At 69.7% G+C, this 98,152-nt stretch carries 86 protein-coding genes, 1 tRNA gene and 4 pseudogenes; 48 read left to right on the top strand and 43 right to left on the bottom strand.

What is annotated here, in order from left to right:
• Both D3105_RS02500 and D3105_RS02495 read left to right on the top strand, forming a co-directional pair.
• Positions 1-290: pseudogene (locus D3105_RS02500) on the top strand (bifunctional DNA primase/polymerase); the annotation flags it as partial.
• 241 nt (positions 291-531) lie between these two features.
• Positions 532-3,504: a family 16 glycoside hydrolase gene (locus D3105_RS02495; protein WP_118899539.1), complete on the top strand. Its 2,973-nt coding sequence runs from the start codon at positions 532-534 to the stop codon at positions 3,502-3,504.
• 73 nt (positions 3,505-3,577) lie between these two features.
• Here D3105_RS02495 and D3105_RS02490 read toward each other — a convergent pair whose 3' ends face one another.
• Positions 3,578-3,925, bottom strand: coding sequence for a PRC-barrel domain containing protein (locus D3105_RS02490; RefSeq protein ID WP_118899537.1), 348 nt, complete (start codon positions 3,923-3,925; stop codon positions 3,578-3,580).
• A 346-nt stretch (positions 3,926-4,271) separates the two neighbouring features.
• Between D3105_RS02490 and D3105_RS02480 the strand changes: the two are divergent.
• Both D3105_RS02480 and D3105_RS02475 read left to right on the top strand, forming a co-directional pair.
• Positions 4,272-4,570: pseudogene (locus D3105_RS02480) on the top strand (GntR family transcriptional regulator); the annotation flags it as partial.
• A 702-nt stretch (positions 4,571-5,272) separates the two neighbouring features.
• Complete coding sequence (locus D3105_RS02475) at positions 5,273-5,545, top strand: SinR family protein (protein ID WP_118899531.1); 273 nt, start codon at positions 5,273-5,275, stop codon at positions 5,543-5,545.
• Positions 5,546-5,752: 207 nt separating this feature from the next.
• Here D3105_RS02475 and D3105_RS02470 read toward each other — a convergent pair whose 3' ends face one another.
• From D3105_RS02470 to D3105_RS34320, 4 genes are all read right to left on the bottom strand, one after another.
• Positions 5,753-6,934, bottom strand: coding sequence for a tyrosine-type recombinase/integrase (locus tag D3105_RS02470; RefSeq protein ID WP_118899529.1), 1,182 nt, complete (start codon positions 6,932-6,934; stop codon positions 5,753-5,755).
• Positions 6,934-7,161 carry a helix-turn-helix domain-containing protein gene (locus D3105_RS02465; protein WP_240646773.1) on the bottom strand — a complete coding sequence of 76 codons (228 nt, stop codon included), beginning with the start codon at positions 7,159-7,161 and terminating at the stop codon, positions 6,934-6,936. Before D3105_RS02465 ends, D3105_RS02470 begins: the two co-directional genes overlap by 1 nt.
• Entirely contained in the window at positions 7,158-8,486 is a 1,329-nt protein-coding gene (gene repSA, locus D3105_RS02460) for a replication initiator protein RepSA (RefSeq protein ID WP_118899527.1), read from the bottom strand. Before repSA ends, D3105_RS02465 begins: the two co-directional genes overlap by 4 nt.
• 358 nt (positions 8,487-8,844) lie before the next feature.
• The gene (locus tag D3105_RS34320; protein WP_123947560.1) at positions 8,845-9,846 is read right to left on the bottom strand and encodes a DUF6414 family protein; all 1,002 of its coding nucleotides are present in this window, start codon (positions 9,844-9,846) and stop codon (positions 8,845-8,847) included.
• Between the two features lie 421 nt (positions 9,847-10,267).
• Here D3105_RS34320 and D3105_RS02455 point away from each other — a divergent pair, with 421 nt between their 5' ends.
• Both D3105_RS02455 and D3105_RS34315 read left to right on the top strand, forming a co-directional pair.
• Positions 10,268-10,624, top strand: coding sequence for a hypothetical protein (locus tag D3105_RS02455; RefSeq protein WP_118899525.1), 357 nt, complete (start codon positions 10,268-10,270; stop codon positions 10,622-10,624).
• Between the two features lie 624 nt (positions 10,625-11,248).
• Positions 11,249-11,842 carry a hypothetical protein gene (locus D3105_RS34315; protein WP_123947559.1) on the top strand — a complete coding sequence of 198 codons (594 nt, stop codon included), beginning with the start codon at positions 11,249-11,251 and terminating at the stop codon, positions 11,840-11,842.
• Between the two features lie 741 nt (positions 11,843-12,583).
• On the opposite strand, the gene D3105_RS02450 is transcribed toward D3105_RS34315, so the two are convergent.
• The 4 genes from D3105_RS02450 to D3105_RS35130 form a co-directional block, all read right to left on the bottom strand.
• Positions 12,584-12,892 (bottom strand): hypothetical protein, encoded by a 309-nt coding sequence (locus D3105_RS02450; protein WP_118899523.1) that lies wholly within the window; start codon positions 12,890-12,892, stop codon positions 12,584-12,586.
• On the bottom strand, positions 12,889-13,632 hold the full coding sequence (locus D3105_RS02445; protein ID WP_118899521.1) for a GntR family transcriptional regulator: 744 nt from the start codon (positions 13,630-13,632) through the stop codon (positions 12,889-12,891). The genes D3105_RS02450 and D3105_RS02445 overlap by 4 nt, the downstream gene beginning before the upstream one ends.
• Entirely contained in the window at positions 13,629-13,853 is a 225-nt protein-coding gene (locus D3105_RS02440) for a hypothetical protein (RefSeq protein ID WP_118899518.1), read from the bottom strand. Before D3105_RS02440 ends, D3105_RS02445 begins: the two co-directional genes overlap by 4 nt.
• Before the next feature lie 526 nt (positions 13,854-14,379).
• Complete coding sequence (locus D3105_RS35130; protein WP_030342769.1) at positions 14,380-14,658, bottom strand: hypothetical protein; 279 nt, start codon at positions 14,656-14,658, stop codon at positions 14,380-14,382.
• A 78-nt stretch (positions 14,659-14,736) separates the two neighbouring features.
• Here D3105_RS35130 and D3105_RS02420 point away from each other — a divergent pair, with 78 nt between their 5' ends.
• Complete coding sequence (locus D3105_RS02420) at positions 14,737-15,492, top strand: GntR family transcriptional regulator (RefSeq protein WP_024491523.1); 756 nt, start codon at positions 14,737-14,739, stop codon at positions 15,490-15,492.
• A 162-nt stretch (positions 15,493-15,654) separates the two neighbouring features.
• On the opposite strand, the gene D3105_RS02415 is transcribed toward D3105_RS02420, so the two are convergent.
• Together D3105_RS02415 and D3105_RS02410 are read right to left on the bottom strand one after the other, a co-directional pair.
• A tRNA-Ser gene (locus D3105_RS02415) sits at positions 15,655-15,741 on the bottom strand.
• Between the two features lie 86 nt (positions 15,742-15,827).
• Entirely contained in the window at positions 15,828-17,579 is a 1,752-nt protein-coding gene (locus D3105_RS02410; RefSeq protein ID WP_118899511.1) for a S1C family serine protease, read from the bottom strand.
• Positions 17,580-17,750: 171 nt separating this feature from the next.
• On the opposite strand from D3105_RS02410, the gene D3105_RS02405 reads away from it, so the two are divergent.
• The 3 genes from D3105_RS02405 to D3105_RS02395 all read left to right on the top strand — a co-directional run bounded on the left by D3105_RS02405 (position 17,751) and on the right by D3105_RS02395 (position 20,493).
• Positions 17,751-18,617 (top strand): glycerophosphodiester phosphodiesterase, encoded by an 867-nt coding sequence (locus D3105_RS02405; RefSeq protein ID WP_240646772.1) that lies wholly within the window; start codon positions 17,751-17,753, stop codon positions 18,615-18,617.
• Between the two features lie 116 nt (positions 18,618-18,733).
• Positions 18,734-19,423 carry an ATP-binding protein gene (locus D3105_RS02400; RefSeq protein ID WP_118899509.1) on the top strand — a complete coding sequence of 230 codons (690 nt, stop codon included), beginning with the start codon at positions 18,734-18,736 and terminating at the stop codon, positions 19,421-19,423.
• A gap of 104 nt (positions 19,424-19,527) precedes the next feature.
• Positions 19,528-20,493, top strand: coding sequence for a DUF5926 family protein (locus tag D3105_RS02395; RefSeq protein ID WP_073822394.1), 966 nt, complete (start codon positions 19,528-19,530; stop codon positions 20,491-20,493).
• A 214-nt stretch (positions 20,494-20,707) separates the two neighbouring features.
• On the opposite strand, the gene D3105_RS02390 is transcribed toward D3105_RS02395, so the two are convergent.
• Both D3105_RS02390 and D3105_RS02385 read right to left on the bottom strand, forming a co-directional pair.
• Positions 20,708-21,055 carry a hypothetical protein gene (locus D3105_RS02390; RefSeq protein WP_240646771.1) on the bottom strand — a complete coding sequence of 116 codons (348 nt, stop codon included), beginning with the start codon at positions 21,053-21,055 and terminating at the stop codon, positions 20,708-20,710.
• Between the two features lie 488 nt (positions 21,056-21,543).
• A complete protein-coding gene (locus D3105_RS02385; RefSeq protein WP_118899505.1) occupies positions 21,544-22,287 on the bottom strand; it encodes a bifunctional DNA primase/polymerase in 744 nt (247 codons plus the stop codon).
• Positions 22,288-22,880: 593 nt separating this feature from the next.
• Between D3105_RS02385 and D3105_RS02380 the strand changes: the two genes are divergently transcribed.
• Complete coding sequence (locus D3105_RS02380; RefSeq protein ID WP_206272625.1) at positions 22,881-24,368, top strand: PP2C family protein-serine/threonine phosphatase; 1,488 nt, start codon at positions 22,881-22,883, stop codon at positions 24,366-24,368.
• A gap of 115 nt (positions 24,369-24,483) precedes the next feature.
• Positions 24,484-25,965: an aminopeptidase P family protein gene (locus tag D3105_RS02375; protein WP_118899501.1), complete on the top strand. Its 1,482-nt coding sequence runs from the start codon at positions 24,484-24,486 to the stop codon at positions 25,963-25,965.
• Between the two features lie 37 nt (positions 25,966-26,002).
• Here the strand turns inward: D3105_RS02375 and D3105_RS02370 are convergent, their stop codons facing one another.
• Complete coding sequence (locus tag D3105_RS02370; RefSeq protein WP_118899498.1) at positions 26,003-26,503, bottom strand: ATP-binding protein; 501 nt, start codon at positions 26,501-26,503, stop codon at positions 26,003-26,005.
• 293 nt (positions 26,504-26,796) lie between these two features.
• Between D3105_RS02370 and D3105_RS02365 the strand changes: the two genes are divergently transcribed.
• From D3105_RS02365 to D3105_RS02325, 9 genes are all read left to right on the top strand, one after another.
• Entirely contained in the window at positions 26,797-27,666 is an 870-nt protein-coding gene (locus D3105_RS02365) for a hypothetical protein (protein ID WP_118899496.1), read from the top strand.
• 149 nt (positions 27,667-27,815) lie between these two features.
• Positions 27,816-28,565 (top strand): YcnI family protein, encoded by a 750-nt coding sequence (locus D3105_RS02360; protein WP_118899494.1) that lies wholly within the window; start codon positions 27,816-27,818, stop codon positions 28,563-28,565.
• A gap of 44 nt (positions 28,566-28,609) precedes the next feature.
• A complete protein-coding gene (locus D3105_RS02355) occupies positions 28,610-29,269 on the top strand; it encodes an SCO family protein (RefSeq protein ID WP_032748381.1) in 660 nt (219 codons plus the stop codon).
• Positions 29,266-29,727, top strand: a complete 462-nt coding sequence (locus tag D3105_RS02350; RefSeq protein WP_118899491.1) for a copper chaperone PCu(A)C — start codon at positions 29,266-29,268, stop codon at positions 29,725-29,727. The genes D3105_RS02355 and D3105_RS02350 overlap by 4 nt, the downstream gene beginning before the upstream one ends.
• Before the next feature lie 14 nt (positions 29,728-29,741).
• The gene (locus D3105_RS02345; protein WP_118899489.1) at positions 29,742-31,658 is read left to right on the top strand and encodes a copper resistance CopC/CopD family protein; all 1,917 of its coding nucleotides are present in this window, start codon (positions 29,742-29,744) and stop codon (positions 31,656-31,658) included.
• A 4-nt stretch (positions 31,659-31,662) separates the two neighbouring features.
• Positions 31,663-33,003 (top strand): iron uptake transporter deferrochelatase/peroxidase subunit, encoded by a 1,341-nt coding sequence (gene efeB / locus D3105_RS02340; protein WP_118899487.1) that lies wholly within the window; start codon positions 31,663-31,665, stop codon positions 33,001-33,003.
• Between the two features lie 79 nt (positions 33,004-33,082).
• On the top strand, positions 33,083-34,018 hold the full coding sequence (gene pheA / locus D3105_RS02335) for a prephenate dehydratase (protein ID WP_118899484.1): 936 nt from the start codon (positions 33,083-33,085) through the stop codon (positions 34,016-34,018).
• A 654-nt stretch (positions 34,019-34,672) separates the two neighbouring features.
• On the top strand, positions 34,673-35,950 hold the full coding sequence (serS, locus tag D3105_RS02330) for a serine--tRNA ligase (RefSeq protein ID WP_118899482.1): 1,278 nt from the start codon (positions 34,673-34,675) through the stop codon (positions 35,948-35,950).
• Positions 35,947-36,771 carry an HAD family hydrolase gene (locus tag D3105_RS02325; RefSeq protein WP_118899479.1) on the top strand — a complete coding sequence of 275 codons (825 nt, stop codon included), beginning with the start codon at positions 35,947-35,949 and terminating at the stop codon, positions 36,769-36,771. The genes serS and D3105_RS02325 overlap by 4 nt, the downstream gene beginning before the upstream one ends.
• Positions 36,772-36,844: 73 nt before the next feature.
• On the opposite strand, the gene D3105_RS02320 is transcribed toward D3105_RS02325, so the two are convergent.
• The 5 genes from D3105_RS02320 to D3105_RS02300 all read right to left on the bottom strand — a co-directional run bounded on the left by D3105_RS02320 (position 36,845) and on the right by D3105_RS02300 (position 41,408).
• Complete coding sequence (locus tag D3105_RS02320) at positions 36,845-37,540, bottom strand: hypothetical protein (protein WP_118899476.1); 696 nt, start codon at positions 37,538-37,540, stop codon at positions 36,845-36,847.
• 307 nt (positions 37,541-37,847) lie between these two features.
• On the bottom strand, positions 37,848-38,567 hold the full coding sequence (locus D3105_RS02315) for an ABC transporter permease (RefSeq protein ID WP_118899474.1): 720 nt from the start codon (positions 38,565-38,567) through the stop codon (positions 37,848-37,850).
• A 30-nt stretch (positions 38,568-38,597) separates the two neighbouring features.
• On the bottom strand, positions 38,598-39,509 hold the full coding sequence (locus tag D3105_RS02310) for an ABC transporter ATP-binding protein (protein ID WP_118899472.1): 912 nt from the start codon (positions 39,507-39,509) through the stop codon (positions 38,598-38,600).
• Positions 39,506-40,414, bottom strand: coding sequence for an ABC transporter permease (locus D3105_RS02305; protein ID WP_118899469.1), 909 nt, complete (start codon positions 40,412-40,414; stop codon positions 39,506-39,508). The genes D3105_RS02310 and D3105_RS02305 overlap by 4 nt, the downstream gene beginning before the upstream one ends.
• Positions 40,404-41,408 (bottom strand): ABC transporter ATP-binding protein, encoded by a 1,005-nt coding sequence (locus D3105_RS02300; RefSeq protein WP_118899467.1) that lies wholly within the window; start codon positions 41,406-41,408, stop codon positions 40,404-40,406. The genes D3105_RS02305 and D3105_RS02300 overlap by 11 nt, the downstream gene beginning before the upstream one ends.
• A gap of 261 nt (positions 41,409-41,669) precedes the next feature.
• Here D3105_RS02300 and D3105_RS02295 point away from each other — a divergent pair, with 261 nt between their 5' ends.
• The 4 genes from D3105_RS02295 (at position 41,670) to D3105_RS02280 (ending at position 45,946) form a co-directional block, all read left to right on the top strand.
• Positions 41,670-42,530: a M24 family metallopeptidase gene (locus D3105_RS02295; RefSeq protein ID WP_118899465.1), complete on the top strand. Its 861-nt coding sequence runs from the start codon at positions 41,670-41,672 to the stop codon at positions 42,528-42,530.
• A complete protein-coding gene (locus D3105_RS02290) occupies positions 42,527-44,299 on the top strand; it encodes an SDR family oxidoreductase (protein WP_118899463.1) in 1,773 nt (590 codons plus the stop codon). The genes D3105_RS02295 and D3105_RS02290 overlap by 4 nt, the downstream gene beginning before the upstream one ends.
• Positions 44,296-45,255 (top strand): MerR family transcriptional regulator, encoded by a 960-nt coding sequence (locus D3105_RS02285; protein WP_118899461.1) that lies wholly within the window; start codon positions 44,296-44,298, stop codon positions 45,253-45,255. Before D3105_RS02290 ends, D3105_RS02285 begins: the two co-directional genes overlap by 4 nt.
• Positions 45,256-45,403: 148 nt before the next feature.
• Positions 45,404-45,946: an RNA 2'-phosphotransferase gene (locus D3105_RS02280; protein WP_118899459.1), complete on the top strand. Its 543-nt coding sequence runs from the start codon at positions 45,404-45,406 to the stop codon at positions 45,944-45,946.
• A gap of 27 nt (positions 45,947-45,973) precedes the next feature.
• On the opposite strand, the gene D3105_RS02275 is transcribed toward D3105_RS02280, so the two are convergent.
• Entirely contained in the window at positions 45,974-46,876 is a 903-nt protein-coding gene (locus tag D3105_RS02275; RefSeq protein ID WP_118899457.1) for an LLM class flavin-dependent oxidoreductase, read from the bottom strand.
• A 152-nt stretch (positions 46,877-47,028) separates the two neighbouring features.
• On the opposite strand from D3105_RS02275, the gene D3105_RS02270 reads away from it, so the two are divergent.
• Positions 47,029-47,898, top strand: a complete 870-nt coding sequence (locus D3105_RS02270) for a Cof-type HAD-IIB family hydrolase (protein ID WP_118899455.1) — start codon at positions 47,029-47,031, stop codon at positions 47,896-47,898.
• Positions 47,899-47,928: 30 nt separating this feature from the next.
• Here the strand turns inward: D3105_RS02270 and D3105_RS02265 are convergent, their stop codons facing one another.
• From D3105_RS02265 to hisC, 5 genes are all read right to left on the bottom strand, one after another.
• Positions 47,929-49,635 (bottom strand): GAF domain-containing sensor histidine kinase, encoded by a 1,707-nt coding sequence (locus D3105_RS02265; RefSeq protein WP_118899453.1) that lies wholly within the window; start codon positions 49,633-49,635, stop codon positions 47,929-47,931.
• 103 nt (positions 49,636-49,738) lie between these two features.
• On the bottom strand, positions 49,739-53,263 hold the full coding sequence (cydD, locus tag D3105_RS02260; protein ID WP_118899451.1) for a thiol reductant ABC exporter subunit CydD: 3,525 nt from the start codon (positions 53,261-53,263) through the stop codon (positions 49,739-49,741).
• 87 nt (positions 53,264-53,350) lie between these two features.
• The gene (gene cydB, locus D3105_RS02255; RefSeq protein ID WP_118899449.1) at positions 53,351-54,352 is read right to left on the bottom strand and encodes a cytochrome d ubiquinol oxidase subunit II; all 1,002 of its coding nucleotides are present in this window, start codon (positions 54,350-54,352) and stop codon (positions 53,351-53,353) included.
• 16 nt (positions 54,353-54,368) lie between these two features.
• Positions 54,369-55,880 (bottom strand): cytochrome ubiquinol oxidase subunit I, encoded by a 1,512-nt coding sequence (locus tag D3105_RS02250; protein ID WP_118899447.1) that lies wholly within the window; start codon positions 55,878-55,880, stop codon positions 54,369-54,371.
• A 246-nt stretch (positions 55,881-56,126) separates the two neighbouring features.
• Complete coding sequence (gene hisC / locus D3105_RS02245) at positions 56,127-57,206, bottom strand: histidinol-phosphate transaminase (RefSeq protein WP_118899445.1); 1,080 nt, start codon at positions 57,204-57,206, stop codon at positions 56,127-56,129.
• A 405-nt stretch (positions 57,207-57,611) separates the two neighbouring features.
• On the opposite strand from hisC, the gene D3105_RS02240 reads away from it, so the two are divergent.
• From D3105_RS02240 to D3105_RS02230, 3 genes are all read left to right on the top strand, one after another.
• A complete protein-coding gene (locus D3105_RS02240) occupies positions 57,612-58,724 on the top strand; it encodes a LacI family DNA-binding transcriptional regulator (protein WP_006126041.1) in 1,113 nt (370 codons plus the stop codon).
• A gap of 159 nt (positions 58,725-58,883) precedes the next feature.
• The gene (locus tag D3105_RS02235; RefSeq protein WP_412080964.1) at positions 58,884-60,080 is read left to right on the top strand and encodes a metallophosphoesterase; all 1,197 of its coding nucleotides are present in this window, start codon (positions 58,884-58,886) and stop codon (positions 60,078-60,080) included.
• A gap of 203 nt (positions 60,081-60,283) precedes the next feature.
• Positions 60,284-61,123 carry a hypothetical protein gene (locus D3105_RS02230; protein WP_118899443.1) on the top strand — a complete coding sequence of 280 codons (840 nt, stop codon included), beginning with the start codon at positions 60,284-60,286 and terminating at the stop codon, positions 61,121-61,123.
• Positions 61,124-61,214: 91 nt separating this feature from the next.
• Here the strand turns inward: D3105_RS02230 and D3105_RS02225 are convergent, their stop codons facing one another.
• Together D3105_RS02225 and D3105_RS34425 are read right to left on the bottom strand one after the other, a co-directional pair.
• A complete protein-coding gene (locus D3105_RS02225) occupies positions 61,215-61,571 on the bottom strand; it encodes a DUF805 domain-containing protein (protein WP_118899441.1) in 357 nt (118 codons plus the stop codon).
• Between the two features lie 217 nt (positions 61,572-61,788).
• Positions 61,789-61,944 carry a hypothetical protein gene (locus D3105_RS34425; RefSeq protein ID WP_165890953.1) on the bottom strand — a complete coding sequence of 52 codons (156 nt, stop codon included), beginning with the start codon at positions 61,942-61,944 and terminating at the stop codon, positions 61,789-61,791.
• A gap of 52 nt (positions 61,945-61,996) precedes the next feature.
• On the opposite strand from D3105_RS34425, the gene D3105_RS02220 reads away from it, so the two are divergent.
• Positions 61,997-62,245: a hypothetical protein gene (locus tag D3105_RS02220; RefSeq protein ID WP_123947558.1), complete on the top strand. Its 249-nt coding sequence runs from the start codon at positions 61,997-61,999 to the stop codon at positions 62,243-62,245.
• Here D3105_RS02220 and thiC read toward each other — a convergent pair.
• Entirely contained in the window at positions 62,224-64,014 is a 1,791-nt protein-coding gene (gene thiC, locus D3105_RS02215) for a phosphomethylpyrimidine synthase ThiC (protein WP_118899436.1), read from the bottom strand. The genes D3105_RS02220 and thiC overlap by 22 nt on opposite strands.
• A 198-nt stretch (positions 64,015-64,212) precedes the next feature.
• On the opposite strand from thiC, the gene D3105_RS02210 reads away from it, so the two are divergent.
• Positions 64,213-65,559: a YibE/F family protein gene (locus D3105_RS02210; RefSeq protein ID WP_118899434.1), complete on the top strand. Its 1,347-nt coding sequence runs from the start codon at positions 64,213-64,215 to the stop codon at positions 65,557-65,559.
• 64 nt (positions 65,560-65,623) lie between these two features.
• On the opposite strand, the gene D3105_RS02205 is transcribed toward D3105_RS02210, so the two are convergent.
• The 4 genes from D3105_RS02205 to D3105_RS02190 all read right to left on the bottom strand — a co-directional run bounded on the left by D3105_RS02205 (position 65,624) and on the right by D3105_RS02190 (position 67,996).
• A complete protein-coding gene (locus D3105_RS02205; RefSeq protein WP_029182272.1) occupies positions 65,624-66,061 on the bottom strand; it encodes an SsgA family sporulation/cell division regulator in 438 nt (145 codons plus the stop codon).
• A gap of 101 nt (positions 66,062-66,162) precedes the next feature.
• Entirely contained in the window at positions 66,163-66,939 is a 777-nt protein-coding gene (locus D3105_RS02200; RefSeq protein WP_276311770.1) for an IclR family transcriptional regulator, read from the bottom strand.
• Between the two features lie 371 nt (positions 66,940-67,310).
• Positions 67,311-67,523: a DUF5326 family protein gene (locus tag D3105_RS02195; protein WP_029182270.1), complete on the bottom strand. Its 213-nt coding sequence runs from the start codon at positions 67,521-67,523 to the stop codon at positions 67,311-67,313.
• Positions 67,524-67,678: 155 nt separating this feature from the next.
• Positions 67,679-67,996: a cupin domain-containing protein gene (locus D3105_RS02190; RefSeq protein WP_118899429.1), complete on the bottom strand. Its 318-nt coding sequence runs from the start codon at positions 67,994-67,996 to the stop codon at positions 67,679-67,681.
• 88 nt (positions 67,997-68,084) lie between these two features.
• Here D3105_RS02190 and D3105_RS02185 point away from each other — a divergent pair, with 88 nt between their 5' ends.
• The 5 genes and pseudogenes from D3105_RS02185 to D3105_RS02165 all read left to right on the top strand — a co-directional run bounded on the left by D3105_RS02185 (position 68,085) and on the right by D3105_RS02165 (position 71,838).
• Entirely contained in the window at positions 68,085-68,462 is a 378-nt protein-coding gene (locus D3105_RS02185) for a phage holin family protein (RefSeq protein ID WP_030707384.1), read from the top strand.
• Positions 68,463-68,600: 138 nt separating this feature from the next.
• Complete coding sequence (locus D3105_RS02180; RefSeq protein ID WP_118899427.1) at positions 68,601-69,725, top strand: cystathionine gamma-lyase; 1,125 nt, start codon at positions 68,601-68,603, stop codon at positions 69,723-69,725.
• A 56-nt stretch (positions 69,726-69,781) separates the two neighbouring features.
• On the top strand, positions 69,782-70,261 hold the full coding sequence (locus D3105_RS02175; protein WP_010060465.1) for an NUDIX domain-containing protein: 480 nt from the start codon (positions 69,782-69,784) through the stop codon (positions 70,259-70,261).
• Positions 70,262-70,380: 119 nt separating this feature from the next.
• Positions 70,381-70,907 (top strand): annotated as a pseudogene (locus tag D3105_RS02170) (DUF2269 domain-containing protein).
• A 4-nt stretch (positions 70,908-70,911) separates the two neighbouring features.
• Positions 70,912-71,838 (top strand): GNAT family N-acetyltransferase, encoded by a 927-nt coding sequence (locus D3105_RS02165; RefSeq protein ID WP_118899424.1) that lies wholly within the window; start codon positions 70,912-70,914, stop codon positions 71,836-71,838.
• A gap of 110 nt (positions 71,839-71,948) precedes the next feature.
• Here the strand turns inward: D3105_RS02165 and D3105_RS02160 are convergent, their stop codons facing one another.
• Positions 71,949-73,160, bottom strand: coding sequence for an MFS transporter (locus tag D3105_RS02160; RefSeq protein WP_118899422.1), 1,212 nt, complete (start codon positions 73,158-73,160; stop codon positions 71,949-71,951).
• Between the two features lie 140 nt (positions 73,161-73,300).
• On the opposite strand from D3105_RS02160, the gene D3105_RS02155 reads away from it, so the two are divergent.
• Both D3105_RS02155 and D3105_RS02150 read left to right on the top strand, forming a co-directional pair.
• A complete protein-coding gene (locus tag D3105_RS02155) occupies positions 73,301-73,759 on the top strand; it encodes a MarR family winged helix-turn-helix transcriptional regulator (protein WP_118899420.1) in 459 nt (152 codons plus the stop codon).
• Positions 73,760-73,802: 43 nt separating this feature from the next.
• Entirely contained in the window at positions 73,803-74,255 is a 453-nt protein-coding gene (locus D3105_RS02150; RefSeq protein ID WP_118899543.1) for a GNAT family N-acetyltransferase, read from the top strand.
• Positions 74,256-74,323: 68 nt separating this feature from the next.
• Here the strand turns inward: D3105_RS02150 and D3105_RS02145 are convergent, their stop codons facing one another.
• Together D3105_RS02145 and D3105_RS02140 are read right to left on the bottom strand one after the other, a co-directional pair.
• Positions 74,324-75,700 (bottom strand): serine hydrolase domain-containing protein, encoded by a 1,377-nt coding sequence (locus tag D3105_RS02145; protein ID WP_118899418.1) that lies wholly within the window; start codon positions 75,698-75,700, stop codon positions 74,324-74,326.
• 64 nt (positions 75,701-75,764) lie between these two features.
• Complete coding sequence (locus tag D3105_RS02140) at positions 75,765-76,550, bottom strand: alpha/beta fold hydrolase (protein WP_240646770.1); 786 nt, start codon at positions 76,548-76,550, stop codon at positions 75,765-75,767.
• Between the two features lie 142 nt (positions 76,551-76,692).
• On the opposite strand from D3105_RS02140, the gene D3105_RS02135 reads away from it, so the two are divergent.
• Positions 76,693-77,412, top strand: a complete 720-nt coding sequence (locus D3105_RS02135) for a dienelactone hydrolase family protein (RefSeq protein WP_425315721.1) — start codon at positions 76,693-76,695, stop codon at positions 77,410-77,412.
• A 5-nt stretch (positions 77,413-77,417) separates the two neighbouring features.
• Here D3105_RS02135 and dnaB read toward each other — a convergent pair whose 3' ends face one another.
• The gene (gene dnaB, locus D3105_RS02130; RefSeq protein ID WP_206272627.1) at positions 77,418-78,875 is read right to left on the bottom strand and encodes a replicative DNA helicase; all 1,458 of its coding nucleotides are present in this window, start codon (positions 78,873-78,875) and stop codon (positions 77,418-77,420) included.
• 475 nt (positions 78,876-79,350) lie between these two features.
• Between dnaB and D3105_RS02125 the strand changes: the two genes are divergently transcribed.
• Positions 79,351-80,688 carry an MATE family efflux transporter gene (locus tag D3105_RS02125; protein ID WP_118899411.1) on the top strand — a complete coding sequence of 446 codons (1,338 nt, stop codon included), beginning with the start codon at positions 79,351-79,353 and terminating at the stop codon, positions 80,686-80,688.
• 198 nt (positions 80,689-80,886) lie between these two features.
• Here the strand turns inward: D3105_RS02125 and rplI are convergent, their stop codons facing one another.
• The 4 genes from rplI to rpsF all read right to left on the bottom strand — a co-directional run bounded on the left by rplI (position 80,887) and on the right by rpsF (position 82,611).
• Complete coding sequence (gene rplI, locus D3105_RS02120; RefSeq protein ID WP_030576021.1) at positions 80,887-81,333, bottom strand: 50S ribosomal protein L9; 447 nt, start codon at positions 81,331-81,333, stop codon at positions 80,887-80,889.
• Positions 81,334-81,351: 18 nt separating this feature from the next.
• Positions 81,352-81,588: a 30S ribosomal protein S18 gene (gene rpsR, locus D3105_RS02115; RefSeq protein ID WP_003967857.1), complete on the bottom strand. Its 237-nt coding sequence runs from the start codon at positions 81,586-81,588 to the stop codon at positions 81,352-81,354.
• Positions 81,589-81,631: 43 nt separating this feature from the next.
• Positions 81,632-82,246, bottom strand: a complete 615-nt coding sequence (locus tag D3105_RS02110; RefSeq protein WP_118899409.1) for a single-stranded DNA-binding protein — start codon at positions 82,244-82,246, stop codon at positions 81,632-81,634.
• Between the two features lie 74 nt (positions 82,247-82,320).
• Positions 82,321-82,611, bottom strand: coding sequence for a 30S ribosomal protein S6 (gene rpsF, locus D3105_RS02105; protein WP_006126011.1), 291 nt, complete (start codon positions 82,609-82,611; stop codon positions 82,321-82,323).
• Positions 82,612-82,943: 332 nt separating this feature from the next.
• Here rpsF and D3105_RS02100 point away from each other — a divergent pair, with 332 nt between their 5' ends.
• From D3105_RS02100 to D3105_RS02090, 3 genes are all read left to right on the top strand, one after another.
• On the top strand, positions 82,944-83,285 hold the full coding sequence (locus D3105_RS02100; protein ID WP_118899407.1) for a hypothetical protein: 342 nt from the start codon (positions 82,944-82,946) through the stop codon (positions 83,283-83,285).
• Positions 83,286-83,457: 172 nt separating this feature from the next.
• Positions 83,458-84,576: a lipid II:glycine glycyltransferase FemX gene (locus tag D3105_RS02095; protein WP_118899405.1), complete on the top strand. Its 1,119-nt coding sequence runs from the start codon at positions 83,458-83,460 to the stop codon at positions 84,574-84,576.
• Positions 84,577-84,654: 78 nt separating this feature from the next.
• Positions 84,655-85,686, top strand: a complete 1,032-nt coding sequence (locus D3105_RS02090) for an alanine racemase (protein ID WP_003967862.1) — start codon at positions 84,655-84,657, stop codon at positions 85,684-85,686.
• A gap of 27 nt (positions 85,687-85,713) precedes the next feature.
• Here the strand turns inward: D3105_RS02090 and D3105_RS02085 are convergent, their stop codons facing one another.
• Both D3105_RS02085 and D3105_RS02080 read right to left on the bottom strand, forming a co-directional pair.
• The gene (locus D3105_RS02085; RefSeq protein ID WP_165890952.1) at positions 85,714-87,225 is read right to left on the bottom strand and encodes a glycosyltransferase family 87 protein; all 1,512 of its coding nucleotides are present in this window, start codon (positions 87,223-87,225) and stop codon (positions 85,714-85,716) included.
• Positions 87,226-87,350: 125 nt separating this feature from the next.
• Entirely contained in the window at positions 87,351-89,771 is a 2,421-nt protein-coding gene (locus tag D3105_RS02080) for a transglycosylase domain-containing protein (RefSeq protein ID WP_118899401.1), read from the bottom strand.
• 738 nt (positions 89,772-90,509) lie between these two features.
• Here D3105_RS02080 and D3105_RS02070 point away from each other — a divergent pair.
• From D3105_RS02070 to D3105_RS02060, 3 genes are all read left to right on the top strand, one after another.
• Positions 90,510-91,217 (top strand): PadR family transcriptional regulator, encoded by a 708-nt coding sequence (locus D3105_RS02070; protein ID WP_118899398.1) that lies wholly within the window; start codon positions 90,510-90,512, stop codon positions 91,215-91,217.
• Positions 91,218-91,276: 59 nt separating this feature from the next.
• The gene (locus D3105_RS02065; RefSeq protein WP_097874097.1) at positions 91,277-92,359 is read left to right on the top strand and encodes an inositol-3-phosphate synthase; all 1,083 of its coding nucleotides are present in this window, start codon (positions 91,277-91,279) and stop codon (positions 92,357-92,359) included.
• Between the two features lie 146 nt (positions 92,360-92,505).
• Positions 92,506-93,774: an MFS transporter gene (locus tag D3105_RS02060; protein ID WP_118899396.1), complete on the top strand. Its 1,269-nt coding sequence runs from the start codon at positions 92,506-92,508 to the stop codon at positions 93,772-93,774.
• Positions 93,775-93,873: 99 nt separating this feature from the next.
• On the opposite strand, the gene D3105_RS02055 is transcribed toward D3105_RS02060, so the two are convergent.
• On the bottom strand, positions 93,874-95,316 hold the full coding sequence (locus tag D3105_RS02055; protein ID WP_118899393.1) for a CCA tRNA nucleotidyltransferase: 1,443 nt from the start codon (positions 95,314-95,316) through the stop codon (positions 93,874-93,876).
• Between the two features lie 180 nt (positions 95,317-95,496).
• Between D3105_RS02055 and D3105_RS02050 the strand changes: the two genes are divergently transcribed.
• Positions 95,497-97,791, top strand: a complete 2,295-nt coding sequence (locus D3105_RS02050) for a DUF6049 family protein (protein ID WP_118899391.1) — start codon at positions 95,497-95,499, stop codon at positions 97,789-97,791.
• Positions 97,792-97,841: 50 nt separating this feature from the next.
• Positions 97,842-98,152, top strand: a pseudogene (locus D3105_RS02045) (murein biosynthesis integral membrane protein MurJ); the annotation flags it as partial.

The raw sequence follows: 98,152 nt of genomic DNA, 5'->3' as shown, positions 1-98,152 counted from the left end.
GGTGGGGCCCGCCCACGGCCACCAGGGGCGCGGGCCCCACCCCCACCCCGGACCGCCGGGGCGAGGGCCTGATCCAGTTCGTCCTGGCCGCCCACGAGGGCCAGCGCAACACCCGCCTGTTCTGGGCGGCCTGCCGCGCGTACGAACACGGCTTCGGCGACACCCTGGCCGACGCGCTCACCGCGGCCGCCGTCCGGACGGGCCTGCCGGAACACGAGGCCCGCGCCGCGATCGCCTCGGCGGCCCGGCTGACGACGAGGCGCGGCGAGGAGACGAACGGCGCGGCCTGAGGGACAAAAGTTAGACAGCGCTTTCTATCGTTGGCAGACAGTGCCGCAACTGCCACTTCCGCAGGTCAAACCAAGGCGCGAAAACTATCAGGGACGATCTCGCACCCATCGTATGTACAACGATAAAATAGAAAGCGCTTGTCGACCTGTTGCCTTTCCTGCGAGGGCTGCCCTTCACTGATGTGCGGCAGCCCGTCAGCCACCGACCGCCGGCTGCCTCGGCCCCCAAGGAGGCACGCCCATGCGGCGCTTGGCCGTACTCGTCTCAGCCGTGTTCCTCTCCACCCTCGTCCAGGGCCAGGCCGCCGCCCAGCCTCCCGACATACCGCCCCAGGAACCGGGCGTGACCATGCGGGTCTTCGACGTACAGATGGCGCTGGAGGACTTCTGCACGCTCAAGCCCGGACAGACGCCCAACGTCGACGAGCTGAAGCCGACGATCGACTGGACCACCGCCGGGGACTTCGGGCTGAGCGGCAAGTTCGTCACCGAGGTCACCGCGTACCTGAACGTCGAGTCGGCCGGGACGTACGACTTCCGCATCACCAGCGACGACGGATCCCGGCTGATCATCGACGGCACGCAGATCATCGACAACGGAGGCAAGCACGGTGCCCGGCCCAAGGAGGGCTCGGCCGAGCTGGCCGAGGGCCACCACGCGCTGCGCATCGACCACTGGGACGGCGAGTACGACCAGCGTCTCCTGCTGGAGTGGCGGCCGCCCGGGTCGGACGCGTACACCGTCGTCCCCACCTCCGTGCTGAGCACCGACGCCGACGTCACCCGGGTCACCTCCCCGGGCCGCAAGCTGTGCGAGGGCATCGACGAGTCACCGGGCGACGGCCTGCCGCTGGCCGGAGTGCACCCCGACTACACGCTGACCGACCTGCGCCCCGACGGTTTCGAACCGCAGGTCACCGGCATGGACTGGCTGCCGGACGGCCGACTGGCCGTCAGCACCTGGGGTGGCAGCAGGGAGAGCGAACTCGGGCAGGTGTATCTGCTCGACAACGTCACCGGGAACACCGACCCGTCGAAGGTGACCAAGAAGCTGGTCGCCGAGAACCTGCTGGAGCCGATGGGCCTCAAGTACGTCGACGGCACGATCTACGTCTCCGAGAAGGACGGATTGACCGCGCTGGTCGACAAGGACGGTGACGAGGTCACCGACGACTACCGCCGGATCGCGACCTGGCCGTTCGGCGGCAACTACCACGAGTTCGCGTTCGGGCTGCTGTACGAGAAGGGGCACTTCTACGTCAGCACGGGCATCGCGATGGTCCCCGGGGGCGCGACCCAGGACCCGCAGAACGTGCCCGACCGGGGCTCCACCCTCAAGATCAACAAGAAGACCGGCAAGGTGTCGTACGTGGCCGGGGGCCTGCGCACCCCGAACGGCCTCGGCTGGGGCCCGAAGGGCGAGATCTTCGCCACCGACAACCAGGGCGCGTACGTGCCGACGTCGAAGCTGGTCCGGATCAAGCAGGGCGCCTTCTACAACCACCACACCAACCCGGACGGCGTCCACGACGACCAGCCGGTGACCGAGCCCGTCCTCTGGCTGCCGCACGGCGAGATCTCCAACTCGCCGAGCAACCCCCTCCTCCTGCCCGAAGGCCCCTTCGCCGGACAGATGGTCTTCGGCGACGTGACCTACGGCGGCCTCCAGCGGGCCTACCTGGAGAAGGTCGGCGGCGAGTACCAGGGCGCGGTGTTCCGGATGACGCAGGGCCTGGAGGCCGGGGTCAACCGGATCAGCCTCGGCCCGGACGGGGCGATCTACGCCGGCGGCATCGGCGACGCGGGGAACTGGGGCCAGGAGGGCAAGCTCAGGTTCGGCCTGCAGAAGCTCACGCTCACCGGCGACGAGGCCTTCGACATGCGCGCCATGCGGGCGGTCGACGGCGGCTTCGAGATCGAGTACACGCAGCCGGTCTCCGCTGGGACCGCCGAAAGCCTGGCGTCCAAGTACGAGGCCCAGCAGTGGCGTTACGTGGCGACCCCGCGCTACGGCGGCCCGAAGGCCGACGAGGAGACCCTCGACGTCACGTCCGCGACGCTTTCCGAGGACCGCAGGAAGGTGACGCTCAAGCTGGACGGCCTGCGCCCGGGCAGGGTGGTGCACGTGCAGTCCCCGCGCCCGTTCGCCGCGGAGTCCGGGGCGGAGCTGTGGAGCACCGAGGCCTGGTACACCCTGAACACGCTGCCCGACGGTTCGAAGCCGCCGCCGGTGTACGAGGCGGAGTCCGCCTCGCTGTCCGGCGGCACCAAGTTCAACGACAACCACCCCGGCTACTCCGGTACCGGCTTCATCGACAACAACTGGGAGCCGGGCTCCCGCACCACCTTCGCCGTACGCGCCGACAAGAAGGGGAAGCACGACCTCGCGCTGCGGTACGCGAACGGCCAGAACGCCGACCCTGAGCCGAAACCCCGGTCGATGACCCTGTACATCAATGGCGAGCGGTGGAAACAGATCTGGCTGAACTCCACCGTGGCCTGGAACACGTGGGCGACCCACACCGAAGCGGTGCCCCTGCGGAAGGGCGCGAACACGATCACGTACGCCTACGAACCCGAGGACGACGGTCATGTGAACCTCGACAACCTCACCGTCACCCCGACGAAGCGCACCACGCTCTTCGACGGCACGAACCTGGACGCCTGGGAGTCGAACACCGGCGGTCCGGCGAAGTGGCCGGTAGCAGAGGACGGCTCCATGGAATCCCTCGGCGGTGACATCCGTACGAAGGAGAGGTACGGCGACTTCCGGATGCACGCCGAGTGGTACCAGCCCCACTACCCGCCGGACATCACCGGACAGGCCCGGGGCAACAGCGGGGTCTACATCCAGGAGCGGTACGAGCTCCAGATCCTGGAGTCCTTCGGGGTCGACGCACCCGCAACGAACGACGCCGGTTCGATCTACCTGCGCAAGGCCCCGGACACCAACGCGGCGAAGCCGTCCGGCACCTGGCAGACCTACGACATCGAGTTCCGGGCGGCACGCTTCGACAGCGACGGCAAGAAGGTGGAGGACGCGCGGGTGACCCTCCGTTGGAACGGCAAGACGGTCCACAGAGACGTCGCCATAGCCGGCCCGACCGGCGCGGGCCGCCCCGAAGGCCCCGCACCGGGCCACATCACGTTGCAGGACCACGGGGACCCGGGTGAGAACCCGAGGTTCCGCAACATCTGGATCGAACGGCTCTGATACGCGGGTCGTTCGCGGGACGAAGCGGTGCTGCCCCCTCCGACACCGGAGGCGGCAGCACCGTTGGGCGGTCTCAGGTGCGCAGGGAGAGGTAGTACGCCCCGACCTCGGCCAGGTAGCCGTGGTCGGTCGTCTCACTGTCGGTGGTGAACCGGGGAGCCGACTTGATCTCCTCCCGGGACGCCGCGACCTTCACCTTCTGCTCCTCACCGTCCACGACGGTCACCGCCCCGGCCGGAATCAGCACGCTCCTGCCGAACTTCCACACCCCGGTGTCGACCACCAGGTGCTGCCGACCGGGCTCGTCCTCCAGGCGTTCCACCTGCCCGATGACCCCGTCGGTGGACTCCACGTCGAAGCCCACCAGCGCCTGCCCCGCGACGAAGCCACTGTCCCGCCCGAACGCCCACACATCGCCCACAGCCACGTCTCCTCACTCCCACCCCGGCTGCGAAAGCCGAACGCCTTACGACGACGCCTTACCGATCGCGTCACCGGGCTGATGCCCCGGTACGGGCCCGCCAAGCACACCCGGCCGAACGATCCCCGCACGATCAGCTGACACACTGAGGCCTCGGGCCCGACCATCCCCAGAAGGCCCGAGCCGCCCCGGTCCCGCGTCCACGCGAACCATCTCGGCGTCGTATTGACGGCTTCGGGTCCTCGAAGTGCTTGAACATCTGGGCGGTCCAGCACGACGCGACGAAGCGGCTCTTCTGCTCTCGGGACAGCCGAGCCGCGTGCCCACCGCTGATTTCGATGAACTGTTGTCGACGAGTCGGGTGCCGGACGCCGTCACTGGTGGAACCCTCGTAGTTCTCCCCGAGGGCGGGCCCCACGCGGGAGCCGGAGCCGTCAACCGCATGGCGGCGATCGGAGTGACCGTCAGCCATGCGGTAGAGAAGCCCGAACCGAGGCTCGCTTCTCGGCATCCAGAAAGCCGCACTCGTGACGCACATCCGGCGGACGTACTACAGCGACGACGGCCGCCCCGTGGAGACAGCGGACATCGTGGTGCCCGCAGCGCACTCACTGCGAGATCGTCTACGAGATCCCGACAGAGCGGGAAGCCAGGAGGAACAGCGGTGCCCGGCAGGGAACGGGCACGGCAGAGGCCCCCGACCATACGTACTGGTCAGGGGCCTCTCGCCTGCGGTGGGTGTGGGATTTGAACCCACGGTGACATCGCTGCCACGACGGTTTTCAAGACCTTTCGCTGGATCGATCCTCTCGGACCTGCCTCGCAGGTCAGACCGATATTGACACTCCGGCGCCACCGTCGCCATGGTCGTCGTGCCCGCTACGTGCCCCACCGCCGCATCGCCGCGCCACCCCCGCGGCAGAAGAGGCCGGGCGTCAAGAGAGGGGGGCGCTCGGCTCGACCTTCAAGAGGTTGGCACACCCCTGACGCACCGAACGCCTACTTGAGCCGCGCCAGTCCCTCGCACGGCCACAGAAGTCGCCCCACCGAGCCTGTCAGTGCCGTCTACTAGGCTTGGAACTTTCGCCTTTCACCAAGACGCGACACTAGATGTAGTGGTTGATACTCGCCGGTAGCACAACTTGTGGGGTCTGCGCTTGCTGTCGGGGCGTCAGAAGTGCTGTACTTCTCCTGACCGAAAACAAGCAGGCCCCACCCGGGGCTCGACTTGAGGTCGAGTCATCGGCATGGGGCCTTTTGCGTTGGCGCGCCTTGGGACCCTACAACGACCGACTTGGTTGTCCAAGTCTTCACGGCAGATGATCCGACCTCGGAAACGAGGTATTCATGTCCACTGTGCTCATCGGCTACGACCTGAACAGTCCCGGCCAGGACTACGACTCGCTCTTCACTGCGATCAAGGAACTGGGGTCGACGTGGTGGCACCACCTCGACTCGACTTGGATCGTCAAGACGACCAAGACGACGACGCAGGTACGCGACGCTCTGAAGGGTCACATCGACTCCAACGATGAGCTTCTCGTCGTCGCGCTGACCGGCGAAGGCGCCTGGGCCGGCTTCAACGAGCGGGGCAGCAAGTGGCTGACGGACAACCTCTAATCGTCGTCTTGCCGTACCCAATTGCCCGATAACTGATGGGCAAGCGCCATAGGTAATGGGAAGCCTGCGTGAGGGCGGCCCCCGACCGATCTTCCTGGTCAGGGGCCGTTCACGCGCGCCCAAATACGAGATCGGAGCCCCGTGGTGGGTCGCCACTACGACTCTGTTGAAGATCCATCACCGACCGCATGTGGGATGGACTCACTCTCAGGTCGGCTGTGTCGGCACCTCGGTGGAACCGTCGTCGTCATTGTCACCGCAGCTGCGAACTCCCTGCTTAAAGTGGCGCCCGCTGAGCCAGAAGTCAGCGGCTTCGGCCACCTGGTCGTCCCGACCAGCCAAAGGCCGGGCGTAATGTCGAGTGGTGACGCTCGCGTTCGAGTGGCCGAGCCGGTGTGCGGCGGTCATCACGCCGTACCGATCGGCGACCCACGTCCCGTGTGAGGCGCGGAGATCGTGCGGCGTGACGTCAGTGAGCCCGGCAGCCGCCACGGCGGGATCGAAGTACGCCTTGCGCCACTGGTTGTAGCGCAGAGGCTTGCCGCCAGGCGTGACAAACAGGAGAGCGTCCTCCCCCTTGGGCAGCGCCTCCAGGTGCCGGCCAATCCGCGCCGCGAGTGACGGCCCGATCCGCAAAACCCGCTTCTGATGGGACTTGGGAGTGTCGAAGACGAGGGTGCCATTCGCTTCGGCCAGGTTCTCATCGACGAGGACCAGGCCGCCGGACACATCGATGTCCGCTCGCCGGAGCGCGAACGCCTCCCCGACCCGCAGACCCGCGTAGGCGAGCAAGGAGATCAGCAAGTCATGCGGTTTCGTCGCGCTCCGCACGATCCGTGAGGCTTCCAGCGGGGTGAGGATGTGCGGCTCGGTCTGCGGCATGCGCGGCAGCTTCACGCCCCTGCACGGGGTCTGCCCGATCATCTCGTTGTCGACGGCCGCCCTCATGATCTGCGAGAGCACCCGGTAGGCCTGCCTGATCCGCGATGCGCTGAGACCACGGGTCTTCATTGCACCGACCCATTCGACGATGGTGATCGGCCGGAGGCTGGAAAGCTCACGGTCACCGAGCGCCGGAACGATCAGCGAGTTGATCAGGGATCGGTACGACGCCTGTGTCTTGTGCTTGAGCTGCGGGGAGACCGCGGTAAGCCATCGTGCCGACCAATCGCGGACGGTGGTCCGCCCCTCAGCGGGGTCGAGCCAGCGGCCCTCCTCCATCTCGATTCGCTTCCGTGCCAGCCAGCGATCGGCGTCCGTCGTTGTCGCGAACGTCTGATCAGCGGCACGCAGCACGCCGTCAGGCCCCGGGTAGCGAGCCTGGAACCGGCCGGACGGCAGCTTCCGGATCCGGCCGAAGGCACGTCGGGACTTGCGCTTGGCGGGCATCAGGCAGCCCTCCGGTACGAGCACGCCGAGGCGGGCCGCAGGACGATCGGCGCCACCGTGTGGGCACTGACGTACTCCTCCACGGCGCTCTCGGGGATGCGGACGTGTCGGCCGACCTTGACGAACGTGATGCGGCGTTCCTCGATGAGCCGGCGAGGAAAGCGGAGACCGGTGCCGAGGCGTTCGGCGACCTGATTCACGGTGAGCAGCCGGTCCGCCACGGTCACCACTCCCCCTCGTTGGCAGTGCGGTCCTTCAGTGCGTCGCGGGCGGTCTCGCGGTTGGTCTGGAGGTCACGGGCGATGGTGGCGGCGAGAGCTCCTTCGCCGGGGGTGTGCCCGTGGCCGACGTACTGCCAGTCCGTCAGGACGAGGACAGTGTCCGGTTCGCGGTCGGCCAGGCCGAGGATGGTCGCTTCCTGGGCGGCGCGGTAGTCGGCGCGTTCCTGGCGGAGGGAGCCGAGGGTGGTGGAGTAGGTGCGGGACTTGGACGAGAAGTGGCCGCGGAAGCCGAGCATGTGGGCCCAGGCCCAGAGACGTCGGTCCGGATAGAGGCTGTCGAGCTCACGGCATGCGGTGATGAGCCGACGGGTGTGATCGGGAACGCGGTGGCGGTCGAGTTCGGCGAGCTCGCCGATGCGGCGGTCCAGGGTGCCGGTGTTCTCGGCGGCTTTGGTGGCGTACTTGGCCACGTACGAGGCGACCGCCTGTTCGGTGACATCTGAACCGTCGCCGAAGGCCTTGACCGGGCGGACGTCGAGCTGTCGGCCCCATCGAAAGGTCCGGGACGGCTGTTCACCAGCAGCCGGGACGGAGACCGACGTGTATGAGTGCGCGGCTGCGGCTCGTATCGCGTCGGTGAGGAGATCGACCGTGGCCCACGCGGGCGGCGGCGTACGAGGTTCCTCGGGGCCGTCGAGACGTACGACGGCGTGGAAGTGGAGGGCTCCACGCTTCTGGAATTCGGCGACCTTGCCGAAGGAGACGCGGAGGTGGTCGCCCAGCTCACGGCGGGGGATGCCCGCGTGGATGGCGAGTTCGCGGCGGAGTCGGGTGGTGAAACGCTGCCAGAGCTCCCCGGCGTGGTTGTTGAAGAGCACGGCGCCCGCGTAGTCGTAGGTCTCCGGATCAAGGGCGGAGCCCAGGTCCCCGGAGTCCGAGGCGTGCGCCGTGCCGCACCGGCAGGTGCCCCGGTCAGGGCGGTTGTGGACAGGGCCGAACGAGGGTGCGGTGAGGGTGGCGAAGACGCGCGGGTGGTCGCGGACGGCGGCGGTGATGTCGCGGCGGTCGTCTCCGGCGAGGCCGGCACGGATCAGGTGGTAGGTGTCGCCCGCGTAGGTCCAGGCGCAGGAGGGGCAGCGGGAGGCGCGGCGGTTGCCGCAGGCGATACGGAGGCGTCCACCCGGCTCGTACGCGGTCGAGTAGCGGTGCAGGGTCTCGCCGGTGGTCTTGTCCTTGTGGGCTACCCAGCCGCTCAGATGGACGGGGTCGGCACAGCCGCCGGTGCGGCGGATCTGGTCCTCCCAGCGGGTGTAGTCGGAGGCCGAGGCCACCCGGAGGACGTCCCCGAGGACGGTCGGGTCAAGGCGGCTCGCTCCGCTCGCCGCGCGCTCCCCGGCTCACCGCCGGGGCCTGACGCTCCTGCCTTCGGCCCGCTCTGGCCCCGGCTACGCCGGTCGCGCGGCTAGAGCGGGCACCGTGGTGGGGAGAAACCCGCTGTGGCTGGGGCGGTCGGCTCCACGGCTTTAGCCACCTCCCCGGTTCGGGTCCCGCGTCGAGCAAGACCAGGGGGCCACTCGTTCAAATTCCGGGCAGGATCACAGCCTGCCCGAGTTGCCGGCCAGCGTACGGCCCCCTGATCATGCTCGACCCCAAACCGGGCAGGACACCGGCCAAACCCGCTCCGCCGACCTATCGTTCCCCCAGAGCCAGCGCACTCGAATTCCGTGGAATCGAGCGATATACAGCGAACGGAATAAGAGAAAATCCAGGATATTGCGGCAGATCAATGAAACCCATTCCGCCCAAATGCTTCATGAGACTATTAATTCCATCTGCGAAAGCTCCCCGATTAACCGAACCTCCCGGATGCACGAAATTCAGGTCCGGCATTGTCGTATCTTCGGGACCGTAACTTCCGACACTGCCAACCAACGTCCACTCCTGAGGCTCAGTACCATATCGCGCGAACAGAATATCGGCCTCAGTGTCGAGGTACTGCCGCCCTTCCTGGAGGCGTGACCCGATCATAACTTCGCCCGAATCAACTGGGGACAGATTGATGTGAAGTCCTGGAGCAAAGATCCCCCTCGCCATTCGAATGATAGCCCTCAAAGAATCTGCGTCTACGCCTCCCGGGCCTGTGAAGTCAGGGATCGAATCCTCCAACTGACGATCCACCTCGACCTGATTCCGCTTCGCTGGGCGCGCAGACTGTTGCCCCGAATTCCCCTTGCCCGCAGGCGCTTTGACAACAGGCCCCAGGTCAACACCCAAGCCTTGAAGACCGATTGCGGCAGAGGCAAAAGCGGCAAAGACGCTCGCGCTGTAACGACTATCAAACAGAGAACCTTTGGCCGTAATGCGAACGAGCGACCCTGGCGGGGCGATGCTGCGCAAATTCCCTGACGTCCACTCAGAAAGTTCGGCCACCTCCTCCGAGATATCACGTAGTAGACCCTCGGATTCCAGCGCATCTTCAAGCGTGGGGAAGATCGCATCGCCAAGAGATTTCTGGGTATAGGTCTCAGTCCCAGTCACCTGCAAGTGTTGAGCCATGCTCCTCGGCCCAAGGGTGTTCTTCTTTTCGGTGCTACTGGTATCCCGGGTCTCCTCGGCCACCCCTCCATCCAACTGCGCCAACATGGCCCTGACTTTTTCGGTATCTACGTACAAGAACTCACGCAGAATCATTTTGTGCTCCTGACTAGTCGGGAGCGAGAGGATATAACCGCCTAGACGAACTTGTCAGCCGTTTGTCCGAAATGGCACTCAGTGCCTGCATGATGCCGTTGTATGTAGCCATGCGCTTGGTCCACCGCTACTGGCGCCCACGGCCCTGGGCGTGATCGAACGCGCAGCGGTTGACGGCGTGCCAGTTGCCTGCCAGATCGGGCGGCAAACCACGGTCACCAATGGCCTCCTAGAACCCGGGGGTACAGAGGCGACAAGGGACTGTCGTAGCTGGTCAATGGCACGATCGATCCAAAGGGAGTCGTGATTCCCAAGCTCAGGTCTCGCGTCACCACTGAGTGGGAGCGCCAGCCGGCCACCGGCAACGTCCTTCTACGTCGTTGCTGATTGCTTCTTCCCTGGGCGCTGTGCAGGACCGATCATGGGGTTCATGGTGTCAAGCATTGTCGTTCAGTACACCGATCTCCTGCGGACCAGCGACTACGACCTGTGGAGCCGGTTGCGGGTGCTCCTGAAAGATCAGGGACTCGATCCGGACCGGACGGTCGTGGTCGACCTCTTGCAGGAGGGCCCCGATCACGAGGACGGTCAAGTCATCTCCGAAGACCGCAGGGTCTACAGGTTCACTCTCTACTACGACCAAGCAGCAGAGCACGGCGCGCGCAGCGCCTACCTAAGCGGCTGGACCGACATCACCGACTCTTGGCGGATCGGATCGCTGGCTACCCGAACAGCAGACGCCTTCGCTTGGATGTCATCGCCCACCGAGTCGAGTTGACTGCTGCCGCAAGGACGGGCCAGCCGCTGGCCCGGCTGAGTGTCTAACTGCGTGACAACGCCGCCGAACAACGGCGAACGGGCACGGACGCCCGTGGACCATCAACGCAGGCGAGAGGTTCCCCGGCCCGGGACGGAGGCCCCAACCGAGTTGCTTCGGGACGAAGGGGTCCTCAGTAGAGCAGCTCAGTCCCGCATCCCAAGCAACCGCCTCCACCCGGTGGTGCCCCTCGGGAACCGCGTAGCGGCTGGAATGGTCGTCATTGACCGATCCCGCTAGAGCTACGGATCAGAGGGTGTCCGGTCCCCGAACGGGCTCGATCGGCCGTATATCTGCGGGGGAATCGCGGATACTTATGGACAGGACGCACGAAGATGGCCGCCGACCTATTCGCCAGGTCGGGGGCCGTTCATCTGCGGCGAGTGGGAGCTCCCAACCTACGATGAAATCTCTGCCAGGAAGACTCTTGAGGCGATCAGCTTGCGTCGGGTCGTGACTCCAGTAGGAGCTGCCGCGTAGTCCAGATGGCGGGTCGCGCTGAGCGTATCCACTGGAGCGGAGAGATGATCAACCCACCTGGCGCGGAGCTCCCGAATCCGCTGCCACACCGAAAGAGGTGACAGCATGGTCGCCGCAGACTCCGCGAGCACCTCCGGCAGTCTGATTGTCTCGGTGCTGTCAGCAGTTGCCGCCTCGGTTATCGGTATCGCAAGTCTGTGGTTTCAGGAGTGGCGCGCACGGCGGAGTGCGGAAGTGCGACGCAGAAGAGAACTTGATGAAGCCAGGGCCTATCTCGGGTTTCTAACTGACTGGTTCACAACCCGAACAATGATCGAGCCGAATGCCAGCATCGCGTCGACGCGAGCATGGGCAGCGAGTGTATTGAGCAGGCAACTCTATGACCTGCATACATCGTTCAGCGTGACACCGCATCAGGAACGCACTCGGTTCTGGCCTCTCTGCCGAAAACTGTTGCTGTTGTACCCGCTGCGGTCCCTTGCAGGATCTCTGGTGCGACTAGTGTTCTATCTGGTTGCGATCATTGTGTTCAGCGTTACGCCTGGTCTCCTACTCGACAAGGACAATGGATGGGGCGACAGGATCGGTGCGTCGCTGCTGCTGATGGTGACAGGCGTTGGTTGCCTCTACGGTTTGTGGCGTCTCGTGGCGCGTTTGTCGCCGGGTGCCGAGTGGCGGGTTAGCCCACGGCGCGGATAGGACGACCTGCCCATCCGCAGGGAGCACAGCGAAAGCTCAGGCCGCCGGCAAAGAACCGGGAGCCTGGGTCCGGTTTGTTCCCCTGTCCATGCTTCGTGGTCAGCGGCAGTGGGGGCAGCGACCTCGTTCGTCAAGGGTCTCGGGATGTGTGTGTCCACAACCAGCACAGTCGAGGGGATCTTCCCTGTAGGTCTTCGGCGCACCGTAGACCAGCGCCCCTCCTGCTGGGGTGCGAGCGGGGTCGTCATCTTCGCTGTAGTAGTAGTTCGGCGCCCTCGTGAGGTCGCCCCCCGGCAGGTCGTACTGTGCGTACCAATCCTCAATCGAGTCAGCCATGTATGCCCCATCGGTCCAAGCTCGCGCCATTGCAACCGCGGTCGATACCAGCTACGGGAGCGGCACGGGCAGAGTTACAGCCTGAGGATCATCATGGCTGTCGCTGCTGAAGATCGTGCGCAATCAAGGGAATTACCGTGTGATCGGCATGTCGTGCTGGTCTGGACAGCAGAGGTGCTCCGTGTGCGATGCGCGCTTGAATCGTGCCACGACGAGGGGACAATCGTGGGCATTACGAGGGGCCGACGGCCGGCCGGACTGCCAGTGGCCGCAAGCTGCTACAAGTGCAGTGGCCTGCTGAGACGCAGTTCAAACGGAAGTCAGCCGGTAAGACCAGAGGCCCATAGCACCTGATCTGGTCAGTGCCATGGGCCTCTCTTGTCGTGCAGGTCGGCGGGCTGTAGATCAATAGGCGGACTCACGCGGATCGCTCGTTGGCTGGCGGCGACCGCGGCTCGTTGCGACGCGGAAGATGTCCCGCAGAGCCCCGGTCAGCTCTCTGATCAGGCACCGCATCTCGTCATGGGACGTGTCCTCGTTGTCGAGAGCTTCTGAGGCCTCTTCCAACAGTGCGCGGGCCGTGTCGAGTTGGGCCGCTTCGATGTCGTCTGCGAGCCGGGACATGTAGCCGTCCGGGTCGTCCGTGCTCAGGTAGCAGGGCTTGTCCCCCGGGCCCGACCACGGGAGGAGCCGAAGTTCGTTCGGTGTTGTCATCCCTGGGTTGGCCTCTCGTTGAGCACGTGGTGGGCGGTGAAGACGGCGTCGACTCGGTCTCCCGGAAAGGCCAGGAGCGCGGCTTCAACAACGCGTCCAGTGGCGTCGGTGGCGATGCGAGTGATCGCGAGGACGGCCATGTTGTTTCCGATGCGGAGGGCCGACGCTTCGTCTGGAGTGGGAGAGCGGGCGGAGACCGTCTCTCGGATGGTGGCCGGCGACGGGCCGAGGACGGCGAATCTCGTGGCTGCCTCCCGGCACACGGAGTCGTCGTCGAGGACTCCGGCCGGGGCCAAGTCGCGCGGGATGTAGATGCGAGCCAAGCCGTGCGGCGAGCCTTGTTCGAGGCTGAGGCAGGTGTACTCCGCGAGAGGGCTGCCCGTTGGCACCTTCAGCAGCGTCGTCAGGTGCACGGAGGCCGGAACCGTGGTGCTGCGAACCGTGATGCGCAGCGTTGGCTCAGCCGCGGTCCAGGGGTCCAGCGTGCCCCAGCCTCCGACGTACATGATCTTGCGGCGGGGGTGACGGACGTAGTTGCCCTTGCCGTGGATCTTCTGGACGAGTCCTTCGCCTTGGAGCACGGCGAGAGCGCGTCCCAGGGTCACCGTGCTGACCCTGTAGCGGGCGGCCAGGTCGGCTTCGGACGGGAGACGTTCGCCAGGCTTGATGCTGCCCGTCGTGATCTGGTGACGTAGGTCGTCGGCGATGTCGTGATGGCGTCGGGACACGGAGCCGGTCACCGCCTTCTCAACAGTCGCAGGGCGGTGAGCCGGGTGCGGGCGTGTATGGCCAGCAGTTCGCCCGACTCGAAGACCAGTTGCTTGGCCCCCTGGGGGAGCTGGAAGAGGTCGCTCACTCGGCAGGCCAGACCGCCGAGTTGGATGATGTCGCCCCGTTGCACGGTGGCCGCAGTGACTTCGACGGGGTAAACCAGTGCACCGCCGGGGGCCGGGGCCCTCATGCCATCACCTTCACGGGCACGGACGGGTCCGGGGTCGGATGGCACGGACAGATGCACACCTCGTAGATCACCGGTACGTCATCCGTTCTCGCAGGTGGGGACGGCTCGATGCAGGAATGGTGCGTCCCGATCCAGCAGGCGATCGAGCGGTAGGGGACGGAAGCTGTGCCCATTGGGTGCAGTTCTCGGCGAGGAGGCATCAGTGGGCCCCCGCGAGGGCCGACCATGCGTCGGCCGGCAGGTGCGGGGCGACGAACACTGAGCGCGTCCGTGCACGCTGCTCTTCCAACGCCAGCAGGTACGGACGGACAAGCGCGACGTCCTCTCCCCTCAGCGGGTAACGGTGGAGCGGGCCGACCGGAGTCCGTCCAAGGGCGGCGGTCGAAGCGTCAGCGGGCGTGGGGCAGGTGGGAGAGGCCAGCGGCCGGGAGTGCGTTAAGGGACGGCGATGCCGGCCGTTGGGGAGGCACCGCACTCTGGTGCGTGCGATGGCTCGGCGGATACGGTTGAACATGCTGTTCAGCTCCTATCGCTGATAGCCCGGTCCCCCGACGTCGCCTGTCGTGGGGACCGTTTTACGTACGACCGCCCATAAGGTGCGGCCGTTCAAGCTGGTGGCCACGAGCCCGAATCGATCGGCATCAGCCACCGCGTCCAGGACCTCCCGCCATGAGTCGGCGGAGAGCGTGTCCGGTACTTCTGCCTCCACCGTCGTGAACCGGGTGTCCTCCTCCACGCGCGGGCGGAGGCCAGCGGCAGACAAACGGGCGGCGATAGCCGCCGCGGTCACTTCCGAAGCGGACACAGCGCACCCTCCGTTGCCAGCGATCACTTTCAGTAAAGCTACTTAACTAGATTAGAGCTAGTGGACTAGATTTTCCATATGTCTGAGCAACCGCCGTACCTCCGCATCGCCGACGAACTCCGGCAACGCATCGCGGAGCACGTCTGGGAACCGGGCGACCGCCTCCCATCCCGCGCCCAGATCGGCCAGGAGTGCGGCGTGGGCGAGAACGTGGTGCGCAGAGCACAGGAGTTGCTGATCTCCCAAGGCGTGCTGGAAGGCCGGGCCGGATCGGGCACCTACGTCGCCGAGCCCCGGGAGCGCGTGAGAGTCGTCCGGTCGTCGGCGCGTGAGCAGCCCAGCGGGTCCCCGTTCCGCCAGGACATGAAGGCCCTTCGCCTACAGAGCGACTGGGAGAGCCGGACCGACGCGAAGGTGCCGGCCCCGGCGGAGATCGCGACGCGGCTCGGGATCGCCGAAGGCGAGCCGTGCGTCCGGACGACGTACGAGTTCCTTGCGGACGGGAAGCCAGTCCAGTTGTCGACGAGTTGGGAGCCGTACGCCGTCACTGGCGGAACCCTCGTCGTTCTCCCCGAGGGAGGGCCCCACGCGGGGGCCGGGGTCGTGAACCGCATGGCCGAGATCGGAGTCACCATCAGCCACGCGGTGGAGCAGCCCGAACCCAGGCACGCGACCGCCGAGGAAGCATCGCTACTCGGCATCCAGAAAGCCGCGCTCGTGACGCACATCCGGCGGACGTACTACAGCGACGACGGCCGTCCCGTGGAGACAGCGGACATCGTGGTGCCCGCAGCGCATTGCGAGATCGTCTACGAGATCCCGATCAACCGCTGACGAGCTGTCCCGGCGGCTCCAAAGCCGTGGCCCAGCCGTGCCCCCTGCGTGCCCCTTCCGTGCCCGACAGAGCGGGAAACCAGGGGGAACAGCGGTGCCCGGCAGGGAGCGGGCATGGCAGAGGCCCCCGACCATATGTACTGGTCGGGGGCCTCTCGCCTGCGGTGGGTGTGGGATTTGAACCCACGGTGACATCGCTGCCACGACGGTTTTCAAGACCGTTCCCTTAGGCCGCTCGGGCAACCCACCCCGCGTCGGCCGCCCGGTCGCTGTGCAAGCCGATGAGCCGTCAGGCCCGCGAGGGGCCGGTTCGACGCGTGGGACAGCCTAGCCGGTCAGCTGTCACCCTCGCGCTGGCCCAGGGTGACTTCGGCCGTGGCCTCCTTGCCGTCGCGCTCGTACGTCAGGGTCACCTTCTCGCCCGGCTTGCGGGTCCAGATCTCGCCGATCAAGGTCGGGCCGCTGTCGATCACCGTGTCGTTGAACTTCGTGATCACGTCGCCCGCCTTCAGGCCCGCCTTGGCCGCCGGGCCGTTCGGGGTGACGGCGGGCGTGCCGCCCGCGCCCTCGGCGGAGATCGCCGCGCCGCCCGTCTTCTCCTCCATCGTGACCGTCGCGCCGATCACCGGGTAGACCGGCTCACCGGTCTTGATCAGCTGCTCGGCGACGTTCTTGGCCTGGTTGATCGGGATCGCGAAGCCGAGGCCGATCGAGCCGGCCTGGGACTGGCCGAGGCCGCCGCCGGTCGACTGGATCGCCGAGTTGATGCCGATGACCGCGCCCGTCGCATCCAGCAGCGGGCCGCCGGAGTTGCCCGGGTTGATCGAGGCGTCGGTCTGCAGGGCGCTCATGTACGAGTTCTTGTTGCTCTGGCCGTCCCCGGACGCGACCGGGCGGTTCTTCGCGCTGATGATGCCCGTGGTGACCGTGTTCGAGAGGCCGAAGGGTGCGCCGATCGCGATCGTCGAGTCGCCCACCGCGACGCTCTCCGAGTTGCCCAGGGGGAGGGGCGCCAAGCCCTGCGGCGGGTTCTTCAGCTTCAGGACCGCCACGTCGTAGCCCTGCGCCCGGCCGACCACCTCGGCGGCGTACTTCTTGCCGTCGGAGAACGTCGCCGACAGCTCGCCGGACTCCGCTGCCGAAGCCACCACGTGGTTGTTGGTGAGGATGTGGCCTTCCTTGTCGTACACGAAGCCCGTGCCCGTGCCGCCCTCGCCGTCGCCGCCCTGCGCGTCGATCGTGACCACGCTGGGGAGCGCCTTCGCCGCGACCCCGGCCACCGTGCCCGCCGGGCGCTTCAGGTCCCTCGGGGTGTCCGACGCCGAAACCGTCGTCGAGCTGCCGGACGAACCGTCGTCGTTACGGTCGGCCGCCCAGAAACCGAGGGCTCCGCCGATGCCGCCCGCGACGAGCGCCGCGACGGCCACCGCCGCCACCAGGCCGCCGGCCCTGCTCCTGCCGTCCCTGCCGCCGCCCGCGGGGTCCGCGCCGGGCGGGACCGGAGCGCCCCAGACCGGGCCGTGGCCGCCGCCGTTGCCGATACCACCGGCCGCGTGACCGGATGCGTGACCGGCCGCGTGACCGGCGTCTCCGCCGGCGTACGACGGGACGGCGGGCGGGGGCGGCGGCCAGGAAGCGGCGCCCGCGGGGAGGTCGGGCTCCGCTCCGTATGCGGGGTTCGTTCCGTACGGGGAGTGCTGCGGCGGCTGAGGCGGCTGGTTCGGGGCCGGGTGGGCGGCGCCCTGGCCGTACGCGGACGTGCCCGCGGGTCCCGGAGCGCCCTGGTGCGTCGGGTTGTGGCGCGGCGCCTCCGCGTGCGCCGGCGCGCCGGGCGTCCCCGCGCCGGACGCGCCGGACGCGCCCGATACGCCGTCAGAGCCCGAAGCGCCGGAGGCGCCCGGCGTCGCACCCGTGTCGTGCACCGGCAGACGCGCCGTGTCCTGCGCGGGCGCGTCCTGGGCCGCGGGCGTCCGCGGCAGAGACGTGGTTTCGTCGGCGGCCGGTTCAGGAGTGTCGGCCGGCACGGGAGGTGCGGACGGCACGGCCGGTACCGCGCGGTCCTCGTTGCCCTCGTTCTCGGTGCTCACAGCTCTTTACTCCTCGGTTCCACTCGGCATCCAGTCGGCATTCGGCAAGAAATCCGCTGTGCACGTGTCTGCGGTCAGCTTTTCCCACAACACGTCGGGCCACTGTAAGCAGGACCTGTGCATCCGCACACCAATCTTTACATCCGACAAAACAGACCTCCAGGGTGACATGTGCTCAGCCATCCCCTCGGCGGTGACACCATGGCCCGGGTGACCCACGTACGGCAGCGCAGCGCGCACACCTCCATCCAGGTCATCGCCCACCGCGGGGCCTCCGACGACGCCCCCGAGCACACCCTCGCCGCCTACCGCAAGGCGATCGAGGACGGTGCCGACGCCTTGGAATGCGATGTCCGGCTCACCGCCGACGGCCACCTCGTCTGTGTCCACGACCGGCGGGTGAACCGTACGTCCAACGGGCGCGGCGCCGTGTCCGCCCTGGAGCTCGCCGACCTCGCCGCCCTCGACTTCGGTTCCTGGAAGGACCGCGAGGAGTCGCCCGACTGGGATCCGGTGCCGGGCGAGCTCACCTCCGTACTCACCCTGGAACGGCTCCTGGAGCTCTTCACCGAGGTACGGGCCACCGGGCGGGATCTGCAGCTGGCCATCGAGACGAAGCACCCCACCCGCTGGGCCGGGCAGGTCGAGGAGCGGCTCCTGGAACTGCTGAAGCGCTTCGGGCTGGCCGAACCCCCCGCCGACGGGCCCTCGCCCATCCGCATCATGAGCTTCTCCGCTCGCTCCCTCCACCGCGTCCAGGCGGCCGCCCCCACCCTGCCCACGGTCTACCTGATGCAGTTCGTCTCGCCCCGCATGCGCGATGGGCGGCTGCCCGCCGGGGCCCGGATCGCGGGGCCCGGCATGCGGATCGTGCGCAGCCACCCCGGATACATCGAGCGGCTGCACCGCGCGGGACACCGGGTGCACGTGTGGACCGTGAACGAACCGGCCGACGTCGAGCTGTGCGCCGAACTCGGCGTCGAGGCGATCATCACCAACCGCCCGAAGCAGGTTCTGTCCCAACTGGGTCGCATTTAGTCCCAACTGGGACGCATTTAGTCGGTAATCGGTAAGGAAAAGGGCGCGCCGCGCCTCCGACCTCGGGCGTTACGGGGTGTGCTCCGGCGCATTCGCTGCGCGTCCGATCGTGACGAGTGCGTCACCCTCAGAGCATTGGCCGGTTTCCGGCACAGCCCAGTGGGGCATCCAACCCGTGGCGTGGGGCAAAGGAGGTCTCGGGGGTGGCGTTGGTGGTGGCACAAGAGGTGCCCGCGTCGTCGAGCATGGCCATTCCTCATGGTCCTGCCGGCGTGGGGCAGGCACGACACCGGATGCGTGAGCAGTTGCGCGGCAACGGGGTGTCGGACGCGGTCGTCGACGACGCTGTTCTGATCCTTTCCGAACTTCTCAGCAACGCCTGTCGGCACGGCAGGCCACTCGGACGGCACACGGACGTCGGCGACGGCGACATCCGCGCCGCCTGGCGGGTGGACACCGGCGGCGGGCTCACCGTCGAGGTCACGGACGGCGGCGGTCCGACCCGCCCGGTTCCGGCCACCCCTTCGGTGACGGCCCGCGGCGGCCGGGGCCTCAACATCATCAGCGCCCTGGCCCAGGAGTGGGGCGTACGGGACGACGCACCCGGCGAGGTCACCGTCTGGGCCCTGGTCTCCTCGAAGAAGCCGCCCGGCATCGGAGGCAGCGGCTCCGACGCGAACGGATCCAGCAGGAACGGATCCGACGGACGCGGCCGCGGTACGAACCGTGTCGCCGCGAACGGCGTCGGCGGGCTCACCGGGTTCGAGGGCCTGGACTTCTCCGACGTCCTCGACGACGTGGGCTGAGAGCCGGAGCGAAGTGCCTTCGCGCGTACGTGGGCGGGGCACGGCTCCCCGGGCGGCTAGGCTCGCGCCGAGTCCGCACTGTCGCAATCGGGAGAATGCCCACCATGGCCAAGAAGCGCCCTCAGTCCAAGGCCGGGAAGCAGCAGCTCAAGGACGGTGAGATCCCGGTCGTCGGGGCCCGTGAGCCCTGCCCGTGCGGATCGGGCCGCCGTTACAAGGCATGTCACGGACGCGCCGCCGCCCAGGCCGTGACCGAGCTCGTGCATCGCCCCTTCGAGGGACTGGCGGGCGAGTGCGACTGGGTCGCGCTGCGCGAGCTGGTGCCCGCCGCCACGGTCGAGCTGACCCTCAAGGACGGGCTGCCCGAGGGGGTTCCGTCGGTGAAGCTCGCGACGGTCCTGCCGATGGCCTGGCCTGCGCTGCGCCGCGACGACGGTTCCGTCCTGCTCGCCCTGCAGAACGACACCTCCTCCGGCGACCTCAGCCGCGACCTCGCGGACACCCTCCAGCGCGCGCTGGAGGCCGAGCCCGGCACCCCGGTCGCCGCCCGCCGCGTACCGGCCGACGGTCCGCGTCTCCAGGACCTTCTCGCCCCGGACGCCGCCTTCGAGCCGGAGGTGCACTCCGGGTTCGAGTTCTGGGTGCCGGACGCGGAGAATGCCACCGCCGAGGTGTCCGCCTCGCTGGAGCGCGCGAACGCCGCCGCGATCCCGACGACGCTGCTGTCCGGCGTCGACGCCGCGTACTGGTGTGAGACCCCGGAGAAGAACCACCTGCGCTGGGTCATGCCGCACCCCGAGGAGCAGCTCCTCGACGCGCTCGCCCGGCTGCACGCCGCGGGCACCTCCTCGCTCGGCGACGACACCCGGCTGGTCGGCTCGTTCCGGGCCCACGGTCTCGTGGTCCCCGTCTGGGACCTGCCGAGCTCGATGGGGGCCGAGGCCTGCGAGAAGCCCGCCGTCGAGTTCGCCGAGCGACTGGCCACGGCGCTCGCGTCCGACGCCCCGCTCACCGCCGAGGAACGCCGCGCCCGGGGCGGTCTCACCAACCGTCAGGTGACCCTCAGCTGACAGTGACATCGGGACGCCGCAGACGGTGACCCGCGTCACAACTCGCCGTACTCGCAAGTAAATACGCGTCCCTACAGGCGAGATCGAATTTGCGAACAGCAGATCTCTTGTTACGGTTCTAGAAGCCCGGTCGCTGGTGCATCCCCCGTCGCCAGCGACCGGGCGTCCTCGTTTCCGGCTGCGGCCCGCCCCGTGACACCCCCGGGTGCGGCGCTCAGCCCCCGGCGACCGACGCCCGTTCCTCAGCCCCCGGCGCTCGTTCCGATCCGGCGCGCAGCAGCAGCGGCGCCTCCTCCACCGGCCCCGCGCCCACGAACTCCGCGACCGCCGTGGCGGCTCCGGGCGCGCCCGACGAGGGGACGCCCGGCGTCTCGCAGGTGCCCGGCTCGTCGTGCGCGGCCGGTGCGCAGTGCAGCTCCACGGTCCGCCCGCCCGGCCCCATCAGCGTGAGCACGGAGCGGAGTTCCTCACCGGTCGCGTTCCGGTAGTAGACGCGCGCCCACACCGCGTCGCCCCGGGTCATGACACAGGTCTGCGCTTCGACGACCTCCGGTGCGACCACCTCGGGCCCGCACCGGGCCGCCGTACGCGACCGTCCAGACGCTGCCGTACCCGAACGATCAAACTCCGGCAGGGAACCGGCTTCCGCGCTCATTCCCGATGGCGATTTCGGCAATGTCGAAGAAAGGGCGGCGGGATCATCTCCGGAGAGATGATCAGAAACCTTTGGCCTATGCCTTTCTGGCGGCCCGCCAGATGATTTCCCGGCGACCGGATCGACCGATACGGCATCCGGAGCAACGGCGGGGTGCGCGGAAGCAACCAGCGGAACGAGACTTCCACCCACCACGGCTGCCGTGAGACCGATCATGCGGAGATTCATGGTGGCCCCACCTGGCAACTGCGCGGAATTCCTGACGACGGGCCGACGATATCGACGGAATGCGGGCCGCCGGGGCGCCCGGCACCCGATTACCCCGGATCCTGCCCGGCTCACACCCGTTCGAGTGAGCCGGACGCCGGGCTGGCCCCTCCCGAAACTCCAGGAGGTCAGTAGGCGAGCCGGCTGCCCCCGCCCGGCGCGCCGGTACTCGCCTCGACCAGGGCGTCCAGGACGGCTTCGACATCCGGGAGCCAGGGGGACGCGACCGCCGGAGCGCCGCCCTCCGCCCGCCCGTGGGACACCACGGAAGCGGACGTTCCGAGCGGTGCCACGGATCGCTCCCAGCGGACCTGGCCCGCGCCCGTCCGGGACGGCGGCAGGACGAGATAGCCGCCCTCGCCGTGGAACCGGAGCGAGCTGGGCACCCAGTCCTTCGCGTACAGCAGTTCGCCGAGCCGCTCCAGGGTGTACGGCGCGACCAGCAGCGACCACCGGGTGGGCGTCGCCACGACGGGGCCGAGCCGCATGCCCAGCGCGTCGAGGGCGCTCAGCGCTCGGGCGCCGGCCACGGCGGGCAGGCTGACCGCGCAGGGCGCGCTGCCGCCGGTCGCCAGCAGCACGGGGGCGGTCGGGCGGTTGGTCCACCACCAGCGCACCATGCGCTCGTCCGTGGTGGCCGCCAGCAGGCCGGGGTCGAAGGGGTGTGCGCCCGGTACGGCGCAGTCGGGTTCGGGGCAGGCGCAGCCGAGGCCATCGCTCTCGCCGTACGGGGCGGCGGCCTGCGCCGTCCCCACTCCGGGAAGCACGGGCCATTGCCATACGGTGGCGCAGGTCAGGGCCGCGTCGAGCCGGGCGGTCGCCTCCTTGCGCCGGAGCCGGAGCCTGCGTCGCCTTCCGAGGATCTCGCGCATGAGCGCTCGTTCCTTTCCGTTGAACGCCGAGTCCACATGACACCACGCGTGTGTGACACCACGTGCGTATCTCTTCGCTGTGCGTACGTGCTCATCAGTTCTGCGGTACGGGCGTGCCGTCGATACCGAGCGTGAGCCGAGCCGAGCCGAGTGGAACCGATCCGAATAGAACCGATCTGGGGTGGAACAGAGCCGAGCCGAACTGAGCAGAGTCGAGCGGAGTCGTGCTGCTCCGGCGAAGTCGTGCGGGTCGAACCGAGCGGGTCGAGCCGGGCCGGCGGTCGCCGGGCGAGGGTGGCCTGCGCCTCGCCTGCCGTCCCTGGTGCGAACCCCGCCGTCCGGGGCGGGGGCGTCACGTTCACGGGTTAGGACGCCCGAACCCGCTGCCGGGTTCCTGGGCGATCACAACTGCGCCCGCGCATCACCGTTTACGTACCCAGCATGCCCGGGATGACGCTCCTCCGGCGACCTGACCCCGGAGGTACCCCTGTCGAACGGCCCCAGTCGATCGCAAATAGCGCCCATAGGGTGCATTTTTTGGCCAAGTTAACCGACACTGGGAGAGCACGAATCGCCCGGTCCCCGAAGGGACAATGCTGGACATCGGGTTACTTGTGCGTGTACATGTGGATGCACTGATAGTGGCGCAGAATCACATGGGGGTTTGCGATGCTATTCGACGAATCGCACCGGTCGGAAAGCTGGCTGCCATGAGCGCCCCACACCTGCCGAAAGTGGCTGGAATCGATCCAGAGGTTCCGGTTTCAACGCACACTCCCGCGCCCCTGACAGAGGTCCCGGGACCGCCCGGAGCCTTCATCCAGGACCGCCTGGCGGGCTGGGTCTCGGACCTCACGACCCTGCACGAACTCACCGAGCGGCTGGCCGGGACGAGCACCCTCGACTCCGCCCTCGACGAGCTGCTGCAGGCCGGAGCCGCCCTCGTCGGAGCCCGCCGCGGACTTCTCGTTCTGGAACCGGCGAACGGCGAAGGCCCCTTCGCCGCCCGCGGTCTCGGGCTCACCCACGCCGAGCTCGGGCACCTCGAGACCGTGCCGCGCGCGGCCACCGCGCTGGGCCGCGCCCTCGACGGGCTGCCGGACACGGCCGACGGCATCGCCAACCCCGACCTGCTCGGCGAGCAGGACCTCGACCCCCGGCACCGCGACGTCGCCACCCGGCTCGGCTACGCCGCGAGCTACGCCCTCCCCCTCGCCTCCGAGGCGGCCGGCCGGCTCGGCGCGGCGCTCTGGCTCTACGACGAACCGGCCGAGCCCGCGCAGAAGCAGCGCCATCTCGCCGGCCTCTACGCGCGCTACGCCACCGAGCACCTGGCCCGCCTGGTCGAGCTGGAGCGCGCCCGGGCGGACGTCGCCGCCGTCGCCGAGGAACTGCTGCCAAGACGGCTCCCCCGGATCCCCGGCGTCCAGCTCGCCGCCCGGCACCGCACCGGCCCCCGAGGCGGCGGCGACTGGTACGACGCGCTGCCGCTGCCCGACCGCACCCTCGGCCTCGCCGTCGGCTCCGTGGGCGGGTCCGGGCCGAGCGCGATGGCCGCGATGGGCCGGCTCCGCGCCAGCCTGCGGGCGTACGCGGTGATGGAGGGCGAGGACCCCGTCGCCGTACTCTCCGACCTGGAACTGCTGCTGCGGCTCACCGAACCCGCGCGGACCGCGACCGCCCTGTTCGCCTACTGCGAGCCCGCCGCCCGCAAGGTCGTGCTGGCCGGGGCCGGGCACACCCCGCCGCTGATCCTCGGCGACCGGCGCTGCGAGTACGTCGAGACGACGCTCTCCGCCCCGCTCGGGATGCTCGCCTGCTGGGAGGCGCCGAGCGTGGAGTTCAGCCCGGCACCCGGCGAAACGGTGCTGCTCTACACGGACGGGCTGCTGCGCCGCACCGGGGACGCGATGGACCGCGCCTTCGCCCGGCTGCACTCCGCCGCCGCTTCCGTACCGAAGGCGGACCGGCACGATCCGGCGGCCGTGGCCGACCGCGTCCTGCGCACGATGCTCCCCGACGGCCTCGACCGGAGCGACTCCACCGAGGACGTCGTGATCCTCGCCGCCCGTTTCGACTGACCACCGGCTGACGTCCGGCGGCTCTCTCCGGTAACAGGCCCTTCGACCCTGGGCCCCCTTCCGTACGCCCGTACGATGGGTGATGGTCCAGTGTCGTATCAAGGAGAGACAAATCGTGTCTGAGGAGCTCATCCCGGAGACCCCGGAGCAGGAGACCGAAGAGAACGAAGCAGCGGAGGCGATCAAGCAGCGGAAGAACGGCCTCTACCCGGCCGTCTCCGACGAGCTCGCCGAGAACATGAAGTCGGGCTGGGCCGACACCGAGCTCCACGATCTCCAGCCGATCCCCCAGGCCGAGCACACCGCGAACCGCCGCGCCGCGCTTTCCGCCCGCTTCCCCGGCGAGCGCCTGGTCATCCCCGCGGGCAACCTGAAGACCCGCTCCAACGACACCGAGTACGCCTTCCGCGCCTCCACCGAGTACGCATACCTCACCGGTGACCAGACGCAGGACGGCGTCCTCGTCCTGGAGCCGACGGGCGACACCGGCCACGAGGCCACCATCTACCTGCTGCCGCGCTCCAACCGTGAGAACGGCGAGTTCTGGCTCGACGGCCAGGGCGAGCTGTGGGTCGGCCGCCGCAACTCCCTCACCGAGGCCGAGCAGCTGCTGGGCGTCCCCGCGAAGGACGTCCGCGAGCTGCCCGCCGCGCTGGCCGAGGCCACCGGCCCCGTCCGGAACGTCCGCGGCCACGACGCCGCCATCGAGGCCGCCCTCACCGACAAGGTCACCGCGGAGCGCGACGAGGAGCTGCGCGTCTACCTCTCCGAGGCCCGCCTGGTGAAGGACGCCTTCGAGATCGCCGAGCTGCAGAAGGCGTGCGACGTCACCGCGCGCGGCTTCGAGGACGTCGTGAAGAGCCTCGACAAGGCCGAGGCGACCAGCGAGCGCTTCATCGAGGGCACGTTCTTCCTGCGCGCCCGCATCGAGGGCAACGACATCGGCTACGGCTCGATCTGCGCCGCCGGGCCGCACGCCACCACCCTGCACTGGGTCCGCAACGACGGCGCGGTCCGCGCCGGCGAGCTGCTGCTCCTGGACGCCGGGGTCGAGACCAACGACCTCTACACCGCCGACGTGACGCGCACCCTGCCGATCAACGGCACGTTCTCGCCGCTCCAGCGCAAGATCTACGACGCGGTGTACGAGGCCCAGGAGGCGGGCATCGCCGCCGTGAGGCCCGGCGCCGACTACCGCGACTTCCACGACGCCGCGCAGCGCGTGCTCGCCGAGAAGCTCGTCGAGTGGGGTCTGCTCGGCGACCTGTCCGTGGACAAGGTCCTGGAGCTGGGCCTCCAGCGCCGCTGGACCCTGCACGGCACCGGCCACATGCTCGGCATGGACGTCCACGACTGCGCCGCCGCGCGCACCGAGACGTACGTCAACGGCACGCTGGAGCCGGGCGTCTGCCTGACGGTCGAGCCCGGTCTGTACTTCCAGGCCGACGACCTGACCGTGCCCGAGGAGTACCGGGGCATCGGCGTCCGGATCGAGGACGACATCCTCGTCACCGAGGACGGCAACCGGAACCTCTCCGACTCGCTGCCGCGTCAGGCGGACGAGGTCGAGGCCTGGATGGCGCAGCTGAAGGGCTGACCCCTCCCGTACGACACACGCCGGGGCGCGCCGCTCACTACACCGTGAGCAGCGCGCCCTCGCGCCATTTCAGGACCTTGTCGAAGCTCACCACCGCGCCGCGGCCCGGCCGGTTGCCGAACTGGACGTGGTCGGAGAGCTGCTGGATCAGGTCGAGGCCCCGGCCGCTCTCGGCATCGGCTTCGGCTTCGGCCTGAGGGGAATGCGCGGCTGGGCGAAGCGCGCGGCGGGCCGGAAATCCCGGCCCCGAGTCGCTGACCTCGATACGGCATTTCTCGCCGTCCAGATAGGCCGTGACCCGGTACTGCCCGGAGTCCACGGAAGGGCGACCGGTCCTGGTATCCCCGGGCTCCCCGAACACCGTCCGGTCGCCGCCGTGCTCGACGGCGTTCGCACAGGCTTCGCTGAGCGCGACCGACAGGTCGAAGGAGATGTCCGGATCCACCCCCGCGGTTTCCATGGTGCCGAGCAGAAAACGACGGGCGAGCGGAACGCTCGCAGCTTCGCGCCGCAAATGGAGAGACCACCAGATGCTCATCTTTCAGCCTCCTGGCTGCGGCTCGACGTATCGATACGTATTGCCGCCCTCGGCACTTCGTAAGCACGGATCGGGTGGGAGAGCCCTCGTTCGGCGGATGTGGATATTCGGCCGCCCGGTGTATAAACCGGCCCGGTCGCAGGTCACCGGGGGCGCGTTCCCGGTTCCCGACGTGCGCCCACCGGTTCGTACATCCCCCGCGAACAGGCGCAACAAGCACGGTTGGGGACGGAGGCTGATCTTCCGGACCTGCCGTACGGCGCACGGGGGTGCAGTGCGATGATGTCCCGGCCATGTCCACGCCTCTCGCACGCGCCGGAGCCGGTCTGCGGCTCATGAGGGCCGCGGTGTTCACCGCGGTCTGCGTCGTGCTGTCCGCGGCCGGACACATGCTCGCCGCCGGTACGGCGGTCCCCGCGTGGACACTGCTCGCCGGATTCCTCGGCGTCCTCGCCGTCGCCGCCCTCCTCGCCGGACGGGAACGTTCCCTTCCGGGCATCGTGGGCGCGCTGGCCGGCGGGCAGATCCTCCTGCACGTGCTCTTCGCGTACGGCAGCCACGGCAGCGCCCCGACCGGCGCCGCCGGGACCACGGGCGGCGACAACCCGCTCATCCGGTTCGCCTCCGGGCTCGTGTGCGGCGAGGGAACGACCCGGCTGAACGCGGCCGAGGCCCACCGCATCGTCTCCTCCGCGGGCATCGACCCGTCGACGTTCCCGGGGGCCCACGGTCACCCCGGGGCGGGCGGCGTGTCCGGAGCGGCCCAGGCCGCCGCACCGGCGGGACCGGACGGGGCCTCGGGCATCGCCCAGGTCTGCGCCGCGGTCACCGCGATGCTGCCGAGCCTGCCGATGTTCCTGGCGCACGTCCTCGTCGCGCTCGCCACCGGCTGGCTGCTGCGCCGCGGCGAGATCGCCCTCTTCGCGCTGGCCCGGCTCTCCGCCCACAGCGCGCAGGCGCTGGCGGCCGGGGCCCGGCTCCGGTCCCTGGGCGTCGCGCTCGCCCTCGTCCGCGCGCTGCGCGCCGGGGAGCGGGAGCGGCTCGTGGCCGGACCTTGCGCTCCGCGCCACGGCGACGACGTCCCCCTGCCGACCGCCGGGGATCCCCTGCAGCACCTGGTGATCAGGCGCGGGCCGCCGGCCCCGTACGCCCTCGCAGCCTGACGCGACGCCTCCACCGGGCCCGCGGGCCGCTCGCGCACGCCCCTGTGCGCGCGACCGTCCGCACGGAACCGCACCCCGAGGTGTCGTGATGCCGCCGCGCATCCGCGCGCCGGACCACCGTGTTCCGTTTCCCTGTGGAGATTCCTGCCATGAAGCTTTCCCGTATCGCCCTCGCCGGCGGCGTCGCCGCGTCCACCGTCCTGCTGATCGCCGGCCCGGCCGCCGCCCATGTCAGCGTCCAGCCGGTCGGCGAGGCAGCCAAGGGCGGATACGCCACGCTCAACTTCAAGGTCCCCAACGAGCGCGACCAGGCCTCGACGGTGAAGCTCGAAGTGAACTTCCCGGCCGACCACCCGCTCTCCTCCGTCACCCCGCAGGCCGTCCCGGGCTGGGACATCAAGATCGACAAGAGCAAGCTCGACAAGCCTCTCGAAGTGCACGGCAAGAAGATCACCGAGGCCGTCTCCAAGGTGACCTGGACCGCGGACGACAGCGAGATCGCCCCCGGCTACTTCCAGCAGTTCCCGGTCTCCGTCGGCGCGCTCCCCGAGGACGCCGACCAGCTCGTCTTCAAGGCCGTCCAGACGTACGACAACAAGGAAGTCGTCCGCTGGATCGAGGAGCCCACCGAGGGCGGCGAGGAGCCCGACAGCCCCGCCCCGGTTCTCAAGCTGTCCGCCGCCTCCGACGACCACCACGGCGGTGGCGCGGCCGACGACGCCAAGGAGGGCGACGACCACAAGGCCGCCGACACCGCCGCGTCGACCAAGGAGACCCACGCCGCCGCGTCCTCCTCCTCCAGCGACACCACCGCCCGCACCCTGGGCATCATCGGCATCGTCATCGGTGTCGCCGGTGTCGCGTTCGGCGTGCTCGCCGGACGCCGCCGCTCGGCCTGACCGGCCGGTTCCCTCACCCGCACCACGTTCAGGACACCTCTTTCATGCGCAACAAAAAAGCAGTGACGGCCGTGGCGTTCGCCGCCGCGGCCGCACTGGCCCTCTCCGCCTGCGGCTCCGGTGACGACAAGACGGGCTCCTCGGCGATCGCCGACGTCAGCGCCGCGCCGAAGGACAAGGCCGCCACCGTCCTCGACCAGCCGTTCACCAAGCCGAACCTCGTCCTCACCGACACGAACGGCAAGGAGTACGACCTCCGCGAGGCGACCAAGGGCAAGCCGACGCTCATCTACTTCGGCTACACCAACTGCCCCGACGTCTGCCCGCTGACCATGAGCAACATCTCCCTCGCCAAGCGGGAGCTGCCCAAGGCCGACCAGGACAAGCTCCAGGTCGTCTTCGTCACCACCGACCCCGAGCGCGACACCCCCGCCTCGCTCGGCAAGTGGCTCTCCGCCCAGGACCCCACCTTCACCGGCCTCACCGGCGACTTCCCGACCATCCAGGCCGGGGCGCGCCAGATCGGCATCGGCATCGACGCGCCGAAGAAGGAGAAGGACGGGACCGTCGTCTCGATGCACGGCGCCCAGGTCATCGCCTTCTCCCCGAAGACGGACGAGGGGTACGTGCTCTACGGCGAGGACACCTCCGCCGAGGAGTACACCAAGGACCTCCCCAAGCTGATCAAGGGGGAGACCCCGTGAACCGCCGCCGCACGGCTCTCGCCGGCGTCCTCGCCCTCACCACCGGGCTGACGCTGGCCGGGTGCTCGTCGGACAGCGGGTCGGGCGGCGAGCCGGAGCTCAAGGTCGTCGGCGCCTTCATGCCGCAGCCCGTCAGCGACATGGCCGCCGGTTTCCTCGTCGTACAGAACAGCGGCGGCACCGCGGACCGGCTCACCTCGGTGACCAGCCCGCTCTCCGACGACGTCACGATCCACGAGACGAAGAACCAGAAGATGCGCGAGGTCTCCTCGTTCGAGGTGCCCGCCAACGGCGAGCTCGATCTCGAACGCGGTGGCAACCACATCATGTTCATGAAGCTCAAGCAGAAGCCCCAGCAGGGCGAGAAGGTCTCCGTCGAGCTGCACTTCGAGAAGGCCGACCCCATCACGGTCGACCTGCCGGTGAAGGAACCCACCCACAACCCGAAGAAGCAGTGAGGGACTGAATCCACATGTCTGCCACCGCCCCCTACGCCGGGCCCTCCCCGATACGACGGCCGCTCGCCGCCGCCGCGCTCCTCGCCTCGCTGGCCGGCCTGGTGTTCGGGCTGCTGCTGGCCGGCGCGGGCCCGGCGTCCGCGCACGCCGCCCTCACCGGGAGCGACCCGGCGGACGGGGCGGTGGTGGACACCGCGCCCAAGGAGGTCACCCTCAGCTTCTCCGAGGCGATCGCCGTGGGCGACGACTCCATCCGGGTCCTCGACCCGAGCGGCAAGCGCGCCGACACCGAGGCCGAGCCGAAGGACCTGTCCGAGGGCTCCACCGTCCGCTACGGCGTAGCGCTCCACGCCGGACTGCCGGACGGCACCTACACGGTGGCCTGGCAGGCGATCTCCGCCGACAGCCACCCGATCTCCGGCGCGTTCACGTTCTCCATCGGCGCCCCTTCCGACACCACGGTGGCCCTGCCCTCCCAGGAGGCGGGCGGCGGCCCGGTCGGCGTCGTCTACGACATCGCGCGCTACGCGGCGTACGGCGGATTCGTCCTGCTCGTCGGCGGCAGCGCGTTCGTCCTCGTCTGCTGGCGAGGCGGGGCGACCGCCCTGCCGATGCAGCGGCTCGTGGTCCGCGGCTGGCTCACCCTGACCGCGGCGACCCTGGTCATGCTGCTGCTGCGCAACCCGTACACCGGCAGCGGGAAGTTCGCCGACGCCTTCGACCTCGCCGGACTCCAGTCCGTCCTGGACACCAAGCCCGGCGCCGCGCTCGTCTCCCGGCTGCTGCTCCTCGGGGCCGCCGCCCTGTTCATCGCCGTGCTGTTCGGTACGTACGCCCGACGCGAGGACGAACGCGAGAAGAAGGACCTCACCTTCGGGCTGGCCGTCGGGGGCGGGGTCGTCGCGACGGGCATCGCCGCCACCTGGGCCATGTCCGAGCACGCCTCGACCGGCATCCAGGCGAACATCGCCATGCCGGTGGACGTCCTCCACCTGCTGGCCGTCGCCGCCTGGCTCGGCGGACTCGCCTCCCTTCTGGTGGCGCTGTACCGGACTCCGGACATCGGCAGCGCCGTGGTCCGGCGGTTCTCCACGGTCGCGTTCGGCAGTGTCGTGGTCCTGGCGGCGACCGGGATCTACCAGTCCTGGCGGCAGGTCGGCTCCTGGTCGGCGCTGACCGGTACGCGCTACGGGCAACTGCTGATCCTCAAGGTGGCGCTGATCGCCGTCCTGCTCGCGGTCGCCTGGTTCTCCCGGCGCTGGACGGGACGGCTGACGGACGCGGCGGTCGCCTCGGAGGGGGCTCCCGGGGAGGAAGCCGAATCCGCATCCGAGGACGCCTCGGCCGATGTCGCCCCCGAGCGCGCCGCACAACTGGCCCGTCAGCGGGCCGCCCTGACCGCGACGAAGAAGAAGCGGATACGGGACGCCGACCCGCAGCGCTCCGGGCTGCGCCGCTCGGTCCTGGCCGAGGCCGCCGTCGCCGTCGTCCTGCTGGCCGTCACCACCATGCTGACGTCCACCGAGCCGGGTCGTACGGAGGAGGAGGCCGCAGGCGGCACCCCGGCCGCGAGCGCTCCCGCCGCGGGCGGCCCGGTCAATCTGAAGATGCCGTTCGACACCGGCGGCCAGAACGGCAAGGGCACCGTCCGCATCGACATCGAACCCGGCCGCACCGGCTCCAACGATCTGCACGTATGGATCGATGGCAGCGACGGCAAGCCGATGGACGTCCCCGAGCTGAAGCTGGCCCTCACCCTGGAGTCGCAGGACATCGGCCCGCTACCCGTCGTCCCGGACCGGCTGGCCGAGGGGCACTGGTCGGCGAGTGCTGTACAGATTCCGATGGCCGGGGACTGGAAGATCGACGTGACGGTACGGACGTCGGACATCGACCAGGTCACCATCGACAAGAACGCGAAGATCGGCTGAGCACGTGAGCAAGACCAGGAAGCAGGCTCCGGCCCAGGCCGCCACGGGCGTCGCCCCGGGCGGCGGCGACGGTGCCGCCGGTGATCGTGCCGCCCCCGCCGGCGTCTCGCGACGGCGGCTGCTGGGCACGGCCGGCGCCGCGGGCGCCACGGGGCTGGTGCTGGGCGCCGGAGGCGGGGCCGCCGGATACGCCGCCACCCGCCCCGAGGAGCCGACGGCTCTGACGACGGTCGGCGCGACCGAGGCGATGTTTCACGGGAAACATCAACCGGGGATCACCACTCCGCTTCAGGCCCGGGGCCATCTCGTCGCCTTCGACCTGGTGGCGGGCGCGGGGCGCAAGGAGGCGGCGGCGCTGCTGCGGCGCTGGTCCGCGGTGGCGAAGGAGCTGATGGCGGGCCGCCCCGTGGCGGGCGCGCCGGACGGCCCCGGGCACGACACCGGGATCGCCCTGGACGCGGGGCCGTCGTCCCTGACCGTCACATTCGGCTTCGGCCGTACGTTCTTCGCGCGCACCGGTCTGACCGACCGCCTGCCCGCCGCGCTCGACCCGCTGCCCGCGTTCTCCGCCGACGCCCTCGACGCCAAGCGGTCCAACGGCGACCTGTGGGTGCAGATCGGCGCGGACGACGCGCTCGTCGCCTTCCACGCGCTGCGGGCGCTCCAGAAGGAGGCCGCGGGCACGGCACGGGTGCGATGGCAGATGAACGGCTTCAACCGCACCCCCGGCGCGACCGCCCGGCCGATGACCGCCCGCAACCTGATGGGCCAGATCGACGGGACCGGCAACCCGAAACCGTCCGAGGAGGACTTCGACCGGCGCGTCTTCGTGCCCGCGTCCCCGGGGAAGCCGCAGGAGTGGATGGAAGACGGTTCGTACGCCGTCGTCCGCCGGATCCGGATGCTCCTGGACGACTGGGAGAAGCTTCCGGTGGAGCGCCAGGAGCGGGTCATCGGGCGGCGCAAGGCGGACGGGGCGCCCCTGAGCGGGGGGACCGAGACAACGGAGATGGACCTCGACAAGGCGGGCCCGGACGGCAGGCTCGTGATCCCCGACAACGCCCACGCCCGGATCTCCTCGCCCGAGGAGAACGGCGGGGCCGCCATGCTGCGCCGCCCGTTCTCGTACCACGACGGCAGCACGGAGGACGGCGCTCCGGACGCCGGGCTGCTGTTCATCTGCTGGCAGGCGGACCCGTTCCGGGGCTTCGTGCCGGTGCAGCGCAAGCTCGACCGGGGCGACGCGCTGTCGCCGTTCCTGAGACACGAGGCGAGCGGGGTGTTCGCGGTCCCGGGCGGGGCGGCGGAGGGAGAGTACGTGGGACAGCGGCTCCTGGAGTCGTAGGCACGCGTACGGTCCGGGGGGGCTCGACCGCATCCTGAGACAGCGCGGCGGTCCTCGCGGGGCAGATTAGGGTGACCGTATGTCAGCCACGCGCTACGCCTATCTCGGCCCCGAAGGCACCTTCACCGAGGTCGCCCTCCGTACGCTCCCGGAGGCCGCCACCCGGGAACTCGTCCCGATGCTGTCCGTACCGGCCGCCCTGGACGCCGTACGCAACGGGGAGGCGGCGGCAGCGCTCGTACCGATCGAGAACTCCGTCGAGGGCGGTATCACCGCGACACTGGACGAGCTGGCCGGCGGGGAACCGCTGATGATCTATCGCGAGGTGCTGCTCTCCATCACCTTCGCGCTGCTGGTACGGCCCGGGACCAAGCTGTCGGACATCAAGACGGTCACCGCGCACCCGGCCGCACAGCCGCAGGTGCGCAAGTGGATGGCGGAGCACCTCCCGGGCGCCCTGTGGGAGTCGGCGGCGTCCAACGCGGACGGGGCCCGGCTGGTCCAGGAGGGGCGGTACGACGCCGCGTTCGCCGGGGAGTTCGCGGCCGCCACCTACGGCCTGGAGCCGCTGGTGACGGAGATCCACGACGCGGCGAACGCCCAGACCCGCTTCGTCCTGGTGGGCCGGCCCGCCCGGCCCTCCGCACCGACCGGCGCGGACAAGACCTCCGTGGTGATCTGGCTGGCCGACGACCACCCCGGCGCCCTGCTGGAGCTGCTCCAGGAGTTCGCGGTGCGTGGCGTCAACCTGATGCTGATCCAGTCCCGCCCGACCGGCGAGGGCATCGGCAACTACTGCTTCGCCGTGGACGCGGAGGGGCACATCGCGGACCGGCGGGTCGGGGAGGCCCTGATGGGGCTGAAGCGGATCAGCCCGAAGGTCCGGTTCCTCGGCTCGTACCCGCGGGCGGGTGTCTCGCCGGACGAGGTGCGGCCGCTGCGGGCGGGCACGTCGGACGCGGCGTTCACGGAAGCCTCCGACTGGCTGGCGCGCAGCCAGGACGGCCGGATCTGACGGAACAGCGGGGAGGTACCCGGCGGCAGGGCTGCCGGAAGCCTCCTCACGCGCTCCGCAGCGGTGCGATCTACAGATAGTCACGCCCTCCGGAGAGTTATCCACAGGAGGGACTCTCGACCTGGGGACAAGTCGACACTCCAATGCGACATCGTCGACAAATCAATCCAGTCACCCCAGAGCCGTCCACAGACGCCTGCGGCTGCATGAGTCGGCGTGTGTCACCTCAATTCCCTTGATCAACTCTTTGGGGCGAGAGAATCCCATCCGAATGAGCACGCGGGACAGGTTTGAGCGGAGAATCCACGGCGCTTCGTCCACCTTCCGGAACAATGCACTCCGGCATCCACAGAACTTCCACACAGCCTGTGGATAACTGCTCCGGGATCGACCCCCTGTGGACAACAGCGACCGTCCCGCCCTCAACTCCCGCCGCACCCAAGGCCGGCACGTCAAGGCGAGCCGCGCCTTCTGCCCTGTTCAGGGGAGTTAACCGCCGTTATTGACGCCCCTCTCCCCGCTCCGACCCCACTCCGGCCGCCATCGCCGTTCACGATTCCTCCCCAGAAATATCAATTCCGGCAATTCGGTCATAGAGACACGCTCGGCAATATCGGTTCGAGTGCCAGAACCGCGCACCGGTAGCCTGGAGGGGTGATTGACCTTCGCCTGCTCCGTGAGGACCCCGACCGTGTTCGCGCCTCCCAGCGCGCCCGTGGAGAGGACGTCGACCTCGTCGACGCCCTGCTCTCCGCCGACGAGCTGCGCAGGTCGTCCGGCGTCCGCTTCGACGAACTCCGCAACGAACAGAAGTCGCTCGGCAAGCTGATCCCCAGGGCCACCCCCGAGGAGCGCACCGAGCTCCTCAAGAAGGCCGAGCAGCTCAAGGCCGACGTCAAGGCGGCCGACGCCGCCCAGGACGAGGCCGACGCCGACGCCAAGCGGCTGCTGCTCCAGCTCGGCAACATCGTCCACGAGGACGTGCCGGTCGGCGGCGAGGAGGACTTCGTCGTCCTGGAGACGCACGGCACCATCCGCGACTTCGGCGCCGAGGGCTTCGAGCCCAAGGACCACCTGGAGCTCGGCGAGGCGCTCGGCGCCATCGACATGGAGCGCGGGGCGAAGGTCTCCGGCTCGCGGTTCTACTACCTCACGGGCGTCGGCGCGCTCCTGGAGCTCGCCCTCGTCAACGCGGCGATCGCGCAGGCCACCGAGGCCGGCTTCACCCCGATGCTGACCCCGGCACTGGTCCGCCCCCGCGCCATGGAGGGCACCGGCTTCCTCGGCCAGGCCGCGGAGAACGTGTACCACCTGGAGAAGGACGACTACTACCTGGTCGGCACCTCCGAGGTCCCGCTCGCCGCGTACCACATGGACGAGATCATCGACGCCGCCAAGCTGCCCCTGCGGTACGCCGGGTTCTCCCCGTGCTTCCGCCGCGAGGCCGGCACCTACGGCAAGGACACCCGCGGCATCTTCCGCGTCCACCAGTTCGACAAGGTCGAGATGTTCTCGTACGTCGACCCGGCGGACGCCGAGGCCGAGCACCGCAGGCTCCTGGAGTGGGAGAAGCAGTGGCTCACCGGTCTCGAACTGCCCTTCCAGGTCATCGACGTCGCCACCGGTGACCTCGGCGCCTCGGCCTCGCGGAAGTTCGACTGCGAGGCGTGGATCCCGACCCAGGGCAAGTACCGCGAGCTGACCTCCGCGTCGAACTGCGACGGCTTCCAGGCCCGCCGCCTGTCCGTCCGGATGCGCGACGGCAAGAAGGTCCAGCCGCTGGCCACGCTGAACGGCACGCTCTGCGCCGTACCGCGCACGATCGTGGCGCTCCTGGAGAACCACCAGCTCCCCGACGGCTCGGTCCGCGTTCCCGAGATGCTCCGTCCCTACCTGGGCGGGCGCGAGGTCCTGGAACCGGTCGCCAAGTGACCTTCCCCTACAAGCTCGTCGCGACCGACCTCGACGGCACGCTGCTCCGCGGCGACGACACGGTCTCCGAGCGCACCCGCGAGGCCCTGGCCGCCGCCACGGCGGCCGGTGCCGCGCACATCATCGTCACCGGACGCGCGGTCCCCTGGACCCGGCACATCCTGGACGACCTCGGTTACGAGGGGCTCGCGGTCTGCGGTCAGGGCGCGCAGGTCTACCACGCGGGCGAGCACAAGCTGCTGACCTCGCTGACCCTGGACCGGCAGCTCGCCGGTCTCGCCCTGTCCAAGATCGAGGCGGAGGTCGGCCCGCTGCACCTGGCGGCCGGCCGCGACGGTCTTGAGGGCGAAGTGCTGGTCGGCCCCGGTTACCAGGTGCAGGAGGGGCCGCTTCCGTATCTCTTCGTGGACGACGCCACCGAGATGTGGACGGCCCCGCTCAACAAGGTCTACATACAGCACCCGGAGCTGGACGACGACGCGCTGGCCTTCGCCGCGCGGGCGGCCGTCGGCAGCCTGGTCGACGTGGTCATGGCCGGGGCCGGTGTGGTCGAGATCCTGCCGCTGGGCCTGAGCAAGGCGACCGGCCTCTCGCTCGCCGCCCGCCGGCTCGGGGTGAAGGCGGCCGACACGATCGCCTTCGGCGACATGCCGAACGACATCCCGATGTTCGGTTGGGCCCAGCACGGCGTGGCCATGGCCAACGCCCACGACGACCTGAAGGCCGTCGCCCACGAGATCACGGCGTCCAACGAGGACGACGGCATCGCGGTGGTGCTGGAGGAGCTGCTCCGCTCGGCGCCCGTACAGCCCGTGCGGTAGGACGGCACCACCCGCACCCCGGAAAGCGTGACAGCGGCCCGGCACCGTTTCCCACGGTGCCGGGCCGCTTCACTCAGCGCTGCCCGTGACGGCGGCGCAGATCCTTCAGCTGCCCGGCAAAGGCATCCATCCTCCCGTCGAGCCGACCGACGTCCTGCTGCACATCCGTCAGCCGCAGACTCATCGCCCCGACCACCTGATGCGTCATCTCCACCTTCCGGTCGAGGCTGTCGAGCCGCTCCGACATCCGCACCAGCACCGGCCCGAGCTCCTTCAGCGCACTGCCGACTCCGGTGAGGCAGCTCTCGATGCGCGTGACGCGGTGGTCGAGGGAGGCGTACTGCGTGCGGAGCGACTCCTCGGCGTCGAGGAGGTATGTACGCACGCAGCGGGCGATGTCGCTGTCGCGAAGAAGCAGGGCGATGTTGAGGACGGTGCGGCGGGTGTAGAGGGTCAGCTGCGTGGCAGCCTGTGGATAACTTTCCTGCCCCTCCCTCTCCCATAGAGACAACATGTCCCTCTGGAAAAGCCGCAGATCAGAGCCGCGCAGCACGACGAGGCCATTCTCCTCAACCTCGGCTCGGTGCCGCTGCGTCACCTTCTTCACGGTCTCTGTGGATACTTCGAAGTAGCGAGCCACGTCCTCTGTGCGAACGTGAATTCCGTCCGGGAGCATGACAAGGCTCTTCACCTTGTCGAGAACATCGACGCGCCCCATCTGCTCCCCGCGCAGCGCGCGCGATTCGAGCAGGGCGACTTCCGTGGGCATGGGTATGCCTTTCGTACGAGGGAATGACGAGGGCGGCCCACACCCCGGGCTTCAGGGGTGGAGGACGCTCACGGTTGCCACTCACTCGATGACCGGTCCGGTGGGCTGAGCCTCACCCGGTGCCGGCATTCCCCGATTTCACGATCGCTACGACGCCACGGATTCCCGTTGCCTCCACGCACTCTGCTCAACGACCCGATAAACACAACGTCACGCGCACGTCTGTCCGGTCATACGACGATCCCCGCCCTTGCCGGGACAAGGGCGGGGACCGTCGGGACGCAGCAGGGGGCTCAGGCCGCAGGCCTCACTCCTCGCCCGCCAGCTTCAGTGCCCGCAGCTTCTGGCCCGCGTACCAGGCGGCGGCGGCCGTGACGACGACCAGCAGGACCGTGGCGAGCGGCAGGCCGACCTCCGAGGTCACCGCGCCGTCACCCGCGACCTTCTGGGCGACCGCCAGGGACCACTGCTGGACGCTGAGCGTCCGCGCGCCGGCCACCAGGCTGCCGAAGAGGGCTTCCCAGACCAGGGCGTAGACCAGGCCGAGGACGACCGCGTGCCGGCTGACCGTGCCGAGCAGCAGGAACAGGGCGCTGTAGGCGATCGAGGCGACCAGCGCCGCGATCGTGTAGGCGACGGCGATCTGCTGGCCGTTGCCGTTGAGGATCAGGCCCGCGAGCAGCGTCGGCAGCGCCGAGAACACCATGGTCACCGCGATGGCCACGATCAGCTTGGTGAAGATGATCGTGGGCCGCTTCACCGGCTTCGCGAGCAGGTAGACGATCGAGCCGTCGTCGATCTCGGGGCCGATCGCCCCGGTGCCCGCGATCACGCCGATCAGCGGCACCATCGTGGCGATGGCGAACCCGCCGAGGACGTTCGAGGCGATCTGGTCGTCGGCCCCGGCGAACATCCGCACGGCCGCGGCGATCAGCAGCAGCAGGGCGGGCAGGACGAACAGGATGGCGGCCCGGCGCCGGCCGAGCAGGGCCCGGTAGGTGAGCCGGGCGACTGTGGGGTCGTACATGACGGTGCACAGCTCCTTTCAGGCCACTACTCAGGCCGCTACGAGATAGGAAAAGACCGATTCGAGGGACTCGTCGGACGGCGAGACGGTGAGCAGCCGGATGCCCTGCTCCCGGGCGACCCTCGGCAGCAGCTCGGTGAACCGGCCGAAGTCGACGGCCTGGATGCGCAGCGCCTTCTCGGTCAGGTCGACCTCGATGCCCGCCGTGGAGGGGTCGGCGATGAGCGCGGCCGCGAGGGCCCGGTCGTCGCTGGAGCGCACCAGATAGCGGTGCGGGCGGTCCTTCATCAGCCGGCGGATCTTGCGGAAGTCGCCGGATGCGGCGTGCCGGCCCGCCACGATCACCTCGATGTGCGAGGCCAGTTGCTCGACCTCTTCGAGGATGTGCGAGGAGAACAGGACCGTACGGCCCTCGGCGCCCATCCGCCGCAGCAGCTCCATCAGCTGCATCCGCTGGCGCGGGTCCATTCCGTTGAACGGTTCGTCCAGGAGCAGCACCGAGGGCTCGTGGACCAGCGCGGAGGCCATCTTCACGCGCTGGCGCATGCCCTTGCTGTACGTGGCGATCTTGCGGTCCTGCGCGTACTCCATCTGGACCGTGGCGAGCGCCCTCTGGGCCTCGGCACCTCCCAAACCATGGAGTTCGGCGTTGGCGACGACGAATTCCTTGCCGGTGAGGAAGTCGTACATCCCTTCCCGCTCCGGGACGATGCCGATCTCCTTGTATACGGCCTCGTTGCGCCAGATCGTCCGGCCGTCGAGCGTGACCCTTCCCGTCGAGGGGGCGAGGAATCCGCCCATCATGTTGATGAGGGTGGACTTTCCGGCGCCGTTCGGGCCGAGGAGTCCGGTGACGCCGGGGCCCACGGTCATGGAGACGTCGTTGACGGCGACCACGTTGCCGAACCAGCGCGAGGTGTGGTCGATCTCGATGGTGGTCACAGCCCGACCCTCCGGTAGCGGCGCATCAGGACGGCGTACGAGCCGGCGACGAGCGCGAGAACAACGATCAGGTAGACCACGCCGACTCCGGCGCCGGGACCTTCCCCTCCGGGGAAGGCGGAGGTCGCGCCGAGGAACGCGGTCTGGACGCCGTCGATCAAGGTGATCGGCGAGAAGAGCCCGAGCCACTGCACGGCCCCTTCCGACCCGGTCTCCCAGGCGATGGCCTGGACCGTGGAGACGGCGCCGTAGGTGATGGTCAGAAGGGCGATCACCGCGGCGACGCCGAAGCCGCGCCGCGGGGTCAGGGCGGCCATCACCAGGCCGAGCCCGGCGAACAGCACGGACAGCAGCGCCACCGACACCAGCCCCTGGCCGAACCACTTGGTCTGATCGGCGAAGTCGAACTTCGCGAGCAGAGAGCCCACATAGAGGATGAGCAGCGGCGCACCGGTGAGGATGAAGAGCGCGGAGGCGGTGGCGGCGAACTTCGCGACCACGTAGTCGGCGTGTTCGATCGGCCGCGAGAAGTACAGGGGGACGCTCTTGAAGCGGAGGTCCCTGGACACCGCCTGCGGGGCCTGGGCGGCGATGAAGAGGCCGATGACGGCCTGGAGGTAGATCGCGTACGAGGTGTACTTGACCACCAGTTTGGTGGCGTCGGGCGCGGCCATGGAGACCGCCACCAGGATCGCCGCGACCAGCGCCATCACGCCGAACAGCAGCATGGGCAGCACCTTGGACTTGGCGGAGCGGCCCAGTCCGAAGGAGCCCCGCAGGGTCTGCGAGAACAGGGAGCGGCGGGCGTAGGCCCGGCCGAGCCGCGGTCCGTCGTAGGAGCGGTAGCCGATGTTGTGGATCCGGGAGGCGTCGCGCCCGGCCGCGGCCTTGGTCTCAGCGCTCATCGCGACCGCTTCCCTTCTGCTGGACGACCCCGGCGGTGGCTGCCGCGGCCGGGACGGCGGCTGCCTGCGCCGCGCCCTGTTCGGTACGGAAGACCTCGGCGATCTGGTGGCGGCGCTGTTCCATACGGACCAGGCCGAGCCCGAGCCCGGCGACGCTGTCGCGAACGACGTCGTACGTCTCCTCGCCCGTCGCCTCGATCAGCAGGATGTGGCCCGCGCCCGGCAGCCCCTCCGTGTCGATCCCGTCGTGGCCGATCAGCGTGACCCCGGCGTCGGTGAGGACCTTGCGCAGCGCGCCGGTGCCGTCGGGGTGGGTGTCGCTGTCGGTCACCTCGACCGCGAGGGTCGCGGTGGTCTGGGTGAAGTCGCTGGTGGAGCTGGAGCGCAGGAGCGTTCCGCCGTCGATGACGACGACGTGGTCGCAGGTGCGTTCCAGCTCGCCGAGGAGGTGCGAGGTCACCAGCACGGAGATGCCGAAGTCGGTGTGGATGCGCCGGATCAGACCGAGCATCTCGTCCCGGCCGACCGGGTCGAGGCCGTTGGTCGGCTCGTCGAGCAGGACCAGCTGGGGGTCGTGGACGAGGGCCTGGGCCAGCTTCACCCGCTGCTTCATGCCGGTCGAGTAGCCGCCGATGGGGCGGTAGCGCTCCTCGTAGAGGCCGACGTGGCGCAGGGTGTCGGCCGTGCGCTCGCGGGCCGCCGTGGGCGGCAGCCCCGACATGCGCGCCATGTGCACGACGAACTCGGTCGCCGAGACGTCGGGCGGCAGACAGTCGTGCTCGGGCATGTATCCCACCCGTTCCCGGATGGCGGCGCCGCTGGTCGCGACGTCGAGCCCGAGCACCGCGGCCCGGCCTTCGGTGGCGGGGGAAAGACCCAGCAGGATCTTGATCAGTGTGGACTTGCCGGCTCCGTTGGAACCCACCAGACCGGTCACACCCGGTCCGATGTCCAACGTGAGCCGGTCAAGCGCGGTCACCCGGGGGAACCGCATGCTCAGGGCTTCGGTAGCGATTACGGCTGTCACGGAAATGACGTTAGTGGCGCGGACCACAGGGGTCGTCAGCCCTGACGGTTGGATCCGCGTCAGACTCCAGGCGTACACGCCCGTAGGGGGATGCGCCGTGGATCCACCGCGGAGCCGGGGTTTTCCACAGGACGTGCACACCCCTTGACGCAGCCGCCGGACATTGTCACATTCATCAGTGTCACGTTACGGGCACGTACCGCACACGGCAGGGGAACGGACGGTGGCATGACCGGCTTGGCCAAGGCAGTGCAGGACGCCAACACCCCGGAGCTGCGCGGGTTCAGAGAGGTTCAGCGCCTCGCCTATGCCTGCGCGGAGGCGGTCGCCGGACAGTTGCGCTCCGGGGTGACCGAGCGCGAGGCGGCCCGGATGCAGCGCGTGTGGCTGCGCGAGCGCGGTGTGCGCGACTGGTTCCACCTCCCGTTCGCCTGGTTCGGGGACCGTACGGCGTTCGCCGGGTTCAAGGTGCCGCTGCAGTTCTTCCCGACCGACCGGAAGCTGGAGCCGGGGATGCCGTTCATCCTCGACATGGCCCCGGTGTACAAGGGTTTCACCGCCGATGTCGGGTATGCGGGGTGCCTCGGCCTCAATCCGCTGCACGACAAACTACTGGCCGATCTGGAGGCCCACCGCGAGCTGATCCTGCGCGAGGTGCGCGAGCGCCGTTCGCTGCGCGAGATCTACGAGGACGTCGAACGCCTCATGACCGCCCAGGGATACGCGAACCGGCACCGGGCCTACCCCTTCGGCGTGATCGCCCACAAGGTCGACCGAGTCGCCGAACGCCGTTGGTCCCCGCAGGTGTTCGGCTTCGGCACCCAGGCCCTCAAGGGGCTCGTGAGCGACGCGCTGCACGGCCACCGGGAGGGCTGGTCGCCGCTGTGGAGCCCCTACCGGTTCTCCGACCACCCCCCGCAGCCGGGCCTGTGGGCGGTCGAACCCCACCTCGGATTCCGGGGTACGGGCGCGAAGTTCGAGGAGATCCTGGTCGTCACCGACTCCAAGGACCCCGAGCAGAGCGCCTTCTGGCTGGACGACGATCTGCCGCATGTGCGGCGCTGGGCCGAGGAGAAGGTGGCGGCGTGAATCTGTCTCAGGCGCGTGAGCGGACCGTGGGTACGGGAGGCGTCGAGCTGTGCGTCGCCGAGCTGGGCGACGCGGGCCGGCCGACCGTGGTGCTGGTCCACGGCTATCCGGACAGCAAGGAGGTCTGGTCGGACGTCGCCGTACGGCTGGCCGAGCACTGGCACGTGGTGCTGTACGACGTGCGGGGACACGGCAGGTCCACCGCCCCGACGCCGCTGCGCGGCGGCTTCACCCTGGAGAAGCTGACCGACGACTTCCTCGCCGTGATCGACACGGTCAGCCCGGACCGGCCGGTGCACGTGGTCGGTCACGACTGGGGCTCCGTCCAGTCGTGGGAGTTCGTCACGGTCGGCCGGACCGAGGGCCGGATCGCCTCCTTCACCTCGATGTCCGGGCCGTCGCTCGACCACTTCGGGCACTGGATCAAGCGCCGCATCTCCCGCCCCACCCCGCGCAGGGTGGGCCAACTGCTCGGCCAGGGCGCCAAATCCTGGTACGTGTACATGCTCCACACGCCCGTCCTGCCGGAGCTCGCCTGGCGCGGGCCGCTCGGCAAGCACTGGCCGGGGATCCTGGAGCGGCTGGAGAAGGTGCCCGCGGGCGACTACCCCACCGCCTCCCTCCCGAACGACGCGGCGCACGGTGCCTGGCTCTACCGCGACAACGTCCGGGCCCGGCTGAGCAGGCCCCGCCCGGACGCCTACGCCCACGCACCGGTCCAGCTGATCACCCCGACCGGGGACTCCTTCCTGTCCGAGCGGCTCTACGACGGTCTGGAGGACCGGGTCCCCACGCTGGTACGCCGCTCGCTGCCGGCCAAGCACTGGGTGCCCCGCACCCGGCCGGACCAGCTCGCTTCCTGGATCGACGAGTTCGTCACCGCCAACGAGTCCGCCGCGCGGGACGGCGGGCCCGTGCAGCAAACGGTCGCGCAGGGGCCCTACGCAGAGCGGTTCGGCGGTCAGCTGATCCTGGTGACGGGCGCGGCCTCCGGGATCGGGCGGGCCACGGCGTTCGCGTTCGCCGAGGCGGGCGCCCGGATCGTGGCCGTGGACCGGGATGCGGAGGGGGCCGCTCGCACCGCGGAGATGGCGCGGCTGATCGGGGCGCCCGCGGCCTGGGGCGAGGCCGTGGACGTCAGCGACGAGGCCGAGATGGAGAAGCTCGCCGCACGGGTCGCCGCCGAGTACGGAATCGTCGACGTCCTGGTCAACAACGCCGGGATCGGGCTCTCCGGCTCCTTTCTGGAGACCACGAGCGAGGAGTGGAAGAAGGTCCTCGACGTCAATCTGTGGGGAGTCATCCACGGCTGCCGGTTCTTCGGCAAGCAGATGGCGGACCGCGGCCAGGGCGGCCACATCGTCAACACCGCTTCGGCCGCGGCCTTCCAGCCCTCCCGGGTGCTGCCCGCGTACAGCACGTCGAAGGCGGCCGTGCTGATGCTCAGCGAGTGCCTGCGGGCCGAACTGGCGGAGAAGTCCATCGGCGTGAGCGCGATATGCCCCGGCATCGTCAACACCAACATCACCGCCACCACACGGTTCGCCGGGGCCGACGCGGCGGAGGAGGAGCGGCTGCAGAAGCGGACGAGCCGCCTCTACGGACGGCGCAACTACCCGCCGGAGAGGGTCGCCGACGCGATCCTGCGGGCGGTCGTGCGCAACCAGGCCGTGGTCCCGGTGACCCCGGAGGCGCGCGGCGCCCGGCTGCTGTCCCGGCTGAGCCCGGGAACACTGCGCTCCGTCGCCCGGCTGAAGCCGCCGCTGTGACCGGGGCAGGGGCGGAAGCGGGAGCCGGGGCCGCCGAGTACCGGATCGAGGACCTGGCGCACGCCAGCGGGGCCACGGTGCGCACGATCCGCGCCTATCAGGACCGGGGGCTGCTCCCGACGCCCGAGCGGCGCGGTCGTGCCAATGTGTACCGGGAGGCCCATCTGGCCCGGCTGCGGCAGATCGCGGACCTGCTCGACCGGGGCTACACCCTTGCCAGCATCAAGGAGTTGCTGGAGGCGTGGGACGCGGGGCGGGGGCTCGGCGGGGTGCTCGGGCTCGTCGCGGAGGTGCAGGGGCCGTGGACGGACGAGGAGGCGGGCCGGATCACCCGGACGGAGCTGGACGCGAAGTTCGGCGGCGCGCAGGACGACGAGGCGATCGCGGAGGCCGTGGCGCTCGGCGTGCTGGAGCGCGTGCCCGGCCGGGACGACGAGTTCCTCGTACCGAGCCCGCAAGAGCTGGCGGTGGCGGTCGAGTTGCACGGCGCGGGCGTCCCGCTGCTCGCGATCTCCGGTCATCTCAAGGAACTTCGTGGCCAGGTCGAGCACATAGCCTCCCGTTTCCTGGAGTTCACCACCGAGCACGTCTTCGCCCGCTACCTGGGCCACCGGCCGCCCACCGACTCCGACGCGGCCGAGGCGGCGTCGATGGTGCGCCGGCTGCGGCCGCTCGCGCAGCAGACAGTGGACGCCGAACTGGCGCGCGCGATGCGATTGTTCGCCACTCGGCATCTGCATCACCACCTCGTCGCGCAGGAGAGCACCATGGAGGGGAGCGAGACCCGCCCGGTGCTCCTGCCGCGCCGGACAACGCAGGCTGTGCAGGAGCTCGTTGGCGTCGACCACGTGGCGGCGTTCGTCGCGGCGGCTGCCGAACGCGAGGTGCAGGCACGCACCTTGGACGCGCTCACCTCATCTCGCGCAATAGCCAATAAAGTTGATGAAAAAGGTTAAATCGCCCGCCAGTTGTCCACAGAGCCGTCAAATAGCCTGTGGATAAGTCAAGTTGGCTGTGGATCAAACATCGGTGCGGAGAAAGACGAAAAGAAGCCTGTAAGAAATCCGGATGCACCGACGAACCGCGCACGGGCACTCTGACGCCATGGACGAACGTCGCACCGTCAAGGTGTCCAAGTACCTCTCGAAGCATCTGCGGCACCAGCCGGAGCGCATCGGCATCACCCTCGACGACAACGGCTGGGTGGGTATCGAGACCTTGCTGAGCGCGGCGGCCTCCCACGGCTTCACCGTCAGCCGCGCCGAGCTCGACCACGTGGTCGCCGTCAACGACAAGCGCCGCTTCACGGTGGATGGCGACCGCATCCGCGCCAATCAGGGCCACACCGTCGCCGTGGACCTGGACCTGCCGCCGGCCGAACCGCCCGCGTACCTCTACCACGGCACGGTCGCCCGGGTGATGGACGCGATCCGGGCCGAGGGCCTGCGCCCCATGACCCGCTACCACGTGCACCTGTCGTCCGACCGGGAGACGGCCACCCGGGTCGGCGCCCGCCGCGGCCGCCCCCTCGTCCTCACCGTGGACGCGGGCGCGATGCACCGCGCCGGCCATGCCTTCCGGGTCAGCGCCAACGGTGTCTGGCTCGCCGACGCGGTACCGCCGGAGTTCCTTCTCCTGCGCGACTGAGGGCTGCAGCAGCAGGAACCTCGTGGGTTACGCCAGCTGCGCGGGCGCCTCGGTGGCGATGCGCTCGAAGACCTTCGGGTCGACGTCGAAGACCGAGTCCGGGATCGGGGCGTGGACGACGATCTCGGTGAAGCCCAGCTCCGCGTGGCGTCCCGCGAAGTCGACGAACGCGTCCACGGACTCCAGCGGGGCGGTGCGGTCCGGGGTGAAGCCCGTCAGCAGGATCCGGTCCGGCTCGTAGGCGTCCCGGCCGATCTCCGCACAGGCCGCCGAGAACCTCTCGCTCTGCGCCCGCAGCGCGGCCCGCGACTCCTCCGGGGTGCCGTTCTCGTAAAGCTTCGGGTCGCCGGTGGTGACCCACGCCTGCCCGTGACGGGCGGCGAGCTTCAACCCGCGCGGTCCGGTCGCGGCGACCGCGAAGGGCAGCCGGGGCCGCTGGACACAGCCGGGAATGTTGCGGGCCTCGTCCGCGGTGTAGTGGGTCCCGCGCTCGGTCACCGCGTCCTCGGTGAGCAGACGGTCCAGGAGCGGCACGAACTCGGCGAACCGGTCGGCACGTTCGCGCGGGGCCCAGGACTCCTGACCCAGGGCGGTGGCGTCGAACCCGCTGCCTCCGGCGCCGATGCCGAGCGTGATCCGGCCGCCCGAGATGTCGTCCAGGGAGATCAGCTCCTTGGCCAGCGTGACCGGGTGGCGGAAGTTGGGCGAGGTCACGAGGGTGCCGAGACGCAGGCGTTCGGTGGCCGTCGCCGCAGCGGTGAGCGTGGGCAGGGCCCCGAACCACGGGCCGTCCCGGAAGGTCCGCCAGGACAGGTGGTCGTAGGTGTAAGCCGTGTGGAAGCCCAGCTCCTCCGCGCGCCGCCAGCGGTCGCGGCCGCCCTCGTTCCAGCGGTGGACGGGAAGAATCACGGTGCTCAGACGGGGGCTCATGCTTCTGAGCCTACGACCGTGCCCACGCTCCGCGACCGCGACCCGATGGCTTTGGCATATGCCAGCGGACCTTTCCGCAGATCAGCGCCTCTACCTACTCAAATGTGCGCCCCTTCGCACGCCCGTGCACCCTCGTGGGCGAGAATGGCCCGGTGACCTCAGTGACCGATACGCCTCTTCCCGCCGTGACCCGGCTGATCGCCACCGACCTCGACGGCACCCTGCTGCGCGACGACAAGACGCTGTCCGCGCGCACCGTCGCGGCCCTCACGGCGGCCGAGGAGGCCGGCATCGAGGTCTTCTTCGTCACCGGCAGGCCGGCCCGCTGGATGGACGTCGTACGGAACCACGTCCAGAGCCACGGCACCGCGATCTGCGCCAACGGCGCCGTGGTCACCGATCTGCGGACGGACGGCGACCTCCTCGCCGTACGGGCGCTGGAGCGCGACGCCGCGCTCCACGTCGTGCGCACCCTGCGCGAGGCGGCCCCCGGCACCTCCTTCGCCGTCGAGATGACCACCGGCATCAACTACGAACCGGCCTACCCGCCGTTCCACCTGGACCCGGGGGCCTCGGTCGCCGTCGCCGAGAAGCTGCTGCACGAGGACGCCCCGGGTGCCGGCGCGCCCGTGCTCAAGCTGCTGGCCCACCACACCGAGCTGGCGCCCGACGCGTTCCTCGACCTGGCCCGTACGACGGCCGGCGACCGGGCCTCCATCACCCGCTCCAGCCCCTCCGCGCTGCTGGAGGTCAGCGGGCTCGGCGTCTCCAAGGCCACGACCCTGGCCGCCTGTTGTGCCGAGCGCGGTATCTCGTCCGCCGAGGTGGTCGCCTTCGGTGACATGCCCAACGACATCGAGATGCTCAGCTGGGCCGGCGCCTCCTTCGCCATGGGCAACGCCCACCCGGACACGCTGGCCGCCGCCACGGGCCGGACCGCCACCAACGAGGAGGACGGGGTGGCCCTCGTCATCGAGCGGATCCTCGCCGCCCGCGCGGAGGGCCGCACCGAGGCCCGCTGAAACCTTTCGGCACAACGGGGAGGCGACCGCTCACAGCGGCGCCTCCCACACCACCGTCGTACCGCCGCCGCCCTCCCCGATGCCCGGCTCGATCCGGCTCGCCCCGCCCAGGGGCTCCGCCCGGCGGGCCAGATTGCGCAGTCCGCTGCGGCGGCCGCCCTCCGGGATGCCCACCCCGTCGTCGGCGACCGAGAGCCGTACCGCGGCCCGCCCGTCCGGCAGCGTCACCGTCGCATCGACGACCACATCGATCAGCGACGCCTCCGCGTGCCGGAACGCGTTGGAGAGGGCCTCGCGCAACGCGGCGACGAGGTTCTTGCCGGTCAGCTCGCCGACGAGCGAGTCGACCGGGCCCAGGAAGCGGTGCGACGGCTTGAAGCCGAGCGGGACGGCCGCCATGTTGATCTCCCGCAGGACGCGGGTACGCAGCCCCGAGGGGGCTTCGGCCGGCTCCTGCTGGAGCGCGAAGATCGCCGTACGGATCTCCTGGATCGTCACGTCCAGCTCGTCGACCGCCCGGCCGACACCGGTCCGCACCTCGGGCACCACCGATCTGCGCTGGGCGCTCTCCAGCATCATCCCCGTGGCGAACAGCCGCTGGATGACCAGGTCGTGGAGGTCGCGGGCGATCCGGTCGCGGTCCTCGTACACCGCGAGCCGCTCCCGGTCCCGCTGCGCCTCGGCCATCATCAGCGCGAGCGCCGCCTGGGAGGCGAACTGCGCGGCGAGCGTCCGCTCGGCCTCCGTGAACGGACGCGCGCCCCGGGTGCGGGGAGTGGCCAGGGCGCCGAGCACCCGGCCGCCGCTCTGGAGCGGCAGCAGCATGCTGGGGCCGAACCGGTCGGCCAGTCGCGTCACCATCCGGCCGTCGGAGGCCGAGTCGTCGATGAACACCGCCTCACCCGCGAGGAGTTTCGTCACCACCGCGCTCCGGCCCGGGATGATCACCCCGAGCGAGGACGAGGGATCCTCGGACGACACGGCGACGATCTCCAGACCGCCCTCCTCGGCGGGCAGCAGCACGATCCCGGCGGCGGCGTCCGCGAGCCGGCGGGCCTGTTCGGCGACCACGGACAGGGCCTCGTCGGCGTCCCCGCCCGACAGGAGCGCCGTCGTGACCGCCACCGAACCGTCGATCCAGTGCTCCCGCTGCCGCGCCGCCTCGTACAGCCGGGCGTTGCCGATGGCGATCCCGGCCTCCGTGGCGAGCACCCGGACCATGTGGAGGTCGTAGTCGCTGAACTCCGCGCCTCCGTGCTTCTCGGTGAGGTAGAGGTTGCCGAAGATCTCCCCCTGGACCCGGATGGGCACCCCGAGGAAGGACCGCATCCGGGGGTGCCCCGGCGGAAAGCCCGCGGAGCGCGGGTCGGTGGACAGGTCGGCCAGCCGGACCGGTGCGGGGTCGTGGATCAGCGCGCCCAGAAGGCCCCGGTGGCCGTCGGGCCGCCGCCCGATCTCCTCGGCCACGTCCTGCGGAACGCCGTGGGTGACGAAGTCCGAAAGGCCCTCGCCCAGCTCGTCGACGACGCCGATGGCCGCGTACCGGGCGTGGGCCAGCTCGGCTGCCGTCTCGCAGATCCGGTCCAGGGTGGAGTGCAGTTCCAGCCCGGCACCGACGGATCGCATCGCCTCCAGGAGCTGCGGCACCCGCGCGGTCAGCTCGGTGGACAGCCCCTGGAGGCTGCGGGTGGCCCGGGTGGCGGCGTCGAGGGAGTCCTTCGGGTCGGGCTCTGCCATGGCCCGAGCCTAGTAAGTGCCACTACGGGGCGAAAGTCGGGAATCTGCGTTATGCCGGTCAGGGCGGTGGCCGTCCGACTCCCCGCCCGCGTCCCGCACCGCCCTACACCCCCGCCCCGACCGTCTCCCGTTCGCGCTCCAGCATGCTGCGCAGCGGCCCGTTCCCGGCGGCGAGTTCGGCGTACGGTCCGCGCTGCACGACCCGGCCCGCGTCCAGCACCAGGACCTCGTCGACCGCCTCCAGGCCGGTCAGCCGGTGGGTGATCAGGACCGTCGCGCGCCCCCGGGTCGCGGCCAGCAGATCGGCGGTGAGGGCGTCGGCGGTCGGCAGGTCGAGGTGTTCGGCGGGCTCGTCCAGGACGAGCACGGGGAAGTCGGCGAGCAGCGCGCGGGCCAGGGCGAGGCGCTGGCGCTGACCGCCGGAGAGCCGGGCTCCGTGCTCGCCGACGGCCGTGTCGATGCCCTCCGGCAGGGCCCGCACCCAGTCCAGCAGCCGGGCCCGGGAGAGCGCGTCGCGCAGGTCGGCGTCGGTCGCCCCGGGCCGGGCCAGACGCAGGTTCTCGCGGATCGTGCTGTCGAAGACGTGGGCGTCCTGGGCGCACAGCCCGACCGAGCGCCGGACCGTGTCCGACTCCAGGGCGGACGCCTCGACGCCGCCGAGCCGGTACGTCCCCGACGAGGCGGCCAGGAAGCGCAGGAGGACCTGGGCGAGCGTCGTCTTGCCCGAGCCGGAAGGTCCCACGACCGCGATGCGCCGTCCGGGCGTCAGCGTCAGGTCGAGCGAGGCCAGCGCGTCGTGCCCGGCCCCCGGGTAGCGGGCGCTCAGCCCCCGTACCTCCAGCGGGAAGGGCGAGCCGGGCTCCTCGGCCGGGGCCCGGGGCTCCTGTACGGGTACGGGGGCGTCCAGCACCTCGAACACCCGCTCCGCGCTCCGGGCGACCCGCTGGCGGTACTGCACGGCGAGCGGCAGCCCGGCGACGGCCTCGAAGGCGGCGAGCGGGGTCAGCACCACCACGGCGAGCGCGACCCCGGAGAGCCGGCCCTCGTTGACGGCGGGGGCGCCCACGGCAGCGGCGGCCACCACGGTGAGCCCGCAGACCAGGGCGGAGAGACCGCCGCCCAGCGCCGTCGCGGCGGCCGCGCGTGAGGCGATCCGGGTCAGCAGGGTGTCGGCCGCGCGCAGCTGCTCCTGCCGGGCGGGCAGGGCGCCCGCGACGGTCAGTTCGGCGGTGGAGCCGAGCAGGTCGGTGACCCGGGTGGCCAGGGTGGCGCGAGCGGGCGCGAGCTGACGCTCCGTACGGCGGGCGCAGGCGCCGCTGACGAGCGGGATGCCGACCCCGGCGAGCAGCAGGCCGACCGCGAGGATCAGGCCCGCCTCGGGGAGCAGCCAGCCGGTGAACCCGGCGGCGGCGGTCCCCACCACGACGGCGGTGGAAGCCGGCAGCAGCCAGCGCAGCCAGTAGTCCTGGAGCGCGTCCACATCGGCTACCAGGCGGGACAGCAGGTCCCCGCGTCGGGTGGTGCGCAGTCCGGCGGGGGCGATGCGTTCGAGGCCCCGGTAGACGGCGACGCGCAGGCTCGCGAGGAGCTTCAGCACGGCGTCGTGCGAGACGAGCCGCTCGGCGTAGCGGAAGACGGCCCGCCCGATGCCGAAGGCGCGGGTCGCGGTGACCGCCATCATCAGATACATGACCGGAGGCTCTTCGGAGGCGCGGGAGATCAGCCAGCCGGAGACCGCCATGAGCCCCACGGCCGACCCGACCGCGAGGCTGCCCAGCAGCAGGGCCAGGGCCAGTTGTCCGCGACGCTCCCCGGCCGACGCGCGGACCCGGGCGAGCACCCGTCCCGGGCGGGTCCCGGCCGGTGCGGGGGAGCCGAGGGAGTCCACGGGGCGGGCGGTCGGCAGTTCGCCGCCGGCGAGAGGCTCCGGGACGGCGGGGCCCGGGGCCGCGAGGCCCGCGGCGGCCTCCCCGTACGGCTCCGCACGGGCGTCGGTGCGCGGCTCCAGCGCCACCACACGATCGGCGACCGCCAGCAGCGCCGGGCGGTGGACGACCAGCAGCACGGTCCGCCCGGCGGCCAGCCTCCGTACGGCCTCGACGATGTCCGCCTCGCTCTCGCCGTCCAGGCTCGCGGTCGGCTCGTCCAGCAGCAGGAGCGGCCGGTCGGCGAGGAACGCCCGGGCGAGGGCGATGCGCTGGCGCTGACCCGCCGAGAGCCCGGCGCCGTCCTCGCCGAGCGCGGTCAGCATCCCGTCCGGGAGCGCGGCGACGAAGTCGTACGCGCCCGCGTCCCGCAGCGCCGCGACGACCGCCTCGTCGTCGGCGTCGGGCCGGGCGAGGCGGACGTTCTCGGCAATCGTGCCCGCGAAGAGGTGCGGGCGCTGGGGGACCCAGGCGATACGGCTCCGCCAGCGTTCGGGGTCCAGGTCCGCGAGGTCCCGGCCCCCGACCCGTACCTGCCCCTCGTCGGGCCGGGCGAAGCCCAGGATCACGTTCAGCAGGGTGGACTTGCCGACGCCGCTCGGGCCGACCAGGGCGACGGTCTCCCCCGGCTCCACGGTGAGCGACGCGGCGTCCAACGACGGTTCGGCGCGGCCCTCGTGGCGTACGGTCACGTCCGCCAGCTCCAGCCGCACCGTGTCCGGGACGTCATCGGTGCCCGAAGCCCGGGGTTCGGTCTCCAGGACCGCGAAGATCTCCTCGGCGGCCGAGAGCCCCTCGGCCGCCGCGTGGTACTGCGCCCCGACCTGGCGGATCGGCAGATACGCCTCCGGGGCCAGGATCAGGACCACCAGGCCGGTGTAGAGGTCGAGTTCGCCGTGGACGAGCCGCATGCCGATGGTGACGGCGACGAGGGCCACCGACAGGGTCGCCAGCAGCTCCAGCGCGAAGGAGGAGAGGAAGGCGATCCGCAGGGTGCGCAGGGTGGCCCGGCGGTAGTCGGAGGTGATCGTGCGGATCGACTCGGCCTGGGCCTTGGCCCGCCCGAAGACCTTCAGGGTCGGCAGCCCGGCGACGACGTCCAGGAAGTGGCCGGAGAGCCGGGACAACAGCTGCCACTGACGGTCCATCCGGGACTGGGTGGCCCAGCCGATCAGGATCATGAACAGCGGGATGAGCGGCAGGGTGACGACGATGATCGCCGCCGAGACCCAGTCCTCCGTGAGGATCCGGGCCAGCACCGCCACCGGCACGACCACCGCGAGACCGAGCTGGGGGAGATAGCGGGCGAAGTAGTCGTCGAGCGCGTCGATCCCCCGGGTCGCCAGCGCGGTCAGCGAACCGGTGCGCTGGCCACTCAGCCAGTCGGGGCCCAGCCGCGTGGCCCGCTCCAGGAGCCGGCCGCGCAGTTCGGACTTGACGGCCGCGCTGGCGCGATGGGCGGCCAGCTCGGTGAGCCAGGCGACCAGGGCCCGGCCGAGCGCGACCGCCGCGAGCAGCAGAAGAGGGGTGCGCAGCTCGGTGACCGTGAGCCCGTCCTCGAAGCCGCCCACCACGATCTCGGCGATGAGCATCGCCTGGGCGATCACCAGCAGGGCGCCGACCAGGCCGAGAGCCACCACGGCCGCCAGGAAGAGGCGGGTGGCGCGTGCGTGGTGGAGCAGACGCGGATCGATCGGTTTCACGTGAAACATCCCCCCGGCGGGGTCGGTGAGCTCTGCGGGATCGGGAGCTGCCGCGAGCCTCGCGGGGCTCGCGGCAGCTCACTGGAGTCAGTGCGCGTCAGCGATGTGGTGGGTGCCGATGCGCTTGCGGAAGACCCAGTAGGTCCAGCTCTGGTAGAGCAGCACGACGGGCGTGGCGATACCCGCGCACCAGGTCATGATCTTGAGCGTGTACGGGCTGGACGAGGCGTTGGTGACCGTGAGGTTCCAGGCATCGTTCAGCGAGGACGGCATGACGTTCGGGAACAGCGTCAGGAAGAGCATCGCGACCGCGGCCGCGATGGTCACGCCCGAGAACGCGAACGACCAGCCCTCACGTCCCTTGGCGACGGCTCCGATCGCGGCCAGCAGCGACACCACCGCCACGATCAGGGCCCCCAGGCTCCAGCCGTCCCCGTTGTCGGCCTGGGTCCAGAGCAGGAAGCCCAGCGCGAGGAGCGCGGTGACGGGCCCCAGCTTCAGCGCCAGGGCGCGGGCCCTGACCCGGATGTCGCCCGCCGTCTTGAGGCCGGCGAACACCGCCCCGTGGAAGGTGAAGAGGGTGAGCGTGACGAGCCCGCCGAGGATCGCGTACGGGTTGAGGAGGTCCCAGAAGTTGCCGACGTACTCCATGTCGGCGTCGATCTTCACGCCCCGGACGATGTTCCCGAACGCCACGCCCCACAGCACGGCGGGGATCAGGGAGGTCCAGAAGATCGCGGTCTCCCAGTTCGTCTGCCACCGCTCCTCGGGCCGCTTGGCGCGGTACTCGAAGGCGACACCGCGCACGATCAGGCAGAACAGGATGATCAGCAGCGGCAGATAGAAGCCGGAGAAGAGGGTGGCGTACCACTCGGGGAAGGCGGCGAAGGTCGCGCCGCCCGCGCTGAGCAGCCAGACCTCGTTGCCGTCCCAGACGGGCCCGATCGTGTTGATCAGGACCCGCTTCTCCTTGCGGTCACGGGCCAGCAGTTTGGTGAGGACCCCGATACCGAAGTCGAACCCCTCCAGGAAGAAGTAGCCGGTCCAGAGGACGGCGATGAGCACGAACCAGACGTCGTGGAGTTCCATCTCTCAGCTCCTGTGCTCAGTACGAGAAGGCCATCGGCCGGTCGGCGTCGTCTTCGTCGTGGCCGCCGATCTTCGTGGGCGGGTTGAGGTCGTCCTCGGTGAGTTCCGGCGGCCCGGCCTTGATGTACTTCACGAGCAGCTTCACCTCGATCACGGCGAGCACCGCGTAGAGCAGCGTGAAGACGGTCATCGAGGTGATGACCTCGCCCTGCGAGACACCGGGGGACACCCCGGCACGCGTCTCCAGCACTCCGTAGACCACCCACGGCTGGCGGCCCATCTCGGTGAAGATCCAGCCCCAGGAGTTGGCGATCAGCGGGAAGAGCAGCGTCCAGAGCGCGACGAGCCAGTAGAGCTTGGTGAGCCTCGGGCTCAGCGCCTTGTTCCGGAACAGGACCAGATGCGGCACCTCGTCCTCACCGGTCCGCAGCGCCGGTGGCAGCAGGAACTTCTTCCGGGTCAGCCAGAGCCCCAGGAGGCCGAGGCCGAAGGAGGCCATCCCGAAGCCGATCATCCACCGGAAGCTCCAGAACGCGACCGGGATGTTGGGCCGGTAGTCGCCGGGCCCGTACTTCTCCTGCGACTCCTTGTTGATGTCGTTGATGCCCGGGACATAGGAGTTCGGGTCGTTGTTGGCGAGGAAGGACAGCACCCCGGGCAGCGAGATCTCCACGGAGTTGTGGCCCTCGCTGACGTCCCCGTACGCGAATATCGAGAAGGGCGCCCGCTCCTGGCCGTCCCACAGGGCCTCGGCGGCGGCCATCTTCATCGGCTGCTGCCGGAACATGACCTTGGCGAGGCTGTCGCCGCTGACGGCGGTGAGCAGTCCGGCGACCACGACGGTGATCAGCCCCAGCCGCAGCGAGGTCCGCATCACCGGGATGTGCTTCTTGCGCGCCAGGTGGAACGCGGCGATACCGACCATGAAGGCCCCGCCGACCAGGAACGCCGCCGTGATGGTGTGGAAGAACTGGGTGACCGCGGTGTCCTGGGTGAGCACCCGCCAGAAGTCGGTGAGCTCGGCGCGGCCGCGCTCCTCGTTGATCCGGTAGCCGACCGGGTGCTGCATCCAGGAGTTGGCGGCCAGGATGAAGTAGGCGGAGAGGATCGTGCCGATCGAGACCATCCACATGCAGGCCAGGTGGATCTTCTTCGGCAGCTTGTCCCAGCCGAAGATCCACAGACCGATGAAGGTGGACTCGAAGAAGAAGGCGATCAGCGCCTCGAAGGCGAGCGGAGCGCCGAAGATGTCGCCGACGAAGCGGGAGTAGTCGGACCAGTTCATGCCGAACTGGAACTCCTGGACGATGCCCGTGACGACGCCCATGGCGATGTTGATCAGGAACAGCTTGCCCCAGAACTTGGTCGCCCTGAGGTACTTCTCCTTCTCCGTCCGCACCCACGCGGTCTGCAGGCCGGCGGTGAGCGCGGCGAGCGAGATCGTCAGAGGGACGAAGAGGAAGTGGTAGACGGTGGTGATGCCGAACTGCCATCGCGCCAGGGTCTCCGGCGCCAGAGCTAGGTCCACGTCGTCAGTCTCCTTACATCGCCGTGGTCACACCGGCACTATGCCCCCTTGATTCCCCCGATTACGGGAGAAAGCAGGGCACGCTTGTGAACGCGTTCACATTCACAAGCAATTATGGCGCACACACTTTCGGAGCCTTCGCCGGGGGTACCCCTTTTCGGTTCCCGCACCGCGCCGCCGGGTCTCCGCCGCACGCAAAGGGCCCCGGACCTCGATCGACGAGGTCCGGGGCCCACGGCCAAAGCCCTACAGCTCCGCGCGGAACGCCTCCGCCGCCTTGAGGAACAGGTCGTTGCCCTCGGTCTCGCCGATCGTGACCCGTACGCCCTCGCCCGCGAACGGGCGGACGACCACACCGGCCCGCTCACAGGCCCCCGCGAAGTCGAGGGTCCGCTCGCCGAGCCGCAGCCAGACGAAGTTCGCGTGCGACTCCGGCACCGTCCAGCCCTGGCGCGCCAGTTCCGCGCTCACCCGGGCGCGCTCGCCGACCAGCGAACCGACCCGGCCCAGCAGCTCGTCCTCCGCGCGGAGCGAGGCCACCGCCGCGTCCTGGGCGAGCTGGCTCACGCCGAAGGGGACGGCGGTCTTGCGCAGCGCCGCGGCCACCGGCTCGTGCGCCACGGCGAACCCGACCCGCAGTCCGGCCAGGCCGTACGCCTTGGAGAAGGTCCGCAGCACGGCCACATTGGGCCGGTCACGGTAGATCTCGATGCCGTCGGGCACGTCGGCGTCGCGGATGAACTCCTTGTACGCCTCGTCCAGCACCACCAGCACATCGCTCGGCACCCGGTCGAGGAACCGTTCCAGCTCGGCTCGGCGCACCACTGTGCCGGTGGGGTTGTTCGGGTTGCAGACGAAGATCAGCCGGGTCCGGTCGGTGATCGCCTCCGCCATCGCGTCGAGGTCGTGCACATCCCCCTCGGTCAACGGCACCTTGACCGAGGTCGCACCGCTGACCTGGGTGATGATCGGGTACGCCTCGAAGGACCGCCAGGCGTAGATGACCTCGTCACCGGGGCCCGAGGTGGCCTGGAGCAGCTGCTGGGCCACCCCCACCGACCCCGTTCCGGTGGCGAGGTGCGAAAGCGGCACACCGAAACGCTCGGCCAGCTCGTTCATCAGGCCGGTGCACGCCATGTCCGGGTAGCGGTTGAAGTTCCCCGCGGCGGCGAGCGCCGACTCCAGGACACCCGGCAGCGGCGGATAGGGATTCTCGTTGGAGGACAGCTTGTACGCGACCGGTCCGCCGGCCGCCGCAGGCTTGCCCGGCACATAGGCGGGAACGCCGTCCAGCTCGGCGCGCAGCTTGGGGCTCGTCTCGCTCACCGCAGGTCCTCCTCGACCGTCCGTTCACAGCAATACTGCACACCCTATGAGGATTGGGCCCCGCTGCGAATGGCCCGGGCGGGAAATCGACCGCAGTGCCCGGGAATGGGACCTCCGCCGGGGCCGACCCGAGGGCTCCGCCAGGGGGAGCGCTTCCTGTTCCGGCGCGCGCCGGTGGCTCACGCCGTGGCGCGCGTCCCCCGAAGTGGTGAGTTGAGACCTCTTCGAGACATCGCGCATTCAGCAGGCTGCCACCCTTCCCTACCTGACACATGCATGCAGTAGCCTTCAACTGCCTTGCATTGGAAGAAATTTGATGGGTCGTGACCTTGCAGAAACGTGCCTGTCAACGTGCGCATATGCGACCGGACCGACCACCCCTCGGAGCCCTACTATCGGCTCGCCATGACAGCAGCAGGGAAGCACCAGGTGAGCCGGACGGAGACCCCCCGGCGCAGCGGCCGGCCGGGACGGGCGGGGATCCGTGACGTGGCCGCCGCGGCCGGAGTCTCGATCACGACCGTCTCCGACGCACTCAACGGCAAGGGCAGGCTCCCGGACGCCACCCGCCGCCATGTCCGCGAGGTCGCCGAGCGCCTGGGCTACCGCCCGTCCGCCGCGGCCCGAACCCTCCGTACGGGCAAGTCGGGGCTGATCGGCCTGACCGTGACCACGTACGGGAATGAACCTTTCACCTTCACCGAATTCGCGTACTTCGCGGAGATGGCGAGAGCCGCGACCTCCGCGGCGCTGGCCCGCGGCTACGCCCTCGTCATCCTCCCCGCCACCTCCCGGCACGACGTCTGGTCGAACGTCGCGCTCGACGGAACCGTCGTCATCGACCCCTCCGACCAGGACCCGGTCGTCACCGAACTCGTCCGCCAGGGACTGCCCGTCGTCTCCGACGGCCGCCCGGCCGGGACGCTCCCCGTCACCGCCTGGGTCGACAACGACCACCGGGCCGCCGTGCTCGACCTCCTCGACCATCTCGCCGCCGCCGGCGCCCGCCGCATCGGCCTGCTGACCGGCAACACCACCGACACGTACACCCGGCTCTCCACCACCGCCTACCTCCACTGGTGCGAGCGGGTCGGCCAGGATCCCGTCTACGAGTCCTACCCGGCCCACGACCCCTGCGCGGGGGCGGTCGCAGCCGACCGGCTGCTCGCCCGCCCGGACCGCCCCGACGCGGTCTACGGACTCTTCGACCCCAACGGGACCGACCTCCTCGCGGCGGCCCGCCGCTACGGGCTGCGCGTCCCCGAGGACCTGCTGCTCGTCTGCTGCAGCGAGTCGACCGTGTACGCGGCCACCGAGCCGCCCATCACGACGCTCTCGCTGAAGCCCCGCCGGATCGGCACGGCCGTCGTCCAGCTCCTCATCGACGCCATCGAAGGGGTCGAGCACGACGGTCCCGTGGAGCAGGTCATACCGACGGAGCTCATCGTCCGGACCTCCTCGCAACGCCGCCCACCGCGCACCACGGTCAGCGCGCCGCGCTCCCCCAGCGGGGATTGATCGTCTCTTTTCGGACCAATCGGCCGGTGAACCGTGCGTGCGCCCGGATTCACCACCCCTGGTGCGTCACACAGATCGATCCGCATTCCTATGATGGGCGCACGACACCGCGGACCACCTCTACCAGGCAGGGCCCGTCAGGTGTACGGCGGCGCGACGGTGGTGGAGGGGTCGATGACTCAGGGGGCCGGTCAGGAACCCGTGGTGCGGACGGCGACGTTGCGTGACTTCCGGGTTCCGCCGTACGCGCAGACACCCGTGCCACCGCAGGCTCAGGGGGCGCCCCCTTCCTCGGTGCCGCCGCATGCGCAGGATCCGCATCCCCCGGCACCGGGCGCACCCATGCCGCCCACCGCCGCGTCCGTCCCGCCGCACACCCCCGCACCGCCCCGCCCGCCGCACCCCGGAAACGCCGTCGTGGGCGACGAGCAGCCGGAGGGCTACACCCCTACCGAGCGGGACCTCCCGGTGATCCGCCGCGGCGACACGGTGCAGGTGCAGACGGTCGCCGAGCCTCGCCCCGCGTCCGACGACGGCCGCGGCCCGCTCTTCGTCGTCGGCGACGTCCACGGCTACCTGGACGAGCTGCTGGCAGCCCTCGGCGAACAGGGCCTCATCGACGCCGACGGCAACTGGGCCGCGGGCAACGCCCGGCTGTGGTTCCTCGGCGACTTCACCGACCGCGGCCCCGACGGCATCGGGGTCATCGACCTCGTCATGCGACTCTCGGCCGAGGCGGCGGCGGCCGGCGGCTACTGCAAGGCCCTGATGGGCAACCACGAACTGCTGCTGATCGGCGCCAAGCGGTTCGCCGACACCCCCGTCAACTCCGGGGCGGGCACCGCCACCTTCCAGGCGGCCTGGTTGCTCAACGGCGGGCAGAAGACCGACATGGAGCGCCTCCAGGACGTCCACCTCCAGTGGATGTCCCGGCTCGACGCGGTCGTCGAGGAGGACGGGCATCTGCTGATGCACTCCGACACGACGGCCTACCTCGACTACGGGTCCACCATCGAGGACGTCAACGACACGATCACAGCCATTCTCACGCGTAACGACGCCGACGAGTGCTGGGACCTTTTCCGCAAGCTCACCAAGCGGTTCGCCTTCCGCGACGAGGGCGGCTCCCAGGCGGTGCGCGAGCTGCTGACGACGTACGGCGGACAGCGCGTCGTCCATGGTCACAGCCCCATTCCGTACCTCCTGGGCGAGGTCGGAACGGAGGAGGGCGAGGACGGCGCGGGCCCCGTGATCAACGGTCCGCACGTGTACGCGGACGGCCTCGCCATCGCCATGGACGGCGGAGTGACCATGGCCGGAAAGCTGCTGGTGGTCCAACTCCCGCTGCATGACTGACCGTCGGCGGGGAAGGCGCTTCGGGTTCAGCCCGCGCCGACCTCGCCGATCGCAGGGCCCGTCACCGGGCCCAATTCTGGAAACACCCTGTCACCCTTTGCCGTGAGCGCTCTACCATCGGCCTATCAGTGGCAGGCTCTCCTCCGTTTCCGCCCGATCGCCCGGTTCACGCGGGCAGCCGGGCACCGACGGAGCATCGGGGGATGCAGATGACAAGCGCTCCGCACCTGCTGGCCGAGGACGGACCCGAGTACGAGCGGATCCTGGGCGACGCACTGCGTCACGCTCATGAACGCCCGGACCTGGAGGGCGTCGGGGACCGGCTCAACACCGAACAGCTGCGCACCATGGCGCTCGGCGCCACGGCGCTGATCACCGCGGCCGCGGCCACCGAGTACGAGCACTACGTCAAGGCCCGCGGCGAACTGCGCCGGGCGCAGAGCGCCGAAGGAGCCGAAGGAGCCGACGGGCTGCCGGGCCTGGACGGACCGCAGAGCACCTCGGCCGGATCGGGTGCCGGCATAGGCGCGGTCATCACGGTCCTGACCCCGCTGCTGGCCGGTACCGCGGCGCTCATCTTCCTGCTCGTCGGCTATCTGCTGAAGGCGGTCAGCCCGTCGCTGACCTTCGGCCGCTCCATGGTCACGGCCGGGTGGTTCTTCGCCTGCGTCGCCGCCGCGGCGATCCTGGTCGCCGCCGTCGGACTGCTCGTCACCGCCCTGCGCAACGGCGCGACGTCCCTGGCCGCCGAGGAGGAGGAACAGGAGCTTCCGGAGGAGGTCGCGCGGGCCAGGGAGGCGTGGCGCCACGCCCTGCTGGAGCGCGGCATCCTCCCGTTCTTCCGGGACGCCCTGGCCGACCCCACCGCGGGGCCCGCCGCGCGGACCCCGCACCGCTCGCCCAACCGCATCCCGAAGGTCGGGTACAGCAGGCCGGACTTCTCGGGCCCGGACGACGGCCCGGCGGCCGGACCCCGGCCGACCTTCACCAGCCCCGACTTCACCAGCCCGGACTTCGGCGGCCCGGAGCACCAGCCGGACTGAGCCCGACGCGCTGCCCCGGACACACCTAGGGCCGGGGCGGCAAGTGCCGCGCCCGGCCCGAGGGATGCTCCGGACGGACCGGAGCGGTGGATCAGATGGCCTGCGGAGACAGCTTCGGGTTGACGCCGTGCTCGTTCGTCTCCGGCTTGCCCTCGGAGGCGAGGAACACGATCAGGACGATGGCGCCGACCAGCGGCACGAGCGCGATCAGCAGCCACCAGCCGGAGCGGCCGGTGTCGTGCAGACGGCGGACGGCGACGGCGAGCGCGGGGATGATCACCGCGACGGAGTAGATGTAGGAGATGAACTCCGCGCCGATCGCGCTGCCGATGAGCGTGAGCACCAGGCTGATGACGAAGTTGATGAGCGTGAACATCCAGTACTCCTTGCGGCGCGCGCGTCCGCTGAAGCCTGCGTAGTTCTTGAGTACGGCCAGGTACCAGTTCATTGTGTTTCCCCTCCCCGGGCCCTGTTTCAGGGCCGCCAACTTTCAGCCAAGCAAGCCGGAAAGTAAGCCACAGATAAGGAACGGGTCAAGTCAGGTTGACCCTTTACCTGAACGTACATACAGCTGCCACACGACTGTGTCCATACTGTCGCTTAACAAGCCCAGGAATCATGTCAAATCCCAAGCAGAGCAACTAAGTTGCCCAGAGAGTCATAATTCACTCGGCGACGTGGAAGTGGCCGCGGCCGGCACCGCGTCGAAGGGGCTCGCCGAACAGAACCGCGGCTCCGTGAAGGCGCGGCACGCCGCTCAGGTGCAGATCGACCGCATCCGCGCCATCGGCCGCGGCGAACTGCCCCAGGCTGATCCGCACGACCGGCGCATGCCTGCGCGGCGCCCCGGGCTTCCGGCCCGGGGCGCNCGACGTGGAAGTGGCCGCGGCCGGCACCGCGTCGAAGGGGCTCGCCGAACAGAACCGCGGCTCCGTGAAGGCGCGGCACGCCGCTCAGGTGCAGATCGACCGCATCCGCGCCATCGGCCGCGGCGAACTGCCCCAGGCTGATCCGCACGACCGGCGCATGCCTGCGCGGCGCCCCGGGCCGGAAACCCGGGGCGCCGCGCAGATCCGGGCGCTTCACGCCCCGCGATCGGGTCAGTCCGCGATCGGCAGGTAGACCCGGTTGCCCGCGGCCGCGAACTCCTTCGACTTCGCGGCCATGCCCTCCTCGATCTCCTCCTGCGAACCACCGTGCTGACGGCGGATGTCCTGCGAGATCTTCATCGAGCAGAACTTCGGCCCGCACATCGAGCAGAAGTGCGCCGTCTTCGCCGGTTCGGCGGGCAGCGTCTCGTCGTGGAACTCCCGGGCCGTGTCCGGGTCGAGGGCCAGATTGAACTGGTCCTCCCAGCGGAACTCGAACCGCGCGTCCGAGAGCGCGTCGTCCCACTCCTGGGCGCCCGGGTGCCCCTTGGCCAGGTCCGCCGCGTGGGCGGCGATCTTGTAGGTGATCACGCCCGTCTTCACGTCGTCCCGGTTCGGCAGCCCCAGGTGCTCCTTGGGCGTGACGTAACAGAGCATCGCCGTGCCCCACCACGCGATCATCGCGGCGCCGATGCCCGACGTGATGTGGTCGTAGGCGGGAGCGACATCCGTGGTCAGCGGGCCGAGCGTGTAGAACGGCGCCTCCTCGCAGATCTCCTGCTGGAGGTCGATGTTCTCCTTGATCTTGTGCATGGGGACATGCCCGGGGCCCTCGATCATGGTCTGTACGCCGAACCGCTTGGCGATCGTGTTCAGCTCGCCCAGCGTGCGCAGCTCCGCGAACTGCGCCTCGTCGTTGGCGTCCGCGATCGAACCGGGACGCAGCCCGTCGCCCAGCGAGTACGTGACGTCGTACGTCGCGAGGATCTCGCAGAGCTCCTCGAAATGCTCGTAGAGGAACGACTCCTTGTGGTGCGCCAGGCACCAGGCCGCCATGATCGAGCCGCCGCGCGAGACGATCCCGGTCTTGCGACGGGCCGTCAGCGGGACGTACGGCAGGCGCACTCCGGCGTGCACCGTCATGTAGTCCACGCCCTGCTCGGCCTGCTCGATGACGGTGTCCTTGTAGATCTCCCAGGTCAGCTCCTCGGCCCGGCCGTCGACCTTCTCCAGGGCCTGGTAGAGCGGGACGGTGCCGATCGGCACGGGGGAGTTGCGCAGCACCCACTCGCGGGTGGTGTGGATGTTGCGGCCGGTGGACAGGTCCATGACCGTGTCGGCACCCCACTGGGTCGCCCAGGTCATCTTGTCCACCTCCTCCTCGATGGAGGAGGTGACGGCCGAGTTGCCGATGTTGGCGTTGACCTTCACCAGGAACCGCTTGCCGATGATCATCGGCTCGATCTCGGGGTGGTTGACGTTGGCCGGCAGCACCGCCCGGCCCGCCGCGATCTCCTCCCGTACGACCTCGGCCTCGACGTTCTCCCGGATCGCCACGTACTCCATCTCCGGGGTGATCTCCCCCCGCCGGGCGTACGCGAGCTGGGTGACGGGGCGCCCGTCGCGACTGCGGCGCGGCTGGCGCGGGCGGCCGGGGAAGACCGCGTCGAGGTTGCGCAGCCCGCCGCGCGGCGAGGTGTGCTTCACCCCGTCGTCCTCCGGGCGGGCCGGGCGCCCCGCGTACTCCTCGGTGTCGCCGCGGGCGATGATCCAGTTCTCCCGCAGAGGCGCGAGGCCCCGGCGGACATCGGTGTCGATGGCGGGATCGGTGTACGGCCCCGACGTGTCGTACAGCGTCACGTCCTTGCCGTTGGTGAGGTGCACCTGTCGGACCGGCACCCGGAGGTCCGGGCGCGAGCCCTGGACGTACCCCTTGTGCCAGCCGATGGACTTCCCGGCCTCGTCGCCCTCGTGCTCGGCGTTCTGTTTCGAGGCAGGCGTGCGTGCGTCCGATGTGGTCATGAGACCTACTCCCTACGCCGGCATTACCCGGTAACAGGTTCGGCGGTCGGCGCAGCGTGTCCCGTACGGATGTACGGCGATCCCAGCGCCCTCTCAGCCCGGTGCTCCGAGCTCCCGCGTGTGCAAAGGTGCCTCCACGCTAGCGTCCTTTCCGGCGAGCTGACCAGAGGGCCCTCCCGTTCTTGCGATGATCGCCCCGTGACCTCCCCTCAAAGCGACCCCGCACCCCAGCCGCCCCAGGGCCACACCCACGCCCACACGCACAGCCACGGGCCGGCCGCCCCCGTCTCCCGGCATCTGCGCAAGGTCATCGCCGCCGTGGTGATCCCGTTCGCCACGGCGGTCGTCGTCGGCCTGATCGCGTTCTGGCCCGGCGGCGTGCCCGACCACGAGCGCACCGGTGTCGGATTCGACCGGCAGACCCAGGACGGCAAGGTCGTCCAGGTCGTCAAGGTCGACTGCGCGGACGTCAACGCCGCGCAGGTGCCCCCGACCGGTGACACCTCCACGCCCTCCGGGCGGGAGGCCGTCAACGAGCAGGAAGGGGAATGCGCGAAGGCCACCATCGAGGTGACCAGCGGCGACGACAAGGGCCGCAGGTTCGTCGAGGTGGTCCAGCCGGACGCCCCACGCCAGTTGAAGGAGGGTCAGGGCGTGGTCGTCGCGTACGCCCCCGACGCGCCGCGCGACCTCCAGTACTCCGTGACCGATGTGAACCGGAAGGTCCCGATGGCGCTGCTGGCCGGGATCTTCGCCCTGGCGGTGGTCCTGGTCGGCCGGATGCGCGGCGTGATGGCGCTGGTGGCGCTGGCCGTGTCGTTCGCCGTGCTGACGCTGTTCATCCTGCCGGCGATCCTGCAGGGCTCGAATCCGCTGGTCGTGGCGGTGATCGGGGCCAGCGCGATCATGCTGGCGGCCCTCTATCTGTGCCACGGGGTGACGGCCCGTACGTCGGTCGCGGTCGTCGGCACGCTGATCTCGCTGCTGCTGATCGGGCTGCTGGGCTCCCTGTTCATCGGCTGGGCCAGCCTCAGCGGCAACACCGACGACAACACCGGCCTCATCCACGGCCTCTACCCGGACATCGACATGAGCGGTCTGCTGCTGGCCGGTGTCATCATCGGTTCGCTCGGCGTGCTCGACGATGTGACGGTCACCCAGACCTCCGCGGTCTGGGAACTGCACCAGGCTGACCCGGAGATGGGTTGGAAGGGGCTGTACCGGGCAGGGATCAGAATCGGCAGGGACCACATCGCCTCGGTGGTCAACACCCTGGTGCTGGCGTACGCGGGCGCGGCGCTGCCGCTGCTGCTGCTCTTCTCCATCGCCCAGAGCAGTGTGGGGACGGTGGCCAACAGCGAGCTGGTCGCCGAGGAGATCGTCCGCACGCTGGTCGGGTCGATCGGACTGGTCGCCTCGGTGCCGGTGACCACGGTGCTCGCCGCGCTGGTCGTCTCCGCGGACCGCGCGGGGTCGGGCGGCCCACAGGCGGCTACGGCCGCACCCGCGCGGACCGGCCGGGGCCGTCGCCGTAAGACGGGGTGACGGGCCGCCGGGACGCGGGGGCGAGCCGCGGGGACGAGCGGGCGGAAAGGCAGGGTGCGCCCGGTCAGCCGGCGTTCTGCTCCTCGGCGAGGATGCGGCCGAGCGCGTCCTCCAGGTTGCCGTCGAAGTCACCCAGCGTGTGCTCCTGGCCGAGCGGGACGAGCTTGTCCGTCCGGTCGAGAAACGCCACCAGCGGCGCCGTCCCCGCCCGGAACAGTGCGCGATCCGCGCCGACCTGAAGCCGGATGTGCACATCTCCGAGCCCCTCGGGCTCGGTCGGGCCGATGTGCACATCTCCGTCGCCGCTCGGGCTGTTGAGCCCGTCCAGCAGCAGTTCACGTCCGAACGCCCAGGTCACAGGGGCATCGCCGGGCAGGTGGAACGTCATCCGGACGGCGTACGGATCGCCGACCTCGTACCGGAGCTCCACCGGAATACGGAACGAGAGCTCCTCGGAGACGAGGAAGCTCATCATGACCTCTGCTTGAACCGACTCGCGCATCGTTCAACCCCGCAGTAGATGAAACTGGCCAGGAATGATCCCCCATGGCCCTATTGACGCCATCGTGGTGCACGCGATAGCAGATCACAAGGAGTGATTTTTCAGATACTGATAGAGAACACGAACGAACGCAAGAGGCTGGCGACTTCGCCACGTAGCTGTTCGACTGCGGGCAGCAACCGATCTTCCCGGTCCAGGGGTACGGAAATGGCCATCGCCGCAATGGTGGCACCGGCCGTGACCGGAATCGCGGCGCAGACGGTCCCCAGTGCGTACTCCTGGCGTTCGATGACCGGTTCACCTCGTCGGAGGGTGCGCAGCCGTTCCAGAAGTGTGGCGCGATCTCGCACTGAGTAACGGGTGAGGGGCCGAACGGGGTGCCGGTCAAGGTGATCCTCGCGGGCCCTCTCGTCGAGCTGGGCGAGCAGGCACTGGCCGATGGCGTGCGCGTGGCCGGTCTCCCGGAAAGAGGCCCACTCCTCCACCGCCGGGGTGTCGGGGGCGTCCGCCACCGCGATGAGGTCGATCTCGCCGTCGCAGTAGACGGCGCAGTACACCGGCGCCCCGATGACGTCCCGCCAGCGGTCGAGGGAGTCGGCGACGGAGATGGGGCGCGGGCGGCTCCTGGCCCCGGACGCCGCGGTCAGGTTCTCGGCGGCCGCGCCGAAGAGGAAGACACCGTTCTCACGGCGGAGATAGCCCTCATGGGTGAGGGTGCGCAGCAAGTGGTACGCGGTCGGAAGCGGAAGCCCCGCCTCCCGCGCCAGTTGCTTGGCAGGCGCCCCGTCCCGATGAGCGCCCACAGCCTCCAGCAGCCTCAATGCCCGCTGAACCGAACCGATCAACGTCGGAACAGCGGTGCTCGATGCCGTGGTCAAAGGTCACCCCCAGGCATGGTGACGGGCCGTCGGCCCTCCCGTGGGGGCCGCCCCCACGGGCCTGCCGCGATCCCGAGGGCCGGAGGGGACCGGAGATCCGGTGACCGTGAGCGGCGAGGACCGATCCGGGCGCCGGCGTTCGGAGGCCAACGACCGGACTGTCGTACCCAGGAGCGATCAGGTGATCGACAAGGTGACGGAAGGTCACATTCCGGATGGCGGCAGCGGTTTGCCACTGTATCGGCCGCCTGCGGCAGACGGGTGGTTTCCTCCTGGACTTAGCTCTGCTGGGCTAATCCCACCCGGGCCGGACGGGACAGGCCGGCCCCCGCGCCGGCCCGCGGTCCGGGGCACACCGGCCGTCCCGTGGGCTACCAGTCACCGCGCGAGGACGACGACGACATGAACTTGCGGACGACGAAGATCAGTCCGCCGACCAGCACGACGAAGATCAGCGCCTTGAAGAGCAGGCCGATCACGAAGCCGACCACGCTGGCGATCAGACCGCCGAACACGAAGATCGCAATGACGGGCACCGCGATCCACTTCACCCACCAGGGCATTCCCGCGAATATCTCCCGCACGGCCATCGCCTCTACCTCGTCTCTCTGAGTCCTTGCCTCGATGCTAAAGGCGCGAAGGCCCGCGGCGGGCGCGTGCAGCCCTTGAAGACCCCTGATCAAGCCCCTAGGGATCCCCGAGGGGAACACGCGCTCCCGGAGGGCCCGGGGCGGGCGGCTCAGCCCTCCGGCGGCGAGAAGACGACCATCACCCTGAGGTCCTCGGTGATGTGGTGGAACTTGTGGGCCACACCCGCGGGCACATAGACGACACTTCCCCTGCCGACCTGCGTCGTCTCCATCCCCACCGTGATCGACGCACGTCCGCTGACGACGAAGTACACCTCGTCCTGCTGGTGGGGCTGCTGCGGATCGACCTCTCCCGCGTCCAGGGCGTACAGACCGACCGACATGTTGCGCTCCCGCACGAACTGCAGATAGGCGCCGTCGTTGGCGGCCCGCTCCGCCTCCAGCTCGTCCAGTCTGAATGCCTTCATGTGCCCGTCCCGCCCCTTGTGCCCGTGCTGTCGGCTGTACCTGTGCTGTCGGTGTCCACCACCGATCAGGTCTGCCACGATCAGACACATGAAGAATTTCGTAGTCAAGACGATCGCCAACGCGGGTGCGCTGGCCGTGGCCATCTGGCTGATCGGCAACATCACGCTGGAAGGCGGCAGCACGGGCCGCAAGGCCCTCACCCTGATCCTGGTGGCGCTGATCTTCGGGCTGGTGAACTCTCTGGTGAAGCCGGTGGTCCAGCTCCTGACCTTCCCGTTGTTCATCCTGACGCTGGGGTTGATCACCCTGGTGGTCAACGCCCTGATGCTGTTGCTGACCTCATGGCTGGCCGGTGTGGTCGATCTCAGCTTCCACGTCGAGGGGTTCTGGACGGCGGTGCTCGGCGGACTGATCATCTCGGTCGTGTCCTGGGCGCTCAATGTCGTCCTGCCCGACGAGAACTGACCCGGGGATCCCGGGTTCCGGCACTCCCGGATCCCAGCATTCGGGATTCCGGTACGCGGCGGAAGGCTCCTCCCGACCTCTCTGGAAGAGTGCAGGGGACACCGGTCTCCACCGGGGAGAGCAGCGAAGGAGCAGGGCATGAGCACCATGGGCGACGGAACACGTGCGGTACGCGCCGGGCTTCCGGAACCGGAGCAGTTCGAACCCACACTGCCCGGCCCCGTCTTCGCCGCGCACTTCCACCTCTCCGGCGACCCGGTGGGCCCGTACACCTACGGCCGGGAGACCAACCCGACCTGGTCCCATCTGGAGCGGGCCATCGGTGAGCTGGAGGCTCCCGGCGAGGACGTGGGCACGACGGTGTTCGCCTCGGGCATGGCGGCCATCACCGCGGTGCTGCTCTCCCAGGTCCGCTCGGGCGACGCCGTGGTCCTGCCCGACGACGGCTACCAGGCGCTCCCCCTCGTACGGGAGCAGCTGGCGGCGTACGGGGTCGAGGTCCGGACCGCGCCGACCGGGGGCGACGCCCAGCTGGCCCTGCTGACCGGGGCGAAGCTTCTGTGGATCGAGAGTCCGTCCAACCCGGGCCTGGACGTCTGCGACATCCGGCGGCTGGTCGAGGCCGCACACACGGCGGGCGCCCTGGTCGCCGTCGACAACACCCTGGCCACCCCGATCGGCCAGCGTCCGTTGGAGCTGGGCGCCGACTTCTCCGTCGCCAGTGACACCAAGGGCATGACCGGCCACGGCGACATCCTGCTCGGCCATGTCACCTGCCGCGACCCCCGGCTGACGGCGGACGTACGGCGCTGGCGCAAGGTCGTCGGGGCGATCCCCGGACCGATGGAGGCGTGGCTCGCCCACCGCTCTCTGTCGACCCTCCAGCTGCGCATCGACCGGCAGTGCACCACCGCCCTCGCCCTCGCCGAGGTCCTGGCCGAGCGGACGGAGGTGACGGGCCTGCGGTATCCGGGGCTGACCACCGACCCGTCGTACGCCGTCGCCACACGCCAGATGCGGCGCTTCGGATCCGTCGTCTCCTTCGAACTGGCCGACCGGGACACCGCGGAACGGTTCCTGACCGCGCTGCGCCTGGTCGACGACGCGACGAGCTTCGGCGGCGTCCGATCCACCGCGGAGCGCCGCGGCCGCTGGGGCGGCGACGCCGTCGCGGAGGGCTTCATCCGCTTCTCGGTCGGCGCGGAAGACCCCGAGGACCTGCTCGCCGACGTGGAACAGGCGCTGGACGCCGCGGTCCGGTAGGGCCTGTCGTGGGCCGGGGGAGTTTCAGACGGCTCTCCACGGGCCACGCTCTTGCCATGACCGAACGCCCTGTGGTCAAGCGCACCGCACGCGCCGTCCTGCTCGACGGCGACGATCTCATCCTGATCAAGCGCACGAAGCCGGGAGTCGATCCGTACTGGCTCACTCCCGGCGGCGGGGTCGAGCCGGAGGACGCCACCGTCGTCGACGCGCTCCACCGCGAGGTCGACGAGGAGCTCGGCGCCAAGATCGTCGATGTGGTCCCGTGCTTCGTCGACACCGTGGAGCACATCGCGGACGGCGGCGTGACGGGGGTGAAGGTCCAGCACTTCTTCGTCTGCCGGCTGGCGTCGATGGACGTCTCCCTGCGGCACGGCCCGGAGATCGACGAGCCCACCGGGGAGTACGAGATCGTCCGGGTGCCGTTCAGCCGGGTCGGGATCGCGGCCGTGCACCTCGTCCCGCTGTCCCTGCGGCACTACCTGGACGGCAACATCGAAGGCGTACGCGCGATGCACGCCCCCGACCTGGGCTGACGTCCCCGCGACGGGGCCACGCCCCGGTACCGGCCGGGGTGTGTACTCCCCGGCCGGTACCCCTGGATACTCCCGCTGCGGGACGACCCGGGGCGGCCGGGCTCGGCATCGTGTTTCACGTGAAACCACTCAAGCGCCCCGTACGCCGAGGGCCCCTCGTCGCCCATGTCGCCGTCAGCGTCAGCTGGCTCGGCCTGACCGTCGGTCTGCTGGCGCTCGGCATCACCGCGTTCGCCACCGGAGATCCCGCCACCGTGGGGGCCGCCACCCGGGCCATGAAGATCTTCGGGGACTGGCTGGTGGTTCCGGTGGCGCTGCTCGCCCTGGTCAGCGGCCTGGTGCTGGCGCTGGGCACTCCATGGGTCCTGGCCCGGCATCGCTGGGTGTGGACGAAGTTCTGGCTGACCTGATCACGACGGGCCTGTCGGTCTTCTCCCTGCGCCCCGGGATCGACGCGGCGGCCGCCGACGGAGCCGTCGACATCAACCTCGTGATCGCGCCGTCGGTGGCCACCGCCACCTATCTCTTCATCACCGCGATCTCGATCCTCAAGGCCTGGGGGCTCACCCGGCGCGGCAGGCGGTTGCGGTTCTCGGCCAGTTCCGCGAAATCGGTGGACGCGCGATCACCCCGTCAGACAGCCTGACCCCATGCACAGCCCTTCACCCCGCTCCCTCGTCGACCTGCCGATCCGACGCCTGAACCGGGGAGACCTGGTCCCCTGCGCCGATCTCTGCGAGGACCGCGGCTGGCCGCGCGACGAACACCGGTGGGGGCTGCTCCTCTCGGCCGGTACCGGGTACGGGATCGACGCCCCGGACGGCAAGGGTCTGGCGGCAACCTGCCTGACCATGCCCTACGGATCCGACCTCACCGCCGTCGGCATGATGCTCGTCGCCGGACGCTACGCCCGTCAGGGGATCGCCCGTCGGCTCATGCGGCATGTGATGGAGATGGTGGCGGACACCCCGCTCGCCCTGTACGCCACGGAGCAGGGGCAGCCGCTCTACGAAGACCTCGGCTTCTCCCCCGTCGGCCGGGCCGAACGCGTCGGCGGCCGTTTCGAAGCGATCGGCTCGGGCGGCTCCCCTGCGGTCTCCGCCTCTGTCGCCCCCTCCTCGTCGGCGCTTCCGTCGTCGGCCTCGTCCGTGACCACCCGGCCCGCAGCGGCGGACGATCTGCAGGCAATGGTCCGGCTCGACCTCCCCGTGTTCGGCACCGACCGGACGCATCTCCTCGCCCGGCTGCCCGCCTTCTCCGACCGGCTCCAGGTCGCCGAGGAGCACGGCGAGCTGGTCGGCTACGCGGCGCTCTGGCCGAGCGGGCAGGCCGCGGTGGTGGGGCCGCTGATCGCACGGGACACGCCCACCGCGCAGGCCCTGGTCGCGGCCCTGGCCACCACGACGGACCGGCCGCTGCGCGCCGACGTCGACGCCCGGCACAAGGAGTTGCTCGGCTGGCTGACGGAGCACGGCCTGGAGCCCCTCTCCCGGACCACCGTGATGACGTACGGCATCCCGGATCTGCCCGGCGACGCCACCCGCAGGTTCGCTCCGCTCACCGTCGCGACGGGCTGACACGGAAACAGCCGCACCGCCTGGGGGGGCGGCGCGGCTGCATCACGTTGCGCCTGTTCGCAGGACGGCTGCGCCGCAGTGCGGCCGGTGCGCGGGCACGGGGGCCGGGCTCAGTGCCGGGCGGCCGCCACGGGGGCCGGTTCGGGGCTGCCCCCGGTGACAACGCGGCCCTTCCCGGTCTCCCGGCGCTCCAGGACGCTGGAGAGCACCGCCAGGACCAGCGCCGAGGCGGCGAGCGCGGCGCCGACCCAGTTGGGGGCCGTGTAGCCGAGGCCGGCCGCGATGACGAGACCGCCGATCCAGGCGGACAGCGCGTTGCCGAGGTTGAAGGCCCCGATGTTGACCGCGGAGGCCAGCGTCGGCGCACCCGCCGCCTGGTCGAGGACCCGCTTCTGCAGCGGCGGCACGGTCGCGAAGCCCAGAGCGCCGATCAGGACGATGGTGACGGCCGCGGCGACCTTGTTGTGGGCGGTCACGGTGAACAGGCCGAGGACCACGGCGAGCGCACCGAGCGACACGTACAGCAGGGGCATCAGACGGCGGTCGGCGAACTTCCCGCCGATCAGGTTGCCGCCCACCATGCCGAGGCCGAAGAGGACCAGCAGCCAGGTGACGGACGAGTCCGAGTAACCGGCGACCTCGGTCATCATCGGGGTGATGTAGGTGATCGCGGCGAAGACTCCGCCGAAGCCCAGGACGGTCATGGCCATCGCCAGCAGGACCTGGACGTTGCGGAACGCGGCCAGCTCGTGGCGGATGCGTACGCCTTCCGCCTTGGGCTGCTCCGGGACGAGCTTCGCGACGCCGAGCAGTCCCACGACCCCCAGGGCGGCGACGACGAGGAACGTGGTCCGCCAGCCCGCGGTCTGTCCGATGAACGTGCCGAGGGGAACGCCGACGACGTTGGCGACGGTGAGTCCGGTGAACATCATGGCGATGGCCCCGGCCTTCTTCTGCGGGGCGACCAGATCGGCCGCGACCACCGAGCCGATGCCGAAGAAGGCACCGTGGGCGAGGGAGGCGATCACGCGTCCGGCGAGCATGACGCCGAAGAACGGAGCGAGCGCGGACACCACGTTGCCCACGACGAACAGCCCCATGAGGAGCATCAGCATGCGCTTACGGGTGACACGGGTGCCCAGCAGCGTCATCAGTGGGGCTCCGAGGACCACACCGAGCGCGTAGCCGGTCACCAGGAAGCCCGCGGTCGGGATCGAGACCTGGAAATCACCGGCGACCTCGGGGAGCAACCCCATGATCACAAACTCGGTCGTTCCGATCCCGAATGCCCCGATGGCGAGAGCGAGGAGCGCTAGCGGCATGGGTTTGACCTTCCCTGAAGATTGCGTATGCGCCTTGCAGGCGTCCACAATAATTGCAGACGCTGGTTAATTGCAAACGCGGGATATTGCGGATGTCCCCTATCCTGGAGTCACACCGCTCCCGCACGGAGGAGAGAGACATGACGGCGACCGACCCCGCCCTGACCGCCATCGCCCAGAGCTGGTGCACGCTCTCGCTGCTCCACGGGAAGATCGAGGCCCGTATCGAGCGGGCCCTCCAGGCCGGCCACGGGCTCAGCGCACGCGAGTACTCCCTGCTCGACGTGTTGAGTCGGCAGCACAACGGGGTCGGCGGGCATCTGCAGATGAAGCAGGTCGCCGACGCCGTCGTCCTCAGCCAGAGCGCCACCACCCGGCTCGTCACCCGGCTCGAGGACCGTGGGCTGCTGACCCGGTATCTGTGCGACACCGACCGTCGGGGCATCTACACCGACGTCACCGAGGCCGGACTCGCCCTGCTGGAGACCGCCCGGCCGACGAACGACAGCGCGCTGCGGGCGGCCCTGGACGAGGCGGCCGAGAACCCGGAGCTCGCCCCTCTGGTCAGGGCGGTCGAAGAGCTGAAGGCCCCGGCCTGACCGACCCCGGCGCCCTGGTGGTGCCCGCCCTAAGATGCCGATCATGAGCGATCTCGAAATACGCCCCGCGACCCCGGACGACCTGCCCGCGGTGGTCGCGATGCTCGCCGACGACCCTCTGGGCGCGCAGCGCGAGTCACCGGACGACCTCACCCCGTACCAGGAAGCGCTCCAGCGGCTGGCAGACGACCCGAACCAGCACGTGGTCGTCGCTGTCCGCCAGGACCGAGTCGTCGGCACCCTGCAGCTGACCATCGTCCCGGGGCTGTCCCGCCGGGGCTCGACACGCTCGATCATCGAGGGCGTCCGCATCCACGGCGATGAGCGCGGCAGCGGCCTCGGCACCCAGCTCATCCAGTGGGCGGTGGACGAATCCCGCCGCCAGAACTGCCAGTTGGTGCAGCTGACCTCGGATGTCACCCGCGAGGACGCGCACCGCTTCTACGAGCGGCTCGGCTTCACGGCAAGCCATGTGGGCTTCAAGCTGGCACTCTGACGGAAGAAGAGCGGGTGGGTGTTTCACGTGAAACACCCACCCGCTCTCTGCGCCCCGAGGCCCGGAGCTCAGCCGCCGAGCCCTCGCCAGCCCTCCGTGTCCACGCCGCCGGGCACGGCCGCCCCCGCCTCGTACGGCTCACGTGTGAAGACGAACGAGCCGACGTCGAGGTGGTCCACCGAGCCGTCCTCCTTCCGTACGACGCGCAGGGTCTCCCCCGCGTAGTAGTCGCTCTGGCCGGTCCAGGTGCCGTCCGGCCGGTACGTGAAGGCCGCGCCGCGCCCCTTGCCGCCGAGCGGCGTGAGCTGGAGGCCCCGGTCCCCTGTGAGGCTCAGCGTGAACGTGCTGGTGCCCCAGTGCCAGACGCCGGTCAGCGCGAGCAGTTCGTCGTCCACCTCGGGCAGCGGACGCCAGGGCTCCGGGATCCGCGGCTCGGCCTCGACGACGATGCCCAGGAGTTCGGCGGCCACCGTCGCGGCGGGCAGCCCTGAGGTGACATTGGCGAGGGCGACCGCCGCCACGTCCTCCTCCTCGCACGCCCAGAGGCCGGCGACGAATCCGGGAAGCGATCCCGAGTGCCCGAAGAGCACGCGCCCCTCGCCCCCGACGATCTGGAGCCCGAGCCCGTAACCACTGCCGCCCGTCTCGACCGGAGCGGCGGGCGTCCGCATCTCCCGTACGGAGGAGGCCGAGAGGACCCGGTCGTCGCCCTCGGTCAGGAAAGCGGCGAACCGCAGCAGATCCTCCGCGGTGGACCAGAGCTGACCGGCGGGCGCCATGATCCCGAGGTCCTCGGCGGGCTCGCTCAGCATGACATCGGCCCAGGGGTGGACGGCCCAGCCGCCCGCGTGCGGTGCCACAGGGGCGCTCGTCGTCCGGTGCATGCCCAGCGGCTCCAGGATCTCGCGGCGCAGCGCCTCCTCCCAGGAGACACCGCGAACCGCTTCCACCAGGGAACCGAGCAGGGTGTAACCGGGGTTGGAGTAGTGATGCCGATGCCCCGCCGCATGCATCTGCGGCCGGTCGCCCAGGACATCGGCGATCTCCGGCCGCAGGCTCCCGGGCGTGCGCTCCCACCAGGGGGCCGGCGTCTCGGCCCCCAGCCCCGCGCTGTGGCACAGCAGCTGAAAGACGGTCGCCCCGCCCACGCCCGTACCGGGAAGGTGCTTCTCCAGCGGGTCGTCCAGGTCGATCAGGCCCTCGTCCCGCAGCCGCAGCACCAGAACGGCCGTGAACGTCTTGGTGATCGAGCCGATCCGGTACTGCGTATCGGCGTCGGCAGCATGCCCGTCGACACACGTACGCGCCCCGCTCCAGGCCGTACGCCCCTGCCGCCCCACCGCGGCCACGAGGGACGGCGCACGTCCGTCCCGCTGCGCGACGGCAATGCGGTGCAGCAGGGCGCGCCGGGTACTGGGGAGCAGGTCTTCACCGAGAGAAGTCATGGTCCAACCCTTATCCGACCGGCCGCTCCTTGACGAACCCATTTTCTGGAACGCCCCCGCATGGTCACAGCGAGTGGAGGAATCCCCTGACGGCAGCGGCGAATTCCACCGGGACGGTGTCGTGCACGGTGTGCCCGGCCGGGAGCTCGACCAGGCTCGTACGAGCACGACGTCCGGCCATCCTTCGCGCATGCTCGGCGTGCAGAACCGTGCTGCGGCTACCACGGACGAGCAGGGCCGGGCAGTCCGCACCCAGCCAGTCGTCCCAGTGGTCTCCGTTGAGGAGCTGCTGCGAGAGGTTCATGTCCTGCGGGTGGAAGGCCAGGCCCCAGCCGTCCGGATGTTCGCGCACGGCGTCCATGAGGTAGGCGGCCGACGCGCCGAGCCCGTCCAGGAGCCCGGATCGTGTCGGGGCGCGGTGCGGCCAGGACAGGGCGAAGGACAGATCGTCGTCGACCTCGGCTCCGATGTCCTCGACGATCAGCGCCTCCACCAGCCCGGGTCGCCGGGCAGCGAGTTGGTAGGCGTTGACACCGCCGAGGGAGTGCCCGAGCACGACCGCGCCGCCGATCCCCAGATGTTCCAGCACGGCGGCGGCGTCCTCGACGTAACCGGACCTGGAGTAGTCGGCGGAACGGTCGGAACGACCGTGGCCCCGCTGATCGAGGGCGACCACCCGCCAGGAGTCGCCCAGTTCACCGGCGAGGCGCGTGAACGTACGCCCCTCCCCGAAGTGCCCGTGCAGGGCCAGCAGAGGACGCCCCGGGCCGCCGAAGTCGAGGAAGGAGAGCCGCCGCCCGGCCACACGCAGGGCGCCACGCTCCGGATCGGGTGGTGTCGTCGGGTTCACGACCGCCAGTATGGGTGTGTACGAGGTGGCGTCCGGCCAACTTACCGAACACGCACACTCGTTGAATACCACCCGGCGCTCCGGCGAACACCGGAGCGCGACGAACTCCCGAAGAGGAAGATCCGTCATTCCCACCAAGACCGTGCAGATCCCCGCCACGGACGGCCTGGCGGACGCCTTCGCCGCCTACCCCGACCACGGCGAGCGGCATTCCGGAGTGCTGATGTACCCGGACGCCTTCGGCATCCGGCCCGTCATCCGGGACCTGGCCGGCGAACTGGCCGGGCACGGGTACTACGTGCTCGTCCCCAACTTCTTCTACCGGGAAAGGCCCACGCCGGTCATCGACCTTCCCGAACACATCGGAGAAGCAGAGCGGTCCGCGCTCGTCTCCCGGCTGATGCCCCTGATCAAGGACCTCACCCCGGAGCGCTTCCTGAGCGACGCCGACGCCTACCTCGGCTTTCTCACGGCCCAGCCCGAGGTCGGCGCGGGACCGGTCGCGGTGACCGGCTACTGCATCGGCGGCCTCCTGGCGACCCGCACCGCCGCGGCCCGCCCCGGCCAGGTGGCCGCCCTCGCCGCGTTCCACGCCCCCGTCGCCGCCGACGGCACCGAGAGCCTGCTCCGTCTCAACGCCGACGTCCACTTCGGCCATGCCGCGACGGACATCACCCCCGAGGCACTCGGCGAGCTGAACCAATCCCTGGAAGCCGCGGGTGTCGCCTACACCTCGGAGATCTACCCCGGCACCGTCCACGGCTTCACCATGCCCGACACCGACGCCTTCGACCCGGCCGGCCTTCGGCTCCACTGGGACCGCCTGCTCCCGCTCCTCACGAGCGCCCTGGCGAAGGGCTGAGCCCGTCAGGTCTGCGCCATGTCCACGAAGCGGGAGTAGTGGCCCTGGAAAGCCACGGTGATGGTGGCCGTCGGGCCGTTACGGTGCTTGCCGACGATGATGTCGGCCTCGCCCGCGCGCGGTGACTCCTTCTCGTACGCGTCCTCGCGGTGGAGCAGGATGACCATGTCGGCGTCCTGCTCGATGGAGCCGGACTCACGCAGGTCGGACACCATCGGCTTCTTGTCCGTACGCTGCTCGGGGCCACGGTTCAGCTGCGAGAGCGCGATCACCGGGACCTCCAGCTCCTTGGCCAGCAGCTTCAGGTTTCGGGACATGTCCGAAACCTCCTGCTGACGGCTCTCGGACCGCTTCGACCCGCCGGCCTGCATCAGCTGCAGATAGTCGATGATCACGAGCTTGATGTCGTTGCGCTGCTTCAGCCGACGGCACTTCGCGCGGATTTCCATCATCGACAGGTTGGGGGAGTCGTCGATGTAGAGCGGAGCGGCCGAGACCTCGGGCATCCGGCGCGCGAGCCGCGTCCAGTCCTCGTCCGTCATCGTGCCGGACCGCATGTGGTGCAGGGCCACCCGCGCCTCGGCCGACAGCAGACGCATCGCGATCTCGTTGCGCCCCATTTCGAGGGAGAAGATGACGCTGGGCAGGTTGTTCTTGATCGACGCGGCGCGCGCGAAGTCCAGCGCGAGCGTGGACTTGCCCATCGCGGGGCGGGCCGCGATGACGATCATCTGGCCGGGGTGCATGCCGTTCGTCAGGGCATCGAGGTCCGTGAAGCCCGTCGGCACACCGGTCATCTCGCCGCTGCGCGAGCCGATGGCCTCGATCTCGTCGAGCGCGCCCTCCATGATGTCGCCGAGGGGGAGGTAGTCCTCGCTGGTGCGCTGCTCGGTGACCGCGTAGATCTCGGCCTGCGCGGAGTTGACGATCTCGTCGACGTCCCCGTCCGCCGCGTATCCCATCTGCGTGATCTTCGTGCCCGCCTCGACCAACCGCCGCAGCACCGCCCGCTCGTGGACGATCTCGGCGTAGTACGAGGCGTTGGCCGCCGTGGGCACGGACTGCACCAGGGTGTGCAGATACGGCGCTCCGCCGACCTTGGTGATCTCTCCGCGCTTCACCAGCTCGGCGGCGACCGTGATCGGGTCGGCCGGCTCGCCCTTGGCGTAGAGGTCCAGGATCGCCGTGAAGACGGTCTCGTGGGCGGGGCGGTAGAAGTCGTGGCCCTTGATGACCTCGACGACCTCGGCGATCGCGTCCTTGGACAGCAGCATGCCGCCGAGGACGGACTGCTCGGCGTCGACATCCTGGGGTGGGACCCGCTCGAAGCTGGGCGCGCCGCTGTCCCAGGCCTCGTCCGAGCCGCGGTCATGGCGGTCCTCGCGCCCCTTGCGCTCCCCGCGACGCTGACGGGAGACAGGCAGACGGTCCCCGGGACCGGTCTCGGTCCAGGGGTCGTCCAAAGGCTCGGGAATGCTCACCGGGCCGCCTCCTCCCGTCCGCATCGCGGACCTAGCCGTGCCACTCTTTCTTACGGCACGGCACCGACAAACAGGTCGCCCGACTCCACTTCCGGCGCGTCTGGTTCGGTGGATTCCGGTGCCGGAACGGAGTGCGGGCGCCGCACCACGGTAGGCCCCTCGGCACCGTCAGCCAATCTGGTTATCCACAGGGCATGTGGACGACGGACCAGATGCTGTGGAGAACCCTGCCGAACCTGTGCACGGAGCGGGGGACAGCACTGTGGACAAACTCATAGCGCTCCCACTGCAACCGCTCTGACCTGCACGTTCTCCGTCCACTGACTGTGGGGGAGAAAAACTCTCGCCCTCATTTCAAGATCACCGCGAACGGCGCGGGAAGGTTGGCCCCAGCGGGGCGCAAGTAAGGACCACTACTCAATTGCATCTCTTACCTGTGGAAGATTAGATTGACCCCATGACCCAGGCCCCCGCGACCCCGAAGAACGGCCGCCGACGACACGACCGGGAGATCATCGCCCTCGCCGTCCCGGCGTTCGGCGCACTCGTCGCCGAGCCCCTGTTCGTGATGGTCGACAGCGCCGTCGTCGGCCACCTCGGCACCCCGCAGCTGGCCGGCCTCGGCATCGCGGCAGCCCTCCTGATGACGGCCGTGAGCATCTTCGTCTTCCTCGCCTACGCGACCACGGCGGCCGTCGCCCGCCGCGTGGGGGCGGGCGATCTGCCCGCCGCCATCCGCCAGGGCATGGACGGCATCTGGCTCGCCCTTCTCCTCGGAGCCGCCACCGTCGCCCTCGCGATCCCGACGGCTCCCTGGCTCGTCGACGTCTTCGGCGCCTCCGACACCGCGGCCCCGTACGCCATCACGTATCTGAGGATCTCCATCCTCGGCATCCCCGCCATGCTCGTCGTGCTCGCCGCCACGGGCGTACTGCGCGGGCTCCAGGACACCCGCACCCCTCTGTACGTCGCCATCGGCGGTTTCACGGCGAACGCCGTCCTCAATGTGACCCTCGTCTACGGCGCCGGGCTCGGCATCGCCGGATCCGCGTGGGGAACGGTGATCGCCCAGGTGGCTATGGCCGCCGTCTATCTCATCGTGGTGATCCGCGGCGCACGCAAGCACGGTGCGTCCCTGCGCCCCGACGCGGCCGGGATCAGGGCCAGCGCGCGGGCCGGCGTACCCCTGCTGATCCGGACGCTGTCCCTGCGCGCCGTCCTGATGATCGCCACCGCCGTCGCCGCCCGGCTCGGGGACGTCGACATCGCCGCCCACCAGATCATCCTCTCCCTCTGGAGCCTGACCGCCTTCGCGCTCGATGCCATCGCCATCGCAGGTCAGGCGATCATCGGCCGGTATCTCGGGGCGGACGACGAGAAGGGCGCGCGCGAGGCCTGCCGCCGCATGGTCGAGTGGGGTATCGGCTGCGGCATCGTGCTCGGGGTCCTCATCGTGCTCGCCCGGCCGCTGTTCATCCCGCTCTTCACGAGCGACCCCTCGGTGAAGGACGCCCTGCTCCCCGCGCTCCTGGTCGTGGCGGTTTCGCAGCCGATCGCCGGCGTGGTCTTCGTGCTGGACGGTGTCCTGATGGGGGCAGGTGACGGACGCTACCTCGCCTGGGCGATGCTGGTGACGCTCGCCGTCTTCGCTCCCGTCGCGCTCCTGGTGCCCTCACTCGGCGGCGGGCTCACCGCGCTCTGGTGGGCGATGACCCTGATGATGACCGTCCGCCTGATCACGCTGTGGCTGCGGACCCGGTCGGGCCGGTGGATCGTGACCGGGGCCACGCGCTGATCAGCTCGATGCACCGCCGGTTCCGAGGGGTCTGTTTCACGTGAAACAGACCCCTCGTTTCACGTGAAACAGACCCCTCGTTTCACGTGAAACACCGCGCGTCCGAACAGCTCGCCTCCGGACACAGCGCATCCGGACACAGCGAAGGGCCGCACCCAGGGGGGTGCGGCCCTTCAGTGGCTCTGCTGAGCTCTGCCCTTAGGCAGCAACGACCTCGACGCCGAGCTTCGCTGCGACCTCGGGGTGCAGACGGACGGACACCTGGTGTCCGCCGAGCGTCTTGATCGGCGAGCCGAGCTCGACGCGACGCTTGTCGACGTCGGGACCACCGGCAGCCTTGATCGCCGAGGCGATGTCGGCCGGGGTCACGGAGCCGAAGAGACGGCCGGCGTCGCCGGAGCGAACAGCCAGACGGACCTTCACGCCCTCGAGCTTGGCCTTGATCTCGTTGGCCTGCTCGATCGTCGCGATCTCGTGGATCTTGCGGGCGCGGCGGATCTGCGCCACGTCCTTCTCGCCGCCCTTGGTCCAGCGAATGGCGAAGCCACGCGGAACCAGGTAGTTGCGGGCGTACCCGTCCTTGACGTCGACGACGTCGCCGGCGGCACCGAGGCCGGAGACCTCGTGGGTGAGGATGATCTTCATGCTGTTGTCACCCTTCCCTTATCGCGCGGTGGACGTGTAGGGCAGCAGCGCCATCTCACGGCTGTTCTTGACTGCCGTGGCGACGTCACGCTGGTGCTGCGTGCAGTTGCCGGTGACGCGGCGGGCACGGATCTTGCCGCGGTCGGAAATGAACTTCCGCAGCATGTTCGTGTCCTTGTAGTCCACGTACTGGGTCTTGTCCTTGCAGAACGCGCAGACCTTCTTCTTAGGCTTGCGCACAGGCGGCTTCGCCATGGTGTTTCTCCTGTGTGATCAAGAAGTGGGGGTACGAGCAGCCCTAGAAGGGAGGCTCGTCCGAGTAGCCGCCGCCGGAGGAGCCGCCGGAACCGCCGGAGCTTCCGCCCCAGCCGCTCCCGCCGCCCTGCTGTCCCCCGCCCTGGCCGCCGGCCGGCGAGCCGGTCGCCCACGGGTCGTCGGCGGGTGCACCGCCGCCGCCCTGCTGGCCACCGCCACCGGGACCGCCGCCCCAGTTGCCGCCGCCCTGCTGGCCGCCGCCGTATCCACCCTGGCCGCCCTGACCACCACGACCGGTGGTCTTGGTGACCTTGGCCGTGGCGTTCTTGAGGCTGGGGCCGACTTCCTCGACGTCCAGCTCGTAGACCGTGCGCTTGACGCCCTCACGGTCCTCGTAGGACCGCTGCTTCAGCCGGCCCTGCACGACGACGCGCATGCCTCGCTGGAGCGATTCCGCGACGTTCTCCGCCGCCTGACGCCAGACCGAGCAGGTGAGGAACAGGCCTTCGCCGTCCTTCCACTCATTGGTCTGCCGGTCGAAGATGCGGGGAGTGGACGCGACACGGAACTTCGCGACCGCCGCACCGGACGGGGTGAAGCGCAGCTCGGGGTCGTCGACGAGATTGCCGACGACCGTGATGACGGTCTCGCCTGCCATGGGTGAACCTCTCGGCGGGGATTGCTTCTGGCTGCTTGCTGCTACTCGGACCCGAAAACCGCTGAGCTAGATGCTCAGTGGACTTCGGGACGGAGGACCTTGGTCCGGAGGACCGACTCGTTCAGGTTCATCTGGCGGTCGAGCTCCTTGACGACCGCAGGCTCGGCCTGCAGGTCGATGACCGAGTAGATGCCCTCGGGCTTCTTCTTGATCTCGTAGGCGAGCCGACGACGGCCCCAGGTGTCGACCTTCTCCACCTTTCCGTTGCCCTCACGGACGACGGAGAGGAAGTTCTCGATCAGCGGGGAGACTGCTCGCTCCTCGAGATCGGGGTCGAGGATGACCATCACCTCGTAGTGACGCATGTGGAACCCACCTCCTTTGGACTCAGCGGCCACGGTCGTTCCGTGGCAGGAGGGTCGTGATGCGTGATGCAACGGCGTCCCCGAGGAGAACACCCGGCACTGACAATCCGCTCCCGAACGATCCCGTGGGGGAGGTTCGGGGAGAGGCTCGCCGTGCTGGCCTGGGCAGACACCGGTGCAGACCGTACAGACTACCCGTAGACCGGCTTCCGGTTGAAATCAGGAGCTCAGAGGGCACAATCGAGACAGATGCGGTGTGAGAGGCGCTACACCCGCCGCAGCGGGAGAGGCGCGGACCCACCCGCCCCATCTGTCCGGCCAGGAGGTACTCCATGGCACAGACCATCCGCCCCGCCGGCTCCCGGTCCCCGACCGGCCGCCGCGCCACCGGTTCGCTCTTCGCGACGGACGGCAAGCCGCACCCCGTCCAGGACGTCCTGATGGTGGTGACCGGGGTGCTCGGCATCCTCGCGTTCGTCACGGCGATGTTCCACGATCTGCACCTGATCAGCTCCTGGGCAGGCCTCATCGGGATTCTGACCGGCGCCTACGGCCAGTACATCTCGAAGACCACCTGGGAAAGGTTCGGCCTGATCATGGGCCTTGGGGCCTCCGCGGTCGGCTTCTACCTCGGCATGGCCCACGGCGGCCTCTTCGGCGGCGTGATCACCTGACCGGAGCACCGGCCGGAAAGCGGAGCGGTGCGGGTGCCCGGGCACCCGCACCGCTCCGCGTCGCATTCCGTCCCCCCGGGGCCAGGCCGGGCACCCCTCGGTCACAGTAGGCTTCGGCGCGAGAGCCGGAGCCCCTGACCGATGGGGACACACCTGCCGAGGAGCGCCCCGCATGAGCCTGACCCTGAGGACCATCAGCCGAGAGCAGCATCTGGCATACATCCAGAGCCTGCCTTCGGCCAGTCACTGCCAGGTCCCGGCGTGGGCTGATGTGAAGACCGAATGGCGCTCGGAGAACCTGGGCTGGTTCGACCGGGACGGACAGATCGTCGGCGCGGGCCTCGTCCTGTACCGCCAGCTGCCCAAGATCAAGCGCTACCTGGCGTATCTCCCCGAGGGCCCGGTCATCAATTGGTACGCGCCGAACCTGGACGACTGGCTCCAGCCGATGCTCGCCCACCTCAAGCAGCAGGGCGCCTTCTCCGTGAAGATGGGCCCGCCGGTGGTCATCCGCCGCTGGGACTCCGCGGCCATCAAGTCCGGCATCCAGGACCCGGACGTGAAGCGCCTGCGCGACGTCGAGGCCACCCACATCGAGCCGCGCGCCTTCGAGGTCGCGGACCGGCTGCGGAAGATGGGCTGGCAGCAGGGCGAGGACGGCGGCGCCGGATTCGGTGACGTACAGCCCCGCTACGTCTTCCAGGTGCCGCTGGCCAACCGCTCCCTGGAAAACGTCCTCAAGGGCTTCAACCAGCTGTGGCGCCGCAACATCAAGAAGGCCGACAAGGCAGGCGTCGAGGTCGTCCAGGGCGGCTACGAGGACTTGGCCGAGTGGCAGCGGCTGTACGAGATCACCGCCGTGCGCGACCACTTCCGGCCGCGCCCGCTCTCGTACTTCCAGCGCATGTGGACCGTCCTCAACTCCGAGGACCCCAACCGGATGCGGCTCTACTTCGCCCGGCACAACGGCGTGAACCTCTCCGCGGCCACGATGCTCGTCGTCGGCGGACACGTCTGGTACTCCTACGGCGCCTCCGACAACATCGGGCGCGAGGTCCGGCCGTCGAACGCGATGCAGTGGCGGATGCTGCGCGACAGCTACGCGATGGGCGCGACCGTCTACGACCTGCGCGGCATCAGCGACTCGCTGGACGAGACCGACCACCTCTTCGGCCTGATCCAGTTCAAGGTCGGCACCGGCGGCGAGGCCGTCGAGTACGTCGGCGAGTGGGACTTCCCGCTCAACAAGCTGCTCCACAAGGCGCTCGACATCTACATGTCGCGCCGCTGACCGGCTTCAATACCCTTCGCGGCACCACCCGTTCGTTCCCTGATTCACCGCAGCCACCAGAAAGGTTCCGGGCCGGCCATGGCGCTCTCCCTCTACGTCGACACCGCGCGCTGGCGGGCGCACCAGAAGTCCGTGATCGACCAGTTCCCCGGGCTCGTCCCCGTCTGCAAGGGCAACGGCTACGGCTTCGGCCATGAGCGCCTCGCCGACGAGACGATCCGCTTCGGGTCCGACACCCTCGCCGTGGGGACGACCTACGAGGCGGCCCGGATCAAGGACTGGTTCAGCGGGGACCTGCTCGTCCTGACCCCGTTCCGGCGGGGCGAGGAGCCCGTACCGCTGCCGGACCGCGTCATCCGGTCCGTCTCCTCCGTCGACGGGGTGCACGCCCTGGTAGGCGCCCGGGTCGTCATCGAGTGCATGAGCTCGATGAAGCGCCACGGCGTCAAGGAGGAGGAGCTGGGACAGCTGCACGCGGCGATCGAGGACGTACGGCTCGAAGGCTTCGCGCTGCACCTGCCGCTGGACCGCACCGACGGCTCCGACGCCGTCGAGGAGGTCATCGGCTGGATGGACCGGCTGCGCGCGGCCCGACTGCCGCTTCACACCATGTTCGTCAGCCATCTGCGCGCCGAGGAGCTGGCCCGGCTCCAGCAGCAGTTCCCGCAGACCCGCTTCCGCGCCCGGATCGGCACCCGGCTCTGGCTCGGCGACCACGAGGCCACCGAGTACCGGGGGGCCGTCCTGGACGTCACCCCCGTCGTCAAGGGCGACCGGTTCGGCTACCGCCAGCAGAAGGCCGCCTCCGACGGCTGGCTGGTCGTGGTGGCCGGCGGTACGTCCCACGGGGTCGGCCTGGAGGCGCCCAAGGCGCTGCACGGCGTGATGCCGAGGGCCAAGGGCGTCGCCCGCGCGGGCCTGGCCACGGTCAACCGGAACCTGTCGCCGTTCGTCTGGGCGGGCAAGCAGCGGTGGTTCGCCGAGCCGCCGCACATGCAGGTGTCCATCCTGTTCGTACCCTCGGACGCCCAGGAGCCGCGGGTCGGCGACGAACTGGTCGCCCATCTGCGCCACACGACCACGCAGTACGACCGACTCGTCGACCGCTGAGCCGCCTGTTCCGCAAAGCCCCCCGGGTCAGCCGTTCCGGGCGGGCGTAACGCCCCACTCCACCTGAGGCCCGTCCGTCCGAGCCGCGTGCCCGGACGGACGGGCCTCGGGCGCGAGCACGAACGCGTCCGGGGCTCCGTCGAGCACCCCGCCCGACGGGTCGTCCGACCCGTCCGCGCGCACCGGGTCCTTCACCGGCTGCAGGACGTCCCGGACGATCAGCGCGCACAGGTACAGCGTGCCCAGCAGGTGCAGGGCGATCGCGACCTGGTAGCCCTCCTGCGGCAGCCCCTGGTGCTTGTCCCCGCCGCTGGTGTAGGCGAGGTAGGACCAGATCCCGAGGAAGTACATGACCTCGCAGGCCTGCCAGATGAGGAAGTCGCGCCAGCGCGGCCGGGCCAGGACGGCCAGAGGGATCAGCCAGAGCACGTACTGCGGTGAGTAGACCTTGTTCGTCAGGATGAACGCGGCCACCACCAGGAACGCCAGCTGGGCGAAGCGCGGCCTGCGGGCCGCGGAGAGTGCCAGACCGGCGATGCCCGCGCAGAAGACGACCATGAGGACGACCGAGGCGGTGTTGACCGTCTCCACGTCGATGGGCTTGCCGGTGCGCTGCGTGATGATCAGCCAGAACGACCCGAAGTCGATCGGCCTCTCCTGGCTGAAGGTGTAGAACTTCCGCCATCCCTCCGGGGCGAAGATCATCACCGGCAGGTTCACCACCAGCCAGGCCGCACCCGCGCCCAGCAGGGCCGTCCCGAACTCGCGCCACCGGCCCGCCCGCCAGCAGAGCACCAGGAGCGGGCCGAGCAGGAGGACGGGGTAGAGCTTGGCGGCCGTGGCCAGGCCGATGAGGATCCCGAACGCGAGGACCCGGCCCCGGGACCACATGAGCATCGCCGCGGCCGTCATGGCGACGGCCAGCAGGTCCCAGTTGATGGTCGCGGTGAGGACGAACGCGGGTGCCAGCGCGACCATCAGACCGTCCCAGGGGCGGCGCCGCTGCGTGCGGACGGTGCACACGGCGATGACCACCGCGCAGATCATCAGCATGCCCGCGTTGACCATCCAGTACATCTGCTCGCGCTGCTGGATGGGGTCGCTGTCGGGCGTCAGCGTCAGCCAGGCCGCAACCTGCATGAACACCCCGGTCAGCACGGGGTACTCCAGGTACTGCATATCGCCGCTCAGCCGGTCGAAGTACGGCACGAGGCCGTCGGCGAACCCGCGTCCCAGAAAGAGGTGCGGAATGTCGGAGTAGCAGGCGTGCGTGTACTGCGAGGTGGCACCGCGGAACCAGGCCCACTCGTAGCAGGGGATCTTCTGCACCATGCCGAGGGCGAACATCCCGATCATGACCAGCGCGACCACGCGTACGGGCGTGAGCGGACCGTCGCCCAGCCGCGCCCAGCGCCCCACCCGGCCACCGAACAGCTCGCTGCCGGCCGCGGCGACCTCGTCCTGATCGGTGGGCCGCACGACAGGCGGTTCCTGGTGCACGCTCGTGTCTTCTGCGCTGGGGCTTGGCATGCCGCACATCCTGCCGTACGGGGCTGTGTCCGGGGCAAGGTCCGCTCGGGGGACACGGGAGGAGTACGCGGGATGCCGCGCGCCGCNCGCCGCGTTTCTGAGCCGGCCCCTGAGGGGCGCGACCAGCGGTCCGGCTATCCGGAGTTGCCCCAGATGGAGCCGGTTCCGCCCGGGTTGCCGTTGGCTCCCTGGGCTCCGCCGTTGTCCGTGCCGTCGGTCGTTCCGGTGTTGTCGCCACCACCGTCGGCTCCGGTGTTGTCACCGCCACCGTCCGCGCCGGTGTTGTCGCCACCACCGTCCGCCCCCGCGTTCGCCCCGCCGTTGGCCTCCTGGCAGTTCGGGTCGAAGATGCCGCAGGTCCTGCTCGGCGTCGGGGTCGGGCTCGGGGTGGTCGGGGTGGGCGTCGGCGTCGGGCTCGGATCCTCGGAGGGCTCCTCCGAGGGCGTCGGGCTGGGCGTCGGGCTGGGGCTGACCGCGCCGCCGCCCCACACGACCTCGCCCGGGTCCTGCGGTTCGGGGAAGGCGATGGCCTTCTTGCCCTTCATCGCCCCGGTCATGTAGTCGTGCCAGATGGAGGCCGGGAACGAGTTTCCGTGGATCTTCTCCTCGCCACCCGTTCCGAACATCTTCTCGAACTCGCGCGTCTTGTTCGTCTCGTCGTCGTCGAGCCGGAACATGCTGATGGCGGTCGAGATCTGCCGGGTGTACCCCACGAACCAGGCGGACCGGTTGCCGTCGGTCGTACCGGTCTTGCCCGCGGCCTCACGGCCCTCCAGGCGGGCGGGCTTACCCGTCCCGTTCTCGACGACGCCCTTCAGGACGTCCGTGACGTTGTCGGCGATCATCGGGCTGAAGGCGCGCTTGGGCTTCTTCTTGTGCTGGAAGACGACCTGCCCCTCCCGCTTCACCTCGGTGACCGAGTAGGTGTCGTTCTGCTGACCGCTCGTGGCGAAGGTGGAGTAGGCCCCCGCCATGCGGATGGCGCTGGGCGACGAAGTGCCGATGGAGAACGACGGAACGGTCGCGTCCGCCATGAAGGTGTCGTCCTTCAGACCGGCGGCGACGGCGACGTCCTTGACCTTGTCGGTACCGACATCCATGCCGAGCTGCACGAACGGGGAGTTGGCGGACTTCTCCATGGCCGTCCGCAGGTCGATCTCACCGTAGTTGTAGTTGCCGTCGTTGGTCTGACGCCATTCCTCGTCGTCCTCGTTCAGCCAGATCTTGCCCGTGTAGTCCCTGATCCGCAGGCCGTCGTCACCGTTGTAGATGCTCTTCGGCGAGATCTGGGTGCGCTGGGACTCGCTCTGCTCCGGAGAACCGGCCGGATCGCGCACGCCGTACTGCATGGCCGCCGCCAGGACGAAGGGCTTCCACGTCGAACCGACCTGGGCGCCGGTGGCGTCGGCGTTGTTCGTGAAGTGCGTGGTGGCGTCCTGACCGCCGTACGTGGCGATGATGGCGCCGGTCCTCGCGTCCACGGACGCCCCGCCGAACTCGACGTGCGTGTCCGTCTCGGGGCGCTCCTTGGGCCGGATCTTGGCGTCGTAGACCTTCTTCACCGCCTCTTGGAGCTCCTCCACCCGCTTCTTCTGGAAGGTGGTGTGGATCTCGAAGCCGCCCAGTTCGAGGTCCTTGGCGGTGATGCCCTTGTCGTTGTTGGCCAGGAAGTACTTCTTGGCGAGGTCCACCAGGTAGCCGGTCTGGCCGCTCAGCTTGGTGTCCTGCGCCTTCGGCCGCGGCATCGGGAACTTGGTGTACTTGGCGCGCTCAGCCGCCGTCATCCGCCCGTCCTTGACCTGCTCGTCAAGGATCCACTTCCACCGGTCCTTGGCGCGCTCGGTGTTCTTCTCCTTCGTCGCGTTTTCCTTGTCGATGTCGGGGGCGCCGGCGGGGTCGTAGTAGCTCGCGCCCTTGAGCAGGGTGGCGAGGAAGGCGCACTCGCTCGGGTCCAGCTCGCTGGCGTCCTTGTTGTAATAGGTGCGGGCGGCTGCCTGCAGACCGGAGGCCCCACGTCCGTAGTACGAGACGTTGAGGTAGCCGGCCATCACGTCTTCCTTCTTCTCCTCGCCGGCCACCTTGAGCGTGATGAAGAGTTCCTTGAACTTCCGGGTGAACGTCTGGTCCTGGGAGAGCCTGGAGTTCTTGACGTACTGCTGGGTGATGGTCGACCCGCCCTGGGTCTCACCACCCGTGGCCATGTTGAACACCGCGCGCCCGATTCCCATCGGGTCGATGCCGCGGTCCGACTCGAAGCTCTTGTTCTCGGCGGAGATCACGGCGTTGCGCATCGCCTCCGGGATCTGCTCGTACTTGAGGATCTGGCGGTTCACCGCACCACCGGTCGCGACCATCGGCTTGCCGTCGGCCCAGTAGTAGACGTTGTTCTGGGCCCTGGCCGATTCGTTGATGTTCGGCTTGGACACCAAGGCGTACGAGATGCCCCCCACACCCATCAACAGTGCGAGGAACCCCAGACAGAGCCCCGAGACCAGCTTCCACGAGGGCACCCAGCGGCGGAACCCGTACTTGCCGTAGCGCGGGTAGTCGATCATCCGCTTCTTGCCGGGGCCACCGTTGTCGCGCCCACGACCCCCCGGGCCGTCGGGCCCCCCGCCACCACCGCGCCGTCGGCCGCCACCGCCGCCCGCGCCCTGGCCCCCGGCGTCGGCGCCCCGGCGGCGGCCGCCGCGCTGCGCCGCGCGGCGGGCCTCGGCGCGACTGCCGTACTGACGCTCCTCGCCGTACGACTCGGACGGCGATTCGGAAGGTGATACGGCAGTGGCTCTGCGTGACGGAGCGGCTCGGCGTCCGGTCGGCTGCTGGGCGGCTCGTCTGGCCGCGGCACGCCCGCCACCCTGTGGCTGCGGCGATTTGCGACGGTGCTCGCTCATGGAACGACTACTCCTCGGGCAGGCGAGAGCGCCTGGAAGCGGCAGTTGAGATCCGGTCCCCCCGAATTACGGACAAGCCCTGCGGAAGGCTCATCCGCAGTACATCCGGCAGTCCGCGATGACTGACGCGCGTCAGCGCTCCGCGGTTCCCGGTGGTCTGCATGCCGCACAGACTACGCACGGTCAAAACCCGCCTAGGGCCGAACTTCACCCCAAACAACGCAAGTCGAACCCTGGGAATTACCGATGTGACGCCGCTCACGAAGGTCACCCTTGTCGAACAGGACCGGCCGATCTATCGTGCTGATGTATCGAGTCGATACATCAGCGCGGCATAAGTACGCCGGTGATGCCGGTGGACCGTGCCGACCGAAGCAGCGGAAGAAGGAGGAGGCACCGGTGAGCCGACGCTCCGGCATCCTCGAGTTCGCCGTTCTCGGCCTGCTCCGCGAATCGCCGATGCACGGCTATGAACTGCGCAAACGCCTCAACACCTCGCTGGGGATCTTCCGTGCGTTCAGTTACGGGACCCTCTACCCCTGCCTCAAGACGCTGGTTGCCAGCGGCTGGTTGATCGAGGAGCCCGCCGGTGACCCGGCGGACACCGCGCCGGCCACCGGACGCTCGGCCGCTTCCTCCTCCTCGCTGACCGGACGCCGGGCGAAGATCGTCTACCGGCTGACGGCAGAAGGTAAGGAGCACTTCGAGGAGCTGCTGTCGCACACCGGTCCCGATGCCTGGGAGGACGAGCACTTCGCAGCGCGCTTCGCCTTCTTCGGCCAGACCGAACGCGATGTGCGGATGCGGGTGCTCGAAGGCCGGCGCAGTCGGCTGGAGGAGCGCCTGGAGAAGATGCGCGCCTCTCTCGCCCGCACCCGTGAACGACTCGACGACTACACACTTGAGCTGCAGCGGCACGGCATGGAGTCCGTGGAGCGCGAAGTGCGCTGGCTGAACGAGCTCATCGAGAGCGAGCGGTCGGGACGGGATCGGCGACGATCCTCGCCCGAGGGCTCTGCTCAGCAGGACACACCTGGAGAGACGGGCGGCCTGCCCCGGCACCGGGACAACACCCCGCCGGATCCGTCCGACGACACCGCCAAGTGAAGTCATCGCACTCCGCGGCGACTTCATCGGAAACACCGATTACACAGGGAGCAACCGGAATGGGTTCGGTTCGCGTAGCCATCGTAGGCGTGGGCAACTGCGCCGCCTCGCTGGTGCAGGGCGTCGAGTACTACAAGGACGCCGATCCGGCCGGCAAGGTGCCCGGTCTGATGCACGTCCAGTTCGGCGATTACCACGTCAGCGACGTCGAGTTCGTCGCCGCCTTCGACGTCGACGCGAAGAAGGTCGGCCTCGACCTCGCGGACGCCATCGGCGCCAGCGAGAACAACACCATCAAGATCGCGGACGTGCCGAACACGGGCGTGACCGTCCAGCGCGGCCACACCCACGACGGTCTCGGCAAGTACTACCGCGAGACGATCGAGGAGTCCACGGACGCCCCGGTCGACATCGTCCAGGTCCTCAAGGACAAGCAGGTCGACGTTCTCGTCTGCTACCTCCCCGTCGGTTCCGAGGTCGCCGCGAAGTTCTACGCGCAGTGCGCCATCGACGCCAAGGTCGCCTTCGTCAACGCCCTCCCGGTCTTCATCGCCGGCACCAAGGAGTGGGCGGACAAGTTCACCGAGGCCGGCGTCCCGATCGTCGGCGACGACATCAAGTCCCAGGTGGGCGCCACCATCACGCACCGCGTGATGGCGAAGCTCTTCGAGGACCGCGGTGTCATCCTGGACCGCACCATGCAGCTGAACGTCGGCGGCAACATGGACTTCAAGAACATGCTCGAGCGTGAGCGCCTGGAGTCCAAGAAGATCTCGAAGACGCAGGCCGTCACCTCGCAGATCCGTGACCGCGAACTCGGCGAGGGCAACGTCCACATCGGCCCCTCGGACTACGTGGCCTGGCTGGACGACCGCAAGTGGGCGTACGTGCGCCTCGAGGGCCGCGCCTTCGGCGACGTTCCGCTGAACCTGGAGTACAAGCTCGAGGTGTGGGACTCCCCGAACTCGGCCGGTGTCATCATCGACGCCGTCCGTGCGGCGAAGATCGCCAAGGACCGCGGCATCGGTGGCCCCATCCTCTCCGCGAGCAGCTACTTCATGAAGAGCCCGCCCGTGCAGTACTTCGACGACGAGGCCCGCGAGAACGTCGAGAAGTTCATCAAGGGCGAGACGGAGCGCTGAACCAGCCCTCCCGGCTGACAGCTCCACCGAAGCGCCGGCCGCTTCACCGGGAGTACTGAGCGGAGACGCTCATCCCTTCCTGCCGCACGTCGGGGGTCCCCGGGCAATCCGCCCGCGGACCCCCGACGTGTGTGACGCTTGCTCCCATGTCTGTCGCGCGTGATCTGCGCACCCTGCTGCGCCTGCGGAACTTCCGCCGCCTGCTCACCGTGCGGCTCCTGTCCCAGTCCGCCGACGGCGTCTACCAGGTCGCCCTCGCCGCGTACGTCGTCTTCTCCCCGGAGAAGCAGACGTCGGCCGCCGCCATCGCCTCCGCCATGGCCGTGCTCCTCCTGCCCTACTCCCTGATCGGGCCCTTCGCAGGGGTACTGCTGGACCGCTGGCCCCGGCGTCAGGTCTTTCTCTACGGGAACCTCCTGCGGGCCGCCCTGGCCTGCACCACCGCCCTGCTGATTCTCGCCGCGGTGCCCGACTGGCTCTTCTATGCCTCGGCCCTCTGCGTCACCGCCGTCAACCGCTTCGTACTGGCCGGTCTCTCCGCCGCCCTGCCCCGGGTCGTCGACACCGACCGCCTCGTCGTCGCCAACTCCCTCTCGCCGACCGCCGGCACCCTGGCGGCCACTGCGGGAGGTGGCCTCGCCTTCGCCGTACGGCTGCTCGCCGACGAGTCCGACGCGGCGGTCGTCCTCCTGGGGGCGGTGCTCTACCTGCTCTCCGCGCTGGCCTCCCTGAGCCTCCCCCGCACGCTGTTGGGGCCGGACCTCGACGAGAGCCCGATGCGGCTGCGGGCAGCTCTCGCCGTCACCGCCCGCGGGCTCGTCGCCGGGCTGCGCCATCTGGCGCAGCGGAGCCGCGCGGCGAAGGCTCTGGCCGCGATGACCGTGATCCGCTTCTGTTACGGCGCGCTCACCGTGATGGTGCTCATGCTGTGCCGCTACGCCTGGTCCGACACCGAGTCCGACGGGCTGGCCCTTCTCGGCCTGGCAGTCGCGGTGTCCGGCGCCGGATTCTTCATCGCCGCCGTTCTCACCCCGTGGGCGGTGGGACGGCTCGGCCGATACGGATGGATCGTAGGCTGCGCCGGGGCGGCGGCGGTCCTGGTGCCCGCCCTGGGCCTCTCCTTCACTCCTGTCCCGATACTGATCGCCGCGTTCGTGCTCGGCGTCGTGACGCAGGGGTCGAAGATCGCGACGGACACCGTCGTCCAGACCTCGGTCGACGATTCCTTCCGCGGCCGGGTCTTCTCGCTCTACGACGTGCTCTTCAACGTCGCGTTCGTGAGCGCCGCAGGGGTGGCGGCGCTGATGCTTCCCCCGGACGGCAGATCGGTGACCGTCCTGGCAGTCGTTTCGGTGCTGTACGCGGTGGTCGCGGTGACGATGTTCCGCTGGCGACGTGCCGACGGCCACCAGTAGCCGGTCATGGATGTGGTGAGGGGCGTTGTTTCACGTGAAACAACGCCCCTCACCACATCCCGTCGGCGATGTTTCACGTGAAACATCGCCCTGTCCGGCTCAGTCCTGCCGCGCCCACCACTCCTTGAGCGCCGCCACCGCGGCATCCCGCTCCATGGGCCCGTGCTCCAGGCGCTGCTCCAGCAGGAAGCCGTACGCCTTGCCGATCACCGGCCCCGGCCCGACCCCGAGAATCTGCATGATCTCGTTGCCGTCCAGATCAGGTCGGATCGAATCCAGCTCCTCCTGCTCCTGCAGCAGAGCGATGCGCTCCTCCAGCCCGTCGTAGGTGCGGGAGAGCGCGTTGGCCTTCCGCTTGTTCCGGGTCGTGCAGTCCGACCGGGTCAGCTTGTGGAGTCGCTCCAGCAGTGGCCCGGCGTCGCGGACATACCGGCGCACCGCGGAGTCGGTCCACTCGCCGTCGCCGTACCCGTGGAAACGCAGGTGCAGCTCCACCAGTTTCGACACGTCCTTGACCAGCTCGTTGGAGTACTTGAGCTCGGTCATGCGCTTCTTCGTCATCTTCGCGCCCACCACCTCGTGGTGGTGGAAGGAGACCCGGCCGTCCTTTTCGAAGCGGCGGGTGCGCGGCTTGCCGATGTCATGGAGGAGCGCGGCCAGCCGCAGGACAAGGTCGGGACCGTCCTCCTCCAGGTCGATGGCCTGCTCCAGGACGGTCAGCGAGTGCTCGTAGACGTCCTTGTGGCGGTGATGCTCGTCACTCTCCAGGCGCAGCGCGGGAAGCTCGGGCAGCACATGGGCGGCCAGCCCGGTGTCGACCAGGAGCCCCAGGCCCTTGCGCGGGTGCTGGGAGAGCAGGAGCTTGTTGAGCTCGTCGCGGACCCGCTCGGCGGAGACGATGTCGATCCGCGCGGCCATCTCCGTCATGGCGGTGACGACCTCAGGAGCGACCTCGAAGTCGAGCTGCGCGGCGAAGCGGGCCGCGCGCAGCATGCGCAGCGGGTCGTCGGAGAAGGACGCCTCGGGCGTGCCAGGAGTGCGCAGCACCCGGTCGGCGAGGTCCTTCAGCCCCCCGTACGGATCGACGAACTCCTTCTCCGGCAGCGCCACGGCCATCGCGTTGACCGTGAAGTCGCGGCGCACGAGGTCGTCCTCGATGGAGTCGCCGTAGGAGACCTCGGGCTTGCGTGAGGTCCGGTCGTAGGCCTCGGACCGGTAGGTCGTGACCTCGATCTGGTAGCCGTCCTTCTGGGAGCCGACGGTGCCGAAGGCGATCCCGACCTCCCACACCGAGTCGGCCCAGGGGCGGACGATCTTGAGCACGTCCTCGGGGCGGGCATCGGTGGTGAAGTCCAGGTCGTTCCCGAGCCGGCCCAGCAGAGCGTCGCGGACCGATCCGCCGACCAGCGCGAGACCGAATCCGGCCTCCTGGAATCTGCGGGCGAGGTCGTCGGCGACCGGGGACACCCGCAGCAGCTCACTCACCGCGCGGTGCTGCACCTGGCTCAGTGCACTGGCGTTCTCTTCGTTGGCGTTCGGCACAACAGAAAAGGGTACGTGCACCGGCCGGGCGCGACGTCATCGTTTACGGCGGCCCTGCGGGTTACCCGCGATCATGTGCGATGGACCCCAGCACTTCGGCCCGCCGCATCTCGTTACCATGCGGGGACGCAGGACCGAACGACCGACAGCAGCTGACGACGACGAGGGACGGGTAGGCGCGTGGCCGAGGCGGCAGACTTCCAGGGGACTCGTCCCTCTCCTGCCCGCCGGTTGCTCCGGCGTACGGCCTCGGCGGTGCTCGGAGCACCGCTGCTGGCCGGCCTCCTGGCCGTTCCGGCAGCCGGTGCCGCCCCGGCCGCCGAGCCGGCCAAGGCCCCCACAGGCTCCCGCACGGTCGATGTGTCCCTGGACACGCTCACTCCGAGCGTTCCGTCGGAGGACGACAACCTGACCGTCTCCGGAACGCTCACCAACAGGGGCAAGGAGACGATCAGCAGCGCCGAGGTCGATCTCCGGATCGGACCACAGCTCACCGGGCGCGGAGAGGTCGACGACGCCGCGAAGCGCTCCACGTACGTTCCCGGCGCCGACCCGATCACCGTCGGGGACAAGTACACGGTGAAGTTCCCCAAGCTCGCCAAGGGCATCAGCCAGGACTTCACGCTCACCGTCCCCGTGGACAAGCTGGGTCTGGACGACCCGGGCGTCTACCAGCTCGGCGTCTCGGTCTCCGGCCGGACGACCACGACCCCCTACGAGCAGGTGCTGGGCATTGAGCGCTCGTTCCTGCCCTGGCAGCCCGAGGCCAGCGACAAGAGGACGAAGCTCACCTTCCTCTGGCCGCTGATCGCGTCTCCCCATGTCACGGCGGAGACCCGCTCGGACGAGCAGCAGACTCCCGTGTTCACCGACGACGACCTGGCCGAGGAGCTGGCGCCCGGCGGCCGGCTGGAGCAGATGGTGGCCCTGGGCAGCCGGCTCCCCGTGACCTGGGTCATCGACCCGGACCTTTTGGCGAGCGTCGCGGCGATGGCAGGGAAGTACGAGGTCGAGTCGGGTGACACGACCGTCCCGGGCAAGAATCAGGCGCTCGCCAAGCAGTGGCTCACCGCTCTGGAGAAGGTGGTCGAGGACGGCAAGGTGATCGCGCTGCCGTTCGCCGACCCCGATCTGGCCTCCATCGCCCACCGCGGCAAGTCCGTCACCGGAACGCTCAGCCATCTGCAGAACGCCTCCACGGTGGCCGCGGCCACCGTGGAGACCATCCTCCATGTGAAACCGTCCACCGACTTCGCCTGGCCCGTGAACGGCGCCGTGGACTCCTCCATCGTCGATGTGGCGACGTCGGCGGGCGCCCACAACGTGATCGCCCGCAGCGACAGCTTCCGGGAGACCGCGGCGCTTCCGTACACGCCGAGCGCGGCACGACCGATCGGCGGCGGAACCACCGCGGTCGTCGCGGACGCCCGGCTGTCGACCCTGTTCGACGGCGACATGTCACGGGCGGGCGCCTCCACCCTCGCGGTCCAGAAGTTCCTCGCCCAGACCCTCGCCCTGACCGAGCAGGCACCGGACAACGAGCGCAGCATCGTCGTGGCCCCACCGCGGATGCCCACCGCCGCGCAGGCCCAGACGATGGCCCGCGCCTTGGAGGGGCTGTCCGGCAACCGGTGGACGCAGCCCCTCGACCTGGTGGCCGCCGCCGAGGTGAAGCCCGACCCGAGGGCCACCACCAAGGTCCCCCGCGCCTCCGCCTACCCGAAGAAGCTCCGCGCCCAGGAACTGCCCACACAGGCGTTCCAGGACATCCGCACGACCCAGGGGTCCCTCGACAGCTTCGAGACGATCCTGACGCAGCCCGAGCGCGTGGTGACGCCGTTCGGCAACGCCGTCAACCGATCGATGTCGACGTCGTGGCGCGGCCGGTCCCTGGAGGCGCAGCAGTACCGGGACGCGGTCCGCGACTACCTGCAGAGCCTCACCTCCGAGGTACAGCTCATCGAGAAGTCCGACGTCACCCTCTCCGGGCGCAGCGCGACCATCCCGGTCACCGTGCAGAACAAGCTGGTGCAGGGCGTGGACCGGCTGCATCTCCAGCTGACCTCGGACAACATCCGGCTCAAGTTCAACGACGACGGCACCACGGCCAAACTGCCGGTCAGCATCGCGGGCGGGCACAGCCAGTCCGTGAAGTTCGACACGGCGACCAGCGCCAACGGCCGGGCCCAGGTGACCGCCCGGCTCTTCACGGAGGACGGCACGCCGTACGGCAAGGAGATGACCTTCACCGTGAAGGTCTCCGAGGTGACGCCCACCGTGCTGCTCGTGATCGCCGGCGGACTGCTGCTCCTGGTGCTGGCCGGCATCAGGATGTACAGCCACCGCAAGCGCGCGGTGGCAAGCGACGCGGCGGACGGCAACGGTGACGGACCCGAGCAGCCGAGTGACCCGGCTCCGGACACCGGACCGGAAAGCGGGGCCCCGTCGGGAACGGGTGAGAAAGTGGACCGTTGAGCGATGTCTGTCGTGGCCGGTCGGCCGGGGACGATGAGGTAGGGGTTTCGATGAACGCGCCGTACGACGGTGACCGCGGGCAGGGCGCGGGCGGAGCAGCGTCTCCGGGCGGGCCTCCGGTTCCTCCGGGCGCGGGCCAGGACGGCTCCGTGCCGCCGGACCCGTACCTCCAGCAACCGGACCCGTACCTCCAGCACGCCTACGACGACGATCCCTACCGGGCGCAGGACCTGACCGCACAGGACCCGGTGGACGAGGCGCTCTACGACCGCGCCGCCCACCCGCCGCCGCCTCCCGGCACCTACCAGGAACCGGCACCGCTCTACCAGCAGCCGCCCCCCGCCCCGTACGCCCCGGACCC

This window comes from Streptomyces globisporus (genome assembly GCF_003501885.1).
In the GTDB taxonomy this organism is placed as follows: domain Bacteria; phylum Actinomycetota; class Actinomycetes; order Streptomycetales; family Streptomycetaceae; genus Streptomyces; species Streptomyces globisporus_D.
Note: the sequence above shows the minus strand (reverse complement) of the source record. Positions and strands in the feature narration are given on the sequence as shown.

Coding starts and splice junctions, on each gene's coding strand:
- D3105_RS02175 (WP_010060465.1), top strand. CDS start 69,782: ATGACCGAACGCCCTGTGGTCAAGCGCACCGCACGCGCCGTCCTGCTC.
- D3105_RS02100 (WP_118899407.1), top strand. CDS start 82,944: ATGGCACAGACCATCCGCCCCGCCGGCTCCCGGTCCCCGACCGGCCGC.
- D3105_RS02360 (WP_118899494.1), top strand. CDS start 27,816: ATGAAGCTTTCCCGTATCGCCCTCGCCGGCGGCGTCGCCGCGTCCACC.
- D3105_RS02095 (WP_118899405.1), top strand. CDS start 83,458: ATGAGCCTGACCCTGAGGACCATCAGCCGAGAGCAGCATCTGGCATAC.
- D3105_RS02160 (WP_118899422.1), bottom strand. CDS start 73,160: ATGCCGCTAGCGCTCCTCGCTCTCGCCATCGGGGCATTCGGGATCGGA.
- D3105_RS34320 (WP_123947560.1), bottom strand. CDS start 9,846: ATGATTCTGCGTGAGTTCTTGTACGTAGATACCGAAAAAGTCAGGGCC.
- rplI (WP_030576021.1), bottom strand. CDS start 81,333: ATGAAGATCATCCTCACCCACGAGGTCTCCGGCCTCGGTGCCGCCGGC.
- D3105_RS02275 (WP_118899457.1), bottom strand. CDS start 46,876: ATGAGCCCCCGTCTGAGCACCGTGATTCTTCCCGTCCACCGCTGGAAC.
- pheA (WP_118899484.1), top strand. CDS start 33,083: ATGTCAGCCACGCGCTACGCCTATCTCGGCCCCGAAGGCACCTTCACC.
- D3105_RS02370 (WP_118899498.1), bottom strand. CDS start 26,503: ATGAGCATCTGGTGGTCTCTCCATTTGCGGCGCGAAGCTGCGAGCGTT.
- D3105_RS02280 (WP_118899459.1), top strand. CDS start 45,404: ATGGACGAACGTCGCACCGTCAAGGTGTCCAAGTACCTCTCGAAGCAT.
- D3105_RS02450 (WP_118899523.1), bottom strand. CDS start 12,892: ATGACAACACCGAACGAACTTCGGCTCCTCCCGTGGTCGGGCCCGGGG.
- D3105_RS02240 (WP_006126041.1), top strand. CDS start 57,612: ATGACAGCAGCAGGGAAGCACCAGGTGAGCCGGACGGAGACCCCCCGG.
- D3105_RS02295 (WP_118899465.1), top strand. CDS start 41,670: ATGACCGGCTTGGCCAAGGCAGTGCAGGACGCCAACACCCCGGAGCTG.
- D3105_RS02150 (WP_118899543.1), top strand. CDS start 73,803: ATGAGCGATCTCGAAATACGCCCCGCGACCCCGGACGACCTGCCCGCG.
- D3105_RS02145 (WP_118899418.1), bottom strand. CDS start 75,700: ATGACTTCTCTCGGTGAAGACCTGCTCCCCAGTACCCGGCGCGCCCTG.
- D3105_RS02315 (WP_118899474.1), bottom strand. CDS start 38,567: ATGTACGACCCCACAGTCGCCCGGCTCACCTACCGGGCCCTGCTCGGC.
- D3105_RS02185 (WP_030707384.1), top strand. CDS start 68,085: ATGAAGAATTTCGTAGTCAAGACGATCGCCAACGCGGGTGCGCTGGCC.
- D3105_RS02080 (WP_118899401.1), bottom strand. CDS start 89,771: ATGATCGACTACCCGCGCTACGGCAAGTACGGGTTCCGCCGCTGGGTG.
- D3105_RS02205 (WP_029182272.1), bottom strand. CDS start 66,061: ATGCGCGAGTCGGTTCAAGCAGAGGTCATGATGAGCTTCCTCGTCTCC.
- D3105_RS02065 (WP_097874097.1), top strand. CDS start 91,277: ATGGGTTCGGTTCGCGTAGCCATCGTAGGCGTGGGCAACTGCGCCGCC.
- D3105_RS02225 (WP_118899441.1), bottom strand. CDS start 61,571: ATGAACTGGTACCTGGCCGTACTCAAGAACTACGCAGGCTTCAGCGGA.
- D3105_RS02190 (WP_118899429.1), bottom strand. CDS start 67,996: ATGAAGGCATTCAGACTGGACGAGCTGGAGGCGGAGCGGGCCGCCAAC.
- D3105_RS02230 (WP_118899443.1), top strand. CDS start 60,284: ATGCAGATGACAAGCGCTCCGCACCTGCTGGCCGAGGACGGACCCGAG.
- D3105_RS02305 (WP_118899469.1), bottom strand. CDS start 40,414: ATGAGCGCTGAGACCAAGGCCGCGGCCGGGCGCGACGCCTCCCGGATC.
- cydB (WP_118899449.1), bottom strand. CDS start 54,352: ATGGAACTCCACGACGTCTGGTTCGTGCTCATCGCCGTCCTCTGGACC.
- D3105_RS02455 (WP_118899525.1), top strand. CDS start 10,268: ATGGGGTTCATGGTGTCAAGCATTGTCGTTCAGTACACCGATCTCCTG.
- D3105_RS02440 (WP_118899518.1), bottom strand. CDS start 13,853: ATGAGGGCCCCGGCCCCCGGCGGTGCACTGGTTTACCCCGTCGAAGTC.
- D3105_RS02385 (WP_118899505.1), bottom strand. CDS start 22,287: ATGCGCGAGATCCTCGGAAGGCGACGCAGGCTCCGGCTCCGGCGCAAG.
- rpsR (WP_003967857.1), bottom strand. CDS start 81,588: ATGGCGAAGCCGCCTGTGCGCAAGCCTAAGAAGAAGGTCTGCGCGTTC.
- D3105_RS02180 (WP_118899427.1), top strand. CDS start 68,601: ATGAGCACCATGGGCGACGGAACACGTGCGGTACGCGCCGGGCTTCCG.
- D3105_RS02090 (WP_003967862.1), top strand. CDS start 84,655: ATGGCGCTCTCCCTCTACGTCGACACCGCGCGCTGGCGGGCGCACCAG.
- D3105_RS02155 (WP_118899420.1), top strand. CDS start 73,301: ATGACGGCGACCGACCCCGCCCTGACCGCCATCGCCCAGAGCTGGTGC.
- D3105_RS02110 (WP_118899409.1), bottom strand. CDS start 82,246: ATGGCAGGCGAGACCGTCATCACGGTCGTCGGCAATCTCGTCGACGAC.
- D3105_RS02320 (WP_118899476.1), bottom strand. CDS start 37,540: ATGCCCACGGAAGTCGCCCTGCTCGAATCGCGCGCGCTGCGCGGGGAG.
- D3105_RS02475 (WP_118899531.1), top strand. CDS start 5,273: ATGTCCACTGTGCTCATCGGCTACGACCTGAACAGTCCCGGCCAGGAC.
- thiC (WP_118899436.1), bottom strand. CDS start 64,014: ATGACCACATCGGACGCACGCACGCCTGCCTCGAAACAGAACGCCGAG.
- D3105_RS02125 (WP_118899411.1), top strand. CDS start 79,351: ATGACCCAGGCCCCCGCGACCCCGAAGAACGGCCGCCGACGACACGAC.
- D3105_RS02355 (WP_032748381.1), top strand. CDS start 28,610: ATGCGCAACAAAAAAGCAGTGACGGCCGTGGCGTTCGCCGCCGCGGCC.
- D3105_RS02300 (WP_118899467.1), bottom strand. CDS start 41,408: ATGCGGTTCCCCCGGGTGACCGCGCTTGACCGGCTCACGTTGGACATC.
- D3105_RS02365 (WP_118899496.1), top strand. CDS start 26,797: ATGTCCACGCCTCTCGCACGCGCCGGAGCCGGTCTGCGGCTCATGAGG.
- D3105_RS02265 (WP_118899453.1), bottom strand. CDS start 49,635: ATGGCAGAGCCCGACCCGAAGGACTCCCTCGACGCCGCCACCCGGGCC.
- D3105_RS02060 (WP_118899396.1), top strand. CDS start 92,506: ATGTCTGTCGCGCGTGATCTGCGCACCCTGCTGCGCCTGCGGAACTTC.
- D3105_RS02395 (WP_073822394.1), top strand. CDS start 19,528: ATGGCCAAGAAGCGCCCTCAGTCCAAGGCCGGGAAGCAGCAGCTCAAG.
- D3105_RS02495 (WP_118899539.1), top strand. CDS start 532: ATGCGGCGCTTGGCCGTACTCGTCTCAGCCGTGTTCCTCTCCACCCTC.
- D3105_RS02420 (WP_024491523.1), top strand. CDS start 14,737: ATGTCTGAGCAACCGCCGTACCTCCGCATCGCCGACGAACTCCGGCAA.
- D3105_RS34315 (WP_123947559.1), top strand. CDS start 11,249: ATGGTCGCCGCAGACTCCGCGAGCACCTCCGGCAGTCTGATTGTCTCG.
- D3105_RS02345 (WP_118899489.1), top strand. CDS start 29,742: ATGTCTGCCACCGCCCCCTACGCCGGGCCCTCCCCGATACGACGGCCG.
- D3105_RS02470 (WP_118899529.1), bottom strand. CDS start 6,934: ATGCCCGCCAAGCGCAAGTCCCGACGTGCCTTCGGCCGGATCCGGAAG.
- D3105_RS02085 (WP_165890952.1), bottom strand. CDS start 87,225: ATGTGCGGCATGCCAAGCCCCAGCGCAGAAGACACGAGCGTGCACCAG.
- D3105_RS02165 (WP_118899424.1), top strand. CDS start 70,912: ATGCACAGCCCTTCACCCCGCTCCCTCGTCGACCTGCCGATCCGACGC.
- D3105_RS02380 (WP_206272625.1), top strand. CDS start 22,881: ATGCTGGACATCGGGTTACTTGTGCGTGTACATGTGGATGCACTGATA.
- rpsF (WP_006126011.1), bottom strand. CDS start 82,611: ATGCGTCACTACGAGGTGATGGTCATCCTCGACCCCGATCTCGAGGAG.